This window comes from Streptomyces sp. NPDC088923 (genome assembly GCF_044749745.1).
GTDB lineage: Bacteria > Actinomycetota > Actinomycetes > Streptomycetales > Streptomycetaceae > Streptomyces.
This window is the reverse complement of the sequence record NZ_JBIVIO010000003.1, coordinates 418,886-528,587: the sequence shown is the minus strand read 5'-3', so window position 1 is coordinate 528,587 and position 109,702 is coordinate 418,886. Positions and strand designations below refer to the sequence as shown.

The 109,702-nt window shown below is 73.2% G+C and carries 103 protein-coding genes, 2 pseudogenes and 1 riboswitch (2 of these 106 cut by a window edge); of the genes and pseudogenes, 51 read left to right on the top strand and 54 right to left on the bottom strand.

The annotated features are described in order from the left end of the window. Both ACIP4O_RS17875 and ACIP4O_RS17870 read left to right on the top strand, forming a co-directional pair. A protein-coding gene (locus tag ACIP4O_RS17875) for an AAA family ATPase (protein WP_401575427.1) crosses the window boundary here: on the top strand, window positions 1-745 show its 3' end. It extends 2,027 nt beyond the left edge of the window; the window shows 745 of its 2,772 coding nt (coding positions 2,028-2,772); its start codon lies beyond the left edge, outside the window; it ends in the stop codon at window positions 743-745. 152 nt (window positions 746-897) lie between these two features. After that, a complete protein-coding gene (locus ACIP4O_RS17870) occupies window positions 898-1,449 on the top strand; it encodes an SRPBCC family protein (RefSeq protein ID WP_401575425.1) in 552 nt (183 codons plus the stop codon). Here ACIP4O_RS17870 and ACIP4O_RS17865 read toward each other — a convergent pair. Next, window positions 1,412-2,641 carry an epoxide hydrolase family protein gene (locus ACIP4O_RS17865; RefSeq protein ID WP_401575424.1) on the bottom strand — a complete coding sequence of 410 codons (1,230 nt, stop codon included), beginning with the start codon at window positions 2,639-2,641 and terminating at the stop codon, window positions 1,412-1,414. The genes ACIP4O_RS17870 and ACIP4O_RS17865 overlap by 38 nt on opposite strands. Before the next feature lie 171 nt (window positions 2,642-2,812). On the opposite strand from ACIP4O_RS17865, the gene ACIP4O_RS17860 reads away from it, so the two are divergent. Both ACIP4O_RS17860 and ACIP4O_RS17855 read left to right on the top strand, forming a co-directional pair. After that, a complete protein-coding gene (locus ACIP4O_RS17860) occupies window positions 2,813-3,409 on the top strand; it encodes a TetR/AcrR family transcriptional regulator (RefSeq protein WP_401575423.1) in 597 nt (198 codons plus the stop codon). 329 nt (window positions 3,410-3,738) lie between these two features. Next, complete coding sequence (locus ACIP4O_RS17855) at window positions 3,739-4,182, top strand: nuclear transport factor 2 family protein (RefSeq protein WP_401575421.1); 444 nt, start codon at window positions 3,739-3,741, stop codon at window positions 4,180-4,182. 137 nt (window positions 4,183-4,319) lie between these two features. Here ACIP4O_RS17855 and ACIP4O_RS17850 read toward each other — a convergent pair whose 3' ends face one another. From ACIP4O_RS17850 to ACIP4O_RS17840, 3 genes are all read right to left on the bottom strand, one after another. Continuing rightward, on the bottom strand, window positions 4,320-4,793 hold the full coding sequence (locus ACIP4O_RS17850; protein ID WP_401575419.1) for a Dps family protein: 474 nt from the start codon (window positions 4,791-4,793) through the stop codon (window positions 4,320-4,322). Between the two features lie 285 nt (window positions 4,794-5,078). Next, window positions 5,079-5,288 (bottom strand): helix-turn-helix transcriptional regulator, encoded by a 210-nt coding sequence (locus ACIP4O_RS17845; RefSeq protein ID WP_401575418.1) that lies wholly within the window; start codon window positions 5,286-5,288, stop codon window positions 5,079-5,081. A gap of 188 nt (window positions 5,289-5,476) precedes the next feature. Next, window positions 5,477-6,445, bottom strand: coding sequence for a quinone oxidoreductase family protein (locus ACIP4O_RS17840; protein WP_401575417.1), 969 nt, complete (start codon window positions 6,443-6,445; stop codon window positions 5,477-5,479). 287 nt (window positions 6,446-6,732) lie between these two features. On the opposite strand from ACIP4O_RS17840, the gene ACIP4O_RS17835 reads away from it, so the two are divergent. Then, window positions 6,733-7,332 (top strand): TetR/AcrR family transcriptional regulator, encoded by a 600-nt coding sequence (locus tag ACIP4O_RS17835; protein WP_401575416.1) that lies wholly within the window; start codon window positions 6,733-6,735, stop codon window positions 7,330-7,332. Between the two features lie 20 nt (window positions 7,333-7,352). Here the strand turns inward: ACIP4O_RS17835 and ACIP4O_RS17830 are convergent, their stop codons facing one another. Next, complete coding sequence (locus ACIP4O_RS17830) at window positions 7,353-8,891, bottom strand: GMC family oxidoreductase (protein ID WP_401575415.1); 1,539 nt, start codon at window positions 8,889-8,891, stop codon at window positions 7,353-7,355. Between the two features lie 249 nt (window positions 8,892-9,140). Beyond that, the gene (locus ACIP4O_RS17825; protein ID WP_401575510.1) at window positions 9,141-9,869 is read right to left on the bottom strand and encodes a L,D-transpeptidase family protein; all 729 of its coding nucleotides are present in this window, start codon (window positions 9,867-9,869) and stop codon (window positions 9,141-9,143) included. Between the two features lie 548 nt (window positions 9,870-10,417). Here ACIP4O_RS17825 and ACIP4O_RS17820 point away from each other — a divergent pair. Together ACIP4O_RS17820 and ACIP4O_RS17815 are read left to right on the top strand one after the other, a co-directional pair. Continuing rightward, window positions 10,418-11,344, top strand: a complete 927-nt coding sequence (locus ACIP4O_RS17820) for an RNA polymerase sigma factor (RefSeq protein ID WP_401575413.1) — start codon at window positions 10,418-10,420, stop codon at window positions 11,342-11,344. Beyond that, window positions 11,341-11,778: a nuclear transport factor 2 family protein gene (locus ACIP4O_RS17815; protein WP_401575412.1), complete on the top strand. Its 438-nt coding sequence runs from the start codon at window positions 11,341-11,343 to the stop codon at window positions 11,776-11,778. Before ACIP4O_RS17820 ends, ACIP4O_RS17815 begins: the two co-directional genes overlap by 4 nt. A 191-nt stretch (window positions 11,779-11,969) precedes the next feature. Here the strand turns inward: ACIP4O_RS17815 and ACIP4O_RS17810 are convergent, their stop codons facing one another. Further along, a complete protein-coding gene (locus ACIP4O_RS17810; RefSeq protein WP_401575411.1) occupies window positions 11,970-12,908 on the bottom strand; it encodes an SGNH/GDSL hydrolase family protein in 939 nt (312 codons plus the stop codon). Window positions 12,909-13,104: 196 nt separating this feature from the next. On the opposite strand from ACIP4O_RS17810, the gene ACIP4O_RS17805 reads away from it, so the two are divergent. The 5 genes and pseudogenes from ACIP4O_RS17805 to ACIP4O_RS17785 all read left to right on the top strand — a co-directional run bounded on the left by ACIP4O_RS17805 (window position 13,105) and on the right by ACIP4O_RS17785 (window position 21,296). After that, window positions 13,105-13,725, top strand: coding sequence for an HAD-IA family hydrolase (locus ACIP4O_RS17805; RefSeq protein WP_401575409.1), 621 nt, complete (start codon window positions 13,105-13,107; stop codon window positions 13,723-13,725). A 58-nt stretch (window positions 13,726-13,783) separates the two neighbouring features. Then, window positions 13,784-14,053, top strand: a pseudogene (locus ACIP4O_RS17800) (helix-turn-helix domain-containing protein); the annotation flags it as partial. 610 nt (window positions 14,054-14,663) lie between these two features. Further along, window positions 14,664-17,456: an AAA family ATPase gene (locus tag ACIP4O_RS17795; RefSeq protein WP_401575407.1), complete on the top strand. Its 2,793-nt coding sequence runs from the start codon at window positions 14,664-14,666 to the stop codon at window positions 17,454-17,456. 219 nt (window positions 17,457-17,675) lie between these two features. Further along, window positions 17,676-18,191, top strand: coding sequence for an SRPBCC family protein (locus ACIP4O_RS17790; protein ID WP_401575406.1), 516 nt, complete (start codon window positions 17,676-17,678; stop codon window positions 18,189-18,191). A gap of 321 nt (window positions 18,192-18,512) precedes the next feature. Next, window positions 18,513-21,296 (top strand): AAA family ATPase, encoded by a 2,784-nt coding sequence (locus tag ACIP4O_RS17785; protein WP_401575404.1) that lies wholly within the window; start codon window positions 18,513-18,515, stop codon window positions 21,294-21,296. A gap of 56 nt (window positions 21,297-21,352) precedes the next feature. Here the strand turns inward: ACIP4O_RS17785 and ACIP4O_RS17780 are convergent, their stop codons facing one another. After that, window positions 21,353-22,177 carry an alpha/beta hydrolase gene (locus tag ACIP4O_RS17780; protein WP_401575402.1) on the bottom strand — a complete coding sequence of 275 codons (825 nt, stop codon included), beginning with the start codon at window positions 22,175-22,177 and terminating at the stop codon, window positions 21,353-21,355. A gap of 216 nt (window positions 22,178-22,393) precedes the next feature. Between ACIP4O_RS17780 and ACIP4O_RS17775 the strand changes: the two genes are divergently transcribed. Beyond that, a complete protein-coding gene (locus ACIP4O_RS17775) occupies window positions 22,394-22,855 on the top strand; it encodes an SsgA family sporulation/cell division regulator (protein ID WP_401575401.1) in 462 nt (153 codons plus the stop codon). Between the two features lie 122 nt (window positions 22,856-22,977). On the opposite strand, the gene ACIP4O_RS17770 is transcribed toward ACIP4O_RS17775, so the two are convergent. From ACIP4O_RS17770 to ACIP4O_RS17755, 4 genes are all read right to left on the bottom strand, one after another. Then, window positions 22,978-24,633 carry a tannase/feruloyl esterase family alpha/beta hydrolase gene (locus tag ACIP4O_RS17770; protein ID WP_401575399.1) on the bottom strand — a complete coding sequence of 552 codons (1,656 nt, stop codon included), beginning with the start codon at window positions 24,631-24,633 and terminating at the stop codon, window positions 22,978-22,980. Between the two features lie 113 nt (window positions 24,634-24,746). After that, a complete protein-coding gene (locus ACIP4O_RS17765) occupies window positions 24,747-25,415 on the bottom strand; it encodes a cytochrome b/b6 domain-containing protein (protein WP_401575398.1) in 669 nt (222 codons plus the stop codon). Further along, on the bottom strand, window positions 25,399-26,124 hold the full coding sequence (locus tag ACIP4O_RS17760) for a molybdopterin-dependent oxidoreductase (RefSeq protein ID WP_401575397.1): 726 nt from the start codon (window positions 26,122-26,124) through the stop codon (window positions 25,399-25,401). The genes ACIP4O_RS17765 and ACIP4O_RS17760 overlap by 17 nt, the downstream gene beginning before the upstream one ends. Window positions 26,125-26,335: 211 nt before the next feature. Further along, complete coding sequence (locus ACIP4O_RS17755) at window positions 26,336-26,869, bottom strand: sigma-70 family RNA polymerase sigma factor (RefSeq protein ID WP_401575396.1); 534 nt, start codon at window positions 26,867-26,869, stop codon at window positions 26,336-26,338. A 496-nt stretch (window positions 26,870-27,365) separates the two neighbouring features. Between ACIP4O_RS17755 and ACIP4O_RS17750 the strand changes: the two genes are divergently transcribed. After that, window positions 27,366-27,932: a hypothetical protein gene (locus tag ACIP4O_RS17750; protein ID WP_401575395.1), complete on the top strand. Its 567-nt coding sequence runs from the start codon at window positions 27,366-27,368 to the stop codon at window positions 27,930-27,932. A 592-nt stretch (window positions 27,933-28,524) separates the two neighbouring features. On the opposite strand, the gene ACIP4O_RS17745 is transcribed toward ACIP4O_RS17750, so the two are convergent. Beyond that, complete coding sequence (locus tag ACIP4O_RS17745) at window positions 28,525-29,925, bottom strand: glycoside hydrolase family 76 protein (RefSeq protein ID WP_401575393.1); 1,401 nt, start codon at window positions 29,923-29,925, stop codon at window positions 28,525-28,527. A 355-nt stretch (window positions 29,926-30,280) separates the two neighbouring features. On the opposite strand from ACIP4O_RS17745, the gene ACIP4O_RS17740 reads away from it, so the two are divergent. Continuing rightward, window positions 30,281-32,878: a lectin gene (locus ACIP4O_RS17740; RefSeq protein WP_401575392.1), complete on the top strand. Its 2,598-nt coding sequence runs from the start codon at window positions 30,281-30,283 to the stop codon at window positions 32,876-32,878. Between the two features lie 528 nt (window positions 32,879-33,406). Continuing rightward, window positions 33,407-33,907 (top strand): annotated as a pseudogene (locus tag ACIP4O_RS17735) (NAD(P)-dependent oxidoreductase); the annotation flags it as partial. 180 nt (window positions 33,908-34,087) lie between these two features. Here ACIP4O_RS17735 and ACIP4O_RS17730 read toward each other — a convergent pair. Beyond that, on the bottom strand, window positions 34,088-34,471 hold the full coding sequence (locus ACIP4O_RS17730) for a MerR family transcriptional regulator (RefSeq protein ID WP_401575391.1): 384 nt from the start codon (window positions 34,469-34,471) through the stop codon (window positions 34,088-34,090). A gap of 63 nt (window positions 34,472-34,534) precedes the next feature. Between ACIP4O_RS17730 and ACIP4O_RS17725 the strand changes: the two genes are divergently transcribed. Then, complete coding sequence (locus tag ACIP4O_RS17725) at window positions 34,535-35,323, top strand: SDR family NAD(P)-dependent oxidoreductase (RefSeq protein WP_401575390.1); 789 nt, start codon at window positions 34,535-34,537, stop codon at window positions 35,321-35,323. A 63-nt stretch (window positions 35,324-35,386) separates the two neighbouring features. Here the strand turns inward: ACIP4O_RS17725 and ACIP4O_RS17720 are convergent, their stop codons facing one another. From ACIP4O_RS17720 to ACIP4O_RS17700, 5 genes are all read right to left on the bottom strand, one after another. After that, window positions 35,387-35,962 (bottom strand): transcriptional regulator, encoded by a 576-nt coding sequence (locus ACIP4O_RS17720; protein ID WP_401575389.1) that lies wholly within the window; start codon window positions 35,960-35,962, stop codon window positions 35,387-35,389. Beyond that, window positions 35,955-37,577 (bottom strand): helix-turn-helix domain-containing protein, encoded by a 1,623-nt coding sequence (locus ACIP4O_RS17715; protein ID WP_401575388.1) that lies wholly within the window; start codon window positions 37,575-37,577, stop codon window positions 35,955-35,957. The genes ACIP4O_RS17720 and ACIP4O_RS17715 overlap by 8 nt, the downstream gene beginning before the upstream one ends. After that, window positions 37,574-37,828, bottom strand: a complete 255-nt coding sequence (locus tag ACIP4O_RS17710) for a helix-turn-helix domain-containing protein (protein ID WP_361324751.1) — start codon at window positions 37,826-37,828, stop codon at window positions 37,574-37,576. The genes ACIP4O_RS17715 and ACIP4O_RS17710 overlap by 4 nt, the downstream gene beginning before the upstream one ends. A 173-nt stretch (window positions 37,829-38,001) precedes the next feature. Beyond that, window positions 38,002-38,409: a cupin domain-containing protein gene (locus ACIP4O_RS17705; protein WP_401575387.1), complete on the bottom strand. Its 408-nt coding sequence runs from the start codon at window positions 38,407-38,409 to the stop codon at window positions 38,002-38,004. Window positions 38,410-38,612: 203 nt separating this feature from the next. Next, on the bottom strand, window positions 38,613-39,518 hold the full coding sequence (locus tag ACIP4O_RS17700; RefSeq protein WP_401575386.1) for an SDR family oxidoreductase: 906 nt from the start codon (window positions 39,516-39,518) through the stop codon (window positions 38,613-38,615). Between the two features lie 109 nt (window positions 39,519-39,627). Between ACIP4O_RS17700 and ACIP4O_RS17695 the strand changes: the two genes are divergently transcribed. After that, the gene (locus tag ACIP4O_RS17695) at window positions 39,628-40,212 is read left to right on the top strand and encodes a TetR/AcrR family transcriptional regulator (protein WP_401575384.1); all 585 of its coding nucleotides are present in this window, start codon (window positions 39,628-39,630) and stop codon (window positions 40,210-40,212) included. Between the two features lie 78 nt (window positions 40,213-40,290). On the opposite strand, the gene ACIP4O_RS17690 is transcribed toward ACIP4O_RS17695, so the two are convergent. Continuing rightward, window positions 40,291-41,316 carry a P1 family peptidase gene (locus ACIP4O_RS17690; RefSeq protein ID WP_401575382.1) on the bottom strand — a complete coding sequence of 342 codons (1,026 nt, stop codon included), beginning with the start codon at window positions 41,314-41,316 and terminating at the stop codon, window positions 40,291-40,293. A gap of 76 nt (window positions 41,317-41,392) precedes the next feature. Next, window positions 41,393-42,223, bottom strand: coding sequence for an endonuclease I family protein (locus ACIP4O_RS17685; protein WP_401575381.1), 831 nt, complete (start codon window positions 42,221-42,223; stop codon window positions 41,393-41,395). Between the two features lie 601 nt (window positions 42,224-42,824). Here ACIP4O_RS17685 and ACIP4O_RS17680 point away from each other — a divergent pair. Continuing rightward, complete coding sequence (locus tag ACIP4O_RS17680; RefSeq protein ID WP_401575380.1) at window positions 42,825-43,730, top strand: TauD/TfdA dioxygenase family protein; 906 nt, start codon at window positions 42,825-42,827, stop codon at window positions 43,728-43,730. Window positions 43,731-43,836: 106 nt separating this feature from the next. Here the strand turns inward: ACIP4O_RS17680 and ACIP4O_RS17675 are convergent, their stop codons facing one another. Then, window positions 43,837-45,873: a SpoIIE family protein phosphatase gene (locus ACIP4O_RS17675; protein WP_401575379.1), complete on the bottom strand. Its 2,037-nt coding sequence runs from the start codon at window positions 45,871-45,873 to the stop codon at window positions 43,837-43,839. A gap of 166 nt (window positions 45,874-46,039) precedes the next feature. Between ACIP4O_RS17675 and ACIP4O_RS17670 the strand changes: the two genes are divergently transcribed. Continuing rightward, window positions 46,040-46,306: a DUF4235 domain-containing protein gene (locus tag ACIP4O_RS17670; RefSeq protein ID WP_401575378.1), complete on the top strand. Its 267-nt coding sequence runs from the start codon at window positions 46,040-46,042 to the stop codon at window positions 46,304-46,306. A gap of 85 nt (window positions 46,307-46,391) precedes the next feature. Here the strand turns inward: ACIP4O_RS17670 and ACIP4O_RS17665 are convergent, their stop codons facing one another. Next, on the bottom strand, window positions 46,392-48,752 hold the full coding sequence (locus ACIP4O_RS17665; RefSeq protein WP_401575377.1) for an AbfB domain-containing protein: 2,361 nt from the start codon (window positions 48,750-48,752) through the stop codon (window positions 46,392-46,394). Window positions 48,753-48,978: 226 nt separating this feature from the next. Continuing rightward, on the bottom strand, window positions 48,979-50,301 hold the full coding sequence (locus tag ACIP4O_RS17660; RefSeq protein ID WP_401575375.1) for an FG-GAP repeat domain-containing protein: 1,323 nt from the start codon (window positions 50,299-50,301) through the stop codon (window positions 48,979-48,981). A gap of 141 nt (window positions 50,302-50,442) precedes the next feature. Between ACIP4O_RS17660 and ACIP4O_RS17655 the strand changes: the two genes are divergently transcribed. Further along, a complete protein-coding gene (locus tag ACIP4O_RS17655) occupies window positions 50,443-51,207 on the top strand; it encodes an MBL fold metallo-hydrolase (RefSeq protein WP_401575374.1) in 765 nt (254 codons plus the stop codon). 4 nt (window positions 51,208-51,211) lie between these two features. Here the strand turns inward: ACIP4O_RS17655 and ACIP4O_RS17650 are convergent, their stop codons facing one another. Continuing rightward, complete coding sequence (locus ACIP4O_RS17650) at window positions 51,212-52,153, bottom strand: SDR family oxidoreductase (protein WP_401575373.1); 942 nt, start codon at window positions 52,151-52,153, stop codon at window positions 51,212-51,214. A gap of 210 nt (window positions 52,154-52,363) precedes the next feature. On the opposite strand from ACIP4O_RS17650, the gene ACIP4O_RS17645 reads away from it, so the two are divergent. Then, window positions 52,364-52,585 (top strand): DUF2945 domain-containing protein, encoded by a 222-nt coding sequence (locus ACIP4O_RS17645; RefSeq protein WP_401575372.1) that lies wholly within the window; start codon window positions 52,364-52,366, stop codon window positions 52,583-52,585. Window positions 52,586-52,636: 51 nt separating this feature from the next. Next, on the top strand, window positions 52,637-53,374 hold the full coding sequence (locus ACIP4O_RS17640) for a class I SAM-dependent methyltransferase (RefSeq protein WP_401575371.1): 738 nt from the start codon (window positions 52,637-52,639) through the stop codon (window positions 53,372-53,374). Between the two features lie 6 nt (window positions 53,375-53,380). On the opposite strand, the gene ACIP4O_RS17635 is transcribed toward ACIP4O_RS17640, so the two are convergent. Together ACIP4O_RS17635 and ACIP4O_RS17630 are read right to left on the bottom strand one after the other, a co-directional pair. Then, window positions 53,381-54,859: a PLP-dependent aminotransferase family protein gene (locus tag ACIP4O_RS17635; RefSeq protein WP_401575508.1), complete on the bottom strand. Its 1,479-nt coding sequence runs from the start codon at window positions 54,857-54,859 to the stop codon at window positions 53,381-53,383. Between the two features lie 136 nt (window positions 54,860-54,995). Next, entirely contained in the window at window positions 54,996-55,604 is a 609-nt protein-coding gene (locus ACIP4O_RS17630; RefSeq protein ID WP_401575370.1) for a LysE family translocator, read from the bottom strand. A gap of 237 nt (window positions 55,605-55,841) precedes the next feature. On the opposite strand from ACIP4O_RS17630, the gene ACIP4O_RS17625 reads away from it, so the two are divergent. Next, on the top strand, window positions 55,842-56,945 hold the full coding sequence (locus ACIP4O_RS17625) for a PP2C family protein-serine/threonine phosphatase (RefSeq protein ID WP_401575368.1): 1,104 nt from the start codon (window positions 55,842-55,844) through the stop codon (window positions 56,943-56,945). A 43-nt stretch (window positions 56,946-56,988) separates the two neighbouring features. On the opposite strand, the gene panD is transcribed toward ACIP4O_RS17625, so the two are convergent. The 3 genes from panD to ACIP4O_RS17610 form a co-directional block, all read right to left on the bottom strand. Beyond that, on the bottom strand, window positions 56,989-57,420 hold the full coding sequence (gene panD, locus ACIP4O_RS17620) for an aspartate 1-decarboxylase (protein WP_401575366.1): 432 nt from the start codon (window positions 57,418-57,420) through the stop codon (window positions 56,989-56,991). A gap of 58 nt (window positions 57,421-57,478) precedes the next feature. Further along, window positions 57,479-58,267, bottom strand: a complete 789-nt coding sequence (locus tag ACIP4O_RS17615; RefSeq protein WP_401575364.1) for a GntR family transcriptional regulator — start codon at window positions 58,265-58,267, stop codon at window positions 57,479-57,481. A gap of 141 nt (window positions 58,268-58,408) precedes the next feature. Further along, window positions 58,409-59,965: a glycoside hydrolase family 3 protein gene (locus ACIP4O_RS17610; RefSeq protein ID WP_401575363.1), complete on the bottom strand. Its 1,557-nt coding sequence runs from the start codon at window positions 59,963-59,965 to the stop codon at window positions 58,409-58,411. A 405-nt stretch (window positions 59,966-60,370) separates the two neighbouring features. On the opposite strand from ACIP4O_RS17610, the gene ACIP4O_RS17605 reads away from it, so the two are divergent. The 5 genes from ACIP4O_RS17605 to ACIP4O_RS17585 are packed head-to-tail and all read left to right on the top strand — an operon-like array spanning window position 60,371 to window position 65,729. Beyond that, window positions 60,371-61,426 (top strand): phytanoyl-CoA dioxygenase family protein, encoded by a 1,056-nt coding sequence (locus ACIP4O_RS17605; protein WP_401575361.1) that lies wholly within the window; start codon window positions 60,371-60,373, stop codon window positions 61,424-61,426. Next, window positions 61,408-62,724, top strand: a complete 1,317-nt coding sequence (locus ACIP4O_RS17600; RefSeq protein ID WP_401575360.1) for a DUF6271 family protein — start codon at window positions 61,408-61,410, stop codon at window positions 62,722-62,724. The genes ACIP4O_RS17605 and ACIP4O_RS17600 overlap by 19 nt, the downstream gene beginning before the upstream one ends. After that, window positions 62,721-63,911, top strand: coding sequence for a type III PLP-dependent enzyme (locus ACIP4O_RS17595; protein WP_401575359.1), 1,191 nt, complete (start codon window positions 62,721-62,723; stop codon window positions 63,909-63,911). Before ACIP4O_RS17600 ends, ACIP4O_RS17595 begins: the two co-directional genes overlap by 4 nt. After that, entirely contained in the window at window positions 63,908-64,504 is a 597-nt protein-coding gene (locus ACIP4O_RS17590; RefSeq protein ID WP_401575358.1) for a GNAT family N-acetyltransferase, read from the top strand. Before ACIP4O_RS17595 ends, ACIP4O_RS17590 begins: the two co-directional genes overlap by 4 nt. Window positions 64,505-64,508: 4 nt before the next feature. After that, entirely contained in the window at window positions 64,509-65,729 is a 1,221-nt protein-coding gene (locus tag ACIP4O_RS17585; protein ID WP_401575357.1) for an MFS transporter, read from the top strand. Window positions 65,730-65,754: 25 nt separating this feature from the next. Here the strand turns inward: ACIP4O_RS17585 and ACIP4O_RS17580 are convergent, their stop codons facing one another. Together ACIP4O_RS17580 and ACIP4O_RS17575 are read right to left on the bottom strand one after the other, a co-directional pair. Beyond that, complete coding sequence (locus ACIP4O_RS17580; protein ID WP_401575356.1) at window positions 65,755-66,360, bottom strand: DUF421 domain-containing protein; 606 nt, start codon at window positions 66,358-66,360, stop codon at window positions 65,755-65,757. 111 nt (window positions 66,361-66,471) lie between these two features. Continuing rightward, entirely contained in the window at window positions 66,472-67,227 is a 756-nt protein-coding gene (locus tag ACIP4O_RS17575) for a helix-turn-helix domain-containing protein (protein WP_401575354.1), read from the bottom strand. A gap of 83 nt (window positions 67,228-67,310) precedes the next feature. Here ACIP4O_RS17575 and ACIP4O_RS17570 point away from each other — a divergent pair, with 83 nt between their 5' ends. The 5 genes from ACIP4O_RS17570 to ACIP4O_RS17550 all read left to right on the top strand — a co-directional run bounded on the left by ACIP4O_RS17570 (window position 67,311) and on the right by ACIP4O_RS17550 (window position 72,423). Continuing rightward, complete coding sequence (locus tag ACIP4O_RS17570; protein WP_401575353.1) at window positions 67,311-68,087, top strand: TSUP family transporter; 777 nt, start codon at window positions 67,311-67,313, stop codon at window positions 68,085-68,087. A gap of 69 nt (window positions 68,088-68,156) precedes the next feature. Further along, on the top strand, window positions 68,157-68,549 hold the full coding sequence (locus ACIP4O_RS17565) for a PPOX class F420-dependent oxidoreductase (protein WP_401575352.1): 393 nt from the start codon (window positions 68,157-68,159) through the stop codon (window positions 68,547-68,549). Window positions 68,550-68,652: 103 nt separating this feature from the next. Further along, window positions 68,653-69,282 carry an ArsR/SmtB family transcription factor gene (locus tag ACIP4O_RS17560; protein WP_401575351.1) on the top strand — a complete coding sequence of 210 codons (630 nt, stop codon included), beginning with the start codon at window positions 68,653-68,655 and terminating at the stop codon, window positions 69,280-69,282. A gap of 40 nt (window positions 69,283-69,322) precedes the next feature. After that, the gene (locus ACIP4O_RS17555; RefSeq protein WP_401575349.1) at window positions 69,323-70,663 is read left to right on the top strand and encodes an MFS transporter; all 1,341 of its coding nucleotides are present in this window, start codon (window positions 69,323-69,325) and stop codon (window positions 70,661-70,663) included. Window positions 70,664-70,767: 104 nt separating this feature from the next. Then, on the top strand, window positions 70,768-72,423 hold the full coding sequence (locus ACIP4O_RS17550; protein ID WP_401575348.1) for a purine-cytosine permease family protein: 1,656 nt from the start codon (window positions 70,768-70,770) through the stop codon (window positions 72,421-72,423). A gap of 71 nt (window positions 72,424-72,494) precedes the next feature. Here ACIP4O_RS17550 and ACIP4O_RS17545 read toward each other — a convergent pair whose 3' ends face one another. Genes ACIP4O_RS17545 through ACIP4O_RS17535 form a run of 3 tightly spaced genes read right to left on the bottom strand, consistent with a single transcriptional unit; the run spans window position 72,495 to window position 74,881 of the window. Beyond that, window positions 72,495-72,896, bottom strand: coding sequence for a RidA family protein (locus ACIP4O_RS17545; protein ID WP_401575347.1), 402 nt, complete (start codon window positions 72,894-72,896; stop codon window positions 72,495-72,497). Beyond that, on the bottom strand, window positions 72,893-74,020 hold the full coding sequence (locus ACIP4O_RS17540) for an enolase C-terminal domain-like protein (protein ID WP_361324650.1): 1,128 nt from the start codon (window positions 74,018-74,020) through the stop codon (window positions 72,893-72,895). The genes ACIP4O_RS17545 and ACIP4O_RS17540 overlap by 4 nt, the downstream gene beginning before the upstream one ends. 60 nt (window positions 74,021-74,080) lie before the next feature. After that, window positions 74,081-74,881 carry a creatininase family protein gene (locus tag ACIP4O_RS17535; RefSeq protein ID WP_401575346.1) on the bottom strand — a complete coding sequence of 267 codons (801 nt, stop codon included), beginning with the start codon at window positions 74,879-74,881 and terminating at the stop codon, window positions 74,081-74,083. Window positions 74,882-74,922: 41 nt separating this feature from the next. Here ACIP4O_RS17535 and ACIP4O_RS17530 point away from each other — a divergent pair, with 41 nt between their 5' ends. Continuing rightward, on the top strand, window positions 74,923-75,882 hold the full coding sequence (locus ACIP4O_RS17530; RefSeq protein ID WP_401575345.1) for an ROK family protein: 960 nt from the start codon (window positions 74,923-74,925) through the stop codon (window positions 75,880-75,882). A gap of 77 nt (window positions 75,883-75,959) precedes the next feature. Here ACIP4O_RS17530 and ACIP4O_RS17525 read toward each other — a convergent pair whose 3' ends face one another. The 5 genes from ACIP4O_RS17525 to ACIP4O_RS17505 are packed head-to-tail and all read right to left on the bottom strand — an operon-like array spanning window position 75,960 to window position 81,079. After that, on the bottom strand, window positions 75,960-76,778 hold the full coding sequence (locus ACIP4O_RS17525; RefSeq protein WP_401575344.1) for an ATP-binding cassette domain-containing protein: 819 nt from the start codon (window positions 76,776-76,778) through the stop codon (window positions 75,960-75,962). Then, window positions 76,775-77,617, bottom strand: a complete 843-nt coding sequence (locus tag ACIP4O_RS17520) for an ATP-binding cassette domain-containing protein (RefSeq protein ID WP_401575343.1) — start codon at window positions 77,615-77,617, stop codon at window positions 76,775-76,777. The genes ACIP4O_RS17525 and ACIP4O_RS17520 overlap by 4 nt, the downstream gene beginning before the upstream one ends. Next, window positions 77,614-78,528, bottom strand: a complete 915-nt coding sequence (locus ACIP4O_RS17515; RefSeq protein WP_129286823.1) for an ABC transporter permease — start codon at window positions 78,526-78,528, stop codon at window positions 77,614-77,616. The genes ACIP4O_RS17520 and ACIP4O_RS17515 overlap by 4 nt, the downstream gene beginning before the upstream one ends. Next, window positions 78,525-79,511: an ABC transporter permease gene (locus ACIP4O_RS17510; protein ID WP_401575342.1), complete on the bottom strand. Its 987-nt coding sequence runs from the start codon at window positions 79,509-79,511 to the stop codon at window positions 78,525-78,527. The genes ACIP4O_RS17515 and ACIP4O_RS17510 overlap by 4 nt, the downstream gene beginning before the upstream one ends. Next, window positions 79,508-81,079 (bottom strand): ABC transporter substrate-binding protein, encoded by a 1,572-nt coding sequence (locus ACIP4O_RS17505; RefSeq protein WP_401575341.1) that lies wholly within the window; start codon window positions 81,077-81,079, stop codon window positions 79,508-79,510. Before ACIP4O_RS17505 ends, ACIP4O_RS17510 begins: the two co-directional genes overlap by 4 nt. 54 nt (window positions 81,080-81,133) lie before the next feature. Between ACIP4O_RS17505 and ACIP4O_RS17500 the strand changes: the two genes are divergently transcribed. From ACIP4O_RS17500 to ACIP4O_RS17490, 3 genes are all read left to right on the top strand, one after another. Beyond that, window positions 81,134-82,006, top strand: coding sequence for an IclR family transcriptional regulator (locus tag ACIP4O_RS17500; RefSeq protein ID WP_401575339.1), 873 nt, complete (start codon window positions 81,134-81,136; stop codon window positions 82,004-82,006). Continuing rightward, window positions 82,003-83,043: a serine hydrolase domain-containing protein gene (locus ACIP4O_RS17495; protein WP_401575338.1), complete on the top strand. Its 1,041-nt coding sequence runs from the start codon at window positions 82,003-82,005 to the stop codon at window positions 83,041-83,043. The genes ACIP4O_RS17500 and ACIP4O_RS17495 overlap by 4 nt, the downstream gene beginning before the upstream one ends. A gap of 172 nt (window positions 83,044-83,215) precedes the next feature. Continuing rightward, complete coding sequence (locus tag ACIP4O_RS17490) at window positions 83,216-83,461, top strand: DUF6296 family protein (protein ID WP_401575337.1); 246 nt, start codon at window positions 83,216-83,218, stop codon at window positions 83,459-83,461. 96 nt (window positions 83,462-83,557) lie between these two features. On the opposite strand, the gene ACIP4O_RS17485 is transcribed toward ACIP4O_RS17490, so the two are convergent. Beyond that, window positions 83,558-84,385, bottom strand: a complete 828-nt coding sequence (locus tag ACIP4O_RS17485; RefSeq protein WP_401575336.1) for an alpha/beta fold hydrolase — start codon at window positions 84,383-84,385, stop codon at window positions 83,558-83,560. A gap of 123 nt (window positions 84,386-84,508) precedes the next feature. Then, entirely contained in the window at window positions 84,509-85,324 is an 816-nt protein-coding gene (locus ACIP4O_RS17480; protein WP_401575335.1) for an endo alpha-1,4 polygalactosaminidase, read from the bottom strand. A gap of 120 nt (window positions 85,325-85,444) precedes the next feature. On the opposite strand from ACIP4O_RS17480, the gene ACIP4O_RS17475 reads away from it, so the two are divergent. After that, window positions 85,445-85,924, top strand: a complete 480-nt coding sequence (locus ACIP4O_RS17475) for a VOC family protein (protein ID WP_401575333.1) — start codon at window positions 85,445-85,447, stop codon at window positions 85,922-85,924. Between the two features lie 56 nt (window positions 85,925-85,980). Here the strand turns inward: ACIP4O_RS17475 and ACIP4O_RS17470 are convergent, their stop codons facing one another. The 3 genes from ACIP4O_RS17470 to ACIP4O_RS17460 form a co-directional block, all read right to left on the bottom strand. Continuing rightward, window positions 85,981-86,544 (bottom strand): chloramphenicol phosphotransferase CPT family protein, encoded by a 564-nt coding sequence (locus ACIP4O_RS17470; protein WP_401575332.1) that lies wholly within the window; start codon window positions 86,542-86,544, stop codon window positions 85,981-85,983. 58 nt (window positions 86,545-86,602) lie between these two features. Then, a complete protein-coding gene (locus ACIP4O_RS17465; protein WP_401575331.1) occupies window positions 86,603-89,191 on the bottom strand; it encodes an ATP-dependent Clp protease ATP-binding subunit in 2,589 nt (862 codons plus the stop codon). 316 nt (window positions 89,192-89,507) lie between these two features. Beyond that, complete coding sequence (locus tag ACIP4O_RS17460; RefSeq protein WP_401575330.1) at window positions 89,508-90,413, bottom strand: Gfo/Idh/MocA family protein; 906 nt, start codon at window positions 90,411-90,413, stop codon at window positions 89,508-89,510. Between the two features lie 159 nt (window positions 90,414-90,572). Here ACIP4O_RS17460 and ACIP4O_RS17455 point away from each other — a divergent pair, with 159 nt between their 5' ends. Continuing rightward, window positions 90,573-92,435, top strand: coding sequence for a glycoside hydrolase family 15 protein (locus tag ACIP4O_RS17455; RefSeq protein ID WP_401575329.1), 1,863 nt, complete (start codon window positions 90,573-90,575; stop codon window positions 92,433-92,435). A 3-nt stretch (window positions 92,436-92,438) separates the two neighbouring features. Here the strand turns inward: ACIP4O_RS17455 and ACIP4O_RS17450 are convergent, their stop codons facing one another. Next, window positions 92,439-92,810 carry a hypothetical protein gene (locus ACIP4O_RS17450; protein ID WP_401575328.1) on the bottom strand — a complete coding sequence of 124 codons (372 nt, stop codon included), beginning with the start codon at window positions 92,808-92,810 and terminating at the stop codon, window positions 92,439-92,441. A gap of 148 nt (window positions 92,811-92,958) precedes the next feature. Between ACIP4O_RS17450 and ACIP4O_RS17445 the strand changes: the two genes are divergently transcribed. Then, entirely contained in the window at window positions 92,959-93,468 is a 510-nt protein-coding gene (locus ACIP4O_RS17445; RefSeq protein ID WP_401575327.1) for a DUF6328 family protein, read from the top strand. Window positions 93,469-93,543: 75 nt separating this feature from the next. On the opposite strand, the gene ACIP4O_RS17440 is transcribed toward ACIP4O_RS17445, so the two are convergent. Further along, entirely contained in the window at window positions 93,544-95,073 is a 1,530-nt protein-coding gene (locus tag ACIP4O_RS17440) for an MFS transporter (RefSeq protein ID WP_401575326.1), read from the bottom strand. A 103-nt stretch (window positions 95,074-95,176) separates the two neighbouring features. On the opposite strand from ACIP4O_RS17440, the gene ACIP4O_RS17435 reads away from it, so the two are divergent. Further along, window positions 95,177-95,746: a MarR family winged helix-turn-helix transcriptional regulator gene (locus tag ACIP4O_RS17435; RefSeq protein WP_010267623.1), complete on the top strand. Its 570-nt coding sequence runs from the start codon at window positions 95,177-95,179 to the stop codon at window positions 95,744-95,746. Here the strand turns inward: ACIP4O_RS17435 and ACIP4O_RS17430 are convergent. Continuing rightward, complete coding sequence (locus tag ACIP4O_RS17430) at window positions 95,722-97,188, bottom strand: glycine hydroxymethyltransferase (RefSeq protein WP_401575325.1); 1,467 nt, start codon at window positions 97,186-97,188, stop codon at window positions 95,722-95,724. The two genes, ACIP4O_RS17435 and ACIP4O_RS17430, sit on opposite strands and share 25 nt — an antisense overlap. A 50-nt stretch (window positions 97,189-97,238) precedes the next feature. After that, window positions 97,239-97,344: riboswitch (ZMP/ZTP riboswitch) on the bottom strand. A gap of 140 nt (window positions 97,345-97,484) precedes the next feature. Here ACIP4O_RS17430 and ACIP4O_RS17425 point away from each other — a divergent pair. Next, the gene (locus tag ACIP4O_RS17425; protein ID WP_401575324.1) at window positions 97,485-98,453 is read left to right on the top strand and encodes an aldo/keto reductase; all 969 of its coding nucleotides are present in this window, start codon (window positions 97,485-97,487) and stop codon (window positions 98,451-98,453) included. Between the two features lie 223 nt (window positions 98,454-98,676). Beyond that, window positions 98,677-99,912: a DUF4032 domain-containing protein gene (locus ACIP4O_RS17420; protein WP_401575322.1), complete on the top strand. Its 1,236-nt coding sequence runs from the start codon at window positions 98,677-98,679 to the stop codon at window positions 99,910-99,912. Window positions 99,913-99,936: 24 nt separating this feature from the next. Here the strand turns inward: ACIP4O_RS17420 and ACIP4O_RS17415 are convergent, their stop codons facing one another. After that, window positions 99,937-100,830 carry a family 16 glycosylhydrolase gene (locus tag ACIP4O_RS17415; protein WP_401575506.1) on the bottom strand — a complete coding sequence of 298 codons (894 nt, stop codon included), beginning with the start codon at window positions 100,828-100,830 and terminating at the stop codon, window positions 99,937-99,939. A 229-nt stretch (window positions 100,831-101,059) separates the two neighbouring features. Further along, window positions 101,060-102,115, bottom strand: a complete 1,056-nt coding sequence (locus tag ACIP4O_RS17410) for a helix-turn-helix transcriptional regulator (RefSeq protein WP_401575320.1) — start codon at window positions 102,113-102,115, stop codon at window positions 101,060-101,062. Window positions 102,116-102,266: 151 nt separating this feature from the next. On the opposite strand from ACIP4O_RS17410, the gene ACIP4O_RS17405 reads away from it, so the two are divergent. The 3 genes from ACIP4O_RS17405 to ACIP4O_RS17395 all read left to right on the top strand — a co-directional run bounded on the left by ACIP4O_RS17405 (window position 102,267) and on the right by ACIP4O_RS17395 (window position 104,579). Further along, on the top strand, window positions 102,267-102,728 hold the full coding sequence (locus tag ACIP4O_RS17405) for a VOC family protein (RefSeq protein WP_401575319.1): 462 nt from the start codon (window positions 102,267-102,269) through the stop codon (window positions 102,726-102,728). A gap of 121 nt (window positions 102,729-102,849) precedes the next feature. Continuing rightward, the gene (locus tag ACIP4O_RS17400; protein ID WP_401575318.1) at window positions 102,850-103,416 is read left to right on the top strand and encodes a rhodanese-like domain-containing protein; all 567 of its coding nucleotides are present in this window, start codon (window positions 102,850-102,852) and stop codon (window positions 103,414-103,416) included. Between the two features lie 179 nt (window positions 103,417-103,595). Next, window positions 103,596-104,579 carry a hypothetical protein gene (locus ACIP4O_RS17395; RefSeq protein WP_401575316.1) on the top strand — a complete coding sequence of 328 codons (984 nt, stop codon included), beginning with the start codon at window positions 103,596-103,598 and terminating at the stop codon, window positions 104,577-104,579. 280 nt (window positions 104,580-104,859) lie between these two features. Here ACIP4O_RS17395 and ACIP4O_RS17390 read toward each other — a convergent pair whose 3' ends face one another. Next, window positions 104,860-105,597 (bottom strand): class I SAM-dependent methyltransferase, encoded by a 738-nt coding sequence (locus ACIP4O_RS17390; protein ID WP_401575315.1) that lies wholly within the window; start codon window positions 105,595-105,597, stop codon window positions 104,860-104,862. A gap of 232 nt (window positions 105,598-105,829) precedes the next feature. Between ACIP4O_RS17390 and ACIP4O_RS17385 the strand changes: the two genes are divergently transcribed. Together ACIP4O_RS17385 and ACIP4O_RS17380 are read left to right on the top strand one after the other, a co-directional pair. Next, the gene (locus ACIP4O_RS17385; protein ID WP_401575314.1) at window positions 105,830-106,183 is read left to right on the top strand and encodes a DUF6479 family protein; all 354 of its coding nucleotides are present in this window, start codon (window positions 105,830-105,832) and stop codon (window positions 106,181-106,183) included. Between the two features lie 201 nt (window positions 106,184-106,384). After that, window positions 106,385-106,852 carry a MarR family winged helix-turn-helix transcriptional regulator gene (locus ACIP4O_RS17380; protein WP_401575313.1) on the top strand — a complete coding sequence of 156 codons (468 nt, stop codon included), beginning with the start codon at window positions 106,385-106,387 and terminating at the stop codon, window positions 106,850-106,852. Between the two features lie 127 nt (window positions 106,853-106,979). Here ACIP4O_RS17380 and ACIP4O_RS17375 read toward each other — a convergent pair whose 3' ends face one another. Next, complete coding sequence (locus ACIP4O_RS17375) at window positions 106,980-107,198, bottom strand: hypothetical protein (protein ID WP_401575312.1); 219 nt, start codon at window positions 107,196-107,198, stop codon at window positions 106,980-106,982. Window positions 107,199-107,452: 254 nt separating this feature from the next. Here ACIP4O_RS17375 and ACIP4O_RS17370 point away from each other — a divergent pair, with 254 nt between their 5' ends. After that, window positions 107,453-107,854: a RidA family protein gene (locus ACIP4O_RS17370; protein WP_401575311.1), complete on the top strand. Its 402-nt coding sequence runs from the start codon at window positions 107,453-107,455 to the stop codon at window positions 107,852-107,854. Between the two features lie 97 nt (window positions 107,855-107,951). Here ACIP4O_RS17370 and ACIP4O_RS17365 read toward each other — a convergent pair whose 3' ends face one another. Continuing rightward, window positions 107,952-108,161, bottom strand: a complete 210-nt coding sequence (locus ACIP4O_RS17365) for a hypothetical protein (protein ID WP_361324557.1) — start codon at window positions 108,159-108,161, stop codon at window positions 107,952-107,954. Window positions 108,162-108,451: 290 nt separating this feature from the next. On the opposite strand from ACIP4O_RS17365, the gene ACIP4O_RS17360 reads away from it, so the two are divergent. Beyond that, window positions 108,452-109,234 carry a polysaccharide deacetylase family protein gene (locus tag ACIP4O_RS17360; RefSeq protein WP_401575310.1) on the top strand — a complete coding sequence of 261 codons (783 nt, stop codon included), beginning with the start codon at window positions 108,452-108,454 and terminating at the stop codon, window positions 109,232-109,234. A gap of 21 nt (window positions 109,235-109,255) precedes the next feature. Here the strand turns inward: ACIP4O_RS17360 and ACIP4O_RS17355 are convergent, their stop codons facing one another. Then, on the bottom strand, window positions 109,256-109,702 hold the 3' portion of the coding sequence (locus tag ACIP4O_RS17355; RefSeq protein WP_401575309.1) for an aldo/keto reductase. It continues 387 nt past the right edge of the window; the window shows 447 of its 834 coding nt (coding positions 388-834); its start codon lies beyond the right edge, outside the window; the stop codon is at window positions 109,256-109,258.

Sequence of the window (109,702 nt, the reverse complement as noted above, 5' to 3'; positions counted from 1 at the left end):
GGCCCCCCGGGGAGCCCACGGCGTACGGTCCTACGCGTGCCACGCCCGGGGCCTGGCCGCGCTGAGCGAGGGAGACTTCGAGTCCGCGTACCGGTACGGGGCGGAGCTGAGCCCACCGGGGACGCTCGCCCCGTACGTCCCCAACGCGCTGTGGGGTGCGCTGGACCTCGTGGAAGCGGCCGTACGCACCGGCCGGGACGCCGAGGCCGCCGCACACGTCGCCGCGATGCGGGACTGCGCGGTGGGCACCCTCTCGCCGCGGCTGAACATGTTGTTCCTGACGTGTGAGGCACTGATCACCCCCGGGGACGAGGCCTTCGCCCTGCTCGACCAGGCACTGGCCCAGCCGGGCCAGTGGCCCTTCGAGGCCGCCCGCGTCCGCCTCGTCCACGGGGAACGTCTGCGCCGTCGCCGGGCGCGGACCGAGGCCCGCGCGCAGGTGACGAAGGCGCTGGAGGCTTTCGAGGAGCTGGGCGCGCGCCCGTGGCAGGAACGTGCGCGGGCGGAGCTGCGCGCGGGCGGAGACACCACGCGGAGCGGCGCGGAACCGGGGCGCACGGTGCTGACGGCCCAGGAGTGGGAGATCGCGAGGCTGGCGGCGACCGGGCTCACCAACAAGCAGATCGCGGAGCGGCTCTTCCTGTCCCACCGGACGATCGGCACCCACCTCTACCAGATCTACCCGAAGCTCGGCATCAACTCCCGGGCGGCTCTGCGGGACGCCTTGGCGGCCCTCGAACCGTAGGGAGGGCTCCTGCGACGCAGGTGACAGCCGTAGACTCGTGCCCGCGCGAGCGCGTCCCTGGTCCCGCTCGTGAGCCTGTCAGATCCTTCTTCCTCGGCCCGCCGATTCCGGCGACCGCGCCGATCCAGAGCAGCAGCGGAAAGAGACGACGGATGCACGACACCTCAGAACGTCATCCGGACATCCACTGGCCGTCCGGATTCTCGCCCGCCGAGGCGCACAGTTTCCACCGGGCCCGGGCCGTCGTGCCGAGCCGCCCGGAACGGATCTTCGCCTTCCTCACCGACGCGGCCGACTGGACCAGCTGGGTTCCGGGCTGCGAAGGTGTGAGCACCGAGTCGTTCGCGCGGACCTTCGAGGCGAACTGGGCCGGGCAGCACTTCGAGGTCTTCGTGGGCGAGTACGTGCCACCCACCAGGCTCGGCTGGCTGTGGATCAGCACGAGCGTGCAGCTGTACCAGGCGTGGCTGTTCACCGAGGTGGAGAGTGGCACCGAGATCGTCGTGGAGAACGTCGTACGCGGCTCCGCACCGAAGGCGATCGACGCGGCTGCCCCGCTGTGGGCCCGGCGGCTGGACGAACTGTGGCACGGGCAGCTCGCGAAGATCTCGGAGAACGTCGGGCGGCCGGAGGCGGGGAGGGAGGCCTCCGGCGTGCACGAGTCGCTCAGCGCAGGGGACGGTAGGTCGCCCGCAGGTCGTTGATCCACGCCTCCGGGTTCTCGTAGGGACCGAAGTGGCCGCCCTTCTCATGGACGTTCACGGCGCGTACGTCGGCGTAGAAACGGCCGCCCCCGTTCTCGAAGATCTTCACGCGCTCCGCGGCCGTCTCCGCGCCGGGCGAGGAGTCGCCGAGCAGGAACGTGAAGCCGGCGGGGGCCCGCACGTAGGGCGTCTTGTCGTCGACCGGCTTCGGCGGGTACAGGCTCGCGTTCTTGTACGCGCGGATCGAGGTCCCGAGGGAGGCGGTGACCCAGTAGATCGTGGCGAAGGTCAGGATGTCGTCGACGGGCCAGTCGGCCTCGAAGTCCCCGTCGCGGTCGCTCCACGTCTTGTAGCGCTTGAGAATCCACGCGAGCATGCCGGCCGGGGAGTCGTTGAGGCCGTGGGTGAGCGTCTGGGCGTCCAGGGTGTGCGCTGCCACGTGTGAGACGTAGACGTTGTCGCGCCGCAGGAGCCGGGCGCGCTCCGCCGGCGGCAGGTCCTCGGTCCGCTGGCCTCCGGTGAGGTCCCAGAAGCGGTCGCCCTGGAACATCGTGGGGGGCATCTCGTTGCCGAGATGGATGCCGTGGAGCGAGTCGGCGTACTTGTGCCCCATCCGTGCGCCCACCAGCGCCCCGTAATCGGCCGCGCCGATCCCGTACTTCTCGTGGCCGAGGACTCCCGTCATGAGGTGGTGGAAGCGGTCCGCCATGTCCGCGTAGTTCTCGCGGGGGTTGGTGAGCGGGGTCGAGAAGCCGAAGCCGGGGAGGGAGACGGCGACCACCTCGAAGGCGTCTGCCGGGTCACCGCCGAAGGCGGCGGGATCGGTGAGCGGCCCGATCACCTTGTGCCAGTGGTGGTGGGTCCAGGGCCAGCCGTGTGCCAGGAGCAGCGGCATGGGGGCGGGGCCCGTTCCGCGTTCGTGGATGAAGTGCACGGGGGTGCCGTCGACGTCCACGCGGTACTGGTGGAACCTGTTGAGCTTCCGCTCCGCGGCGCGCCAGTCGAAGCCGTCGGCCCAGTACTCGACGAGAGGTCTGAGGTAGGCGGTGCTCAAGCCGTACCGTTCGTCCTCGTTCTCCGCGTCGGACGCGAAACGTGTGCGCCTCAGCCGGGTCCGGAGGTCGTCGAGGACCTCCTCGTCGATGGCTACGGTGAACGGGGGAACAGCAGGGCCGGAGGCGGTGGGATTCATGGGAGTCCTTCTTTCGTGAGGGAGGGGGGCGGGAAAGCTGGTCGACAGCTTTTGGATTCCTCGGTCCATTCATCATGGCCCCCAATGATTGGACCGGCAAGTCCAGAAAAGAGCCCGGTCGCGCCGGAGACCTCGTGGGCCGGCACGTCCGGCGGGCGGGAGAATGGGGGAATGAGCACGGGACTGACAGCGAAGGGCAGGGCGACGCGGCAGCGCATTGTGGACGCGACCGCGCTCCTGACCAGACAGAAGGGCGTCGCCGAGACGACGCTGGACGATGTGCGAGCAGCCACGGCGACCAGCCAGAGCCAGCTCTTCCACTACTTCCCCGGCGGCCGGGCGGACATCCTCCTGGCGGTCACCGAGCACGAGGCCGGACAGGTCCTCGCGGCGCAGCGGCCCTTCCTCGACGACCTCTCCACCTGGGAGAGCTGGCAGGCGTGGCACCAGGCGGTACTCAGCCACTACACGGAGCTGGGGCAGCGCTGCCCGCTCGGCAACCTCACGACCGAACTGGGCAAGTCATCCCCCGAGAGCAGGACGATCCTCTCCACCCTGTTCGACGAGTGGGAGCAGGCCCTGTTGCGCGGCGTGCGCTCACTGACGGGCGAGGAAACCGACGTCGCGCACGCCAGAGCACAGAGCATCCTGGCGACAGTGCAAGGCGGCGTGGTGCTGCTCCAGGTGACCGGCAGGACCGACTACCTCAAGGCAGCACTTACCGCGGCCATCGCCCCCATGCGGCCCGCGTCCGGCGAAGCCGCGTAGCGCGTCGACGTCCCGCACGGGAGCGCGGCGAAGTGCGGCCATCCGCGAGAATGGACTTGACAATCCATTGTGTGAGCGTAAGCCTTGGATCATTCAATCCATCCTCGGAGTGGGCCCCGCCGTGGCTCGGGACCGGTACGAAGCCGTCGCCGCACGCGGTGCGGTGGCTCTCCGGCCCGGGAGGCTGACCGGCCACGAGGGCGGTCCCACGAGGGTGAGACCCCGGGCCCACGGCCGTCACCCGGCCCGTCCCGTCGCTTCCCGGGCGCAGGCCCCCCTGAGCAGCGTGCGCCCGCGCTCGGCACATGTTCGCAGTCAAGGAGACACGTATGACCCCCCTGACACACACCGATCTCGACCGCATCCGCGAGCTGAAGAGCCGGTACGCGCGGTACGCCGACACCAAGCGGTGGGACGCGGTGGCGGCCCTGTTCACGGAGGACGCCGTCATGCGCTTCCGCGACGTCGACGGCAACCTGGTCAACGAGGTCCCGGCGGCGGAGTTCGCGCGGACGATCGGTGAACGGGTCGGCGCCGGACAGCCCGTCCACCACCTCTTCTCGCACGAGGTGTCCTTCACCTCGGAGACCACCGCGGAGGGCGTGTGGGCGATGGAGGACCTCATCTTCCACGATCGCGAGGCCCACCCCGAAGCACCCTTCTCCCGCATGCACGGCTTCGGTCACTACCACGACAGCTACCGGAAGACCGACGGCGAGTGGCGCATCTCCGGGAGCGAACTCACCCGGCTGCGGATGGAGATCACACCCTGACGGCGCCCCCGCGCCCCGGCCCCGGCCCGCGCTCGCCCATGGCGAGTCCTCCCGCCGGGACCGGAGAGCGCACCGCCGCGACGACGGGGGCGGCCCGGGGCTTTCACCCCGCCGCTCCCTCCCTCGCACGAGGGCTGTCACGTGCGGTTCTCCGCCTGGAACATCCAGCTCTGCTTCTCCAGTTCCGCCGCCAGGCCGATCAGCAGGTCCTGCGTGACCTGGTCGGCGTCGGCCGTTTCTGCGATGCGGGCACGTACCTCGCGGATGACCACGGCGAAGACCTGCACCAGATCCTCGACGGCCTCGGTGTCCTTGCGCCAGCCGGGTGGGAAGGCGGAGAGCCGGGTGCCGGCGGCGATGGTGTCCGCGCGTCCGTCGGGGCTGACGCCGAGAGCGGCGGCCCGCTCGGCCACCGTGTCGGCGAAGTCGCGGGCGCTCGCGACCACTTCGTCGAGTTGCAGGTGGATGGAGCGGAAGCGCGGACCGTACAGGTTCCAGTGCGCCTGCTTGGCGAGGAGGGACAAGTCGAGCAGGTCGACGAGAGTCGCTTGCAGAGCGCGCCCGGCGATCTCGCGTTCCTTTTCGGGCAGCGGACTGTTGATGACGGCCATGAGGGGTTTCCCATCGCTTCGGCCGCGGCCCCGGCACGCCGGGAGTGACCGGCGGAGCGTGGCCGCGGGGGCTGGACTCCCCCACTTCCGGCGGGTCCGGGGCGAGGGAGGAGGAGCGCTTTCAGCGTGCTCTGCCACGGGTGACACCGCATCGGTCAGATGACGGCGCGGGGCACGCGCGGACTCCTGCCGCGGGGGCGCGGGCTGCGTCATTCGACGGTCCGACGAGTGCGCCGGGAGGCGCGCCCGCCGCCCCCTCACGGGAAGCGGGCGGTCCGGCGCCCCTCAACGACCGGGCGGGGCGGGCGTGTTCACCGCGTCCAGGCGGTCCAGGGCCGGGCGTAGCGCTCCGCGCGTCGTCACGCCCAGGCGTGGCAGTACGCGGTAGAGCACGGTGCCGACCGTGCGCGGGAGCAGCCGTGTCCGCGCGCCGATCTCCTCGATCGTCATGCCGTCCGCCGCCATGTCGGCGATCTCGCGCTCCCTCGGCGTCATGGACACGGCCGCTCCCCGGGCCACGTCCTCGACGTTGCGGCCCGTACTCGTTGAATTTCGCCCGCTCCGGCCTCGTCGTGGGGCAGCCGCCCGGTGCCGGGGTGCCGGCCGCAAGGGCGGCGGGGTGACGGCGTGTTCCGCTCCTCCGCCGGGCACGGGCATGACCAGGTGTGTCCCACGCCGGTCGCTCAGCGGCTCGGGTCGAGCAGCAGCTTGCCGGAGGTGCGCCGTGACTCGATGTCGGAGTGCGCCTGGTGGGCGTCACCGAGCGGGTAGCGGCCTGTGATGTCGATCCGGAGTTCGCCCTCGCGGATCTTGTCGAACAGGTCGCCGGTGTGCCGACGGAGCAGGTCCGGGGTGTGGATGTGGTCGGAGAAGACCGCGTAGGTGACCTTGATGCTCTTGGGCAGGTCGAACATGCTCACCTTGGGGATGTCGCCGATCAGCGGGCCGTAGTACACGAGCGTGCCGACTCGACGCAGGACCTCGGTCGAGGGCCAGAACGTGGTGGCGCCGCCACCGTCGAAGACCGCGTGCACGCCCTCCCCGCCGGTCAGTTCCATGACGGATCCGACGAAGTCGCCGCCGGAGGAGACGAGGACCTCGTCCGCGCCGGCCGCCTTGGCCGCCGCCACCTTCTCCTCACGGGACACGAGGCCGATCACGCGCACTCCGCGCAGGGTGAGCAACTGAGTGACGAGGCGGCCCACCCCGCCCGCGGCGGAGTGCACGAGCGCGGTTTCCCCGGCCGTGAGCGGGGCGGATTCGGTGACGAAGTGGTGGGCCGTCAGGCCCTGCATCATCGTCGCGGCGGCGACGTCGCTCGGGATGTCGTCCGGGACGGGGACCACCCGGTCCGCGGCGATCGCGATCTTCTCCGCGTAGCCGCCGGAGTCCGAGAGCAGCGCCACCCGGTCACCGATCGCGAAGCCATCGACACCCTCCCCGAGGGCGCTCACCCGGCCCGCGCCCTCGACGCCCGGAATGAGGGGCAGGCCGAGGGGAAGGAAGCCCGCACGGGTGCCGGTGTCCATGAAGTTGACACCGCTGAAATCGAGATCCACGACCAGCTCGCCGGCCTTGGGCTCGGGGTCGGGCCACTCCCTCAGCTTGAGAACTTCGGGACCACCGGTCTCTTCCAGCACTACAGCACGCATCGTGCACACCTTTTCGTAGAGAACCACGGAGTGAACTCCGCGGGGAACAGCCGCCGAGCAGCGGATGGATGTGTCGCCCCGGGCACTTCCGGCACAGGAGAGGTCCCCTGCCTTTCGGTGCGATGCCGAGTGACAGGTATGAGCGTAGGAGGCATTTTTTGGACCGGCAAGTCCAGGAAGTGGCATGGCGAGCGGCCCGCCAAAGGCTCACAAAGGGGATCGAAATTCCCCCATGACTGGACCGCGCGTTCCATAAGCGTGGTGCAACGCGCGGTACGCTGACGACCATGGCACTCACACCTAAGGGCCTCGCCACCCGACAGCGCATCATCGAGGGGGCGGCGGCACACGTGCGCAGTGACGCCCCGGGGACGGTGACACTCGACGACATCCGAGCGATCACGGGGACCAGCAAGGGGCAGCTGTTCCACTACTTCCCCGGCGGCAAGGAGGAGATCCTCCTCGCCGTCGCGCGCCACGAGGCCGACCGCGTCATCACCGACCAGCAGCCCCACATCGACTCCCTCGACACGTGGGCCGCGTGGTCCCGCTGGCGGGACGCCGTCGTGGCGCGCTACCAGGCCCAGGGGGCGAGCTGTCCGCTCGGGACGCTGATGGACCAGGTGGGCAGCACCCCCGGGGCGGCCGAGGTGGCTTCGACGCTGCTCTCCCGCTGGGAGGGGCTCCTCCGTCAGGGCGTCGCGACGATGCAGGCCGAAGGGCTCGTCGATCCTGCCCTGGACCCGCGACGGGCGGCAGCGGCCTTCATCGCGGGTATCCAGGGCGGCGTCCAGATGCTCCGGTCGACCGGGGACAGCACCCACCTCGAAGCAGTCCTCGACATCCTGATCGACCACCTCAAAGGCGGTGCACGAGCGCGGATTTGACCCCGTCGGCGGGAGCCGGGTCAGGAGGCGTCGCGCAGGAGACCGGCGGCGCGTTCGGCGAGGGCGTAGACCGTCGCGTTGGTGTTGTTGGAGGGGATGGACGGCATCACCGAGGCATCCGCGATCCGCAGCCCGGCGAGGCCGTGGACGCGTAGCGCCGGGTCGACGACGGCGTTCCCGTGCTCGCCCATCGCGCAGGTGCCGACCGGGTGGCAGTACGAGCCGAAGAAGCGGCGCGCGTAGCCGGCCAGGTCCGCGGCGCTCGTGAGGGCCGGGCCGGGGGCGACCTCCTCCGCGCCCCAGGGGGAGAGCGCACCGGAGGCGACGATCTCGCGCGCGGTGGCGATGCCCGAGAGGACGGCCCGTACGTCCTGCTCCTCGGCGAAGTAGCGCGGGTCGATCACGGGCGGGACGAACGGGTCGGCGGACGCGAGCCGCAGGGTGCCGCGGCTCGCGGGACGCATCGGTGAGACACCGATGGAGAAGCCGTTCTCCACCGGCGCCACCGGGTTGGGCAGCGCGAGGTCGATGAAGATGAGCTGGATGTCGGGGCCGCCGTCCCCGGCCTCGGGGCCGCGCAGCAGGCCGATGATCTCGCCGTGGTTGTGCCGCGCCTCCGGGACCTCGCGGCGGGTGCGGTGGACCAGGTTGACGCGGGGGTGGTCGTGGAGGTTGCGCCCGACGCCCGGCAGGGCGTGCCGCACCTCGATCCCCGCGGCGCGCAGTTCGTCGGCGGGACCGATACCGGAGCACAGCAGCAGGTGGGCCGAGCCGAGGGTGCCCGCGGTGAGGACCGTTTCGCGGGCGGCCCGGGCGGTGAAGCCGTGCCCGTCGACGGTGTACTCGACGCCGGTGCAGCGGCCCCCGTCGAGGAGCAGCCGGTGGGCGCGCGCGCCGGTGACGACGCGCAGGTTGGGGCGGTCGAGCACGGGGGTGAGGTAGGCGTCGGCGGCGCTCTGCCGACGTCCGTCGACGATGTTGAGATCGACGGGCGCGAAGCCCTCCTCCAGTCCGCCGCTGATGTCCCGGGCGCGGTGGTGCCCGATCGAGGTGGCACCGTCGAGGAGAGCGAGGAGCACGTCATTGGGTTCGGCGGCCGGGCCGACGATCAGCGGACCGTCGGTGCCGCGCCCCGTACCGCCGCCGAGCGCCGTCTCGGTGCGCCGGAACCAGGGCAGCAGTTCGTCGTAGGACCAGCCCCTCGCGCCCAGTCCGGCCCAGGCGTCGTAGCTGGAGCGGTGGCCGCGGGCGAAGACCATCGCGTTGATGGCCGAGGAGCCGCCGAGACCCTTGCCCCGGGGCAGTGCGACGAGTCCGCCGTCCGGCCCCTGCGGCTCGGTGCGCTCGCCCCAGCTCGCCTCCGTCGCGGCGAGCGAGGGCCAGGCGGGCGGCGTCGCCACGGCTTTCGGGAGCGCCTCGGCGGGTGCGCCCGCTTCCAGCAGGAGCACGCGGGTCGCGGGGTCCTCGGTGAGGCGGGCGGCCAGCACGCAGCCGGCCGATCCTCCACCCACCAGGACGAAGTCGTAGCTCTGCGTGGGCTGTTCGGTCGCGTTCGGCATGTCCCCGCCTCTTCCTGCCCGGTCGTGCGGCTCGGAGAGGCACGCCGTTGACACACACGAAGCGAGCGGATCAGTGATACGTGTCGAGCGTAGCATCGTGTCCGCTCCCGTCGCGCACACATGTGTGCCGGCATCGGCCGAGCCGCTGGCTCAGGTGGCGTGGACGGCTCCGGGCGGGCTCCGGCGCCCCGGCCCGCGCCCGCCCCGTCTCACACGCGCTCGCCCCGCCTCACCCGCTCTCGCTCTGTCTCACCCGGCGAGCGAGGCCGCGTCCCCCATCACAATGACGGGGTGTTGCTTCGGGTCCAGGGCGCGCAGGAGTTCCCTCATGTGCTCCGCGGCGATGCTGACACACGCGTGCGTCGGGCCGCCGTGGTCGACGTGTATCCATACGCCGCCGCCCTTCCCGTAACCCTGCGGGCGGGTTCCGTCGAGGGGTGAGGTTCCCTTCGCGCGGTTGTAGTCGATGGCGACGACGTAGTCGAAGGAGCCGGCGAGGGGTTCTCCCTGGAAGCCGGTGCCGCCGGCGACGAAGTGGGAAGAACGGTGGTACGGCAGGCGGCTGCCCGGGTCGGGGCGCAGGCCGCCCGCGTCGCTGAGGGTGAAGACGCCGATGGGTGAACGGAGATCGCCCTCGTGATGGTCGTCGGTCCACCCCTTGTCACCGTTGTGCGCGGGCCAGGAGGGGCCCGCCAGCCAGCCCGCTCCGGTGCGCCGGTAGAGGACGAGGCGACCGCGCGGGGAGTCCTTCGACTCGCCCGTGACGACGACGGCTTGGCGGCTGTCGGCCGGGATGCGGTCGAGCATCCGTTCTCCCAGGTGGGGCAGGCGGGCGGGAAGGGCGGGCGAAGGGGAAGCGGTCGGTGTCGTGGCCGCGGGGGCGGGTACGGCGGCGTGCGTCGTCCGTGCCGGGGCGGCCGCCGGACGGTCCGCGGGCGCGGCGGAGCAGCCCGCGACGGCGGCGAGCGCGGCGAGCAGAAAGCCGAGGCGCGCGCGTGGATGCCTGTCGCCGGGGAGAGTCGCCCGTGCGGTGACGAGCGGAGGTCTGTTCCTGGGGTCCACGTCTCTTCCTTCCCTTCACCCGCTTCCGAGGACGCGCCTCGGACGTACTGACTAAGTGCGCGGTCGCGGGCGGCGCCGACTGGTCTGCCCGGGCCGCGCGTTCGCTCCTGTCACGTTGCGCAAGGGTACGGAGGTTCAGCCGGTCCCGGATCGCCGGCCACGCGCCACCGCCGCGCGCGAGGGCGTCGCCCCGCGCGCGCCGCTCTCCTTGCGCTTAAACCTGTCACCTGTCAAAGTGGTGACGAACCGACGAGGCTGCTGACACCCCGACCACCGCGCCCCGGCGGGTGAGGTGCCGCCGCAGACCGTCGCGTCCGGCCCACGCCCCCTGCCCGGACGTCTGCCGTATGCTCGGCGGGTATCCGGGGCGTACATGTGCGAGGAGATACATGCCTGCCGTAGCAGACGGAAGCGGACACACCCCCACGACACGCACCGCGACCCGGGACACCGGAACCGAGGATGTGGCTCTCACGCTGGCCGCGTGCGGCGGCGACGTGGCGGCTCTGGGCGCTCTGCTGGAACGTCACCGACCCGGTATGCGGGCGGTCGCGCTGAGCCTTCTCGGACCCGGGCCCGACACCGAGGACGTCCTCCAGGACGCCGCCCTCGTGGCCCTGCGCCGGATCGGCGACGTCCGCGACCCGGCGGCGACGGGAGCCTGGCTGCGCATGGTGGTCCGCAACAGCGCCCGTACCCTGCTGCGCGAGAGGGGGCGTACGGAACCGGTCGCCGAGGTGCCCCTGCCGCCCAGCGCCTCCACGCCGGAGAGCGTCCTGGACAGGCACGTGATGCGGGACTGGGTCTGGGCGGCGGTGGAGTCTCTGTCGCCCACGCTGCGACTGCCCGTCGTCCTGCGGTACTTCACCGTCGGCCTCACGCCGTACCAGCGGATCGCCGAGGTGTGCGGGATACCCGTCGGCACCGTACGCAGCCGGCTCCACCAGGCGCGCGCGGCGCTCACCGCCGCCTTGCGCACGGCCGCCGACGGGGCGTACGAGGACACCCGCCGGCGCACCGAGGAGTCCTGGACCGAGGCGTACGAGACGCTGGCCGCCGCCGAGCGCGGCGAGTTCGCGCGGGTCGCCGCCGACCGCTGGGCGCCCGGCCTGTCGGTGTTCGGCGGCGGCCTGCGGCTGGGTGGCACGCCCCTGCTCCTCGCCGGCATGGACGGCGACCTGTCCGCCGGGGTCCGTCAGCGCCCGGCGCACGTGACCGCCGGACGCTCCCTGGTCGTGTGGGAGATGGACCTGCTCAACCCTCCGGACGACCCCGGCCACTGCCCGCCCGGGGTCGCCTGGATCATGACCCTGACCGGCGGTCGCGTCGACCGGCTCAGCCTGTACCACGCACCCCGACCCTCCATGGAAAGCCCGGTCCCGCACCTGTGAACGCGTCTGCCGACGTCCTCGCCGTGTCCCAGCTCATCGCCCGTTACGCCGAACTCGTGGACGCCGGCGACTTCGCCGGTGTGGGCACCCTGTTCACCGGGGACTCCGTCTTTCGCGGCAGCGGCAGGCCCGCCGTCGGCGGCGCGGGGGTCGAGGCCATGCTGAACGCCTCGGTGATCCGGTACGAGGACGGCACGCCCCGTACCCAGCACGTCACCACGACCAGTGCCGTCGAGGTCGACGAGGACGGCCGCGGCGCGAGCGCCCGCTCCGCCGTCACCGTCTTCCAGGCGCTGCCGGACTTCCCGCTCCAAGCGGTCGCGGCGGGCAGGTACGAGGACCGCCTCGTCCGGCGCGGCGGACGCTGGCTCTTCGCCGAACGGCGGCTGCGCATCCACCTGGTGGGCGACGTCAGCCACCACCTGCGCGGCTGACCCGCGACGCGCGGCAGCACGCAGCACGGGGCGGCGGGGCGCCCGGACCGGCTCGAACAACCGGTCCGGGCGCTCCGCGCAGCGGTACCCGGGCATGTGGGTGAGCGGTACCCCGGCGTGCGGGTGAGCGGCCGCCGGACATACGGCTCAACGGCCGCCGGGCATACGGCTCGCCAGTGGCCGGGCAGAGTTCAGCGGCGACCCGGCAGGCTGTGCGCGACAGCCCCCGCCATCGCGCTCTCACCCGCCGCGTTGGGGTGCAGCGGAGCCGCCGGGGGCTGGGGGGCGAAGGTCTCGATCCACCGCGTACCCGTCGGTCGGCACAGGTCGTGGCCGACCGTCGGCCCGTAGGTGTCCACGTACCGCGCACCACCGCGCCGGGCCTCGCGCGCGAGCATCGCGTTCAGCTCCTTCTCCTTGTCCCGCAGGTAGGGGAAGTCACCGGCGGCGAGCGGGACCGTGGCGCTGGTGCACGCCACGCCGTCCTCCGGGAAGAGGTCCGGGTATCCGACGAGCACGACCCGGGCGTGCGGAGCGCGCCGGTGGATACGGCGCAGGACGTCGGCGATCTTGGGGGCGCTCGCGTTGATCGCCCCGGTGACCTGGTCGGTGCCGGTCGAGGTGAGGTGCTCTGCGCAGGGCGCGCCCGACGGGTCGCTCGCCGACAGCTTCGCGCAGGTGCCGAGCACCGTCGTGAAGCCGATGTCGTTGCCGCCGACGGTGAGGGTGACCAGGTCGGTTCCCCTCTCCAGGACGTCGAGTTGCGGCGCCACCGTGCCCTGGGGCCCCGTCATGTCGGCGGTGGTGGCGCCGGAGCACGTCACGTCGGTGAGCTTCGCCCCGGTGGCTCGTGCCACCAGCGAGGGATAGTTCGCGCTGGAGCGCAGGCAGGTCGCGTCCACCTGGTCCGGTACGCCGGGGGCGGACGCGTAGGAGTCGCCGAGGGCCACGTAGTCGACGCGGTGCGCGTGGGTCCCGGTGTGGGGGCGGGGATGTGCGTGCGTGCCCGTGGGCCTGCCCTGGTGGGCTTGAGCGGGCGCGGTGCCCGCGAACAGGGCGGCCCCGGCCAGTACGGCGGCAGCGGCCGCCACGGCGCGGCGGCGGCCGGAGGCGGAAGAACGGCTCGTCACATGTATTCCTTTCGGGAAAGGCTGGAAAGCTTCCACCCCATGGACGTATCGCGCCCCCCGCGAGGATCATCGTGCGTGATAACGAATGCGTTGCTCTCCCGGCGAGCGCCGGCCCAGCGAGCGCGCCACCGCACACGTGTCACCGACGGCGGACCTGCCCGTCGGTACGTTCCGGAGGTGCGGCTATGGTCACACCATGACCCCTCGCAAAGCCCTCGTCCTCGATTTCGGTGGTGTGCTCACCACCCCCCTGATCCCCGCCGCGCTCGCCTTCGAACGGCGGGAGGGACTGGCCGAGGGCACCCTCTTCCGCGCCCTGTACGCCGACGCGGAGATGATCCGGCTCACCGAGGAGCTGGAGCGCGGCGCCCTCACCCAGTCCCGGTGGAACGCCGAGGCGGCGGACCGGACCGGCCTTGCCGCCGACAACCTCATGGGCCGCCTCTTCGCCGACCTGCGTCCGCAGCCGGAGCTGATCGGCGCGGCCGCGGCGGCGCGCCGCGCCGGGGTCCCGGTGGCGCTCCTCTCCAACTCCGTGGGCCGTGCGCCGTGGGACCTGTACGCCGGGTACGACCTGGACTTCGACGCCGTCGTGATCTCCGAGGACCACGGGGTCCGCAAGCCGGAGGAGGCCGCGTTCGCGCTGGTGCTCGACAAGCTCGGGATGGCGGCGGCCGACTGCGTGTTCGTCGATGACACCGCGAGCTATCTGCCGCCCGCCGCGGGGCTGGGCTTCGCGACCGTGCACGCCGAGGAGCCGGGCCGTACGGTCGCCGCGCTGGAACAACTGCTCGGCCTCGCGCTCGCCTCTCGGTGAGGGCTCCCCCGCGCGGGACCCATGCACACGTGTGCCCGTGTCGGGCACACTGGTTCACTTGGCAGAGCCTTCCGCCCGCCGCCTCCTCGGTTCCTTCCTCAAAGCGCGCGGGGCCGAGTTGACACCACAGGAGTGCGGGCTGCCGGTGTCCGGCGGCCCGCGCCGCGTCGCCGGGCTGCGCCGCGAGGAAGTGGCGCGGCTCGCCCCGATCAGCGTCGACTACTACACCCGTCTCGAACAGGGCATGGTCCGCGCCTCCGCATCGGTGCTCGGCAGACTCGTGCCCGCGCCGCGGCTGGACCAGGACCAGCAGACCTACCTGTACGACAGGAAGGAGTACGTCGACCAGGCCGTGGACCGCCTCGCCGCCTTCTTCACCGAAAACCTGGACGCGGCGGGAGCGTGACACGTACGGCCACCTACGGGTGGAAACGCGCCATACCCGCGCCACATGCGCGCCGCGCGCGAAGATGCGGAGCGGAGCCGACAGCGGGCGCGGGAGGGTGGCGGCCCCCGGGCCGGTCCGTCCTCGGCCGGTGCCGCTCGGCCCGTCTCCTGGCCCGGTCCGCGGAGCGCCGGATCGCTGGTCTTGAACGCGAGTTGCTCCGGGCCCGACACGTCGGTTCTCCTCCTCGGCGCCCTGGCAGTCCCCGGCGCCCGGCGTACGGAGCGGGGCCAGCACGGGACCAGGGCACACGTATGAATGCCGGGGCGTGCTCCGTGAGCAACACGGGGAGTGGAACCGAGGAATGGAACCGCTTTCACACCCGCTGGCCGAGGGACCGCTTCCTCGTGAGAGACTGCGCGCCGGACACGCGGACGCGGGGCGCGGGCGTCACCGAGGGAGACGGGCGGGAGAAGGCCACGCCGAGCGCGTGGGGGCGGGAGCCCGCCCGGGGTGCGGGACCACGGCGACCGAGGGCTGGGAGGGAATCGGGATGAGCGACGTGGGTGGGACGGCCGGTCCCGCGATGCCGGGTCTTGTCGGGCGCGGGGCGGATCTGGCGTTCATCCGGTCGTTCTTCGGCAACCCGGTGGTCACGGGGGCGGCGCTGCTGCTCAGCGGTGAGGCGGGGGTCGGCAAGACCGCGGTGCTCGACGAGGTCGCGGGTGCGGCCGAGCGCGACGGCGTGCGGGTGCTCCGTGCCCAGGGGGTGCAGTTCGAGGCGGACATCGCCTATTCCGGCCTGAATCAGCTGCTGCTGCCGCTGTTCACCTCCTTCGACGCGCTGGAACCGGTGCACAGGGACGCGCTGCGGGTGGCCGTGGGCATCGGCTCGGGACCCGCCCCCGACCGCCTGCTGACCTCGACAGCGGCGCTGCTCCTGCTGCGCCAGGTGTCGGTGGACACACCCCTGCTGCTGGTGGTGGACGACCTGCCGTGGGTGGACCGGGCGACGACGGCGGTCCTGGGTTTCGTGGCCCGTCGGCTGGTCGGTTCCCACGTCGACTTCCTCGCCGCGTGCCGCAACGGCACCGACAGCTTCTTCGAGTCCAGCGGGCTGACCGAGCACAGGATCGAGCCGCTCGACTCCGGTGCCGCCGCCGAGCTCCTGCGCCGCCGGCACCCCGACGTCTCCCCGGCCGTGCGGCGCCGTGTCGCCGCCGAGGCGCACGGCAATCCCCTGGCCCTCGTCGAACTGCCCGCCGCGCTGACCGGGGACCAGCGGACGACGTCGGCGGCGCTGCCGTCGGTGCTGCCGCTGACCGAACGCCTCCAGGCGCTGTTCGCCTCCCGCGTCGCCGGACTCCCGAGCGGGGCAAGGGAGTTGTTGCTCCTCGCGGCACTGGACGGCACCGGTGACCTCGCCGCCGTGGAGGCGGCAGCGGCGGGCCGTGCCGCGGTCGAGGACATCACCGCCGCCGCATGGGACCGCCTGGTGCGGATCAGCCCGGACACCCGCCGGATCTCCTTCCGGCACCCCCTCATGGGTTCGGCGGTGGTCGAGGGATCGACCACCGCCGAACGCCGCCGCGCCCACCAGTCGCTCGCGGACGTGCTGACGGACCACCCCGAGCGCCGCGCCTGGCACCTGGGCGAGGCGGCGGCGGGCCCCGACGAGGAGGTCGCCGGGCTCCTTGAGCACGCCGCCCACCTGCGGCTGCGGCGCGGGGACGCGCTCGGCGCCGTCGCGGCGCTGATCCGGGCGGCGGTGCTGAGTCCGCGGCCCGCGCCCCGGGCCCGGCGGCTCGCCGAGGCCGCGTACATCGGCGCCGAGGCGGGCGGCGAACTGGACGACGCCTCACGCCTCCTGGAGGACGCCCGGTCGGTCGACCCGGGCAGTACGCAGTCCCTGCACGCCGCGGCGGCCTCCGCGTTCCTGCTCATCAACCGCGACGGTGACATCGGCACGGCACACCGCCTCCTCGTCGGCGCGATCGAGTCCGGCGCCGAGGGCGGGCACGGCTGGGACGCCGCCGATCCCGCCCTCTGCGAGGCGCTGCACACCCTCGTCCTGCTGTGCTGGTACGGGGGCGAGGCCGCGTTGTGGCAGCCCCTTCTGGAGATCCTCGACCGGCTCGTACCGCGGGCACCCGACCTGCTCCGGGTCAGCGTCGAGACCTTCGGTGACCCCGCCCGTACCGGCCCCGGCGCCCTCCCCCGGCTGCGGGAACTGCTGGCCGAGCCGCACGAGGACCCCTCCCGTCTCGCCCGGGCCAGCGCCTACGCCGACCGGCTCCCCGAGATCCGCGAGGCCAATCTGCGCCTGATCGAGCAGGGCCGGGCGGGCACCGCGCCGGCTCGCCACCACGTCGGCGCGCTCATGCACCTCGGCATCGACTACTACCACCTGGGCCGCTGGGACGACGCCGCCCGCTGCGCCGCCGAGGGGCACGCGCTGTGCGAGCAGTACGACCTCGGCTTCTGCGCGTGGTACTTCGACTACGTGCAGGCCGCCGTCCAGGCCGCGCGGGGCGAGGCGGAGGCCGCCGCGCAGGCGGCCGAGCGGATCGTGCGGTGGGCGGCGCCGCGCGGCGCGCACGGCGCCCGGTACTTCGCGCTGCACGCGCTCGGGATCGCGGCCCTCGGCAGCGGGGACTACGAGAGCGCCTACCGGCACGGCAGCGCGCTCACCACCCCCGGCACCCTCGCCCCGTTCGTCCCGCTCGCCATGTGGGCGGCGATGGACCTGGTCGAAGCGGCGCAGCGCACGGGACGCGAGGAGCTCGCCGCCGCCCACGCGGCCGCGGCGGGCGCCTCGGGGATGCCCGGGCTGTCGCCCCGGCTGCGGATGCTGGCCCGGGCGAGCCAGGCGCTGACGACGCCCGGCGAGGCGGGACTGCCGCTCTTCGAGGAGGCCCTGGCCCACGGCTCGCCCCGGTGGCCCTTCGACACCGCCCGGGTCCGTCTCGCCCACGGCGAGCGCCTGCGCCGGCTGCGGGCCGGGACCGAGGCCCGCGACGAGCTGACCCGCGCCCTGGCCGCCTTCCAGCACCTCGGCGCCGCGCCCTGGGCCGCGCGCGCCGCCTCGGAGCTGCGTGCCGCCGGGCAGGCCGTGCCCGGCGCCACCGACGCCACGGCGGTCCTCACCGCCAGGGAGCGGCCGATCGCCCAGCTCGCCGCCTCCGGCCTGACCAACAAGCAGATCGCCGATCGTCTCTTCCTCTCCCACCGCACCATCGGCACCCACCTCTACCAGATCTACCGCAAACTCGGCATCTCCTCCCGCGCGGCCCTGCGCGACGCCCTGAACACCCTCGACGCCCCGGGGACGCGATCCGGGGACTGAGCCGGTCCGGCCGGGGGCATGGGGTGTGACGTACGGGATCGCGCCCGGCGGGCAGGGGGCGAGAGGTGACGTACGGGCCGGGCCCGCGTCCGCCGAGAGATGCCGTCATGCGGCAAGCCATATGACGTATTCCGCCCGGCCCGGCTCCTCGGCCACAGTGACGGGACACGTTTCACCGGGGCCCGGCCCCGGCAGCCCGGCGGGAGAGGGAAACACGGGATGCACGACGTCCAGGACGGCGACCCGGACATCCACTGGCCCTCCGGCTTCACCCCCGGCCTCGCCCACGGCTTCTGCCACGCGCACACGGTGGTGCGGGCGCCCGCGTCGCGGGTCTTCGCGCGCCTCATCGACGTGGAGCGCTGGCCGCTGTGGGTGCCCGGGGTCGAGCGGGTACGGTTCGGCGCCCCCCAGAACACCTTCGAACTGTGGCTCGGGGACGACCGGTTCGAGGTGATCGTCGGCGAGCAGGTGCCGCACACCAGGCTCGGCTGGTCCGGGATCGGCGCCCGGACCCTGCTCTACCAGGCATGGCTGCTGCGGCCGCGCGGGGACGGCGCGACCCATGTGGTGAGCGAGAGCGTCGTCCGCGGTCCCGCCGGGCCCGGGCCCGGCCGGGCCGACCGCCTCAACGCCCTGTGGCTGGCCCGGCTCAGACGGACCCTGGAGGCGGACCCCCCACCGGACGCGGCCGCACCGGGGGACTCCGCGCCCCACGAGCCCTTCCCGCTCTGACCCGGGGACCCGGACCATGACACATGTGACCGCTCTCCCCCGGCTGGCCCGGAACACATCCACACATGTACGGGACGGGCCTCCCCGGGCTCGCGACACACCCGGGAGGCCACCCTCCCGTGACGAGCGGACACGTGTCGCTCTACGCTGCTCGTCGAGGACCGGGCGACTCCGGGCTACGGCGGGGGCGGCGGTCACACATGGTGGACGGCCTCAGCCGCGCACCGTCGCGCGCCCTGTCCCGGAGGAACGCACCCCTCGCGTCCGCCCCGGACGGCACAGACCGAGGACCGCACAACCGGCGAAGGGAACGGGGGCCGCATGGAGCCATACGGCAAGACGTTGATCGGGCGCGCGAGCGAACAGGAGGAACTGGCCTCGTTCGTCTGCGCGCCGAGCGGACAAGCCCTCGTCCTGCGGGGCGACACGGGCATCGGCAAGAGCGCGCTGCTCGAACACACCGCGGGCCTCGCCGCCCGCGAGGGCCACCGGGTGATCAGGGCCATCGGCGTCGAGGCCGAATCCGACCTGCCGTTCGCCGGACTGCACCAGTTCCTTCATCCGCTGCTGCCCCACATCGACCGGCTCGACCCGGCGCACCGCGAGGTCTTCGAGGTGGTCTTCGGGCGTGGTGGGCCGACCCCGCCGTCGGTGATGGCCCTGTCCATCGCCGTACTGGACCTGCTCTCGGTGGCCTCCTCGCAGAAGCCGCTGCTGCTCGCCCTGGACGATGGCCAGTGGCTCGACGCCGGGAGCGTGGAGGTGTGCGGTTTCGCGGGGCGACGGCTCGCCGGAGGCGCCGTCAAGCTCCTCGTCGGGGTGCGCGCGGACATCGCCTCCCGCTTCGACACGGCCGCGCTCCCGGAATTGCCGGTCACCACCCTCTCGTCCGCCGCCTCCGAGGAACTCCTGGACCGGCACCACCCCGGGCTCGACCCGCGCTTGCGGGGCATCGTCCTCGACGAGGCCCGCGGCAACCCCCTGGCCCTGCTTGAGCTGCCGCCGTTCCTCGTCTCCCGCGCCGAGCGCGGCATCGAGGAACTGCTCGGCCACCAAGGCGTGCCGCTGCCCCGTCGGCTGCAACACGTCTACGGCACCCGCATCAGCGCCCTGAGCCAGGAGGCACGCGCGGAACTGCTGCGCGGCGCCCTGGACGGCGTCGTCTCGGGTGCCGCCCCCGCGAGCGGCCGGGGAGTGCGCTACCGCATGACCGACGCGGACGAGGCCGCCCACGCGGGCTTGGTCGAGATCGACCCGGTCAGCGGCGACTTCGTCTTCCGGCACCCCCTGGTGCGGTCCACCGTCGTGCACATGGCCACGCCCAACGAGCGGCGCTCGGCGCACGCGGCGCTGGCCCGGGTCCACCAGGACGACGTGGAACGCCGCGCCACCCACCTCGCCGCCGCCACCGTGGACCCGGACGAGCGGGTCGCCACCGAACTGGAGGCGGCCGCGGAGTCGGCGACCCGGCGCGGCGGCGCGCTCGCCGCGATGGGCTGGCTGACGCGGGCCGCCGAGCTGAGCGAGGAGCGCGAGGAGCGCTCGCGCCGGCTCGGGGGCGCCGCGTTCATCGCCGGGCACGCCGCCCTCTTCGACCAGGCACAACAACTCGTGCGCTCCGAAGCGGTGCTGGGCCACGGCGACTCCCCCGCCACCGTGGTCGCCGCCGCGTACCTCGCGCTGTACCAGGACGGCGAGGTGCGTTCCTCACGCCGCCAGGTGGCGGCCGCGATCGAGGCGCTGCGCGCGAGCGGCGTCCACGGACCGGCCGAGGAGGAGGTGCTCGAACGCCTCGTCAACCTGCTCCTGGCGATCAGTCAGTACGCGGGCGACGCCGCCTCCTGGGAGCACACCCGCGCCCTCGTCGGCGCGCTCGGCGCCCCGGCCGGACCCGTACCGGCCCGCTCGCTGCTCTACCGCGACACCTGGAGCGACGTGGTCCGGCACGGCGGGGACGCCCGCGAGCGCCTTGAGGAGGAGTTCGCGGGCCTGCCGCGCCTGGAGCCCTGGGACGTGGCCCGCCTCGGCGTCAGCGCCTACCACCTGGACACGCTGGGCCAGTACCGCCCCCACCTGCGCCGCACGGTCGACCGCGAGGTGGAGACCGGCGCGACCGCCATCGGCATGACCATGCTGCACCTGATCATGCTGGACCAGATAGCGGTCGGCGAGTGGGACGAGGCCGAGCGCACCGGCGAACGCGGCCTCGGCCTCGCGCTCGCGCACGACCACGCGCTCTTCGCCCATCACAGCCGCGCCTACCTGGCGCTGCTCGCCGCCCTGCGCGGTGGACTCGACCGCGCCCGGGAGCTCCAGTCCGCCGTCGAGTCCTGGGCCCGCCCGCGCGGCATCGGCTTCCTCACGCAGATCGCCGATGCCGTCGGCACCATCGCGGCGCTCAGCGAAGGGGACTACGAGGCCGCCTACCTCTACGCGATCGGCATCACCTCCCCCGGGACCTTCGAGGCCTGCGCCCACCAGGCGCCCCGTACGCTGCTCGACCTCGTGGAGGCGGCCGTCCACACAGGGCGTGGTGCCGAGGCCCGCGCACACGCCCTGGCCGCCCGGGACGCGGGTCTGCCGCGGGTCTCGCCACGCCTCGCGCTGCTGACGTACGGGGCCCTCGCGATGACCGCCGAGGACGACGAGGAGGCCGCCGCCATGTGCGCGCGGGCGGAGGGGGTGCCCGGCGCGGCCGGTTTCCCCTTCGAACTGGCGCGGATACGCCTGGCCCACGGCATCCGGCTGCGTCACGCGCAAGGCCCCACATCGGCGCGCGCGGCGCTCACTCGTGCCGCCGAGTCCTTCGAGCGTCTCGGCGCCGCCTCCTGGGCGGTTCGCGCCCGCGCCGAACTGCGCGCCTCCGGCAGGGCGGCCCGGCCCGGCTCCGCGCACCTGGCGGAGCTCACCTGGCAGGAGCAGCGGATCGCGGGGCTCGCCGCGAGTGGACTGACCAACAAGGAGATCGGCGAGCGGATGCACCTGTCGCCGCGCACCGTCAGCTCACACCTTTACCGGGTGTTCCCGAAGCTCGGCATCACCTCCCGTGCCGCCCTGCGCGACGCTCTGGGCACGGCCACCGGGACGACGGACCCGACGCCCTGAGCGCGGGAGCGCCGGCGACGGCCGGGACACAGGTCTCGGAGCACCTCTGCCGGGATCTACGTGGCGCCGACGACGTGTTCGTCGAGCCACCAGAGGACGTAGTCGGCGACGACGCGCCGGCCGCCGTCCACGATCAGGGTGTGCCCGCGATCGGCGAACTGCTTGAGGTCGGTGCGGGCGGTGGAGTCCCCGTACTGCTTGTAGACGGCGCGGGTGACCCCGTCAGGGACGACCAGGTCCTCCTGCCCGGAGACGAGCAGCAGCGGGCCACGCCCGGGGTTCGCCGTGTCCGCCGCCGTGAACGGGTGGCGGGGGGCGCCCGCGCAGCCGAGGTCGTCGAGGAGGCGGCGCGGGGCGGGGATCGCGTACCGCTCGTAGAGCCGCCGCGCCTCCTCCTCGGGCACCGTGTTGGCGAAGGTCTCCCGGAACCGGGCCGGGCTGAGCAGCACCGGCCCCCGGCCGGTGGCCGCGCGGTCCCTCGCGATCCGCACCGCGGGAAGAGGGACCTCGTTGACCGGGGCCGCCGCGAGTGCCACCGCCGCTTCGCCCACTCCCGTACCGAGCAGGTGCTGGGCGACCAGACCGCCGACCGAGTGGCCGACGAGGACCGGGGAGGCGTCGAGGGAGCGGACGAGCCGGGCATAGTGCTCGGTCAGTTCCTCCAGGCCCAGATCGGGAAGCAGTTCCGCGCTGTTCCTGGCTTCCCCGGCGGTGGGGGGCTCCCCCGGCCAGCCGGGCGCGTGGGTGGACCAGCCGCGGCCCGCGAAGCGTTCCGCCCACGACTCCCAGGACCGCGCGTGCAGCCACGCGCCGTGGATGAAGACGACGGGAGTACGGGTCACGGGGAGACCTCCGAGCATGATGACGACCTGCACCGGCATGCGGGCGACCGGTCCAGGATCGTCCGGGCGGCCCGGCGCGGACTCAGTCGAATGGCTTAATCCGCCGAAGTTGGGACGCCCTCCGAGCGCTCCAGGCGGTCCACGAACGCGCACGCCACACATGTGTCATCTCCGCCGTCAACTGACTGATGTGTCCGAGTGTGTGACGGGCGAGAGTACGGGCTGTCAGCAGACGTCCCCGGAAGGATCACTGTCATGAGCGGCGACCACCATCGCACCCCCCGCAGGCCGGCTTCGTGCGGTGCCCTCACGGTGGACATCCAGCAGGTACTGGATGTGTGCCTCCAGCGGTCCGTGGAGGCGGAGTTCCGGTACGACCCCGCATCGCCGCTGGTGGTGACGGTGCGGCTCGCCCCCGAGGGCTGCCCCGGGGTCGTGTGGCACCTCGGGCGCGACCTGCTCCACCACGGAATGCGAGCGCTCAGCGGGCTGGGAGACGTGCAGGTGTGGCCGTCGTGCCTGGACGCGCCGGCGACGGCGTGGCTGCGTTTGGGCGGCACGGAGGAGGCGGCCCTCTTCGAGTTGCCGGTGCATCCGCTGCTGGAGTGGCTGGAGGTCACGTACCAGGTGGTACCCGCCGGGACCGAACTGGAGCCGGTGGACTGGGGCGCTCTCACGGCGTGGTGGTCCGAGGCTCCGGAGGTGCCGTCCGACTGAACGCCGCGCGGGAGCGGACGTGGAACAGCCCTTTCCCCCGGCACACCCGCCGGGGGAAAGGGCTGTTCCGCGTACTGCGATTGCTTGCGTACCGCGGCTGGGGCGCGTTCGGCGGGGGATCGTCAGTGACGGCCGTGCGGTGTGGCGCAGCGGAAGCTGCTCGCGTCGGCGACGTCGCCGCGGCCCTTGTAGACCAGCGCCCGCGGGTAGACGCACAGGTCACGCGTGACCGGCTGGCCGGTGGAGGTGATCAGCGTCGCGGGCAGGGTCTGCGGCGCCTTGCCGTGCTCGACCCAGGTGCGCAGGGCGCCGAGGTCGTCCGTGCCGCCGATGCCGTTGGCGAATCCGCAGTGCGAGGTGCCGGGGGCGAGGAAGAAGCGGTAGAAGTCGTCCGTCTTCTTGGTGCTGCCCATGTCCCGCACGACGCGCTCGTGGTACTGCTTCGTCCCGGCCGCCGGGATGAACTGGTCGTCCGTGCCCTGCCAGGTCAGCAGCTTGCCACCGGTGGCGCGGAAGGCGGAGAGGTCCGGGTCGTCGGTGCCGATGACCTTGTCGTACTCGGCCTCGGACTGCTTGAACAGCGTGGCGAGCCGCTCGTAGGTGATCGTCGTGATGTCGAGCGAGGGATTCTTCGCCACCCAGTCGCTCACCCACTGGGCCGGGACCTGGAATGGGACGCCCGACCGGGTGCCGTCGTCGTTGAGCTTGGTGCCGGCCAGACCGGGGAGAGCGGCGGTGACGGGAACACCGGCCCACAGGTGCTCGCCGTTCGCGGTGCGCGGGCCGTCCCAGATCTTGCGTACCACCTTGGCGTCGGCGGCCGTGAGGGTGAGCTGCTGCCCCTGGCAGTCGATCTTCGTGCCGATGAGCGTGCGCGGGTCGAAGTCGCAGGCGTCCGGGTCGTTCACCAGTCCGTCCTCGGCGCCGTCGAGGGGATCGCAGGCTTTGACGGCGGCGGCGGTGAAGGCGTTCAGCTCGCAGTCGGTCGGGAACGTCTTCTCGACGTTCATGACGACCTGCGGCCAGAGCGTGGCGACCTCGAACTCGTCCCAGTTGATCCCCGGGGCGTTGGCCAGGATGCCGTCGTAGTCCTTCGGGTAGTTCTGGGCCTCCGCGTAGCCCTCCCGGCCGCCGGTGGAACAGCCGTTGAAGTACGCGTAGGAGGCGGGGCGGTGGTACTGGCCGGCGACGACCTGCTTGGCGACGACCGCCGCCTCGTGCTGGGAGCGGGAGGCGAAGTTCTTCAGGAGCGTCTGGTTCACCTTGCCCTGGGCGTCCAGCGCCCACGAGCTGTCGACGTACGTGCTCACCCCCGCGTCGGTGGTGGCGGCGGCGTAGCCGTTCTTCACCGCGCCGGCCAGGCCCGCCCCGTAGTCCCCGGCGGCGTAGGCGCTCCCGCCGAGGGTCTGGAGGCGCCCGTTCCACCTCTGCGCCGGAAGCCAGACCCGCACCTTGGCGTGGTCGCCCTGCCCGGGGTGGGTCAGTGTGACGGTCACGTCGCAGAAGGCCGGTACGTCGGGGACGTGGACGGGCCCGAGCGGGGGGATCTCCGGGACGTCCACGGGACCGGCCGCGTGGGCCACGGCGGTCACGTTCTCCACCTTCGTACCGGCCGGGGCCTTCACACGGGGGGCGGAGCAGGCGGACGCGGTGGGGGCGGAGAGGGGGGAAGCGGACGTGGTGGAGGCGGTGCTCCCGGTGCTCGCCGACGCGGTCGGCAGGTACACGGCCGCCACGAGCGGGGTGGAGGCCGCGAGGACGGTCAGAAGGCGTCTCATCAGTGATCCATTCATGGGATGCGGAGGAGGTTCGGAAGGTGAGAAGGCGTCACGGGCGGGGTGCCCGGCGTGATGTGTTCCACCTTTCGTCATGGTTCGCCCGGTGGCCTCAGTCAGTTGACGGTCGGTTTCGGTGCGGGTTTCTCGCCGTCCTTGTCGCGTGGCTTAGGCGTCAGCCACCGGGAGTGGTGGAGTTCGGCCCAGGCGCGGTCGACGTACCCGGTGCGCATACCGAGCCGCGCTTCCGGGTCCGCGTACGCCTGCCGCATGTGGCCCGCGAGGACCAGGGCGATGGCCCAGGCCAGGAGGTCGTGCACGAAGATCGCGCTGGTTCGCGAGACGAAGGGAAGCAAGCCGGTGAACCACATCAGCAGTCCCGTGCCGAGACTCACCAGGGCCGCGCCCGCGATCCAGCCCGCGTAGAGCTTCTGCCCGGCGTTGAACTTGCCGGCCGGGCGCGCCCGCGGGCCTCGCCGGCGGGTGCGTACGGCTCGCAGCCAGGTCCGGTCGTACCGCGCGAAGCGGTTGAGGCGGCGCAGCTCGGCGCGGAACTCCCGGGAGAACAGCCCCAGCAGTACCGGCGCCGGCAGGAGCAGCCCCGACCACTCGTGGACGGTGACCATCAGCCGGCGCCGCCCGACGAGCTGGGCGAGCGGGGCGAGGTAGAGGCACGCGGCGGTGCAGACGCAGAGCAGCATGAGGAGGCCGACGGCGCGGTGCACGAGGCGGACCGCGGGGGCGAAGCGGAGGACCCGCTCCCCCGGGTCAGGCCGCCCGGTCACGACGGTCCCTCGTGTCGAGCCAACCGTCGATGTCGTATCCGCGCTGCTCCCAGTAGCCCGGGAGCACCTCCGGCGTGACCGAGATGCGGGAGAGCCACTTCGCCGACTTGTAGAAGTACATCGGTGCCGCGTAAAGCCTGACCGGGCCGCCGTGCTGATGGCTGATCGGGCGGTCCTGCATCCGCAGCGCGATCAGCATGTCAGGCCGTCGCGCCTGCTCCAGGGTGAGGTTCTCGCTGTACGCCCCGTCGAAACAGGTGAAGGCCAGGGCCTTGCCCTTGGGGCGTACTCCCGCCGCGTCGAGCAGGTCGGAGAGCAGGACGCCCTCGAAAGGGGTGCTCTCGACCCGCCAGCCGTCGGTGCACAGGACGTCGCGCACGAGGCGGGTCTGGGGCAGCGCGGCGAGTTCGGGCAGCGTCCAGGTGCGCGGGTGCTCGACCAGGCCGCCGACGCGCAGGGTGTAGTTGCTCGCGTCCTTGACCGGCACCGATCCGACGACGCTGTAGTAGCGGAAGCCGCCGGGATTGGGGAGCAGCCCGCTCAGCCCCGTGGGGTCGGTCTGCGAGGCGGCGCCGAGGACTCCCTCCCAGCCCCGTTGCAGCCACGGGGCGGCGGCGAGGCCCGCCGCCCCGGCGGCGAGCATGCCGAACAGCGCCCTGCGGCCCACCGGGGGGCCGTCCGGGGACCGCCCCGCGTCGTCCTGCGTCATGCCGCGCGTCCTTTCGACCTGACTCACACATACGTGTCCGTATGAGTGACACCTCGAATTCAAAATCACCGTTCAGACCGGTTATTTGCATGCTGGCATGTGTCTTCCGTACCGTCAAGTCCGTTTCGGCGGCGGGAATGGGGCGTCGCCTCCGCCTGCATACGTCTTCTCCGTCACCGGTGCCGGGGCGGACCAGGCGGCGTCGCGCGGCTCAGGCGGCGTCGGCGCGGAAGGCGCCCCGCAGCTTGCGCAAGGCGTGGTGATGGCGGGATTTGACCGTGCCTGCCGGAACCCCGAGTATCCCGGCCGTCTCCTTGATGGAGCGGTCGCGCAGGTAGAGGTGCGCGAGCACGGCGCGGTGCTCCACCGGCAGCCCGCGCAGGAGCCGTGCGAGGGCGATCCTGTCGTCGGACCCCGTGGTGCCGTCGGCCCCGGACGGCGGTTCGGCGAAGGAGGCGCCGACGACTTCGCGGCGCGCGTGCGGCTTGCGCACCGAGTCCACCACCAGGTGACGTGTGACCGTGAACAGCCAGCCGCGCACGGACCCCCGCATCTCGTGGAGCCGATCGATGTTCCGCCAGGCCCGGATGGTCGCCTCCTGGACGACGTCCTCCGCGAGCCCGTGATCGCCCAGCATTCTCTCCGCGTAGGCGACGAGCGCGTCCCGGTACTCCCTCACGAGGGCGTCAAGCAGTTGGGACGAATCGGTGACCGTGGGGAGCGTCGTCATGGTCTTCGTGCTCATCCTGTACGCGCGAGGGGTGGAAGAGGGAGTGAAGCCCGCCCAGCGGGAAACGTCGGCCACGAGAAGTGCCGAAAACCGCTGTACCTGAGAGGTCTCACCGGCACTCGGGCTCGCACCAGGCAGACATGTCTCCGCACGGCCGGCCACACCTGGAAATCGTCTTGAGTGTTCGTTCTACCGCACATGTTGCGCATGAACCAACACGTGTGCACTCCGGACCGGCCCGGAGCCGGCCCCCGGCCTCCCGGCGGGTGCTGGCCCGCGAGAAAGCCCGCCCGCGCATCGCTCCTGATCGGGCGGGCTGTGCCAGGATGAACGACACGGACGGTTCAGCTGCACACATCCTGGGCAGGTGTGACCCGAGGAACGCTTCGGGAGTCGGGCCGCCTCAGCAACGTACGCCGGCGGATCACCCGAATTGTTCACACTGGTTCTGTAGCAGGGCCCGACGTAGGTACCATGCGCAGCAGCATCCATCACTAGGGAGTAAACGGCCGTGACCAGCCAATCAGCCGCCACACTCCGCTCGCGGTACGTCGTGCAGGCCGCGTCGGATCTGGAGGAGAACCGCCGACGGCAGGAGGAACTCGCCGAGCGGTTGAAACTGCTCCAGCAGGAAGAGACCCTCCTCGTCGACATCCTGGCCCTCGCCGACCGCTTCGAGGACGACGCGGACGACTCCCCGCTGCCCGAACAGGCGCAGGACGAGTCGCCGGTCGCGGCCCGGACGAGGTCCCGCGGGCAGTCCGCCCCGGCGCGTTCCTCGCGCACCGGGGGGACCGGCGCCGCCAAGACCGCCGCAAAGGGGAAGTCGCAGCGGCCCCTCCTCGGAGACCTGCTGATGGAACTGCTCGCCGGGCACAAGGAGCCCCGGCCGGCCAAGGAACTGCGCGATGAGCTGCTGGTGAAGCACCCGGACCGGGAGCCCACTCCGCAGGTCGTACGCAACACGCTGGAGTCCCTGGTCGCCAAGGGCCGTATCCGTCGCCACAAGCACCAGCGCGCGGTGATGTACACCCTGCGCGAGAACACCCAGCAGGGCGCGGAGACCGACACGGACTGACCCGGCGGCCCGGCCCGCGCGCCACTGCGGGCGGCCCGGCCGGGTCGGGCGGGGCGCACCGGGGGCTCCCGTTTGGCGTCGAGGGACGTGACGGCCGTGGGTGCCCCCTCCCCCACGCGTCTCCACGGACGGGCGCCACTGCGCCTGCGCGTGCGCCGGGCCACGCCGCCCGCGCCGTCCGCGCCGTCCTCCTGTGACACCGAGTCGGCTACGTCATTCGTCCCCGGCCGCACGGCCTCTCGCGACGCGCCCGTCCTCGTCCACGGGTTCCGCAGGCCGCACGTGCCACCACGGGACCACCGCGTGGCCGTACGGGTCGGCGCCCTGCGCAACGCCCGGAGCGGCGGGCGGCCGCCAGCGGCCCGCGACGGGCACCCCCGACGGCCCCGCGGCGTCCCGGACGGTGATGGCCCTCAACCCGTTCGGCGCCGCCCGCCCAGTCCGACCGCGTCCGACCGCGACCGGCGCCGCCCGGCCCGGCACGACGCGGTGTGCGGATACGGGCCCGAGGCCGGTGAGCCGTTCCGGCGACGGAGACCCCCGCTCCCCCATCGCCTTCCCAGCCCCCGGCCCACTCAGCCCCCCGTCCCGCTCAGCCGCCGGCCGCGTTGAGGAGGTCGAGTGCGCTCTGCTGGCAGCCGTACCCCGTGGTCCCGTTGCCGCCGCTCCAGTGGGGGCCGTACTGGTCGAGCGGGTTGCGGTCGTGGTCGTAGGCGCTGTTCGCCCAGCGGGTGAGGGCCGGGGCGTAGGGGTGGTCGGACAGTCGGCGGTTCAGGGTGCCGAGGCCGCGTACGTAGGCGCCCTTGAAGCTCGGGCCGTCGCCCGTGCAGGAATCGCCCTCGCCGGGCTCCCGCAGGACTCCGTCCGTCTGGAGGCGGACGGTGGACGCGTCGGCCAGGCCGCGCGCGGTCGTCAGGACCCCGGTGTCACCGGTGGCCTGCGCGAACTCCGTCAACGCGCCCAGGACGACGCCCTGGTTGTACGTCCAGGTCGGCTGCCCGTTGTTGGCGCAGTTGTCGCCAAGGCCGTCGTTGATCATGCGGTCGCCGTTGATCATGCCGCTGCCGCGGAACCAGTTCCACTCGTTCTTCGCCCGCTCCAGGTAGGCGGTGTCCCCCGGGATGCGGTTGTGCAGGGCGGAGGTGAGCTGGAGGAAGAGTTCGTTGGTGATGGCGTTCTTGTAGTTGCCGTTCGTGCTCCACCGGACCCCGCCGCCGCAGGTGTCGTTCCAGTTGGCGAACATGTGGTCCGCGTCGGCCCGGGCGGTGTCGAGGTACCGGCTGTCGCCCGTGAGGTCGTAGGCGGCGACCCAGGCCAGGCCCCACCAACCGGTGTCGTCCAGGTATTCGTTGCGGAACTGGCCGCCCTGCGCGTTGATGTTCTTGTCGTAGGTGTCGGCGATGGCGTAGGTGTAGCTGCCCATGCCGCTGATCCGGATGTTGTCGATGATCGCGGTCAGCGCGTTGGCGCCGGTCCACCAGCCGTCGCCGCCGAAGAGCTTGGTGCTCCGGTCGTACGACATCATCAGCGCGGTGGCGGCCGCGGTGCTCCTGCTTCCCGCGTTCCAGGTGGTGCGCGCCCAGGGCGTGCACGCGATGGCGCCGCCGGCGGCCTGCCCGCAAGCGCGCAGGGCGCCGACGCCCTGGCCGCCCCAGTCGTCGACGTTGTACATCTGCGTGCGCCAGCCTCGTCCCCCGGAGGGCACCTCGGTGTCGCCGAGACGGCTTCCGGAGGTCCATGTGCGGCCTCCGTCCAGGGAACGGTCCAGCCACACCCGGTCGCCTGCCGCGCCGTTGTCGAGCGAGGCCCAGCCCATCGCATCGGTGTCGTCGAAGTGCAGGGCGATGGAGCGGGAGGAGACCGCGGCGGTGACGGGGACGCGGTCCTGCGGGCTGAGCGCCGGATCGCGGGCGTCGCAGTACTTGTTGCACACGGCGGCGGTCGGCGCGGCGGCGGTGGCCGCCGGGGCCGTGCCGAGGAGAAGGGCGCTCACCAGGGTCAGGGCACCGCCCAGGGCGGCCGATACGGATCTCGCGGATCTCTTCACGGAGGCTCCCTTACGTCCGGCACGGCGGAGGGCGCCCCACCGGTTCGGGAGAGCGCTCTCTGAAATTAACGGTGGGCCATGGGCACGTCAATGCGCTCGGCGGCGAGTGCCGCTGCCGCGCTTGTTGACACGCTCCCGTGACGGCGGTCTGATGTGTTGGATTTCGTCACATCCCCTGGCGTGTACGGCGGTTGGGTGCGAGTGGGCAAGGAGCAGGCGCTCCGCCCCGACCGTCCCCGCCCCCCGTTCGTCCGCCCGTGGTCGTACCCCGTCCGCCTCGTGAACACCTGGAGCCGCACCCGTGAAACGATGGCGCATCCCCCTCACGTTCTGCCTCATGCTCTTGGGGCTCACCGCACCGGTCTCCGCCGCCCACGCGGCGGCGCCCGTGTCCGATCCCGCCTCGCTCGTCAACCCTCTCCTCGGCACCTCGAACGAGGGCAACACCTTCCCCGGGGCTGACGCCCCGTTCGGAATGGTGCAGTGGAGTCCCGACACTCCGTCCCGCCCGCCGGGGGGTTTCTACGCGTACTCCGACAACGTTGTCACCGGCTTCAGCCTCAACCACCTCTCCGGTCCGGGCTGCGGTGCCCTCGGTGACATCCCCGTCCTGCCGACCACGGGTACCGTCGACGGCAAGGCGACGGCCGGTTTCTCGCACGGCAACGAGTCCGCGAGCGCGGGCGCGTACGCCGTCAAGCTCGACAACGGCGTCACTACCGAGCTGACGGCCACGCGGCGATCCGGGATGGCGCGCTTCACGTTCCCCGCGACGGGCCAGGCCAACCTGATCTTCAAGACGGGCTCCGGCAAGGGCAGCGACATCCATTTCGACCGCGTGAGCAGCACCGAGGTCAGCGGCTCGCTCACCAATGGCTTCTTCTGCGCGTCCAGCCCGACCTACACCGTCCACTTCGACATGGTCTTCGACCGGCCGATGAGTGCCAACGGCACCTTCGACGGCGGGAGTTCCGTCACCTTCGACACCACGGGCAACCGCGTCGTCCAGGCGAAGGTCGGCCTGTCCTACGTCTCGGTCGACGGGGCCCGCGCCAACCGGGCGGCCGAGAATCCGGGCTGGGACTTCGACGCCACCCGGAACGCCACCCACGCCTCCTGGAACGACCTCCTGGGCAAGGTCGCCGTCACGGGAGGGACCGGCGACCAGCAGAAGGTGTTCTACACGGCCCTCTACCACTCGCTGCTGCACCCCAACCTGCTCAGCGACACCGACGGGAAGTACGTGGGCTTCGACAGGAAGGTCCACACCGTCGGCGGCGGCCAGAAAGCCCAGTACGGCACCTTCTCCGGCTGGGACATCTACCGGACCCAGGCGCAGCTCCACGCGCTCGTCGCACCCCAGCAGGCGAGCGACAGCGCGCAGTCGCTGGTGAACGACTACGCGCAGGGCGGCTTCCTGCCCAAGTGGTCGCTGAACTCGGCCGAGACCCAGGTGATGAACGGCGACCCGGGCCCGGCGATCATCGCGGACTACTACGCCTTCGGCGCGCGGGACTTCGACACCGCGGCGGCGAAGAAGGCGATGGTCGCGCAGGGCACCACGTCCAACCCCATCAGGATGGGCCTGGACCTCCAGACGAAGTACGGGTACCTGCCCTCGGACGGCACCTACCCCCGCGACTTCTACGGCTCGGTGGCGACGCTGCTGGAGTACAGCGCCCAGGACTTCGCGACGTCCGCGTTCGCGGCCGCTCTCGGGGACACCACGACGCGGGACCAGTTCGCGAACCGAGCGCAGGACTGGCGCAATGTCTTCGATCCCGGCACCGGTTTCATGCGGCCGAAGCTCGCGAACGGCTCCTGGCGCACCGGTTTCGATCCCACGAGCAGTGACCAGTTCGTCGAGGGCACGTCCTGGCAGTACACGGGCGCGGTACCGCACAACGTCCGCGGGCTGGCCACCGCCATGGGCGGCGACGCGAAGCTGGCCACCTACCTGGACAGCGTCCTGTCCGACATCCGCGGGGCCGGTGACTCCCACGCGGACCTGCGCAACGAGCCCTCCATCGAACTGCCCTGGGAGTACGACTACATCGGGCAGCCCTGGAAGACCCAGCGGGTCGTCCGGCAGGTGCAGAACGAACTGTGGCCCAACGACCCCGCCCATTGGGGCGTGGGCAACGACGACCTGGGCACCATGAGTGCCTGGTACGTCTGGTCCGCGATGGGCATGTACCCCCAGACCCCGGGCACCGCGGACCTGGCGCTCGGCAGTCCCCTCTTCACCAATGTGACGGTCACCCTCGGCAACGGCAAGAAGATGGTCGTCAACGCTCCCAAGGCCGCGACCGACGCCCCCTACGTCCAGAGCGCCACGCTCAACGGCGCGAGCTGGAACAACGCCTACCTGCCCCCGTCGTTCGTCACCGGCGGCGGAACCCTGACGTTCGACCTGGGCACCTCCGCGAACACCGGCTGGGCCACGGCTCCCTCCTCCGCGCCGCCGTCGTACGGCGGCAACGGCGGCTCCAAGCCCCCGGGCCCGGCGCCGGTGCCCACCGGCCCGGTACGGTCGGGCATCGCCGGGAAGTGCGTGGACGTCGACCACGGTTCCACGGCCGACGGGACGAGGATCCAGTCGTGGTCCTGCAACGGCTCCGCCGCGCAGGAGTTCGCCCTGACGCCCGAAGGCACGCTGCGAGGCATCGGCAAATGCGTGCAACTCGACGGCACCGGCATCCACAGCCTGGCGACCCTCTGGACCTGCGACGGCGGCGGCGACCAGAAGTGGACCTACAACGCCTCCACCCGGGCGCTCGTGAACCCCCAGTCCGGGCGCTGCCTCGACATCCCCGAATCCAGCACACAGGATGGCACCCAGCTACAGATCTTCGACTGCAACAACACCGCGGCGCAGCGGTGGACCCTCCCCACCTGAGCCGCACAGGGCCCTTGGGCTGATCGCCTGCCCGCCGGAGCGGCGCCGCCACTGAGCGGAGCCGGTCCGGCGGGGCAGGGCCCTCGTCCGGCCGCCCGGCGACGGTCAGGGGCCGCACCGCGGTGCGCGACGGGGCGCCCGGCGGCAGGCAGGCCGACCAACGAGCGGAAGCGGAACGCACCTGTGGTGTAGGGTCTCGCCGCCCATGGCCAGCGGCGGTTCCGTGACCTGGTAGTTGTCGTCGTGTCCCACGGCTTGGCCAGCCGTCCAGTCTCACGATCGTGTCCAAATCCTCGGGCGGCTGGCTTGCTGGTTCGTCAGCTCGCCGGCTGACCACCAGCCGACGGAGCGGAACGCAAGCGGGGGCGCCGGCCGGAGTGGCTGGCGCCCCCGCTGCCGTGCCGTCAGGCCGGTTCAGGTGCGGACGTCTCGGTCCGGAGATCACCGCGAGTGAGGCGGCAACGCTGCATTAGCTGGTGCAGCTGCCGGGAGACGCCGTTTCGCGGGCATCGATGAGCTCGTCCAGATGTGCTTCTGCCCAGGCGCGTGCCGCATCCAGCAGACCGAAGAGGCTTCCGCCGAGCGAGGTCAGTTCGTACTGGACGTTCCGGGCAGGCCCGGCATGGTGCGGGAGTCCGCGTCCTGGCCGGTGACGTCACCGACAGCGACGCTGTCGCCCGTCTCGCAGCCGGTCACGACGCTGCGATCACGGCCGCCTATGACCCTGGCGCCCAGCCCGATGTGTTTTTCCCTGCCGCCGCCCGCGCTCTCCTTGACGGGCTGGCGCGAGCCGATGTGGGCCGTTTGGTCGTCGTCGGCCTTGCGGCGACACTGGAGACCAGCAACGGGACGCCGTTGATGGACACCCCGGACTTCCCGCAGGAATACCGGCCGCTCTGTCTCGCTCAAGCGGCGGGGACAGCTGTGCTGCGTGCCTCGGCAACCACGCTGGATTGGCTGGTCGTCAGTCCAGCCGGCGACTTCGATCACGCCGGGGCAGGCTCAAGCCGGTGCTCCGTTGCCGGCGTCAACATGACCAGCCGTATCTCCCACAGCGCCTTCGCCCTCGCCCTGCTCGACGAGATCGACGCTCCTCGCCATCACCGCACGCATGTCGGTGTCGAAGGGGCGTGACCGGAGCTGAGCCGAAGCGCGATAGCTGTCACCAGCAGCACGTGGTGATCGACTCCGCGCCAGGATTCAGTCGTCTCAAGCCGAGCAGTGGGATCGGCCGTCAAGGCCGGCGGGGGCTGCCGTGCCCGAGAGGTACCGGTCGAGCATCTCGCGGCGCTGGGCGATCCGCTGCTCTTGGTGGGCGAGTTCGTCGCGGATCTGCCGGACGCGGGCCAGGAGTTGTGTGCATTCGCCTGCGGGCGGTGTCGGCGCGGCGCACGGAAGGATGTCCCGGATGACCTGGGAGGGCAGTCCCGCGCGGTAGAGGTCCTGGATGAAGGCGACCTGGCGTACGGCTTCCTCACCGTACTCCCGGTATCCGTTGGAGCGGCGGTCGCTGGAAAGCAGCCCTTGGTCCTCGTAGTACCGGAGTGAACGGGTGCTGGCTCCGGTGGCCCTGCTGAGTTCTCCGATGCGCACGCCGTCTCCTCCACCGAGCCATGATTGACATTGACGTTAATGTCAAAGTTTACCGTTCCGGGTATGAAGAGGAAAGAAGAGACAAGGCGGCGGACCGCGGTCGTGACCGGCGCCGCGACCGGCATCGGGGCCGCGATCAGCGAGCGGCTGGCCGGGCAGGGCACGCGCCTGGTCCTGGTCGCACGGGACGGCGCACGCCTGGAGGCGGCGGCCAAGCGGCTGCGCGCCGAGCACGGGGTCCAGGTGTCGACGCTGGCGCTGGACCTGTCGCACCAAGGTGCTCCTTCCCGGCTGGCCGAGTGGCTGGCGGGTGCGGGAATCGAGGTCGACGTGCTGGTCAACAATGCCGGCGCCAGCCTGATGGGGCCGGTCGCCGGCAGCGACCCCGGGCGGCTGCGGGGCCTGGTCGATCTCAATGCTGGCGCAGTGGCGGAGCTGACGGCGCTCCTGCTGCCCGCGATGGTCGCGCGGGGGCGGGGGGCGGTCGTCAACATCGCGAGTACCGGTGCGTACGCGCCCGCTCCATATGTGGCCGCCTACGCGGCCTCGAAGGCGTTCGTACTGTCCTTCACCCAGGCGGTGTGGGCCGAGACGAGGGCGACGGGGGTACGGGTCGTGGCGGTCAGTCCCGGGCCGACCGACACTGCGATGAACACACGGCGTATGCCGGGCAAGCGTACGCCGGATGCCGTCGCGGACACCGTCATGTCCGCTTTGCGCGGCCGAGGCCCGGCGGTCGTCGATGGCCCTCTCAACGCGTTCCAGACCTTCGTCTTCGGCCGCCTGTTGCCGGCGTCGGCGGCTGCCCGTATCGCGGAGCGATCCCTGCGCAGGGCGGCGCCCGGGTACTGAAGTTCAGCGTCCGTCCCGGATCCCTGACGCCACACCAGGAATTCCGAAGGCCGCCGAGTCACTTCAGGCCGCGAAGCCGATGTTGGTGACGTACTCGTACTGGCCCCACTGGGAGCCGAGGTCGATCACGACCTCGTCGATCCAGGTGTTGTCCAGGGCTGTGTCGTCGCCCGCTTGCCAGGCGGCGATGATGTGGTCCCAGTGGCGGACGTTCAGGGTGCGGTATTCCACGACGCGCTGACGAGGGCGGTCCACGGCGGACTGGTTGACGGGGTGGAACTCGACGCGGGTGCCTCGGCCTTCCCTGTTCAGGCGGGCGAGGAGGTGTCGGGCGACGTTCTGGCGGCGGACCGTCCGGTAGGCGGTCTCGATCTGGCGGAGGGTGCGGGACGAGGGGCGGCGGGTGCCGGCCAGTTGGGCTTTGATCGTGCGGGTGCTGAGGGTGAGGCCCGCCTCGCGGGCGGCGGTGAGCTGGCGGCGGCTGCTGGTGAGGTAGCGCAGCCGGGCGAGCAGACCGCGGCGGGTGGTGACCGGGGAAACGATGAAACCCGCGAGGCCGTCGAGGCGGCGGGCGACCAGTTCGTGGCCCTTGACGCCCTGGGCGCCGTATACGCCGAACTCGATGGTGCGCTCAGGCATCGCGGTTCTCCTGCTCGTCGGTGCCGACGGTGTAGACGTCCTTGACCTTGACCTCGGTGACGGCGCGGCCCTCGGGGAAGACGGCGCGCCAGTCGCCGATCACGTGGAGTTCGTCCGTGCCCATCGCCCGGACCACGGTCACGCCGTTCTCGTATGCCTTGAAGGCTTTCATCCACAGGTTCGAGAACGCCTGGGCGCGGATCAGGTGCATCCAGTCCGGACGGTACAGCTCGCGGTTGTAGTTCGACGTGCCCATCGTCGAGACGAACTTCGAGTACATCGCCTTCACGTACTCCAGGGTCACGTCGTCGTCCTCGGCGATGGCGCGGTCTCGGGCGTCCTTCAGCTCGGTGCGGAACTTCTCCAGGAGGTTCTCCGTGGAGCCGGAGGTGTAGGACTCGTGGATCTCGGGAGCCTCGCACAGCCCGTACTTCGGTCCCGCGAGGCGCTGGAGGAGGCGCAGGGTCGGCTCGGTCACCCACAGGGGGCCGGGCTCCTCGCGCGCTCCGAGCGGGTTGGGCAGCTCGGCGTCGTGGTTCCAGGCGGGCGGGGTGATCAGGTGGACTCCGGCGCGGCGGCGGTCGTGCGCGAAACCGGTGGAGTGTTCGAGCTGGCCGAGCGGGAGGTGGGTCTTCAGGGCGGAGAGATAGGCGCCGTTGATGTCGAGTGCCGTTACCTCGTGCCGCCCCTCGGGAAGAGTGGGGCGGGTCCACTTCGGGCGGGCTTCCCAGATCTGGTCGGGGCCGCGCGCGGACTGCTTGTGAAGGATGTCCGGCATCGCGGGGTGCGCGACGACGTCGTAGCGGCCGCCCAGGCGGGTGCGGTCGAGGAGTTCCATCGCGTCCGGGATGGCTCGTTTCACCAGCGCCGCCGTGGCGGCGTCGATGTCCCCGTCGTGTGCGGCGACGGCCGCGGCGACGTGAGTGGCGATGAAGCCGGGCTCGTCCTCGGTCCGCGCGCGGCGGCCGGCGGCGGCCACTCGTACGGTGCGGGTGCTGTCACGTCGCGCCGGGTGCCGCGCGGGAGGCGCGGTCCGGGCGCGAGTGGGTGCGGGGCGGGGCACGGTGTGCGAGGGCTCGGGCGCCGGGGTGCCGGGGGCGGGCAGGGGGTCGCACTCGGCGGGGTCGAGGTGCTGTGTGAACCCCGCGACCCTGTGGCGGGCGGGCTCTCCGCACAGGACACACGGCTCAGCGACCGCGAGCACGTCCACGTCGTCCGCACCGTCCGCGCCGTCGGCGTCGGCGTCATCCGAGCCGTCCGCATCGTCCGCGTCGTTGTCGGCTTCCTCGCCCTCCGCGGCCCGGGCGGGCGCCGAGGAAGCGGCGGGGGCGGCGGTATCGACCGCTTCCGCAGGGGAAGGGGCTGGCGCAGGAGCGAGCTTGGTGCGGGCGCTGTCGAGGAAGTAGGCGTATTTCTCCCGCGCTTCGCCGGAGGGGTCGCTGCCGCGTTCCCACCCCGCGATCGTCGAGGCGCTCACGCCGAGTACGGCGGCGAGCTGGGCGCGGGAGAGCGAGAGTTCCTCGCGCAGGCGGCGACGCTCGGCCGGGGGCGGGAGGGGGCGCTCCCGGCCGACGGAGGCGAGGAGGTCGTCGATCGCGTCGAAGCCGTCGTTCACCGGACCGCGGTCCGTCCGGGCAGCGCCTCGCAGGCGCGGGTGGGGCCCGCCAGGAGATCGAGGGCGTCGACGCCCCAGTGCGCGGCGAGGACGTCGCACTGATCCAGCGACCACGCCGCGCTGCCGGACTGACGTCGGCTCACCTGCCCCTGCGAGATCCCCAGGACCGTCGCGAGGTCACGTTGCGACTCCCCGGTCTGGAACATGACCGCCACGACGGCTGCCCGCAGGCGCTCACTCAGCGAACTCATCACCCCCAGAAGCTATCACGCGGCACATGAGCGATGAATGCCAGCCATCATAGATGCGCTCATCGCATCAGACGTGCATCACGCACCGTCAGGGAAGCAGCCGTGGCGGGCCCGGCCGCTCCACCAGGAGCCGCCGGGCCCGCCACGGCCACCCCTCGGGCGCCCCGCCGGGCTCAGTAGGTGGTGACCAGGGGCTTCCCCTTCTCCACGACGTAGGTCGAGAGCATCATCGTTGTCTCCCGGCCGGTGTTGACGGCGTTGTGGATGACCCCGGTGGGGATGAAGAACGGGTCGCCCGTGCGCAGGCGCAGGGGTGGGCGGTCGTCGTCGAACTCCATGCGGACCTCGCCGCGTACGAGGTAGCCGATCTCCACCCCCGGGTGGCTGTGGCGACCCGACGCCTCGCCGCGCGGGATCTCCACGAGGGTTTGCGCGGTGTCCCAGCCGGGGGCCGGCGAGGGGTGTTCCTGGAGCAGCACACGTGTCACGTCCTCGCCGGTGGCGGCGGCCGGGGCCGCGGCGGCTCCGAGGGCAGCCACCGCGGCGCCCGTACCGATCAGAAGGTTTCTGCGATCCAGCATGAGAGCGTCCCTTGTTCGCGCGGGGCAAGTGCCCTTTTCGTACCGTAGAGGCACACACCCGCTCCGCGCGTCACCTGCTTGCAGGGTTACTCAATACGTGTGACGCGCGCAGGTGGGGATCGCTCGCGCGTGCGAGGACTGAAGGCGGCGTACGCCCCGCACGGCCGCGGCGGGCGTCGGGCCGAGCGGGGCGCGCGGCGGCGTCAGGCCGTGAAGTAGTGGGCCGCCATGTCGGCGAGGAGGCCCGGCCCGGTGGGGTGCCAGTCGAGGAGTGCCTTCGTGCGGGTGGCGGAGGACGGGGAGTCCAGGGCCGTGTTGCCCGCGAGCCAGCCGAAGTGGGCGGGCGCGTCGGCGGGGGTCACGGAGGTGACGGGCAGTCGCAGCTGCTCGCCGATCACACCGGCGATGTCGCGCTGCGAGACGCCCTCTTCGGCCGCCGCGTGCAGGACCGCCCCGGCCGGGGCGTGCTCCAGGGCGAGCAGGAAGAGGTGGGCGGCGTCCAGGCGGTGGACCGCGGGCCAGCGCTGGCTGCCGTCGCCGATGTAGCCGGCGACGCCCTTCTCGCGGGCGACGCCGATGAGCCCGGGAACGAAACCGCCGTCGCCCTCGCCGTGGACGGTGGGCGCCAGACGGACGACCGAGGAGCGGACGCCCTTGTCCGCGAGGGCGACGGTGGCGCGGGCGGTGGCGGCGCGCAGGGAGCCGGGGGCGTCGCCGTCGGCGGGCCAGGTGGTCTCGGCGGCCACCTGACCGGGCGCGATTCCGAGGAGGCCGGAGGCGATCGTGAAGGGCTTGTCCGTTCCGGCCAGGGCGGCGCCGAAGGTGTCCACGGCGGCGCGGTCCGACGTGGCGGCGCCCGCGAAGTCGCCGGTAAAGGCGATGTCGTGGCGGAAGGCGAGGTGGACCACGGCGTCGCTGGCGCGGGCCGTCTCCGCGAGGAGGTCGAGGTCTGCGAGGGAGCCGGTGACGGGCTCGGCGCCGGCCTTCTCCAAGGCGGCGGCGGACGCCTGCGAGCGGGCGAGCCCGAGCACGTGGTGTCCGGCGGCCAGCAGTTCGGGGACGAGGGCGGAACCGATCCAGCCAGAGGCCCCGGTGACGAAGACGCGCATGGCTGTACTCCTCAACGTGATCACGATGTCAGTGACTGTCATCATCGAGGCTAGCACCCTGACGGCAGTCACTGACATAGCGACGCGGGGACCGCATAGAATCGGGCTCATGGCGAGATGGGAGCCCCACGCGAAGGAACGGCTGGCACGCGCGGCGTTGGAGCTGTACAGCGAGTACGGGTACGAGCGGACCACCGTCGCGCAGATCGCCGCCCGCGCCGGGCTCACCGAGCGCACGTACTTCCGGCACTTCCCCGACAAGCGGGAAGTCCTCTTCGACGGCTCGCACAGCCTGGAGACGACGCTGAGCGAGGCGGTCGCCGCGGCCCCCGGACCTGCCTCGCCCCGTGCCGCGCTGGCGGCCGGGCTCGACGCGCTCGGCGCCGCCTTCGAAGGGCTGCGCGAACAGGCCCGTAGGCGCCAGGCGGTCGTCGCCGCGCAGCAGGAGCTTCAGGAGCGCGAGCTGATCAAGCTCGCGTCCCTGACCCGCGCGCTCACCGCGGCGCTTCGCCTGCGCGGGGTGGAGGAGCCGCGCGCGAGCCTCCTCGCGGAGGCGGGCGCCGGCGTCTTCAGGACCGCCTTTCTCCGGTGGGTCGGTGACGAGCGGCCGGAGGGCGGGGGCTCCGAGGTCCCGCTCGCCGCACTGCTCCGCGAGGGGCTCGACACGCTGGGGGACGCGCTCGCCCGCGGCTGACCCGCCGGGGCCCGGGGGTCGGCCGCACGAAGAGCTCGGGATGACAGGCGGCTCAGGAGTGCGGGAGACGCGGGAGGCTCAGGAGTCCAGGAGGCTCCGGAGTCGTTCGGCGGGAAGGGCGTGGCGGATGTCGCCGCGGGGTCCGGTCGTGGTCGTCGCGGCGAGGAGGGAGTTGAGGACCGCTTCCTCGACCGCGTCGAGCGCGGCGGTGAAGAGGGGGTCGAGGTCCGCGTCGGGGACGAGGGAAACCGCGCTGCGGGTGGTGGTGAGGGCGAGGCCGTAGTCGCCGGAGCCGTGGCTGTAGGAGGCGCCGGTCCGGGCCAGGGCGAAGACGGCACGGCGGGCGAGGCGGGTCAGGCGGCGGGCGTCGAGCGGGGCGTCCGTCGCGAGGACGACGACGCAGGAGCCCGTGTCGGGAAGGGGTGGGGGAACGGGCAGGCCGAGATCGGCGGGGGTGACGGTACGGGAGCCGAGGCGCAGGGTGCCGCCGAAGTTGGCCTGGACGAGGGCGCCGAGGGTGACGTCGCGCCCGGCGAGCGGCAGGACGCGCGAGCTGGTGCCGATGCCCGCCTTGAAGCCGAGCGCGCTCATCCCCGTACCTGCGCCGACGCAGCCTTCCGCGACGGGGCCCGCGCTCGCCGAAGCGAGGGCGGCGCGGACGTGCTCCTCGCCGACCGGACGGCTGCGGATGTCCGAGAGGAGGCCGTCGTTGCACTCTCCGACGACCGGGTTGAGGCTGCGGACGTCCTCGGCGCCGGGCTGTTCGAGCACCCAGCCCACGAGAGCGTCGGCGACGCGGAAGGCGGAGAGGGTGGAGGTGAGCAGGAGGGGCGTCTCCAGCTCACCGAGTTCGGCGAGCTGCGTCGTACCGATGAGCTTTCCGTAGCCGTTGCCCGCGAAGAAGCCGGCGGGCAGCGGGGCGCGCGGGCCGACGCCCTCGGGGAGTATCGCGGTGACGCCGCTGTGCACGCGGGGCGGCTCCGTCACGGTGGTGTGGCCGACGCGGATGCCGGGGACGTCGGTGATCGCGTTGTGGCGTCCGGTCGGCAGGGTGCCCGCGCCGAGTCCGAGGTCTCTGGCCCGGGGGGTGGTGGTGGCGGTCATGCGCGGAGGCTACCGCCCGCCGGGGAAGCGTTTCCCCGGCGGGCGAAGGCGCGTCGGCTCAGGGGCCGGACAGGGGTCACCAGATCGACTCGACCCATTCGGGGTGGTCGATGAACGGGTTGCGGTTGTGCTGGTAGCTGTCGAAGATGACGTCGTTGCGGTGTTCCTCGAAGGAGCTGGGCGGGTCGAGTTCGTTCCACTCCTTGAGGACCGAGAGGCGGCCGATCGCGGGTGCCGAGCCGTTGCCCGCCTTGTCGTTGGGTTCGAGATCGGGGAAGCCGTCGCCGCCGTCGTAGCGGACGGCCATGTAGAGGATCATGCGGGCCACGTCGCCCTTGACGGCGTCGCGCGGTTCGAAGCTGTCGCTGTCGGTGTAGTTGCCCGGGGCGCCGCTGACCGCGCCGCCGCCGTCGTCGAAGTCCTTGTTGCCGCGCGCGCCGTTGACGGCGACGTCCTCGGGGCGCAGGTGGTGGAGATCGGTGCCGGGACCCGTGGCGGTGCCGAAGTCGCCGTGGCTCTTCGCCCACACGTGTTCGCGGTTCCAGTCGCCCTGGGCGCCGCCCTGGCGGGACTTGGCTATGGACTTGCCCGTGTACAGCTCGATGACGTTGTCCGGGTCGGCGGGGTCCTCGTCGGTCTTCTTCAGGGCGTCCCACACCTGGCTGTAGGTGACGGTGTCCTGGTCGCTGATGAGTGTGTGCAGGGCGCTCTTGAGGGCGGTTCCCGACTTGCCCTCGACGCTCGCGTAGTAATCGGCGGCCGCCGCGGTGCGCTCGTTCGCGGGGACGGCCCGCGGGGCCTCGGCCGCCGCGGGCAGGCTCTGGGCGGTGAGCAGGAGCCCTGCCGCCGCCGCGAGGGCGAGGGCGGTTCTGCGGACGGGGTGTGCGGGGCGGGGGGTGGTGGTCATGCGGGGCCCTCTCGCTGGGCGCCGCCTTGTGGGCGGCGTGGCGCTCCGTCAGTTCCCGGGGAATGTCGCACGTGCGCGGCGCGCGGCGGGTGGCTCTCACAGAATCCTTACGCGTTGTTCCCCTAGAACAACGGCCAGCATTGCTCGATGCTGCTCATTACCCGTCTGTTTCGAGCATCTCTTGTCGTCTTGTGCACGGAGGGGGCAGGATGGCGCGCGTCGGCGGACGTCTTGGAGCCTGGACGCGTACTGGTGCGGACGCGGCCCGTGCGGTACAACTTTCCCGTGACCCACGAATCGTCGGTGCGCCGCCCGGTCCACGAACCGTGCCCCCGCACGGCCTCGTGTTGTTGTCGCTGATCTCCCCCGCCTCGGCAGCCGCCTGACCTGTCCGCGCGGCGCCCGGCTCTTCGCGCGCTCCCTCCGTACGCCACAGATCAGGCGTCGCCGGTCGTCGCGCCCTGACGCGCTCCGGCTCGCCCCTCCCCCGCCCCGCGAGCGCGTCGCCTTGGATCGTCCCGTCCCGCCGCCGTGGGGGCACCGCTCGTGTGGCCAAGGCCGCCGGGGGCCCGGGACGCCGCCCGCACAAGGAGGAAGCACGATGACCGTCATCAACGACCGCGTGTCGAGCACTGCCCCGGGCAGGTCAGGGGCGGGCCTGCGCCTGACTCCGCTCGGGCCCCGTTTCGGCGCCGAGGCGCACGACCTCGATCTCGGCCGCCTGGACGACGGGCAGGTCGCCGCCGTGCGCGCGGCGCTCGTGAGGTACAAGGTGCTCTTCGTGCGCGGCCAGCACATCGACGACGCGGCGCAGATCGCGTTCGGGCGGCGGCTCGGCGAGGTGACTGCCGGTCACCCCGTGCACGACTCGGGCGGCGTGCCGGACGAGGTGTACGCGCTGGACAGCCAGGACAACGGTTTCGCCGACGTGTGGCACACCGACGTGACGTTCGTGGCGAGGCCGCCCGCGATCTCGGTGCTGCGCGCCGTGGTGCTGCCGCCGACCGGGGGTGACACGTCGTGGGCGGACAGCCAGGCGGCGTACGAGTCGCTGACGCCGTCACTGCGCGCGCTCGTCGACCGGCTCACCGCAGTGCACGACGGGAACAGGGAGTTCGGCTACTACCTGGCGCGACGGCGGCAGGGGCGCGGCAACGTGTGGGAGGGCGAGGTGTTCACCGATCTCTCGCCCGTCGAGCACCCGGTCGTGCGCGTGCACCCGGAGTCGGGGCGCCGGGGCCTTTTCGTCAACCCCGGGTTCACCTCGCACATCGCGGGGGTCTCGGAGTACGAGAGCCGGGGCATCCTCGACATCCTGTACGCGCACCTCACCAAGCCGGAGCACACGATCAGGCACCGTTGGCGGCCCGGCGACGTGGCGCTGTGGGACAACCGTGCCACGTCCCACTACGCCAACCGCGACTACGGGGACCAGCACCGCGTCATGCACCGCATCACGCTGCGGGGCGACGTGCCGGTGGGGCCGGTGGGGCCGGTGAGCCGCTGAGGGCGACGGTGGGCGGGGGCGGGTGTCCGTGTGAGCCGTCCGTCGGGCCGGGCCGACTGTGCGGGCCGGGCCGGGTGGCCGCCGGGTGTCCCGGTCCCGGTCCCCGTCAGCCGGTCGCCCGGAAGGCGATGACCGCGATGTCGTCCTTGCCCGCGCGGACGTGCGCGACGAGGTCCCGGACAAGGGCTTCCAGGGGGCGGCCTTCGCGGTGGAGCTTCTCGACGCGTTGGCGCAGGTGCGCGATGCGGTCGGTGATCCTCGCCTCCGGGATCTCCACGAGCCCGTCCGTGTAGAGGAGCAGCGTGTCGCCCTTCGCGAGGAAGAGCTTCGTACTGCTCCGGGCCTCTCCCGTCGGCACGCACAGCGGCGGGTCGGGCTCCTCGCCCAGGCAGTCGACGGGTCCGGCGGCGCGCAGCAGCAGGGGTGGCGGGTGGCCCGCGTTGGCGAGCGTGACGTGCCAGCCGCGCCCGGGGTCGGGACAGAGGAGGGCGTGGACGGTGGTGATGAGCGACGCGGTGCCGAGGCCCTGGACCATGCCGTCGAGGCGATCCAGGGTGCGGGCGGGGTCGGCGTGGGGTCCCGCGTCCCAGGCGAGGCCGCGCAGCATGCTGTTGACGCTGCCCATCGCGGTCGCGGCGTCGAGGTCGTGCCCGGCGACGTCGCCGATCGTGAGGGCGACGGCCCCTCCGTCCAGCCGGGTCGCGTCGTACCAGTCGCCGCCGACCTCCGCGGCCGCGTTGGCGGGGACGTAGCGGGCGCGGATCTCGGCGCCCGCGAGGTCGGGAACGGCGGGGAGGAAGGAGCGTTGCAGGACGAGGGCGGTCTCGCGGGCGCGTTGCAGTTCCAGGGTGCGGCGCAGGGGGCGGCTGAGCCCTTGCAGGACGTCCTGAAGGAGGCGCAGTTCGGGTTCGGCCGGCGGCGGGTTGCCCAGGCAGTTGGCGACGCTCGCGAGGGCGACGACGCGGCCGTCCACGAGGACGGGGAGCAACGCGAGGCTCGTCGCCCCGGCCTCGCGCAGCCACGCCAGCGAGACGGGCGAGATCTTGTCCTCGGGCGGTGCGCCCGCCGGGAAGACGACGAGGCGCGGCTCGCGGTCGCGCAGGACCTCCTCGGCCATGTGCCCGAGCGAGAATCCGTCGCCGAGCGGGGGCAGTACGGGGAGGTCGGGGGCGAAGGCGACGCGCTCGGCGGGGACGGCGGAGCGCGCGGCGAGCGCGGACGGCGCGGTGGCGCCCTGGACCTCGAAGACGGCGATCGAGTCGGCGAGATCCGGCACGACGACGGCGGCGGTCGTGCGGAACGCCTCGGACAGGTCGCGCGCCGTGGAGACCTCGGCCATCCGGGCGAGGAGGCGTTCGCGCGTACTGGCGTACCACTCGCCCTCGGCGTCCGCGACGGTGCCGACCCACTCCCGCCGCCCGTCCGCGCGCGCGACGGGCACGGCGGTGAGCCGCAGGTGCCGGTAGGCCCGTGCGTCCTCACCGACGCGTACGCGGACGACGGAGGTGACGTGGGTGGCCTCGGCGGTGGCGTCGTCCCACTCGCGGGTGAAGCGCTCCCGGTCCTTCGGGTGGACGGCGTCGAGCCAGTCCTCCCCGTCGGCGGGCAGCGGCAGTGCGATCCGTCCGGCGTCGCCGGTTCCGGAGAGCCGGGTGACGCGCCCGTCCGGGCCGCGCGTCCAGACGACTTGGGGGACGGCGGAGAGCAGTGCCTGATAGCGCAGGACGAGTGAGTCGTCGTCCAGCGGGCGCCCGCCGGCTGCCCCGGCGTCCGTCTCCTCGGTGTCCGGGAGCGCTTCGGCGAGCAGGAGCAGCGGCCGGGGGCCTTCGGCGGGGCGCAGGGGCAGACAGAGGAGGACGACGGGGCCTTGCGGATCGCCGTCCTCACGTGTTCCGGCCGGCAGCCGGACCCGCTCCGTGCGGCCCGTGCGGCGGGCCCGGTCCAGTGCCGCGCGCAGGGCTCCGGGGGGTACGGAGGCGCCGGGTGGCGCCACGCGCGGCCCGGTGCGCTCGGCGAACGCGGCGTTGGCGTCCGTGAGGGTGTAGGTGTCGCCCTCGACCAGCGCGATGCCGGTCAGGAGGTGCCGCAGCCCCGGAAGGCCTCCGATGCCCTCGCCGTCCGCCTCCGGCTCTTCGCTCACCACCCCAGAATCCCTCCCTCCCCCGGCCCCTGCAATCGGGACGGGCGCGGGGCCGCTCGCGCGGGAGCCGCGTCTGACCGGGGCGGCCGGGGGTACGCGCGGACGGACGGCACGGCGAGAAGAGTGTGTGCCGTGATGGCCGGGGACACCAGGAAGAGGTGAGCGGGACGTGCAGGTCGACAAGGTCGCGTACAAGCCGGTGGGGCTGGCGCTCGGCATGGGCGCCGGGATGGTGGCGGGGGCCCTGTTCCGGCAGGCGTGGAAGAGGCTCGGGCACGAGGACGAGGCTCCGGCGGCCGGGGACGAGAACCGCCGGTGGGGCGAGATCCTGGTGGCGGCGGCGCTCCAGGGCGCCGTCTTCTCGACGGTGCGGGCGGCCGTGGAGCGGGGCGGGGCGACCGCGGCGAAGCGGCTGACGGGAAAGTGGCCCGGCTGAGGCGGGGGGTCGTGGTCCGGCCGCATGCGGGCGGGCCGGTCCGTGGGGCGCGCCGGCGCGCCCCACGGGTGTCAGCGGGCCCCGGTCACGGAGTCCACGGGTTCTCCACCGCCCACGTGGTGTCCTCGGTGAAGCGGTCCGGTGTGTCGTAGGCGTGGGTGCCGCCCGGCGTGGCGAGCCACACCTCGGAGTTGAAGTGGCGCAGGTACTGGCCGGGGAAGTTCGACGCCATGAGGCGGACGCCGCCCTCGCCGGGGACCGCGCACCACGTGGCGTCGGCCTTGAAGAGCGCGGAGCCGTCGCCCGCCTCGCGGTGGACCCGGAACTCGCGGTGGCGCAGGTACTCGCCGGGGTAGTTGCGGGACTCGAAGGAGTAGCACGCGGAGTCGGCGAGGCCGGGGACGATCTTCCAGGTGGCGTCGGCCTTCAGCACCGCGGGGCTGGACGCCGAGACGGGCTCGGTGTTGGCGAGTCCGTCGTAGTGGCGCAGGTAGCGGTCGGTGAAGCCGGGCGTCGTGACGCGCAGGGACTTGTAGCCGCCGGTCGGGAGGGTGGCGCGGGGCGGGGTGCCGCGCGAGGCGGCGATGAGGGCCTGGTTGGCGGCGCGGACGCGGTTCTCGTCCACCTTGACGACCTGGCGGTCGTAGGTGAGCAGGCCGTTGGCCTCGTTCTCGACATCGGTGATCTCGGTGTAGACGGAGGCCGAGAGGCCGGCGGGCATCTGCTGGAGGCGCAGGGCGTCGATGAGGCCGACGAAGCGGTTGTTCAGGTGGGCGGCGTCGCCTTGGTCCTCGTAGCTGAAGCCGCCGCCGGGGAACCACTCGTGGCCCGCGACGCGCAGTCCGAGGCCGCCGAACTCGCCGAGGACGGCGGCGCGGCTCGCGCTCGGTTTCGTGTTCCCCGGGCCGACGTAGTTGTGGTGGTCGATGACGTCGCCGTTGCCGCCGTCGACGGCGCCGCAGCAGTTGATGCCGCTCATGTTGTCCACGAGGCGGCTCGGGTCGTACGCCTTGACGTCGTTCGCGATGCGGGCCTGGTCGTACTGGCCCCAGCCCTCGTTCTCGTCGACCCACATGACGAGCGAGGGTGAGCTGCGGTGCTCGTCGATGATCTCGTGGTACTCGGCCTCCCACTGGGTGCGGGCGGCGCTGTCGGGGGTGCGCAGGTCCATCGCGGGCATGTCCTGCCACACGAGGAGGCCGAGTTTGTCGGCCCAGTAGAACCAGCGCTGGGGCTCGACCTTGATGTGCTTGCGGACCATGTTGAAGCCGAGGTCCTTGTGCTTCTGGAGGTCGTACTTGAGGGCGTCGTCGGTGGGCGCGGTGTAGATGCCGTCGGGCCAGTAGCCCTGGTCGAGGGTGCCGGTCTGGAAGACGAACTTGCCGTTGAGCACGGGGCGCTGGACGCCGTCGACGCGGGCGAGGGCGATGCTGCGCATCCCGGTGTAGCTGCCTGCCGTGTCGGTGACGGCGGTGCCGTCGAGGAGCTCGGCGCGGACGTCGTAGAGGAAGGGGTCCTCGGGGGTCCACAGGTGCGGCGAGGGTACGGGCACGCTGAGCGCGGTGCCGGCGGTTCCGGTCGCGGTGCCGACGGTGCGCCCGCCCGTGAAGACGGTGACGCGGACCTGGCGGCCGTTCGCCCCGGCGGCGCGGACCGTGGTCCTCAGGGTGCTGCTGCCGAGGTCGGGGGTCATGTCGAGGCGGGTGATGTGGGCGGGGGCGACGGGTTCGAGCCAGACGGTCTGCCAGATCCCCGAGGCGGAGGTGTAGAAGATGCCGCCGCCGGAGTGGGGCTCGACGTCGCCCGAGCGCTGCTTGCCGATCGCCTGGCCACCGGACTGGGTCGGGTCGAGGACGGAGACCACGATGGTGTTGCTGCCGCCCCTGTTCAGGAGCGCGGTGATGTCGTACGAGAAGGCGTCGTAGCCGCCGCTGTGCACGGCGCCCGCCTGCTGCCCGTTGACCCACACGGTGGTGCGCCAGTCGCTCGCGCCGAAGTTGAGGACGACGTTCCTGCCGTCCCAGCCGGCCGGAACGGTGAAGGTGCGGCGGTACCAGAGCTTGTCGTCGGCGGTGACCTTGCGCTTGATGCCGGAGAGCGCGGACTCGGCGACGAAGGGGACCCGGATCTGCTCGCTCCACTGGGCGGGCTGGCCCGCGTTCGCGGAGGTCACGGCGAAGTCCCAGATGCCGTTGAGGTTGGCCCAGTCGGGGCGGGTGAGCTGGGGGCGGGGGTACTCGGGGAGCGGTTTGTCGGTGGGGACCTGGTTGGTCCAGGGCGTCGTGAGGGGTGAGGGCTTGGGGGCCCAGGCGCTCGCGGCGGCCTGGGCGGGTGCGGCGGCGGTGAGGGCGCCCGCGCACAGGGCGAGGACGGCGAGGAGGGCGGCGATCAGGGCGCGCGGGGAGGGTCTGCGGGTGCGGGGCGGGGGTGCGGTGGTCGGGGGCATGGTGCGGCTCCTTCGGGTACGCCGGGCGGGGTGTCCGCCGGCCAAGCGTTTATCACGTACATGACAAGCTGGAGCACGGTTCAGAGCGGGCCCCCCTTCGCGACCCGCCGGGCAACCGGCGGGAAAACAAAGCGACTTGGGGCTCCCTTGACTTTTTACATCGTTGGAAGAGAGCTGTAAACCGCATCGGCAGGACACCGTCCCGCAGTTCTCGGCCCGGTCCGGGTCAGCCCAGTCCGAGGCTCGCGGGCGCGAGGGAACGTACGTCGTGGAAGGAGAGGCCCTTGTCCGTGCCGCGCAGGAGGACGTAGACGCCCTTGCCGCCGTCGTGGCGGGGGGCGTGGGCGAGGAGGTCGGCGTGGTGGTCGCCGTTCGCGTCGAGCAGGGCGAGGGGGAGGAACTCGTTCCAGTGGGCGGCGTTCGGGCGGCCCGGCATCCCCTCGTCGAGAGCGGTGAGCCGCTGGGTGCCGGCGCGGGTGGCGCGGACGGTGATCCAGTCGTCGTGGCGGTGGGCCCCGGCGACACCGATGACGAGATCGCCCCGGGCGTCGCCGTCGACGCGGCCGGTGAGGACCGAGGAGCCGAAGGAACCCTGCCTGCCCTCGTACACGTCCGGCTTCCCGCCCGTGCCCGGGCCGCCGGGGCCCCCGTGCAGGACGGTGACGCGTCCGTGGCCTCCGGGCGCGGAGCCGGGGACGAGGAGTTCGGCGGCCGCGTCGCCGTCCGTGTCTCCGGGGAGCGAGGCGAAGCCGCCCTCGCCCGGGCCCGCCGCGGCGAGCAGGGCCTTCTCGCGCGCACGGTCGCGGCGCGGGCCTTCGGGGCCGCCCTTGTAGTACGCGACGCGGGTGAGGTCCCGCGGCGCGTTGTCGTCGTCCTCGGCGTCGTACCCGTAGCCGAGGACGAGGTCGCTCGCGCCGTCGCCGTCGAAGTCGGCGGCGGCCACGGTGGCGGGGCTGCTGTAGCCGTGCTGGCCGGCATCGACGCCGCGGGTACGGGCGGGGGCGCCGTCGTCGGTGAAGGGGCCCTGGAGGACGCGGGCGGGCCGCTGCGGGTCCTCGGGCAGGGAGTCCGTGTCCCCCGTACCGCCCTGGCCGCCGTCGAAGAGGTCGGTGGTGCCGTCTCCGTCGAAGTCCCCCGCCGCGCGCGGCCGGAAGCCTGCCGGGGTACGCAGGGCGCGCGGCGCGGCGGGGCCGCGCGGTCCGCCGCGCAGGAGCACCGTGGTGCCGCGCGGGGTCGCCGCGACGAGGTCGGTGTAGCCGTCGGCGTCGAGGTCGGCGCGGACCGGTGCCCCCGAGACCTCGATACGGCTCAGGCGACGCGCGTCGAGTCCGTCCTTCGCGCCCCACAGCACGACGCCTTCGTCCTCCCCGTCGCTGAGGAACGCGTCGGCGTACCCGTCGCCGTTGAGATCGGCGGGGTCCGCGGGGCGGTGCGGGTGCCCGGTGGCGAGGGGTGCCGGGTCCGCCGGCGTCGCGTCACCGCCGCACCCCGTGAGCAGGAGCCCCCAGCACAGCGCGCCCGCCGTCAGCCCCGCTCGCGTGCGCCCCATGACTCCCCCGCTTCCCCTGTGATCGTCTCGCGGGGCAGTATGCCGCAGGAAGGAACACGGCGGGGCGGGGAGTCCCGCCGGGACGGACACAGGGACGCCCACCTCGTTGAGTGGGTGTCACCGGCAGGAAAAGAGCGTGCAATGACGGCAGGGTTGCGGGACGAGGATGTCATCGAGGTCGCGGCGGGGGTCCACCTGGTCCACGGGAGCGATACGAACTGGGTGATCGTCAAGGACGGGGACGCGGCGACGCTCATCGACTCGGGGTACCCCGGCGACCGGGACGCCGTGCTCGCCTCGCTCGCGCGGCTCGGCATCGCGCCGCAGGCCGTACGGGCGGTCCTGATCACGCACGCGCACGGCGACCACATCGGGGCGGCCGAGCACCTTCGCACCGCCTACGGGACCGACATCCTCATGCATGAGGAGGAGGTGCCGCACGCGCGCAGGGAGTTCCTGCACCAGGTGACCCTCGGGAAGATCCTCGCGCGGGCCTGGCGGCCCGGGGTGCTCCCCTGGGCGGTGGGCGCGGTGCGCTCGGGAGGGCTCGGCGCGGTGCCGGTCGCCGGGCCGCGGGCCTTCCCCGTCGCCGGGGCGCTGGACCTGCCGGGGCGGCCCGTGCCCGTGCACACCCCGGGGCACACGCGCGGGCACTGCGCGTACCACTTGCCGGAGCACGGCGTACTCGTCAGCGGCGACGCGCTCGTGACCGGCCACCCCACCTCGCGACGGGCGGGCCCGCAGTTGCTGCCCGGGATGTTCCACGCCGACCGGGCCCGTACCCTCGCCTCGCTCGCCGCTCTCGAAAAGGTGAGCGCCGGGACGCTGCTCGCCGGGCACGGCCCAGTCCACCGGGGCGACATCGGCGAGGCCGTCGCGCGGGCCAGGGAGCACGCCGGGGCGTGAGGGATCAGGTGTGCGGGGGCGTCACCGGGGGTGCGGGACTGCGGTCCTCCGCGCCCCAGTCGGCGCGCCCGCCCGGTCCGAGGACGCCGGCCTCGCGGGCCAGTTCGGCGGGCGCGAGGCGGGCGAGAGCGCGGCGGGACACGTACGAGACGGCGTAGGGGAAGACGGGCCGCAGGGGCTGGAGGAAGCGGAGCCACGGCGGTGCGTAGACGGTGGGCGCGCGGCGGGCGATGCCCCGTACGAGCCAGGCGGCGACCTGTTCGGGCGGGTGGACGCGACCCGCGAAGGCCGGCTGGTGGGCGCGCAGCGCGCGCAGGACCGGGTTCCCGTCGAGGTCCTCGATCATGCCGGTGCCGGTCCAGTGCAGGTAGGCGATACCGACCGTGACGCCCACGGGCGCGACCTCGTTGCGCAGCGCCTGCGCGAAGGACTCCGCGCCCGCCTTCGAGGCGCAGTAGGCGCTCATCATGGGCGCGGAGCCGAAGGAGGCCGTGGAGGCGACCTGGAGGAAGTGGCCGCGCGTGGCGAGGAGGTGCGGGAGGAAGACGCGGGCGGTGGCGGCGCTGCCCGCGAGGTTGACGGCGATGACGCGGTTCCACAGCGCGGCGGCGGTGTGCGCGAAGGGGCCGGCCGCCGCGATGCCCGCGTTGGCGACGACGACGGAGGCGGGCCCGAGCCGTTCCCGTACGCAGTCGGCGGCGCCGCGCAGCGCGGGCTCGTCGGTCACGTCGACCTCCAGCGAGCAGGTCGGTACGGGCAGTTCGCGCGCGACGGCCTCCAACGTCTCCAGTTCCCTGCCGAGCAGGGCCACGGCGAGGCCGCGGGCCGCGAGGGCGTGGGCGAGGGCGGCGCCGACCCCGCGTGCCGCGCCGGTGACGACGGCGACGCGGCGGGGGGTGGGGGCCTCGTGTGTCGCGTGATCGGGAGCCGCGGTTCCGCGCCGCATGGGGCCTCCTTGGAGCCGGTCCGGCCGTACGTGTGCTGCCTGCGCCGTCCTGTGTCGTACGTTCGCGAGTCAGCCGATCACGGGGCGCGGGCGGGCGCGAGCGGGCGGGGCCGTTCGGCGGTGCCCGGGGTGCGCGGGCGCGGGGGGCGCGGGAGGCTGGTGCGGCGCGTACCGGTGTGGGACGCGTGCGAGCGCGGAAGGCGGCCCCTCATGACGAAGAAGGACAAGAAGCTGCGGCGTGGCGACGACGTGGCGTGGAGCAGCCACGGTCAGGAGGTGGAGGGCGAGGTGACGAAGAAGGTCGACGAGCGCACGGAGGTCGCCGGGCGCACCGTCGACGCCTCGCCCGAGGAACCGCAGTACGAGGTCGAGAGCGACAAGAGCGGCAAGCGGGCGGTCCACAAGCCGGACTCGCTGCGCAAGAAGCGCTGAACCCGGCCCCGCCTTCCGCCCCGGCGGACGCCCGGCGGGCACCGTGGCCCCATGAACGAGTACGAGGGCGAGGGCACGGACGCGTACCGGACGACGGCGGAGTTCTACGACATCCTCCAGGCCGAGCGGGACGGCCGGCTCGTCGCGCGGTTGTACGGGGCCCGCGTCGCGGCGGCGCGGGGCGCGGTGGTGGACGTGGGCGCGGGGAGCGGGACGGTGAGTCTCATGGCGCTCGCGTGTTCCGGGGCGCCGGTGCACGCCGTGGAGCCCTCGGCGGTGATGCGCTCGTTGCTGCTGACACGTCTCGCGTGGTCCCGGCCGGACCGGCGGGCGCGGGTGACGGTGCATCCCGGGACGCTTCCGGAGGCGGAACTCCCGGACTCTTCTGTGGAGTTGGTGGTGTGCCACAACGTGGTTCCGACGCTCGACGACGCGGCGCGCGGTGAGCTGTGGGAAGCGGCGGCGCGGGTCCTTGAGCCCGGCGGGCTGCTGCTGATGGACCGGCCGCGCGCGCGGGCGCCGCGTGAGGCGGAGGTCGCGGTGTTCACGCCGGTCCGGGTGGGTGATGACACCTACGAGGGCGAGGTGCGGGAGGCGGCGTGCGAGGCGGGGGCCGAGCTGGCGTTCACGTACACGGTGCGGCGCGGGGAGCGGGTGGTGCGGCGGCGCGGCGAACGGTTCCTGACCCGGATGCTGCCGCTGGAGAAGCTGACGGGGGAGCTCGGCGGGCGCGGGCTGCGGTGGGAGGAGACCGGCGAACGGGTGCTCGTGGCGCGACGGGAGCGGTGACGACGTTCAGGAGAGTGCGCGCAGGACCGCGCCGAGCGCGGCGACGCCTTCCTCGATCCCGGTGGCGGGGACGGCGGCGTAGCCGAGGACGAGGCCCGGGGGCCCCGGGCGCATGCGGTGCCAGGACAGCGGCTGCACCTTGACGCCGCGGGCGAGCGCGGCGGCGGCCACGTCGGTGTCGGAGACGGACGGGGCGAGGGTGACGGTGAGGTGGAGCCCGGCGGCGGCCCCGTGGACGACGGCGTCCGGCAGGTGGCGGCCGAGCGCGGCGATCATGGCGTCCCTGCGGCGCCGGTGGCGGATGCGGGACTGCCGTACGTGGCGTTCCAGGTCGCCGCTGTCGATGAGGCGCGCGAAGGTGTGCTGGGCGAGGACGTCGTTGCCGAGGTCGGCGAACCGCTTGGCGTCGACGAGGGCGTCCCGCAGGTGCGGGGGTGGTACGAGCCAGCCGAGGCGCAGGGCCGGGGCGAGGAGCTTCGACGCGCTGCCCAAGTAGCAGACGCGGTCGGCGAGCAGGGTGCGCAGGGCGGGGGCCGGCGCCTGGTCGTAGCGGTGTTCGGCGTCGTAGTCGTCCTCCAGGACGAGGCCGCCCTCGCTCGCCCAGCGCAGCAGCGCGCGGCGGCGCGCGCCGCGCGTGACGACGCCGGTGGGGAACTGGTGGGCGGGGGTGAGCAGGACCGCGCGGGCACCGGTGGCGCGCAGGTCCTCGACGCGGATGCCCGCGTGGTCGACGGGGACGGGTGGCGTGGCGAAGCCCGTACGGCGCAGGTGCTGGCGGACGCCGAGCGAGCCCGGGTCCTCGAAGGCGACCCGGTCGATGCCCTCGGCGCGCAGGACGGGGCCGAGGAGCGAGAGGGCCTGCGCGGCGCCGGAGACGACGAGGAGGTCGTCGGGGTGGACGAGGAGGCCGCGGGTGCGGGCGAGCCAGTGCGCGAGGGCGGTGCGCAGGGCGGACTCACCGCGCGGGTCGCCGTATCCGAGCGAGGCGGTGGGGAGTTCGGCGAGGACGGCACGCGTGGCGCGGAGCCAGGCGGCGCGGGGGAAGGCGGTGAGGTCCGGGCGGCCCGGGGTGAGGTCGATACGGGCGGGCAGCGCGCGCAGGGCGTCGAAGACGGCCTCCTCGGCGGCCGGGGCGAAGGGGTCGGCGGGCGGGGGCTCCGGGGTGCGGGGCGGCGGGACGGGGCGGGGTACGGCGCGGACGACGGTGCCTTTGCGGCCGCGGCCCTCGACGTGGCCGTCCTCGGTGAGGCGCCGGTACGCCTCGGTGACGACGCCGCGCGAGAGGCCGCACGCGGCGGCGAGGGTGCGGGAGGGGGGCAGCCGGGTGCCGGGGGCGAGGCGGCCCTCGGCGAGCGCCCGGCGTACTTCGGCGACGAGCCAGGCGGTCTTGTCACGGGCGGGGACGGCGCGGGTGCCGAACGGGAGGAGGTCGGGGACCGGGAGGGGGGCCGGGTCGGCAACGTGCGCGGGCGGTGGTTCGGGCATCGGGGCGTCCTCGGGTTGCGTGGGAGTCATGGGGTTCGCGGGGTGCACAGGGTTCATCATGACCGGCTCCTCGTCTCCCGCGCTCATCGCGTCCGCGGCTGCCTCGTCCATCAAGAAGCTTGCCGTGCCGGGTCGTTCAGGCGAGCGCGAGCGCCGCGCCAAGGGCGACGAAGCTGCCGCCGAAGACGCGGTTGACCCCCGTGAGCAGGGCGGGGCGGCTCAGGACGTGGCGGCGTACCCCCGCTGCCGCGAACGCGTAACCGGCGAGCGCGAGGAAGGTCAGGGCCATGAAGACGAGGGCGAGAGGAAGCATGGCCGCGAAGGGGTCGGCGGTGCGGGCCGGGACGAAGGCGGGGAGGAAGGCGAAGCAGAAGAGGGTGAGTTTGGGGTTGAGGAGGTTGAGGAGGACGGGCGAGACGAGCAGGCGGGCGCCGCGGGGCGGGGCGGTGGCCGCGTCGACGGCGAGCTTGGCGCGGGCGGTGCGGAGGGTGGAGATGCCGAGGTGGACGAGGTAGGCGGCGCCCGCGTACTGGAGGACGGCGAAGGCCGTGGGGCTGCGGTGGAGCAGCGCCGCGAGGCCGGTGAGTGCGGCGGCGAGGTGGGGGACGGTGCCGAGGGTGCAGCCGAGGGCGGTGAGGAGCCCGGCGCGACGGCCGTGGGCGAGTCCGGTGGAGAGGGTGAGCAGGACGCCGGTGCCGGGGGTGATGACGACGGCGAGGCTCGTGAGCAGGAAGGACAGGGTCATGGGAACCTCCGTGGCGAGTAGGGCTCCAGCCTGGGCGGGCACATGGTCCTGTGGACAGGGCCAAAGTGGGGGCCTTGATGTGGACCAATACGGAGGGACGACGGAGTGCGGAGGAGGGCGGCACGCGCCCTCGCGCCGGGGCGCGGGGGCGCGCGGGGGCGCGGGGGCGCGGGGGCGCGGGGGCGCGCGGGGGCGCGCCACCCGGAGCTCGGCGTTTTATTCCCTACCATCCCTTTCATGCGTTTTCTGGGTGCGGGAGCGAAACGGGTCGCGACGTGGAGACGGGACCCGGTCCTCCTGGCCCCCGCGGTGCTGACGGTGGCGATCGGCCTCGCGGCCGTGCTGACGCCGCCTCAGCTGCCCTTCACGCGGCTGCTCGTGGTGGCGCCCGCACTCGCGGCCTCGCTGTGGCGGGTGCGGGGGACACTGCTGCTGGGCGGGGCGTGCGCGCTCGCGGTGCTGGCGTACGCGGTGCTCGAAAGGGACGACGACTCGATGTTCACGGCGGGCGCGATCGCGGCGGTCGCGCTCGCCGCCGCGTACGCGAGTCATCTGCGCACCCAGCGGGAACGGACGCTGAGCGAGGTGGAGGCGGTGGCGAACACGACGCAGGAGGTGCTGTTGCGCCCGGTGGCGCGGCACGTCGCGCACTTGGAGATCGCGACGCTGTACCTCGCGGCGGCGCCGCACGCGAAGGTGGGCGGGGACTTCTACGCGGCGGCGGACACGCGGTTCGGCCTGCGGCTCCTGCTCGGGGACGTACGGGGCAAGGGGCTGCCGGCGGTGGGGGTCGCCGCCGCGCTGCTCGGCTCGTTCCACGAGGTGGCGTACGAGGCGCACGACCTCTCCGAGGTGGCGGAACGCCTGGACGCGAGCATGGGCCGCTACTGCCGTTCGCGGGCCGGTTCGGGCGCGGAGGAGTTCGCGACGGCCATCCTGGTGGAGATCCCGCGCGAGGGCACACACCTGTCGTTCCTGAACTGCGGGCATCCGCCCGCGCTGCTCTTCCACGAGGGCGTCCCGCGCAGCCTCGATCCGCGCACGGCGTCCCCGCCCATCAACCTCGCGGAGATCCTCGGCCCCACGTACGCGGTGGAGCGGGTGCCCTTCGGGCCCGGCGACACGCTCTTGCTGTACACGGACGGGGTGACGGAGACGCGGGCCCCGGGCGGCGCGTTCTTCCCGCTGGAACGGTGGGCGGGCGCGGTGCCGGCGGGCTTCATGCCGCAGGAGCTGCTGCGGCGGCTGCACCGGGCGCTGCTGGGGCAGAGCAGGGGGAACCTGGACGACGACATCGCGTGCCTCGCCGTTCGGTACGAGGAGACCTCGCTCCCCGCCTGAGAACCGCCCCCGCCAGGTCTTCGGCGGGGGCGATCGCCGGGACTCAGGCGTGCGACAGGCCGGGGACGGCGCGGGGACTGCGGCGCGAGGCGGTACCCGGGACGGGCGCCGAGGGGTCGCTGCCGAGGGCGACGATCTTGTTACCGGCGTCGACGTGGACGACGCGCGGCACGAGAGCGCGCGCCTCGGCGTCGTCGACCTGCGCGTACGACATGAGGATGACGAGGTCCCCGGGGTGGACGAGGTGCGCGGCGGCCCCGTTGATCCCGACGACACCGGAACCGCGTTCGCCCGGGATCGTGTACGTCTCCAGGCGGGCACCGTTGGTGATGTCGACGATGTGCACGAGCTCGCCGGGGAGCAGGTCGGCGGCGTCCAGGAGATCGGCATCGACGGTGACCGATCCCACGTAATGCAGGTCTGCCTCCGTGACGGTCGCGCGGTGGATCTTGGACTTGAACATGGTTCGCAGCATCGGGTACTCCCACGAGTAGGCTCCCTGCCCGCGTTTTCGCAGGTCAAGGGCTGTCCCCCTAGCTTACAACGCTCTCGGGTCCCGCCATGGCGTGGGGAGTGGGCGGGACCGGGTCAGCCGGCGCCCTCCGCGGGCGTGGTGGAGAGAGCCTGGAGACGACGCGGTAGCGGTCACCGCGGTAGACGGAGCGCACGTATTCGACGGGCCGGCCCTGTTCATCGGTGGTGACGCGTTCGATGAGCAGCGCCGGGGAGAGAACGGGTACCTCCAGGACGGCGGCCTCGGTCTCGTCGACGAGGACCGATTCGGTCGATTGGACCGCCTCGAACCCCTCGCTCCCGCGGGAGTCCTCGAGGTGCGCGTGGAGACCGGCCTGCGGGGTGTGCGTGGGCAGGTCGGGGACGAGTTCCCGCGGGATGTAGAGGTGTTCGAGGGAGAGCGGGCGTCCTTCGGCCCTCCACAGCCTCGTGACGTGGACGAGGAGGTCCTGAGGCGCCGCTCCCAGCCGTCGTCCGGGGGTCCCTTCCGCTCGTCCCACGGAGCATCCGAGGACCTGGCCGGTCACGGTGCCCCGGGTGAGCGGCATGGCGAGGCCGCGGCTGTCCGGGACGAGTTCCCGCATGGTCTTCGCGGGAGCCGCGACGAACATGCCGCGGCCATGCTCACGACGCAGCAGTCCGCTGGCGACGAGTTCGTCCGCCGCCGCGCGCAAGGTCGGTCGTGAGACGCCGAGCCGCGCGCTCAGCTCGCGCTCGGAGGGAATGGCCTCTCCCGCCGCGCGTCCTCTGACGAGAGAGAGGATGTGTTGTCGGACCCGCTCCCTCTTGGGTGCGGCGGCGCCGGACATTCCCCGCGTCCCTCCCGTGTCCTCTTCGACGATCTGTTACTTCTGCGGTTTCTTCCGCGCGCGAGGCTTTCGGGGCGTACCGGTCTCCGCTCGACGCGCGCGACGGTCCCGGACCGATGGCCGGGACAAGTCGCGTGGATCTCAGGACAGGTCCGCGGAGGCCGGGACGGCCAAAGACGCCTGCGGGGTCTCGTAGTCGTGGAGGCCGGAACCGTCGGTGAGGAGCGCGGCGACCGCTTGGGCGGACGCGGTGGAGGCGCCGTGGGTACAGAGGTGGGCGTCACCGGGCAGCGAGCCGGGCAGTCCGGTCTCGACCACGAGGGCGTCCGGGCGCGCCGAGACGATGTCCGTCAGCGCCCGGCGCATCCACGCGTGGCGCCCGGCGTCCCTGACGACGACGACCAGCGCGCGGCCGTCGGCGGGAGCGAGCACTCCGGCGGGCAGGGGGGCCTCGGCCGGGAGGTCCTCCTCGCGCAACCGCACCGAGGTGGTGTCGGGGGTGCGGGCGCGCAGGGGCGCCGCGATCCCCCACGGCGTTTCCTTGCCGATGGCGAGATTGGTGCGGGGAGCCAGCTCGACGACGTGCGCGGCCCCGGTCAGGGGCAGTTGGGTGCGTGCGGCGTCGCTGAGGCGGATCGCGCGGCGGGCCGCGTCGAGGCCGACGAACGGGTCGGGTGCGCCCGTGGCGTTGCGGCGCAGCTCCGTCGACCAGGTCGCGAACTCGGCCACGCGACGGGCGGCGTCGGCGAGGCGTGCGGCGGGCAGGTCGCCGCTGAGGACGGCTTCGACCAGGGCGTCGGCGAGGCTGTGGGTGATGCCCTCGCTCGCGTTCTCGCCGCCGACGCAGATCGCGTCGGCACCGGCCGTGATGGCCCGCACGGCGGCGCCTTCGATGCCGTACTCGTCGGCGACCGCGCCCATTTCGATGGCGTCGGTGACGATGAGCCCCTCGTAGCCGAGCTCCTCGCGGAGCAGGGTCGTGAGGATGCGGCGGCTGAGCGTGGCCGGGTGGTGCGGGTCGAGAGCGGGCACGAGGAGGTGTGCGCTCATGATCGCGCGCGCTCCTGCCGCGATGGCGGCGCGGAAGGGGGGCAGCGCCTGGCGGGCGATGTCGCGATCGGATGCCTCGTAGACGGGCAGGCTGTGGTGGGAGTCGACGGCGACGTCTCCGTGGCCGGGGAAGTGTTTTGCGCAGGCGGCGACGCCGGCCGACTGGAGGCCGCGAATCCATGCGGAGGTGTGCCGGGCCACGCTGTCGGGGTCGGCGCCGAAGGAACGGACGCCGATGATGGGGTTGTCGGGGTTGCTGTTGACGTCGGCGCTCGGCGCGTAGTCGAGGCTGACGCCCGCCGCGCGCAGCGTGTGGCCGAGGTCCTGGGCGACGGCGTGGGTCGTCGCGGTGTCGTCGAGGTACCCGAGGGCGTGGTTGCCCGGGCGGGTGGAACCGGTGCGGGACTCGATGCGTGTGACGTCTCCGGACTCCTCGTCGATCGCGATGACGAGTTCGGGGTTCTCGGCACGGAGGCGCGTGGTGAGCGCGGCCACCTGCTCGGGCGTCTCGATGTTGCGGGAGAAGAGCACCACGGACGCGAGGCCGTCCCGGATGGCGGCGAGGAGCCACTCGGGAGCCGTGGTGCCGAGAAAGCCCGGCTGGAGGACGCCGAGTGCGAGGCGGCGCAGCTCCTTCTTGTTGTGCATGGGGTGCCCTTCAGGTGGTGCGTGCCGAACCGCCAGGGGACACAGGGGGGTTGCCCCGCGCCGTTTCCTGGTCTGGACCTTTGACCCAACGCGGCGCGAGGTGCGCTGTCAAGTGGTCTGGACCAGAATCGGCCGATCGTTCACCACGTCGACACACGGAAGCCGGGGCGGGACGTAAAAGTACTGGTCAGTAATGAAACTGACGTGACGTCAGTGACGGATGAGGCGTTGACAGGCTTCGCTGGTCTAGTCCAACGTGGAGGGCGAGGCGCCGCTTCGAACCGAGCGCCCCCGTCTTCCTCCTCACCCGCATCCGTCGTTCGCGTATGCCGTGTGCCCTGGTCAGGACACCGCGCCCGTACGACGCCTCGCCCTCCCCACGCTCGAGAGCCCTGGAGTTCCCTCATGCCCACGGCCGATCCGTACCTGCACCGTGCCGCGACCACCCGTCCCTACTTCAGCGCGGACGGCGAGACCTACCTCGCCGCCACCCCGCTGCGCGAGCTGCGCAAGACGCGCCCGCTGCGCGTGCTGAGCGAGGAGCAGTTCTCCTTCTGGCAGACCTACGGCTACGTCGTGGTCGAGCAGGCCGTCCCGCGCGAGGACGCCCAGCGACTCCTCGACGTCGCCTGGGAGTTCCAGGGGCTCGACCCCGAACGCCCCGAGACCTGGTACGACGAGCGCGAGTACCGTTCCGAGCTGGACCAGGAGCTGCACATCTACGGATTCGTGGAGGCGTACCACCACGAGCTGATGTGGCGGAACAGGCAGCGCCGGCGTGTGTACGAGGCCTTCGCCGACGTGTGGGACTGCGACGAACTGTGGGTCACCCTGGACCGGCTGAACCTCAATCCGCCGAACATCAAGACCCGCGACCGCTCGCTGATCGAGTTCCGCCCGACCGGTTTCGACATCGATCTGCACTGGGACGTCGACAGCACGCGCGGCATCCCGCCCCAGCGCGTCCAGGGCATCCTCGCACTCAACGACACCGTGCCCGAGCAGGGCGGATTCCAGTGCTGCCCCGAACTCTTCCGGCAGTTCGACCGGTGGAAGGCCGAGCAGCCGGCCGACCGCGACCCCATCCGTCCGGCCGTCGACCGCTCCGAGATGCCCGTCGTGCGCCCCGAACTGCGCGCGGGCGATCTGCTCATCTTCAACGGTCACCTCGCGCACGGCGTGGCGGCCAACCTCTCCACCGCCGGGGCCCGCGCGGTGCAGTACCTGTCGATGATGCCCGCCCTGGAGCAGCACGAGGAACTGCGCCGCTCGCGGGTGGACTCGTGGCGGGACCTGAGCACCCCCACCTGGAACGGCACCCTCCTGGGCGACGCCGTGCGCCCGGAGGCCGAGCGCTACCCGCGCCCCGAGCTGGACGAACTGGGGGAACGCCTGCTCGGCCTGCGGTCCTGGCGGGAGGCGGACATGAAGGGGGCGGGCTCGTGCGCAGCGTCTGCCTGACCCTCCCGACCGACCGGGAGTGCGTGACCACCCTGCGGCTTCTGGGCGAGGAAGCCGCCTACGCGGTCGGGCACTTCGACGTCGAGGTCCACCTCCTCGTCCTCGACTCCAGCGCTCCCGAGACGCGCGCGGCCCACCGGGCGGCCCTGGGGCAGCTCTCCCTCCCTCCGCGCGTGCGCGTCCACCACTTCGACGAGGAGGAGCAGCGCGCCTTCCTGCGTCGGGTGCTCGCGGGCACGGACAGCCCGAAGACCGAGCTGCTGCTCGACCTGATGCTTCCCTCGGAGCCCTCCTACGGGGCGTGCACCAACCGGGCGTTCCTCCTCAGCCTCGCGCTCGGCTGCGTGTCCGTGCACCGCAGGGACTCCGACAGCCGCTACCAGGAGCACGACGGCGAGAAGGTCTTCCCGATCCACCACGAGCTGCGGGCGCTGGGCGCGCGGGCCGCCGACCTGATCGGCGACGTGGACGAGTGCGACCTCTCCCCGCGCGAGGCCGCCCGCACCGTCTCGCTGGTCGGGGCGTCCTTCGTCGGCCCGCCCTCCGTCGACATCGCCGAGATCGCCGCCCTGGACCCCGAGGCGTACCACGACGTGGTCAGCCTGTGGGCGCCCGCGGACGCGACCGAGGAGGAGAGGCGGGCGCTGGTCGCCGAGTCGTTCCTCGGCGCGGGCAACGCGGCCTTCGAGGGCGACCACGCGCTGCTGACCCGGGTCGACCCGATGCGGGTCGACATGTGCAACATCGCCTTCCAGGACGTGCACGCCCGCGTCCCGCTGCCCCCCGCGACGAACACCATCGGAAGCGACTACTTCCTCCTCCACCTCGTCCACCACGCGGGTCTCCCCGGCGTCCTGCACAACCGGCACATCGTCAACTACTACACGGGCGAACGCCGTACGGATTCCGGCTTCCTCGCCTATCAGACGCGCTTCGTGAAGTTCCTCCTGTCGATGGCGCACCTCCACCCGGCGTACGCGGCGCTCGCCCGCGCGGGTTCGGGCCTCCTGCTCGACGACGGCACCGTCGACGCGGAGCGGGTGGCCGGCATCGTGCGGCGCGCCGCCGTCGTGGACCCCGCCGAGAACCTCGATCGCCTCGACCGCGTCGACGCCGCCTACCGCCGGCTGGGCGGGCGCTATGCCGACTTCGCCGACCGGCTGCGCCCATCGCGGGAGTCGCTGCCGGCGGAGGCCCGCTCGGACATGGAGGACTACGCCCTGCTCATCGACATATGGCCCGCCCTCGTCGCCGGGGCGCGCCAGGCCGGGCCGCACGCCGCACAGGAGGAAATATGACGTCCCCGCCGCGACCACGCCCCGGGGAGTCGGGTGGCCACGACCGGCTCGTGTACGACCTCGACGGCATCCGCGCCCGGTACGCCGAGCTGTGTCGCGAACTCCCCTCCGCTGCCGTGCGGTTCGCCATGAAGGCGGCTCCCGACGACGGGGTTCTGCGCGCTCTCGCCGCCGTGGGCGCCGGGGTGGACGCGGCCGGGCCGCAGGAGCTGCGGCAGGCGCTGCGTGCCGGGTTCCCCGTCGAGAGCGTCCACTACGGCAACACGATCAAGTCCGACGCGGACATCGCGGAGGCGTACGCCCTGGGGGTGCGCCTCTTCGTGACGGACAGCCGTGAGGACCTCGCGGCACTCGCGCGCCACGCCCCCGGCGCGCGAGTGTTCTGCCGGATCGCCGTGGAGGGCGGGAGCGCGCTGTGGGGTCTCAAGCACAAGTTCGGCTGTGCGCCGGACGAGGGCGTACGGCTCCTGCGCGAGGCGGCCGGTCTCGGTCTCGTGCCCTCCGGGCTCTCGGTGCACGTGGGCTCGCAGCAGATGGACCCCGACGCCTGGCGCGAGGCGTGCGAACGTCTCGCGGCGGTGCTGGAGGCGCTGGGTGAGGCAGGCATCACGCTGGACCACGTGAACCTCGGGGGCGGCCTGCCCGCCCGGGGGTACCTGAGCGCCGAGGGCGAACCGCTCGACCCCCCGCTGGACAAGATCTTCGCCACGCTCCGGGAGGGTGTCGAGCGGCTGCGTGCCGTCCACGGCGGGCACCTCGACGTCGTCATGGAGCCGGGCCGGTGGCTGGTCGCCGACCACGGCACCATCCACGCCCGCGTCGTACGCCTGACGCGGCGGCGCATGCCCGACGGCGTCCTGCAGCACTGGCTCTACCTGAGCTGCGGGAAGTTCAACGGCCTCTACGAGATGGACGCCCTCCAGTACCGTCTGCGCTTCCCCACCCGCTCCGCGGCCCCCCGGGTCCCGGCGGTCGTGGCGGGCCCGACGTGCGACAGCGACGACGCCTTCGCGCACGACCGCGGGCACGTGCGGGTTCCCGCGGATCTGCGCTCGGGCGATCCTGTCGAGATCCTCTCCTGCGGCGCGTACGCGCTGAGCTACACGACGCGCGGATTCAACGGCTTCTCCCCCCTCCCCGTCGTCCTCACCGGCGTGGCGCCGGACGCGCGGGGAGACGGCCTGTGAGCGCGGCGCGCGGGACCGTGGCGTCGGGGCCGGTGGCGGCGGAGCCCGTGATCCACGGCCTCGGCCCGGCGGACTGGGCCGCGATCATCTCCCTGGAGGCCGCGGCGTACGCCCCGCTCGGCCTCTCCGAGAGCCCCCGGGTCCTCCGCGCCAAGGCCGCGGTCTCGCCCGGCACGTGCTTCGTGGCGCGCACCGGGGCGGAGACCGTCGGCGGATACCTGCTCGCGCTGCCCAGCCCGCCGCGACGCCCGCCGTCGTGGGGACGCGCGGAGCCGGCGCCCGCCCTTCGCGAGAACCTGCACATCCACGACCTCGTCGTGAGCCCGCTCCTGCGCGGGCGCGGCCTCGGGCGTCGCCTCGTGGCACACGTGGAGGACGCCGCGCGGGACCGGGGCTGCACCTCCGTCTCGCTCGTCGCCGTGGGCGGGGCGGACCGCTTCTGGGCCGCGCTCGGCTACGTCGCCCAACCGGACGTGGCCGTCACCGACTACGGCGCGTCGGCCGTGTACATGTCCCGCTCGCTCGCGTCGCGGGAACCGTCCCCGGGTCGCTCCGCGTCCCCTGCCCATCACCCCTCACACAGGCGGAGTTGACCTCATGCCCTCCCCCGTTCCCTCGTTCAGACGCGGGCAGTTCGCCACCGCCGCGCTCTTCTGCGCCCTGGGCTTCCAGTACGCCACGTGGGCCTCCCGCATCCCGGCGCTGAAATCCGGGCTCGGCCTGAACGCCGCCGAGGTCGGCTTCCTGCTGATGGCCGCGGGGGTGGGCTCCTGCGTGTCCTTCCCTCTCATCGCGCTGCTGATGCGGCGCCTGGGCTCGCGCCGGCTCGCTCTGCTCTCGACCACGGCGCTGGCCCTCGTCCTCCTCGCCCTGGCCGCCGCCCCCAACTATCCGGTCGCCCTGTTGGTGGTGTGCGTCGACGGGGTCTTCGTCGGTTGCCTCAACACGGCGATGAACGCGCAGGGCGCCGCCCTGGAGGCCCGGTACGCACGGCACACGATGGCGAAGCTGCACGCCGTCTTCAGCGGCGGCTCCTTCCTCGCGGGGGTGCTCGCCTCCGGGGTGCACCTCATGACGTCCTCGCTCACCGCCCACTTCGCCGTCGCCGCCGCTCTCCTCGTCCTGCTCACCGCGGGCGCCTGGACGGGCCTGCTCACCCGTGCGGAAGAGGTCGCGGCGCCTTCCGCGCCCGCCGAGGCGGAAGCAGCACCGGAACCACGCCGCTGGACGCTGCCGGGCGCGGCCGTGTGGTGGATGTGCGCCGCCATGGTCTTCGGGACGGTCGTGGAGGGCGCGATGAACGACTGGTCCGCCCTGTACCTGCGGGATGTCGCCGACGCCTCGGAGCAGCTCGCGCCGCTGGGTATCGCCGTCGTCTCCGGCGTCATGGTCCTCGCGCGGCTGTGCGCCGACGGCTGGCGTGAGCGCTGGGGCGACGGCCGGGTTGTGGTCCTGGGCAGCGCCCTGGCCGGTTCCGGGCTCGTCCTGGCACTCGCGGCCGGGGGTGTCTGGCCGGCCTTCGCCGGTTTCGCCTGTGTCGGGCTCGGTGTCGCCGCGGTCACCCCGTGCGTCTACGTGGCCGCCGCCCAGCAGGGCGGGAACGCGCTCACGCTGGTCGCGGCCATGGGAACGACGGGGCTGCTCGCCGGTCCTCCGCTGATCGGTTTCGTGGCCAGCGCCAGCAGCCTGGTGTGGGGGCTCGCCTGCGTCGCGGGGGCCGCCTACGTGGTCGCGCTGTGCGGCGTCCGCATCCCGTGGCCGGACCGCCGTGCGCGCACTGGCACCGGCTCCAGCGCCGAGGAGGCGGTCGCCGCCTGAACGGCCGCGCCGTTCCCCGGCGCCCTCACGAGTCGTTGCCCTGTCCGCCCGTGGATTCCGGACGGGTCCCGGCCGCCTCGGCGTGCAGCAGCCCCTCGATCGCCGTCAGCCGCTTCCCCAGACGTGCGACGTCGGCGCGCGTCGGGGCTCCCGCGGACTGCTTCAGCACGACGATGAGCTGGCCGTCGGGCTCCAGACGGGCCGAGGCGACGTCGCCGATCCCTTCCCCGTTCTGCACCCGGACGGCATGCTCGATCTCCGAGGGGCGCACGGCCAGCCGCCGGACGGCGCCCGTCATGACGGAGCCGTTCTCGACCACTGTCGTCGACGTTCCCTCAAGGGCACGGGCGATGCGAGGGCTCGCCACGGTCAGCCGGTTCATGAGCGCGTTGACGGCGACGAGGGTGACGGCGCCGACGAGGCCGCCCAAGAGACTGTCGTCCGCTCCGATGACGGCGTTCTGCACCACGTTGGAGAGAAGGAAGACCACGACGAAGTCGAAGGTGTTGAGGCTGGCCAGACCGCGTTTCCCGCTGAGCCGGAAGAGGACCACCATCGCGGCGTACACGAGGACGGTCCGCAGGATCTTCTCCGCGATGGGGAGCTGAATCGTCAGCATGTCGTGCCACACAGCCACTCCTCACAAGACGAATGCCAACATAACGCCCGTCTCGTCGCCAGAGAGGCTTCGTCCCTGGTGTCCCTGGTGTGGAGCGGACGAAATGCAGGCGCCTGCTCTTGGTCAGCCCAGTTTCGACGGCGGGGCCCCGAAGGCGCGGGTGAAGGCGGCGGTGAAGGCCGCGGGAGAGGAGTAGCCGAGACGTGCGGCGACCGCGGTGACGCTGTGCGCGGGCAGGAGGGGGAGGGCGGCGAGGAGGCGGGCCCTGGCCCGCCAGGTGGCGGGACTCGTGCCGGTGAGGGCGTGGAAACGGCGGTCGAAGGTACGGGGGCTCATCGCCGCCGCGCGGGCCCAGTCCGTGTTCGTCAGCGCGGTGTCGGGGGCCGCGAGGTAGGCGCGGCACAGGGCGCGGAAGGGCTCCTCGCGCGGGAGCGAGACGGCGAACGGGGCGGACGCGGTGCGGCGCAGTTCGTGCAGGAGGAGGGCGATGAGCGCGCCGTCGCGCCCGGCGGTGTCGTAGTCGGCGCCCAAGTCGTTCGCGGCGCGGAGGAGTTCGCGCAGCAGCGGGCCGACCTCGATGACCGTGCAGGACGTGGGCCACCAGGGGACGGCGTCCGGCTCGATGTACAGGCTCCAGGTGGTGACTCCCCGCATGTGGACCTCGTGCGGGGTGCCGGGCGGAATGCACACGGCCCGGTCGACGGGGACGGTCCAGGCACCCTCCTCGGTCTCCAGGCGCATGACGCCGGAGGCCCCGTGGAGCAGTTGGGCTCGGCGGTGGGTGTGCCGGGCGAGGAGGTGGTCCGGCGGGTAGTCGGTGCCGAGCGGGAGGACGTCGACGGGGAGATGGTCGAGGGCGTCGAGGGGGACGTTGCGCACACCGCCAGGGTATGGCGAAGTCGCGAAGAATGTCGCCCGGCCTGCGATTGCCCGCCATCGGTCGGGTGCGATGTGCTCGGGGGGTGTCCGTACTCGTACTTTTTCTGCTCGGTCTCGGCGTCGGGGTGACCACCGCGCTCTTCGGTTTCGGCGGGGGCTTCGTGACGGTCCCGGTGATCACGGTGGTGGACGCCGGGCTCGGCGGTGACGCCGTGCGGGTGGCGACGGCGACGTCCGCGCTGGTCATGCTCGTCAACGCGCTCGTCGCCACGCTCGCCGCCCCGCCGCGCGAACTGCGTGGGCGGTGGGCGCTCTTCGTGCTGCTCGGCGCGGGCGGGGCGTTGGGGGCGGTCGCCGGGCGGTTCGCGCCGGACCCGGTGCTGCGCTGGGGTTTCGTGGCGTACGTGGGGGTCACGGTCGTGGATCTGCTGGCGCGGCCCGGTTTCCTGCGGCCCGCCCGCGCGGTGGCGGGGCGGCGGCACGCGCTGCCGACCTGGCTGGGGCTGCCGATCGGTGGCGTCGCCTCGTTCCTCGGCGTGGGCGGCAGCGTGATGACGGTGCCGCTGCTGCGCCGGGCGGGAGCGCCGATGCCGGTGGCGGCGGCGCTCGCCAATCCGCTGACGCTGGCGATCGTCGCGCCCGCGCTGTGCGTCTCGCTCGTGGTGCGCGGGAACACGCCCTCGGGTGCCGGGCTCGTCGGGGCGGTGGACGTCGTCGCGGCGCTGTCGCTGCTGGCCGGTTCGACGGTGGTCGTGGTGCTGCTGCGCCGCCGCCCGCCGCGCGTCCCGGACGCGCTGCACGCGGGGGCGTACGTCGCACTGCTCGTCGCGGCGGGGGCCGCGGTCGCGTGCACGGGCTGACGCCTCCTCAACCGAGCCACCGCCCCGTAGAGTCGGCCCCTCACGAGCCCCGAACGAGGAGGGTGCGGCATGAGCGTTCCCGCTGAGCTGGCCGCCGCGAAGTACGTCAGTCTCGTCACGTACCGCAAGAGCGGCGAGGCCGTCGCGACGCCGGTGTGGCTCGCCGTGGACGGCGAGCGGCTCGTGGCGTGGAGCGACGCGCACGCGGGAAAGGTGAAGCGGCTGCGGCACACGAGCCGTGTGAGCGTGCGCGCCTGCGACGTGCGCGGGCGGATCGCGGCGGGCGCGGGCACGTACGAGGGGACGGGCCGCGTCCTGGACGAGGCGGAGGGCCGGGTGGCGCGGCGGGCGCTCGCGCGCAAGTACGTGCTGGTGCGGCTCACCGACCTCGTGCGGCGCGTGGTGCCGCGTATGAACAGGCCCGGCGTCGCGGTGGCGGTGGAGTTCCCGGCGGGGGCGTAGGGACCAGCGGGGCGCGGGGCCGGGGCGCGCCGCTCCGATATCGCGAAAGAATAATTTCGCAAGGATGGTTGCGCAGTTTTTCTTGCGGAACCATACTCGGCGCATGCCCCCTCACCAGGACTCCGCCCCCCAGGACCCCTCTCACCCCGGCCCCCGCCCCGAGCGGGTCACCGAGCTCGCGCGTCTGAAGGCGTTCACCAATCCGCTGCGCATGCGCCTGTACCGGCTGCTCCACGCGGCCGGGGCGGCGACCGCCTCACAGCTCGCCGAGCAGGTCGACGAGGCGCCCTCGCTGGTCAGTTACCACTTGCGCAAGCTCGCCGAGCACGAGTTCGTGGCGGAGGCACCCGAGCACGCGAGGGACGGTCGCGAGCGCTGGTGGCGGGTCGCGAACGAGGGCGGATTCGGCTTCCGCGACTCGCAGTTCACCGGGACGCCGGAGGGGGCGGCCACCACGCAGGCCGTGGCACACGCGATCGTCGAGACCCGCTTCGAGCAGTACCGGCACTACCTCGCACAGGCGCAGGCGTGGGGCGCGCGGTGGTCCGACGCGGCAACGTCGTCGGAATGGATCATGGACCTCACCGCCGACGAACTGGCCGAGATGGGAAGCGAGTTCGAGGCGCTGGCCGCGCGGTGGCGCGAGCGGGCCAAGGCAGCGGCACGGTCCGGTGGCGGAGGGGAGCGCGAGCACGTCTCCCTGCACCTGTACAGCTTCCCGTTCCGCCCCTGAAGCCCCACGTCCCCTCCCGCGCACCCCGAGGAGTCCCGTCATGGCCGCCCCCGCTCCAGCCCTCCCCGTCCCGCCGGCGCCCACCACGCCCTCCCGCCCCGCGCACCGCGACGGCAACGTGCTGCGCTGGCTCCTGGCGTACACCGCCTCACTCGTCGGCGACGGCGTGTACTTCGTGGCGCTGGGCTGGACGGCGCAGAAGGTCACCGATCCGGCCGGGGTGGGGGTCGTGATGGCCACGGGGGCCGTGCCGCGCGCGTTGCTCATGCTGGGCGGCGGGGTGCTCGCCGACCGCCTCGACCCGCGCCGGATCGTCCTCGGCAGCGACACGGTGCGGTGCGTGCTGATTTTCGGGGTGGCCGCGGTGGTCGCCGTCGCCTCGCCCGCGCTGTGGCTCCTCGTGTGCGTGGCGCTCGTCTTCGGCACGGTGGACGCGCTGTTCGTGCCGGCCGTGGGCGCGCTGCCGCCGCGCCTGACCCGTCCCGAGCAGTTCGCACGCGTCATCGGGATGCGGTCGCTCGCGATGCGGCTGAGCCAGATCGCCGCACCGCCGCTCGCGGGGCTCGCGCTGGGGCTCGGCGGGGTGCCGCTCGCCTTCGTCGTCGCGGGGGCGCTCTTCGCGGCGTCGCTGCCGCTGCTGTTCTCGCTGCGGATACGTCCCCCGGCGGCGAGCGACAAGACCAGTGCGGGTGAACACGGCGGCCTGCGCGCCGAGTTGCTCGACGGTCTGCGCTATATCCGCCGGCACCCGCTCGTGCGGCCCCTCGTCCTCGCCCTCGCGCTGTGCGAACTCGGGCTCAGCTCGACACTCAACGTCGGTCTCCTGCTCCTCAACACCGAGCGCGGTTGGGGCCCTTCGGGGTACGGCTGGATCGTGGGCGCCTTCGGTGCCGGAGCGGCGGCCAGCGCGGCGCTCATCACAGTGGTCGGGTGGGTACCGCGCGCCGGTCTCGTGTTGAGCGGGGCGCTCGGGCTCGCGTGTGCGAGCGCGGCGGTGCTCGGTTCCGTGCCCGTCCTCGGTGTCGTCGTCGGGTGCGCTGCGCTCACGGGGCTCGCGGCCGGGACGGCGGGGGCTCTCGACAACAGCCTTCTCCAGAACGCCGCCGACCCCGCCTACCTCGGGCGCGTCACCTCCGTCGTGATGCTCACGATGGTCGGGCTGGCCCCGCTGTCGTACCCGGTGGCGGGTGCCGCGATCGGTGTCTGGGGGGCGGGCCCGGTCTTCGCGGGGACGGCGGCGTTCTCGGCCTGCGGTGCCGCGTACCTGCTCCTCAGCCCGGCGGCGCGCCGCGCCGAACTCCCGCGAAAACAAGTCGCCTTGACGGGCCGTGCCGTCTCGGACGCGCCCGTGCCCGTGAGCCCGGCCCGCCAGGACGCGTGAGCACTCCGTAACGCCCCGTTCACGCGGCGCGCGGACGGCGGGAAACACCCCGTCCCTAGCCTCCCTCCTGCCCGGCATCACCTACCGTCCCCAGGAGGGCATGCATGAGCACCACCCAGTCACGGCCGCCGGCCGCCGCCGAACCCACGCCAGAGGGACCCGTACGCGAGAGCGGGGCGGTGCGGGAGACGCTGGAGGACTACACGCTCCGCTTCGCCCCGCGCTCGTACCGCCGCTGGACGCCCATGGTCGTGGCGACGACGGCGCTCGGCGGGATCGCCTACATGGCGGACTTCTCCATCGGCGCGGGGATCGGGCTCAGCCACGGCACGGGGAACGCGCTGCTCGCGATCGGTGTCGCGGCCGTCCTCATCTTCGTGACGGGCTTCCCGCTCGCGTACTACGGGGCGCGCTACAACCTCGACCTGGACCTCATCACCCGCGGTTCGGGCTTCGGCTACTTCGGCTCGGTCCTCACGAGTGTCATCTTCGCGAGCTTCACCTTCATCTTCTTCGCGCTCGAAGGCTCGATTATGGCGCAGGGTCTCAAACTGGGGCTCCATCTGCCCTTGTGGCTCGGGTACTTGGTGTCGACGTTCATGGTGATCCCGCTCGTGATCCACGGGATGAAGGCGCTCAGCAAGCTCCAGGTGTGGACCACGCCCGTGTGGCTCCTGCTCATGGTGGGACCGCTCGTCTACGTCGTCGCCGAGGACCCGGGCACGGTGGACCGTTTCCTCGCCTACGCGGGCACCTCGGGGGACGGCGGGATCAACACCGCCTCGGTGCTGCTCGGCGCGGGCGTGTGCCTCTCGCTCATCGCGCAGATCGGCGAGCAGATCGACTACCTGCGCTTCATGCCGCCCCGTACCGACAAGAACAGGCGCGCGTGGTGGACGGCCGTCGTCATGGCCGGTCCGGGCTGGGTGGTGCTCGGCGCGCTCAAGCAGGCGATCGGCGTCTTCCTCGCCGTGTACATCCTCTCCGGCGTGGGACCGGCCGCCGCGACCGAGCCGATCCAGCAGTTCCGGGGCGCGTTCGACGCGATGATGCCCTCCTGGCTCGTCGTGCCGCTCGCCGTCGTCCTCGTCGTGATCAGCCAGATCAAGATCAACGTGACGAACGCGTACTCGGGCTCGCTCGCGTGGACGAACTCCTTCACCCGGGTGACCCGCCGCTACCCGGGCCGCATGGTCTTCGTCCTCGTCAACCTCGGCTTCGCACTCGCGCTGATGGAGGCCGACATGTTCAGCTTCCTCAACGACATCCTGAGCTTCTACTCGAACTGCGCGATCGCCTGGGTCGTGACCGTGGCGACCGACATCATGGTCAACAAGTACGTGCTGAGGCTCTCGCCGCTCCAGCCCGAGTTCCGGCGCGGGATGCTCTACGCGGTCAACCCGGTCGGCGTCGTCTCCTTCGTCGCGGCCTCGGGCCTGTCGATCGCGATGTACTTCCACGCGCTCGGCGACACGCTCCAGCCCTACTCCCCCGTCGCCGCCGTCCTCCTCGCCTTCGTCCTCACCCCCGTCATGGCCCTGGTGACACGCGGGAAGTACTACCTGCGGCGCGCGGACGACGGCATCGCGGAACCACTCCTGGACGAGGGCGGCAACCCGAGCGCGAGCCCGTACACGTGCCACGTGTGCGCGCGGGAGTACGAGCGCCCCGATGTCACGGCGTGCGCGACGCACGAGGCGCACGTGTGCTCGCTGTGCCTGAGCACGGACCGCACCGGGGAACACGTGCTGCCGGTGTGAGGCGTGGCCGCGCGGTACGGGGCGGGGACGGCGCGCCCTCGGTGGGCGCCGTCCCCGCCCCGTACCCCCGCTCAGGTGCGCCGCAGCGCCACGACGTCGATCTCGACCAGGATGTCCATGAGGTCCGAGCCGACCGTCGTACGCACCGGGAGGGGCCCGCCCGTGGCCTCGAAGGCCGCGCGGTAGGCGGCGTCGAAGCCCGCGAAGTCGCGGCGCAGGTGCTGGAGATGGACGGTCGCCTTGACGACGTCGCCGAGGGAGAGGCCGTCCGCCGCGAGGACGGCGGCGAGGTTCGCGAGCACCTGCGTGGTCTGCGCCGCGATGCCCTCCGGTACCGCCCCGCTCGCGGGGTCCTGCGGGCCGAGCCCGGAGGTGTACACGTACGGGCCCGCCGCGAGGCCCTGACTGTAGGCACCGGCGGGCGGGGGCGCCGCCTCGGTGCGCAGGGCGTGTTTCGTCGTCCGCTCGCTCATCGGGTCAGGTCCCCTTCCTTCGCGTTGACCTCGGCGTAGTGGTGGAGCTTGTCCTCGTCGACGGTGACGCCGAGCCCGGGGCCGGTGGGGACGGTGAGGCTGCCCTCGCGCAGGGTCAGGGGCTCGATGATGTCGTCGGCGTGCAGGTAGTACATGGAGTCGATGGCGCGGGAGAGGACCGGGGTGCTCGCGACGACGGCGAGGTGCGCGGCGGTCGCGATGCCGAGTTCGCCGCCGCTGTGCAGGTTCATGCCGAGCCCGAAGGTCTCGCAGTGCGCGGCGAGGGCCTTCGTCGCGGCGATGCCGCCCCACTTGTAGACGTCGCCGTGCACGACGTCCACGGCACCGAGCCGCACGGCGGGCGCGAACTCCTCGAAGCGCACGAGGCACATGTTGGTGCACAGCGGGATACGGACCTTCGCGCGCACCTGGCTCATGCCCTCGATGCCGACGCAGGGGTCCTCCAGGTACTCCAGGTCGAGTTCCTCCAGGGCTATCCCTGCGCGGATCGAGTCCGGGACGGACCAGGCGGCGTTGGGGTCGACGCGCAGGTCGATCGCGGGGAGTTCGGCGCGCAGGGCGCGCAGGATCGCGACGTCCCCGGCCACGTCGGTGGTGCCCTTGAGCTTGACGGCGCGGAAGCCGCCCTCGGCGACGACCTTCGCGGTGTGCTCGGCGAGCGCGCCCGGCAGGTCGGCGCGCGAGGCGCCGGGGGCGTCGGCGCGCGTGATGAGCGCGGTGAGGGGGACCTCGGTGCGCACGGGGCCGCCGAGCAGGTCGGTGACGGACTGCCCCGTCGCCTTGCCCATGGCGTCCCAGCAGGCGACGTCGAGCGCGGCGAGCGCCGCGTAGCCGAGGTAGCCGTGGAAGAAGGGCACCATGTGCTGCTTGCGGTGGAAGGCTTCGAGCGCGAAGGGGCTCGTGCCGATCAGGTCCTCGGCGAGGACGCGCACGAGCGCGGCCACGGGCTGCCCCCACATCGTCTCGCCCCAGCCCTCGACGCCACTGTCGGTGCGGATGCGGACGACGGTGCGGGTCTCGCCCGTCTTGGTCTCGAAGGAGGAGGTGAAGGGGTTGAGGAGGGGGAGGTTGACGACGTGGACGTCGACGCCGGTGATCTTCATGGGGTTCCTCGCTGAGTGGTGGTGCGGGTGGTACGGGTGGTGCGGGCGGTACGGGGCGGCTCAGCCCGTGCCGGTGCCGGTTTCGGTACCGGTCACGCGGTCGAAGGCGAGGACGGCTTCGGCGAGGGCGCGGGCCCGCGCGTCGAGGAGCGCGGCCCCCTGCTCCGCCTGGGCGCCCGAGGCGTCGTCCGTGCTGCCGCCGACGCGTTCCCACTCGCCGTGCCGCTCGGTGGTGAGCCCCGGGTAGGGGGGCCGGTCGAAGAGCGGCGGCGGGTCCACGGGCCCGCGGGCGGGGACGGGGGTGCGGACCAGCTCGGGGTGGGCGGCGAGCATGAGCGAGGTCTCGAACCAGCCGGCGTGTCCCGGGACGAGCGCGGCGTGCTCCGCGTCCGCGGCGGCTTCGCCGAGCGACCAGTACGAGCAGGCGGCGGCCGTGACCTCGGCGCGCAGCGCGAAGCGCTTGACCGCGAGGCGCATGATCTCGTCGTTGCCGCCGTGGCCGTTGACCACGAGTACCCTGCGGTGCCCGGTCGCCGCGAGCGAGTCGAGGATCTCGTCGAGCACGAGGCCGAGGGTGTGCGCGGAGAGGGTGAGCGCGGCGGCGAAGAGGTGGTGGGGGCTGTGCCCGTACGGGAGCGTGGGCAGCCGGACGACGTGCGGGACCCGCTCGCCCTGCGCCGCGCGTCCGGCGAGGTGGGCGAGGGCACGCTCGGTGACGGCCTCGGCGAGGAGGGTGTCGGTGCCGAGCGGGAGGTGCGCGGCGTGTTGTTCCTGCGAGCCGATGGGCAGCAGGGCTATGGCGTCGGGGGCGGCCTCGCGGGTCTCGCGCCAGGTGGTCTCGGTCAGGTACCGGTGGCTCACGCGGCTGTCACCCCGGTGGCGCGGCGTGGCAGAGTCGGCGTATGGCGCATGAACGTACTCCTTTGCGGTTGGTGCCGTCCCCGGCCCGCGCGGGCGGCGACGACGGTGTGGCGGGCCCGGGCGCGCTGGGCGCTGTCGAGGTGCTGCCGGGGCGGGTGCGGGCGGCGCTGCTGAGCGGTGCGGGGGTGGTGCGGGAGCGGGGCGAGGCGGTCTTCGATCCGGCGGCGGGCGCGGGCGCGGTGGACGCGGCGCTCGCCGAGGTGGCGGGGCTCCTCGCGAGCGGGTCGCCGCTCGGCGTCGGGGTCGCCGCCGCCGGTGTGGTGGACCCGGGCACGGGGCTCGTCGTGGAGGTGAACGAGGCGCCCGCGCTGCGCGGCTATCCGGTGGCGCGGCGCCTGGAGGCGCTCGTGGGCGCCCCGGTGCGGGTCGAGCACCGGGCGAGGGTGCAGGTGCTGGGCGACCGCTGGTTCGGGCCGGGGCGCGGGCGGCGCTCCTTCGCCTCGGTGTCGACGGGCGAGGTGCTCGGGGTCGGCATCCTGTACGCGGGTGAGGTGCTGGCCCCGCCGGGCGGGCGCAGCGGGGCGCACATGACGGTCTCGGCGAGCGGGCGCCAGTGCACCTGTGGGCGGCGGGGGTGCTGGAAGACGGTGGCGACCACGCGGTGGCTGCGCGAGCGGGCGCGGGCGCTGGGGCTCGGCGGCGAGGTGTCGCTCGGGGCGCTCGTCGCCGCGCCGGGCGAGGAGGCGGCGCGGCTCGTCACCGAGTACGCGGAGAACCTGGTGCTCGGGCTCGCGACGGTCCAACAGCTCTTCGCCTGCGGCCTGTTCGTGCTCCATGGGGAGGCACGCGAGGGCGGTGAACGGTTCCGGGCGCTGGTCGAGGAACGCCTGCGTGCCGACGTGCTCGGCGGGGGCGAACCGGTGCGGGTCGTGGTGAGCGAGGCGGCGGTGGACGATGTCGCGCTGCTCGGCGCGGCGGGGCTCGTGCTCTCGGGGCGCTGAGGAGGTCCGGGCCGTCCGGGCCCGTACCGCCGCCCGTGCGGCCGTCTCGTCCCGTACCCGCACGATGGGGAGCGCGCTCATGCGGCGCTCCGGCGGCGACGGCGGGGGTCCGGCACGGGGACCGCGTCGAGGAGGGCGCGCGTGTAGTCGTGCGCGGGGTGGGCGAAGACCTCGGCGGCAGTGCCGGTCTCGACGATGCGGCCCGCGCGCATGACGGCGACGCGGTCGGAGATCTGCCGGACGACCGCGAGGTTGTGCGAGACGAAGAGGTACGTGAGGCCGAGGCGCTGTTGCAGTTCGGCGAGGAGGTCGAGGACGCGGGCCTGCACGGAGACGTCGAGGGCGCTCGTGGGCTCGTCGAGGACGACGAGGCGGGGTTCGAGGGCGAGGGCGCGGGCGATCGAGACGCGCTGGCGCTGGCCGCCGGAGAACTCGTGCGGGTAGCGGTCGAGGACGCCTGCGTCGAGTCCCACCGCGTCGAGGAGTTCGGCGACGCGAGCGCGGCGGCGGGCCCGGCCGCCCCTGCCGCGGTAGGCGGGGTCGTGCGTGACGAGGGGTTCGGCGACGATGTCGGCGACGCGCAGCCGCGGGTTCATGCTGGAGTACGGGTCCTGGAGGACGACCTGGAGCTGGCGGCGGAAGCGGCGCAGCGCGGCGTGATCGAGGCCGTGCAGGTCGGTCCCGTCGAAGTGGACGGTGCCGGCGGTGGGTTCGGTGAGGCGCAGGAGGAGCCGGGTCAGCGTCGTCTTGCCGCAGCCCGACTCGCCGACGAGGGCCAGGGTCTCGCCCTCGTGGACCGTGAGGTCGACGCCGTCGACGGCGACGCTCGGTGGGCGCCCGGGGAACTCCTTGCGCAGGCCGCGTAGTTCGAGGAGCGGGGTGGCGGTCGCTGTCATGCGGCGGGCTCCAGTCGGGGCGTCGCGTCGAGGAGGGCGCGGGTGTACGGGTGGGTGGGGCGGGCGAAGACCTGCTCGACGTCGCCGCTCTCGACGACCTCGCCGTGGCGCATGACGACGACGCGGTCGGCGGTCTCGGCGACGACGCCGAGGTCGTGCGTGATGAGGACGACGGCCATGCCGTGGCGCTCCCGCAGGTCCGTGAGGAGGTCGAGGATCTGGCGTTGCACCGTGACGTCGAGCGCGGTGGTGGGTTCGTCGGCGATGAGGACGCGGGGGCGGGCGACGAGCGCGGAGGCGATCATGACGCGCTGGCGCAGGCCGCCGGAGAGTTCGTGGGGGTACTGGCGGTAGCGGCGCTCGGGGTCGGGGATGCCGACGTCGGCGAGGGCTTCGAGCGCGGCGGCGCGGGCCTCCTGGCGGCTGTGGCCGCCGTGCAGGCGCAGGACCTCGCTGACCTGGTGGCCGCAGCGCTGGAGCGGGTCGAGGCTCGTCATGGGGTCCTGGAAGACCATGGAGATGTCGCTGCCGCGCAGGCGGCGCAGGGCGCGTTCGGGGCGGTGCAGGATGTCGGCGCCGTCGAGGAGGACTTCGCCGCGCGGGTAGCGGCAGGGCGGTTCGGGGTTGAGGCGCAGGGCGGCGAGCGCGGTGGCGGACTTGCCGCTGCCGGACTCTCCGACGACGGCGAGGGTCTCGCCCGCGTGGACGGCGAGGTTCACCCCGCGTACGGCGTGGACGGTGTGGGACTCCAGGCGGAAGTCGACGTGGAGGTCCTGGATCTGGAGGACGGGCGCGGCTGTCGGCGTGCCGGGCGTCTTCGGGGTCGTGTGCTCGGTCATCGGCGGTAGGCCTTCGGGTCCGCGACGTCGCGCAGGGCGTCGCCGGTGATGTTGACGGCGAGTGAGGTGAGCATGAGGGCGATGCCGGGGAAGACGGCGACCCACCAGGAGGTGCCGAGGTAGAGCTGTCCGTCGGCGAGCATCGCGCCCCAGGTCACGGTCTCCTTGGGGACGCCGAGGCCGAGGTAGCTCAGGGACGCCTCGGCGACGATGGCGGCGGCGATGTGCAGCGTGCCGATGGTCGCGAGGGGTGCCATGACGTTGGGCAGGAGGTGGCGGCGCATGATCGCGGGGTGCCGTACGCCGATCGCGTGCGCCTCGGTGACGAAGTCGCGGGTGCGCAGGGAGAGCACCTCGGAGCGCACCACGCGGGCGTAGGAGACCCAGCCGGTGATGCCGAGGACGAGGATCACGTACCAGAGCCCGGAGCCGACGAAGCCGACGACCGCGAGGGCGAGGAGGATCGCGGGGAAGGCGAGCTGGACGTCGGCGAGGCGCATGAGGAGGCGGTCGGTCCAGCCGCCGAAGTACCCGGCGGCGAGTCCGGCGAGGGTGCCGAGGACACCGGCGAGGAGGGCGGCGCCCGCGCCGACCATGAGCGAGACGCGCGTGCCGTAGATGACGCGGGAGAGCAGGTCGCGGCCGAGCTGGTCGGTGCCGAGGAGGTGCGCGGAGCTGCCGCCGTGCTGCCAGGCGGGTGGCTTGAGGCGCGCGAGGAGGTCCTGCGCGTTGGGATCGGCCGGCGCGATGAGCGGGGCGAAGACGGCGCAGACGAGGACGAGGAGGAGGAAGGCGAGGGCGGCGACGGCGAGCTTGTTGCGCAGCAGGGAGCGTACGGCGGCCGCGCGGGTGCTCGCGGGCGCGGGCGGGGCGGCGGGCTCGGCCGCGGGGGGTGCGGTGGTCGTGGTCATGCGCGGGTCCTCACCCTCGGGTCGAGGAGGCTGTAGGAGAGGTCGACGAGGAGGTTGACGACGACGAAGGTCGCGGCGAAGAGCAGGATCGTGGCCTGGACGAGGGGGAAGTCGCGGTTGGAGATGGCCTCGACGGTGAGGCGTCCGACGCCGGGCCAGGAGAAGACCTGTTCGGTGAGGATGGCGCCGCCGAGGAGGCTGCCGACCTCAAGGCCGACGACGGTGACGACGGGCAGCGAGGCGTTGCGCAGCCCGTGCGTGAGAACGGTCCGCACGGGGCCGAGGCCGCGCGCGCGGGCGGTGCGGATGTGGTCGGAGGCGAGGACGTCGACGAGCGAGGAGCGCAGCAGCCTGGCGACGACGGCGACGGAGTAGACGGCGAGCGTCACCGAGGGCAGGACGAGGTGAGCGAAGCTTCCGTACCCGGAGGCGGGCAGGGCGTGCAGGCCGACGGCGAAGACGAGGACCAGGAGGATGCCGACCCAGAAGGGCGGCGTGGACTGGCCGAGGAGGACGCCGGTCATGACGGTGCGGTCGGTGGCGCGGCCCCGGCGCATCGCGGCGATGGTCCCCGCGGGGAGCGCGATGACGAGGGTGACGACGAGGGCGCCCGCCGCGAGGAGAAGGGTCGCGGGGATGCGGTCGGCGAGCACGGTGCGGACGGGCTGGTTGTAGAAGAGCGAGTCGCCGAAGTCGAGGCGCGGCAGGCCCCACAGGTAGTCGAGGTACTGCGTGAACAGGGGGCGGTCCAGGCCGAGGCTGTGCCGCAGGACGTGTTCCTGCTGGGCGGTCGCGTCGGGTGGCAGGAGGACCTTGACGGGGTCCCCGGAGAGCCGGACGAGGAAGAAGGCGACGGTCGCCGTGCAGAGCAGGACGAGGAGCGCGGTGCCGATGCGGACGGCGAGGGTGCGCAGGAGGGGCCCGGAGCGGCCCGGCCGCTTCACGGTCGCGGGCGCCGGGGTGGGGGCGAGCGTGGTGCTCATCGGGTGACCTCCGCGCTCGCCATGTCGAGGACTCCGGCGGCGCCGGGGGTCCAGTGGGGGCGGTCGTTGCGGGCGTAGATGTTGTCGATCTGGTACAGGGACACGAAGGGCGCCTCCGTCTTGACGAGTTCCTGGAGGCGGCTGAAGGCGCGGCGGCGGGTGGCCGGTTCGACGGAGAGTTCCTCGGAGTCCACGAGGTCGTCGGCGCGCTTGTCGTGCCAGCGGCTCTGGCGGCGGTCGGAGCGGACGTTGGACTGGAGCATGCTCTCGCCGTCGAGGGTCCACACGGTGGAGGCGGCGAGGTAGAGAGGGCCGAGGGCGCCGTGGTTGTCGGAGGTGAGGCGCTGCGCGTAGGTGCCGGGGTCGAGGAGGTTGACCTTGGCGTGCACCCCGGCGCGGGCGAGGAGCCCGGAGAGGGCTTCGGCGACGTTGGCGTCGACGTTGGACGCGGTGAGCGTCGTGTGGAAGCCGTGCGGGTGACCGGCCTCGGCGAGGAGGTGTTTGGCGCGGCCGACGGAGCGGGTGTACGGGGTGATCGACTCGTCGAAGCCGAAGGCGCCGCGCGGGATCATCGCGGGCACCTCCTGGGCCTTGCCGCTGAGCACGGCCTTGATGAGCAGGGGCACGTCCACCGCGTGGTTGAGGGCCTGGCGCACCCGGCGGTCGCGCAGGGGTCCGTCGGTGAGGGTGTCGAGCGAGAGGTAGGAGGTGCGGATGCCGGTGTGGTGGTCGAGGTGGACGCCCGGGTAGCCGTCGAGTTGCTGGGCGGCGTCGGGGGTGAGGCCGCTGACAAGGTCCACCTCGCCGCTCTGGAGCGCGGCGAGCGCCGAGGAGGCGTTGGGCGCGGGGGTGAAGACGACCTCGTCCGGTCCCGGGCGGCCCCGCCAGTGGTGGGGGAAGGCGCGCAGGCGCAGTTCGTGGTCGCGCTGCCAGTGGGCGAACGTGAAAGGGCCGGTGCCGACGGGGTGGTTGGCGAAGCCGTCGTCGCCGACCTTCGCGAGGTAGCGGGGCGGGACGACGACGCCGCCGAAGAGGGAGACCTTGTCCGGGAGGATCGGGTCGTGCACGGAGGTGTGGACGTCCACGGTGTGCGGGTCCACGACGGTGACCCCGTCGACGTACCGCAGTTCCACGATGGGCGACTTGGTGGCGGGGTCGAGGAGCCGGTCGAGGCTGAACTTGACCGCTTTCGCGTCGCACGCCTCGCCGTTGTGGAAGCGGACGCCGGGGCGGAGCGTGAAGCGCCACACCTTCGGCGAGACGGCCTTCCAGGTGAGCGCGAGGCCGGGCTCCAGCTTGTTGTCGCGGCCCCGGACGGTGAGCGTGTCGAAGACGTTGACGAGGACGTTCATCGAGACCATGTCGCCCTGCTTCTGCGGGTCCATGGTCTTCGGGTCGCCGGTCTGGGAGACGCGCAGGACGTTGCCCGCGTGCGTGGCGGGCTCGGTGCCGCAGCCGGTCAGGAGCCCGGTGGCGGCGAGCGCGGGCACGGCCGCGCCGCCGTAGCGCAGCACGGTGCGCCGCGAGGGGCGGGGCCCGTGTGACGCGCCCCGAGGTATTCGTTCCATTGAGCAACACACCCGTTCCGGCAGATGGAATGCAGTGCGGGTAAGCTAAACCCCATGGGGAAAACGGTCAACAGTCGTTCGCAGGCGGCGGCCCTCGCGGCTCCCGATGTTTCGCCAGGTGAGGGCCTTGCCGCGGGGCCGGCGGACAGGATCGCTCCCGGTCCGGTGGACAAGGCGATGGAGGTCCTGTCGGCGCTCGTCGCGACGGGCGCGCCGCACCGGCTCGCCGAGCTGTCACGGCGTACGGGGCTCGCGAAGCCCACCGTGCACCGGTTGTTGCGCTCGCTCGCCGCCGCGGGCTTCGCCGAGGCCGCCGAGGGCGGCAGCTACCGCCCGGGCCCCCGCCTGCTCGGCCTGGCCGCGGCCGTGCTCGCCGAGGAGCCCGTCCTGCGTCACGTGCGCCCAGTGCTCGGCGAACTCCACGCCCGCACCGGGCTGTTCGCCTCGTACGCGGTGCGCGACCGCGAGTGGCTCGTGCACGTCGAGGTGAGCGCGCCCGGCGCGGGGCTCGCGCTCGGGCCGCGGCCGGGCGAGCGCGAGCGGCTCACCGCGGGCGCCGCGGGGCTGCTCGTACGGGCCCTGAGCGAGGCGCCCGCCGGGAACGAGGACGCGGAGGCGCCCGCCGAGGACGCGGAGGCGCCCGCCGAGGACGCCGAGGCGCTCGCCGGAGCGGCCCGTACCGGCTGGACGCTCGACTCGGCCGACGCCGGGGCGGCGCGGCGCGCCCTGGCCGTCCCCGTGCACGGCCCGGACGGCGCGCTCGCGGGCGTACTCGTCCTGGGCGGCCCGCTGTTCACCTTCGACGACACCGCCGCCGGGATGTACGCGCCGCTCGCGCTCTCGGCCGCGCGCGGCATCGAGGCCGGGCTCGCGTCGGAGGCCCCGCCACACCTGGGCCTCGTCGGCGCGGGAGGTGAGGAGCGATGAGCGCGGAGCGTGCGCGGGCGGGCGCGGCACGGCGCGCGCTGCTCGCCGGGGGCCGGGAGCGCGGCCTGTACTCGGGTGCCGCCTGGGCGCTTTCGACGCCGGACGGCGGCGTGGACCGCGGGTGGCTCGGGACGCGGGCCTGGGACGGTCCCCCGCTGGACGGCACGGAGCTGTGGGACCTCGCCTCCGTGACCAAACCCGTCGTGGGTCTCGTCGTGACGGCCCTCGCCGAGCGTGGTGCCCTCTCCCTCGAAGCCCCGCTCGCCGCGTACCTGCCCCGTTACCGCGACACCCCGCTCGCCCCCTTGACCGTCGCGGCGCTGCTCACCCACACCTCGGGGCTGCCCGGCCAGGTCCCGATGTACCGCACGCACCCGACCCGCGAGGCGCTGCTCGACGGGCTCGCGCGGCTCCCGCTGAGCGGGCCGCCCGGGCAGCACGTCACGTACTCCTCGCAGGGCTTCATGCTCCTCGGGCTGCTCGCCGAGGCGGCGGGCGGCGAAGGGCTCGACGCACTCGTGGAGCGGTACGTGTGCGCACCGCTCGGATTGCGCGGGACCCGGTTCGGGCCGGTGCCGGCGGAGCGCGCGGTGGCGACCGAGGACTGCCCGTGGCGGGGGCGCGTGGTGCGGGGCGAGGTCCACGACGAGAACGCCGTCGTGCTCGGCGGGATCGCCGGGCACGCCGGGCTCTTCGCCCCGCTCGCCGACGTCGAGACGCTCGCCCGCTCGCTCGCGGGCGGGGCCTCCCCACTGCTGCGCCCCGAGACGTACGCGCGCATGACGGCCCCCCACACCGACGGACTGAACCTGCGCCGGGCGCTCGCCTGGCAGGGTCAGGACACCGGCGACGCCTCGCCTGTCGGCGGCTCGTTCGGCCCGGACGCGTACGGACACACGGGCTTCACGGGGACCAGCCTGTGGGTGGACCCCGCCACGGGGCGGTACGCGGTCCTGCTCACCAACCGCGTGCACCCTTCGCGCGAGGAGCGGGGCTTCGCGGCGCTGCGCAGGGAGTTCCACGGGCTGGGGTGGTGAGGCTCCGCCCCGGAGTGCTGGAGTGCGCCCCCTGAAGCTCCCGTACCGCGCCCCCGAGCGCCGGGCGGTTGCGCCCCGAACGGCGCACCTCCGCACGCCCCCGCCAGGCCGCTGGCCGCATCATGCAGGGGGCAGCCGGTGCCCGCGACCCTCCCGCAGGACGGAGCCTGTCATGCAGCCCGAGCGCTACGAGCTGACCTTCGACGCCGCCGAGATCGTGGGCGAGCCGGGCGGCGGCCCGGCCGCCGTGACAGTGACCCGCACCCAGCAGACGGGCCCGAGCGGTGCCCCGCTCTACCGCGACGAGACGGGCATCGTGCAGGCGGAGATCAACCCCGAGGGCGAGATCAGGATGCTTCCGACGAGCACGCACCAGTCGCCGAGCACACCGCGCAGCGTGCGGCCGCTGCCGGACTGACCGCGCACCGCGCGCGCTGGAGGGGCGGCACCCGAGCGGTGCCGCCCCTCCAGCGCGTTCAGCGCCATGCCGCGCCCTCCCCAGCGGGTCGTGGCGTCACTTCTTCAGGAACTCCAGGAGGTCCTTGGTGAACTTCTCCTTGTCGCCCGGGACGAGGGCGATGCCGTGCGAGCCGCCCGCGTAGACCTTCAGTTCGGCGCCGGGGACGAGCTGGGCCGTCTTCCTGCCGGTGGCGTCGATCGGCACCACCTGGTCGTCGTCGCCGTGCACGACGAGAGTGGGGATGTCGAACTTCTTCAGGTCCTCGTGGAAGTCCGTCGCCGCGAAGGCGTCGACGCAGGCCACGCTGCCCTCGATGGCCTCCTGCATGGCCATGAGCCAGAACTCGTCCTTGTTGCCCTGGGTGACCTTGTTCCCGTCCCGGTTGGCGCCGAAGAAGCCCACGGCGGTGTCGCGCCAGAACTGCGAGCGCTCCGCGAGAATCCCCTTCTTGATGTCATCGAACACGCTCTGCGGGACGCCCTCCGGGTTGTCGGGGCCCTGGAGCATGAGCGGCGGGATCGCCGAGAGCAGGACGGCGGAGTGGACGCGGTCCGTGCCGTGGCGGCCGATGTAGCGGGCGAGTTCGCCGCCGCCCATCGAGTGCGCGACGAGGGTGACGTCGCGCAAGTCGAGCTCGGTGATGAGGTCGTGCAGGTCGTCCGCGAAGGTGTCGAAGTCGTAGCCGTCGAAGACCGGTGTCGAGCGGCCGTGCCCGCGCCGGTCGTGCGCGATACCGCGGTACCCGGCGTCGGCGACCGCCTTGAGCTGGTCCTGCCAGGCGTCGCCGCTGAGCGGCCAGCCGTGGATGAAGACCACGGGGCGGCCCTTGCCCCAGTCCTTGTAGAAGATCTCGACTCCGTCACGCGTGGTGATCGCGGGCATCGTGCGTCCTCTCCGGTGGGGGCGCGGCACCCGAAACGGTGCCCGCGCGTCCTCCGTCAAGGGTCACCGAGTGGGCGGCGGACGCAACCGGAGGCGGCTCCGACGCCGCGATCGGGGCCGGCATCAGGACGCGGGGCACACGTCCCGTACGTATCCCTTCTCACCGCGCGGTACGAGGTCCAGATCGCGCAGCACGACCGCCGGGCGCAGTCCCCGCACCGCGCAGGCCCCGCGCAGCCCCTCGCGCGTGTACTCGATGTCGACGACGTGCCCGTCGAAGGCGCGCAGGTACGTCCCGCACTCCTCGTACGCGCCGCACTCCTCGGTGACCGCGAAGTCGAGACCGGCCTTCTCGCGCCTGGACGCCAGCTCGGCCGTGTTCTTCTGGGCGATCGCGAGGCCGTGGTGGTGGGCGGTGCGGGCGAGGAGGGTGAGGTAGGCGGTGGCGTCGGTGGCCTTGAGGAGGCCGTGGGAGCGCGTGTAGCTGTCGTAGTTGTCGGGCTCCACGGCCTGGAAGCCGTGCCGGGCGCAGCCCGCGATCTGTTCGCCGACGCGGGCGGCGGCGCGCTTCCTGCGCTCCGGGGTGCGCAGGTCGATGAGTTGCTCGTTCCAGTCGCGGTCGATGACGGCCTTGCCGCGCGCGTCGCGCAGGAGGAGGTCGGCAGGCCAGTCGGCGGCGCGTCCCGGCTGGGCCTGGAAGGCGTTGACGTAGCAGACGTTGTAGTGCCCGGCGGCGGGCTTCGCCGTGTGGTCGCGGACGACGATCCCGGCTCCGGCGGGGGGCGGGTAGGAGCCGCCGAGCTGGTAGTCGATGCCCTGGTGGCGGGGCGGGAGGCGCGGGTCCCGGCTCGCCCCGGGGGCGGTGGGTGCGAAGTCCGTGCCGCAGGCGGCGAGGAGGAGGACGGCGAGCAGAAGGCCGGGCAGGCGGAGCGAGAACACCCCGGGAGCCTACGGGAGGGGTGCGGCGGGCCGGGATGCGATGAGTTCGGGGCGGTGGGACGGTCGTAGCTGGTGAGGACGTACGGAGTGGCCGTGCGCCCCGGCCGAGGAGGGCATCCCATGCCGCACGTCATCCCGAGTCTGTGGTTCGACAGCGAGGCGCTGGAGGCCGCCGAGTACTACGTCTCCGTCTTCCCGAACTCGCGGATCGACCGCGTGACCCACTACCAGGAGGGCGGGCCCCGCCCCCCGGGCTCCGTCCTCACCGTCGACTTCACCCTCGACGGGACCCGGCACAACGCGCTCAACGGCGGCCCCGAGTTCCACTTCACCGAAGCGGTCTCGCTCGTCGTCGAGTGCGCCGACCAGGCCGAGATCGACCACTACTGGGACGCCCTGAGCCTCGGCGGCTCCGAGGGCCCCTGCGGCTGGCTCAAGGACCGCTGGGGCCTGTCCTGGCAGGTCGCGCCGATCCCCTTCCTCGACCTCCTCGCGGGCCCGGACCAGGAGCGCGCGGGGCGCGCGATGGCCGCCATGATGAAGATGGGCAAACTCGACCTCGCGACGCTCATGGCGGCGGCGGACGGGGACGGGAAGTAGGGACTTCGGCCGTACGACCCCGGAGAACGCCCCCGGACGAGTCCCCCTTCAGGCGCCTAAGCGGACGCGCCCAGCCCCCGCAGCACCTCGCGCGCGCACGCCGCCGGGTCGCCGGACGTCGTGTCCGCCTCGGTGTCGTAGCGCACGCCTTCGTGCACCAGGAGGGCCTGGCGTGCCGCCATGCCCCGCACCCGGTCCGCGCGTCCGGCCTCGCGCGCCTCGGCGACGGCGGGGGCGCAGCGCACGCCGACCCAGGCGGTCCGCAGCCCCGTGAGCGCGTGCGCCCAGCGGGCCTGCGAGGCCGCGCCGCCGAGGAAGACGTCGTCCACCAGGACGCGTGTCCCGGCCCGCGCGGTCGCCGCGACGCCCGCCATCCAGGCGGCCTCGACGCGGCGGAAGGTCTCCCCCGGGCTGACCGAGCCGTCCGCCGCGAGGACGATCCCCTCGCCCGTCCCGCCCGCGCCTTCCTCGCGCAGCGCGGCGGGCAGTGCCGCGACGAGATCGTCCACGGCGCACAGGAGCCAGGGTTCGGGGAGCAGGAGGTCCTGGAGGGCACGGGCGAGGCTCGTGGTGCCGGAGCTGGAGCCGCCGTTCAGGACGAGGACGTCGTGAGGGAGCACGCGCGCAGGATACGGCACGCGCGCCGCGTACGAGGGTCCGTACGCGGCGCGCGTGCGGTCAGTCCGTCGCCGGTTCCGTCCTCGTCCCCTTGCCCGTCTCGGTCTCGGTGCGGAAGACGAGGCGGGGGGCGCCTTCCTCGGCGTCCACGACGAGGGCGGTGTGCTCGGGGAGTTCGCCGCGCAGGAGTTTGCGCGAGAGCTCGTTGGTGACCTCGCGCTGGATGGTGCGGCGCAGCGGGCGGGCCCCGTACTCGGGCTGGTAGCCGTGGTGGGCGATCCAGGCGACGGCGGCGGGGGTGAAGGTGACCTCGACGCCCTGGGCGCGCAGTCCGCGCCGCGTCTCGTCGAGCAACAGGTCGGTGATCTTCCGCAGTTGGGTGTCGTCGAGCTGGCGGAAGATGACGATCTCGTCGATGCGGTTGAGGAATTCGGGCCGGAACTGCTCGCGCAGGGGACGCAGGACGCGTTCCCTGCGGTCCTCCTCGTCGCTCTCGGTGTCGTTGCTGCCGAAGCCGAGCCGGCCCTTGCTCGTGATCGCCTCCGAGCCGAGGTTGCTCGTCATGACGATGACGGTGTTGGTGAAGTTGACGGTGCGGCCCTGGGAGTCGGTGAGACGGCCGTCGTCGAGCACCTGGAGGAGGATGTTGAAGACGTCGGGGTGCGCCTTCTCGATCTCGTCGAGCAGGAGCAGCGAGTACGGGTTGCGCCGCACCGCCTCGGTGAGCTGCCCGGCCTCCTCGTGGCCGACGTAGCCGGGGGGCGCCCCGACGAGCCGTGAGACGGTGTGGCGTTCCTGGTACTCGCTCATGTCGAGCCGCACCATGCGGTCCTCGCTGCCGAAGAGCGCTTCGGCGAGGGTGCGGGCGAGTTCGGTCTTGCCGACGCCCGTGGGGCCGAGGAAGAGGAAGCTGCCGATGGGCCGGTCGCCCGTGGAGAGCCCGGCGCGCGAGCGCAGGACCGCGTCGGCGACGGCCGTCACGGCCTCGTCCTGCCCGATGACCCGGGCGTGGAGGTGCTCCTCCAGACCGAGCAGCCGCTCCTTCTCCTCCTGCGTGAGCGAGCTGACGGGAATGCCGGTCTGGCGCGAGACGACACCGGCGACATCGTCGATCGTGACCTCGGCGATGGTGTCCTTGTTGGGGTGCGGATCGCCGCTGGACTCGATGCGCCGCTCCAGTTCACCGAGCTTGTCCCGCAGTTCGGTGGCGCGTTCGTACTGCTCGGCGGCGACGGCCTGGTCCTTGTCGCGGCGCAGCTGCTCGGCCTCGCGCTGGAGGGCGCGCACGTCGGTGCCGCGGGTCGAGGAGCGCATGCGGACGCGGGCGCCCGCCTGGTCGACGAGGTCGATCGCCTTGTCGGGGAGGAAACGGTCGGTGAGGTAGCGGTCGGAGAGTTCGACGGCCGCGACGAGGGCCTCGTCGGTGTAGCGGACCTGGTGGTGGGCCTCGTAGCGGTCGCGCAGTCCGCGCAGGATCTCGATGGCGTCCGCGGTGCTCGGTTCGGGCACGAGGATGGGCTGGAACCGGCGGGCGAGGGCCGCGTCCTTCTCGATGTAGCGGCGGTACTCCTCCAGCGTCGTGGCGCCGATGACGTGGAGTTCGCCGCGCGCGAGCGCGGGCTTGAGCATGTTGCTCGCGTCCATCGAGCCGCCGCCCTCGCCACCCCCTCCGCCGCCCGCGCCGACGACGGTGTGGAGTTCGTCGATGAAGAGGATCACCTCGTCGGAGTGCTCGCGGACCTCGTCGACGAGCCCGGTGAGGCGTTCCTCGAAGTCGCCGCGGTAGCGGGTGCCCGCGACGAGGGCGGACAGGTTGAGCTGGACGACGCGGCGGTCGGCGAGGATGTCGGGCACGTCACCGTCGGCCATGCGCTGGGCGAGCCCCTCGACGACGGCGGTCTTGCCGACACCGGCCTCTCCGATGAGGACCGGGTTGTTCTTGCCGCGCCTGGCGAGGACCTCGACGGTCTGCTCGATCTCCTTCTCGCGGCCGATGACGGGGTCGATGCGGCCCTGGCGGGCGGCCTCGGTGAGGTCCGTGCCGTACTTGTCGAGCGTGGGCGTCTTGCTGTTCCCGCCGGGCCTGGCGCCGGGGGTGGGGCCGCGCTCGCCGTTGCCCCAGGCGCCGCTCGGGTGCTCGCCGGGCGCGGGCCCGGGGGCGCCGGGTGAGAAGCGGGCGGCGTCGAGGATGCGCCCCGCGGTGGCGTCCTTGTTGGCGGCGAGGGCCGCGAGGAGGTGTTCCGGGCCGATGTAGGAGGAGCCGGAGGCGCGGGCGATCTCGTGCGAGTCCATGAGCGCGCGCTTGACGGCGGGGCTGACGGCGATGGAGCTGCGTGCCGGGCCGCGCTCTGCGTGCTCGTCGATCTCCGCGCCCACCTGGTCCGGGTCCACTCCGGCCTGGGCGAGCAGTTCCCGGGTGGGCTCGGCGGCGACGGCGGCGCGCAACAGGTGCTCGGTGCCGAGGTCGCTGCTGCCGTTCTGGGCGGCGTAGTTGGCGGCCTGCTGGACGAGCTGCCGGGTCGGCTCGCTCATGAGGCGCGCGAAGTCGTAGTAGCGGGGCTGGCGCCGGCCCTGGGACGGGCTGCCGCCGCCGAAGAAACGCGCGAGGAATTCCCCGAGGGGGTCCTGTCCGTAGTCCTCTGGTCCCATGTACGAGCTCATCTTCGCCACCCGTCAGCGCCGGCGGCCGGGCCGGTGCGGTCGTGCTGGTCAGGTACGCACCCACGGGTTCCCTTCGGGCCCCGGTGTCACACCTGGCCGTGCGCGGGACGGGGAGAGGCCGTACGGGTGTCCGACAGGGACGGGCGGGGCGGGCGGGGGACGCGGGATGCACTCGCACGAAGGACCGCCGGATGGTCGTACCGGTGCGACAAGCAGACAAGTCGACAATGGCGGAGAAGTCGACAAGATCGGCCGCCCGGAGCCGCCCGCGCGTACCCGGTCCCGGTCGACCCGGCGCGCCCCCCTACTCCCCCGCTGCCTTCAGCCGCCCCTCCGCCTCCGCGAGGAGTTCCGTCAGCCGGGCTCCGAAGCGCACGTCGCACGGGTGCGGGATCTTCGTGTCGATCGCCGTGAGCAGCGCGTCGATCGCGGCGGTGAAGGAGGTGACGGAGGAGTCGCGGCCCTCGGGGAGGCTCTCGACGCCCTCGGTGCCCCGGAAGGTGACGGTGACACCCGCGGCGGCCTTGGGGGCGCTCAGGGTCAGGGCCGCCGAACTGGTGGCGCCCGAGGTGTGGCGCAGGATCAGGTGGGTCAGGTCCGGGGCGCCGCGCACGGCCGTGATCGTCTCAATGTCGCCGAGGACGGCGAGGAGCACCGACAGGGCGTGCGGGCCGACGTCCCACAGGCCGCCCTTCTCGCGGCGCCACGGCGAGTCGGGGCTCGGCTCCGCGTCGCTCCCGTACAGGCCCCCGAACCACTCCGCGCGCCCGGTGATCCAGCCGTCCCGCCGGGCGAGGTCCGCGAGCCAGGCGGCGGACGCCGGGGCGAAGCGCATGGTCGTGAAGACGACGGAGGCGACGCCCGCGGCCGTGGCGGCGTCGGCGAGGGCGCGGGCCGTCGCGGCGTCGGTGGCGACCGGCTTGTCGAGGAGGAGGTGGCGGCCCGCCTCGGCGGCACGGGTCGCGAGCGGGGCCTGCACGTCCGGCGGGAGGGCGAAGGCGAGCGCGTCGCTGGCTTCGAGGAGTTCCGCGAAGCCGTCCTCGCCGCTGTGGGCGGGGACGCCGTGGGTGGTGGCGAGTGCGGCGGCGGCCTCGGGCCTGCGGCCCCAGACCCCGGTGAAGGTGACGCCGGGGTGGGCGGCGAGCGCGGGGGCGTGGGTGTGCTCGGCCCAGGAACCGGAGCCGACGAGGCCGATGCGTTGGGTGCTCATGGGAGCAGTCTGCCCCCGCGCCACCCGCGCTGACCAGGGGTGCCCGGTGACAGGCCGGGCGCACTGCGCGTGCGGACGGGGGCGCGGGCCCTGACACTGGCCGTGCGGACCGGCCGGGGCCGCGCCCGCTTCCCGGCCCGAGCCCCGGGAGGCCGGACGATGGCGGAGCAGGAGCGGCACGGCGCGTACCCGCCGATCGCGGAGCACGGCCTCATCGGTGATCTGCGCACGGCGGCGCTCGTCGCGGTGGACGGAAGCGTCGACTGGTTCTGCGCCCCGCGCTTCGACTCGCCGAGCCTCTTCGGCGCGCTGCTCGACGCGCGCGAGGGCGGGCGCTGGCGGATCGCGCCGGTGGCGGAGGGCGAGGCGACGTACCACCAGTTCTACTTCCCGGACACGAACATCCTCGTGACGCGGATGCTCACCGAGGACGGCATCGTCGAGGTGCAGGACTTCATGCCGCTGCTGCGGCCGAAGGACGAGACGCACCGGCAGCGGCTCGTACGGCGCGTGGTGTGCGTGCGAGGGCGGATGCCGATGCGGATGGAGATCGCGCCGCGCATGGATTACGGGCGTGCTCCGCACGAGGCGCGCGCCACGGCGTACGGGGCCGAGTTCGCGGGCCCGGCGGGGGCGCTCGCGCTGCGCACGCGGGTCCCGCTCCGGGTCGAGGGGCGGGACGCGCACGGCGAGTTCACGCTCTCTGCCGGGGAGTCGGCCGCGTTCGTGCTGGAGGACGCGCGCGAGGACGCGGGCGAGACGTCGGCGGCCGAGGTCGAGGAGTTGTTCCTCGGTACGGTCGCGTACTGGCGCGGCTGGCTCTCCCGCTCGGGGTACGCGGGCCGCTGGCGCGAGCGCGTGCACCGCTCCGTACTGACCCTGAAGCTGCTCACGCACGAGCCGAGCGGCGCGGTGATCGCCGCGCCGACGCTCGGCCTGCCGGAGCGGGTGGGTGGGGAGCGGAACTGGGACTACCGGTACGTGTGGATCAGGGACGCGGCGTTCTCGCTGTACGCGTTGCTGCGGCTCGGCTTCACGGAGGAGGCGGACGCCTTCACGGGCTGGCTGACGCGGCTGCTGCGCAAGGCGTGCGTGAGCGGCGAGGGCGGTCCGCTGCGCGCGCTGTACTCGATCGACGGCGACGCGGTGCGCGAGGAGGTCGTGCTCGACCACTGGGAGGGGTACCGGGGCTCGGCGCCGTGCCGGGTCGGCAATGGCGCGAAGGATCAGCTCCAGCTCGACATCTTCGGCGAACTCATCGATTCCGTCTACCTGTTCAACAAGTACGGCAAGGGCATCTCCTACGAGGCGTGGACCGACCTGTGCACACTGCTCGACTGGTTGCTCGACCACTGGGACCAGCCGGACGAGAGCATCTGGGAGACCCGGGCCGGGCGCCAGCGGCACACGTACTCGCGGCTCATGTGCTGGGTCGCCGTGGAGCGCATGGTGCGGGTGGCGCGGCAGCGGGGGCTGCCGGGGGACCTGGGGCGGTGGATGGCGACGCGGGACACCATGTACCGGCAGATCATCGAGGAGGGCTGGGACGAGGAGGCGGGGACGTTCACCCAGCGGCTGCGGCCCGGGGACTGCGCCGAGGCGGAGGAGGCGGTGGGCGGCGACGCGGTGGTGGACGCGGCGCTGCTCCTCATGCCGATGGTGAAGTTCCTCTCCCCCACCGATCCGCGCTTCCTCGGCACGGTGGAGGCCATCCGCCGCGATCTCGTCGCGGACAGCCTCGTCTTCCGCTACGACCCGAGGCTCTCGCCCGACGGCCTGGAGGGCGCCGAGGGCACGTTCTCGATCTGCTCGTTCTGGTGGGTGGAGGCGCTGACGCGGGCGGGGGACGTGGAGGGCGCGCGGCTCGCGCTGGAGAAGATGTTCACGTACGCGAACCACGTCGGGCTGTACGCGGAGCAGATCGGGCCCACGGGCGAGCAACTGGGCAACTTCCCGCAGGCGTTCACGCACCTCGCGCTCATCAGCGCGGCGGTGAACCTGGACCGGACGCTGGGCGGCTGAGCCTCAGCGGGTACGGGCCGACAGGCGCAGTGCCCAGCCGACGAGCGGGGCCTGGAGCGGGACGCGGGCCCAGGCGGCCGCGCGGTAGGGCGTGGGCCTGTGATCCCAGTCGCGTGCCATGCGGATGTTCGCCGGAAGGACGGCGAGGAAGAGCCCGGCGGCCGCGAGGGCGCCCCGGGAACGGGTCGCGGGCAGGGCGACGGCCGCGCCGACCGCGCACTCGGCGACGCCGCTGAGCCGGGTCCAGGTGCGCGGGGAGCCGGGCAGGTTGCGCGGGACGATCGCGTCGAAAGGGGCGGGGCGCGCGAAGTGCAGGGCGCCGGCGCCGATGAGGAGACCGGCGAGGAGGGTGGCGGAGGGGTCGGGGCGGGACATCGGGGGCTCCTCTGGGTGGGGTGTGGCGTGAGCGTACGCCCTGCTCGGGACGGGTGTACGTGGCACGTTCCCTTCCCCGGGTACGCGGGGTGAACCCTGGGCCAACGGGGGTATGCGCTCGCCACGGATCAGGAGCGGGGAGGGCGGCATGACGGCACAGGCCGAGGCGGAGGTCGCGGTGGCGGGGCGCGGGCGGCGGGAGAGCGAGGAGGAGCGGGCGGACCGGCAGTGGAACGAACTCATGCAGGAGGTGCGGGTCGCGCAGACCGGTGTCCAGATCCTCTTCGGTTTCCTGCTGACGGTCGTGTTCACGCCGATGTTCGACGAGCTGTCGCACACGGACACCAACATCTACCTGACGACAGTGGTGCTCGGGGCCCTCGCGACGGGCGCCCTCATATCCCCCGTCCCCTTCCACCGGCTCCTGTCGGGCCGCCGGATCAAGAAGCGGACCGTCGAGTGGGCGGCGCGCATGACCTTCGTCGGCCTCATGCTGCTCCTCGCGACGCTCACCTCCGCCCTCTTCCTCGTCCTGCGCACGGCGACGCACGACGCGTTCGTCCCCTGGTTCGTCGCGGGGGTCGTCGGCTGGTACGTGCTGTGCTGGCTGATCCTGCCGCTGTGGGCGCGGGCGCGGTACTCGGAGCGGGAGGAGTGAGGACGCGGTGGGTCCGGCCGTGCGGACGGCGGCCGGACCCACCGCGCCGGTACGCGGCGGCGCGTACGGGCGGGGTCAGGCGCCCGGGGCGGGCGCCGGCCTGCGGGCGGGCGCGTCGGGAGAGGCAGCGGGCGCGGTGGTTCCGTGCTGCTCCTCCTCGGGGCGGGCCTTGCGGGGCAGCAGGAAGGTGAGGGCGAGGAAGGCCACGAGGAGGCACGCCTGGACGAGCAGCGCGCGGTGGAAGCCGCCCGTGAAGTCGCCCGTCCCGGCGCGGTCGAAGAACACCGAGCCGAAGACCGCGATCCCGAGGGAGCCACCGACCGCCTGGACCGCGGACAGGACGCCCGACGCGGAGCCGATCTCGTCGTCGTCGACCGCCGCCAGGACGAAGCCGAAGAGGGCGGCGATCACCATCCCGGCCCCCGCGCCCGCTACCGCCACGCCCGGCACGATGTCCCAGATCGTGAACGAGGCCGTATCGAGCCCGTCCAGCTCCCACCACAGCACGGCCGCCCCGAGCAACTGGACCAGGGGCCCGAGCTGGAGCACCTTGCGGCCGATCCGGTCCGCGAGGAAGGCGCCGCTGACCGCTCCGCCGATCGCCGTGCCCACCGCGAGCGGCAGGTTGCCGAGGCCCGCCTCGCCCGCGGTGAAGTGCCGGCCGATCTGGAGGTAGAGGGTCAGGACGAGCTGGGTGCCGATCAGCCCGCTGAAGAAGAGGGCGATGCCGCCGAGTCCGACGCTGAAGGCGGCCTTGCGCAGCAGTCCCGGTGTCACGAGGGGTTCGCGGCCGGCCGCCGCCGTATGGCGCTGCTGGACGGCGAAGAGGGCGAAGCCGAGCACCGAGGCGGCCATGCACAGCCACGTCCACAGCGGCCAGCCGTTCTCCTGCCCCTGGTTCAGCGGCAGCACGAGGAGGGCGCAGGACGCCACCACCAGGGCCGCGCCGCTCAGGTCGACCCGCACCGCGCGGTCGCCCGGCCTTCGCGGCACGAACCTCGCCGCGACGATCACTGCCAGGAGGCCGATGGGCAGGTTGACCAGGAACACCGCACGCCAGCCGAGGCCGAAGAAGTCGCCCTCGATGAGGAAGCCGCCCAGGACGGGGCCGACGATGCCGCCGAGCCCGAGGACGGGCCCGAAGATCGCGAAGACCTTGGTCAGCTCGGGCCCGGAGAAGTTCTCCCGCAGCAGCCCCAGGCCCTGCGGGAGCAGCATCGCCCCGGCCGCGCCCTGGAGCAGCCGGAAGACGATGAGCGACGCGATGCCCGGGGCGCTCGCGCACAGCACCGAGCTGAGCGTGAAGGCGGCCAGGCCGAGCAGGAACATCCGGCGCCGCCCGTAGCGGTCGCCGAGCCGGCCGCCGAGGACGAGCCCGGCGCCCAGGGTCAGGGCGTAGCCCCCGATGACCCACTGCAGGCCCGCGGACCCGGCGTCGAGGGACTTCTCCAGGTCCGGGCCCGCGACGTTGACGATGGAGGCGTCCAGGAGGTCCATGATCTCGGCGACGAGCATCACCACGAGGACGAGCCACCGCCACCGGTAGGGCTCGGTGGTCGCGCCGGGGGCGGGGGACGGGTCACGCACAGCAGATACCTCCATCATGAAATAATTCCACCATGAAGGTAAAGTGAGGGCGGTACGTTGTCAAAGTGCCGGCCGGCGGGGACCGCGCGGCAGGAACGGAAGACGGAGAGGGAGAGGCGCGATGGAAGAGGCGGGGCACGAGGGTGTCGCGGCGCGGCGGGAGCGGCTGATGGAGTCGCTGCGGACCTACGGGAGCCACTACGCCGAGCTGAGCCGGCGCTTCGCCGCCTGGCTGGGCCTGCACTCCACCGACGCGACCGCTGTCCTGGAGATCGCCGCCGCCGAGGAGCGCGGCACCCCCCTGTCCCCTGCGCGGCTGAGTGAGCGCATCCCGCTGTCCACGGGCGCGACCACCGCGCTCCTGAACCGCCTCGAAGCGGCGGGGCACATCACGCGCGTCCGCGAGCACTCCGACCGGCGCGTCGTCACCCTGCGCAGCGGGGGGCACATCCAGGAACGGGCGGACGAGTTCTTCGGCCCGCTCGCCGCCCGCCTCGACACCACGATGGCGCGCTGGTCGCCGCACGTCCTGGAGGAGTTCGAGGCGTTCATGGCCGAGCTGAACAGCACCGTGGACACCCACCTCGCGGAACAGGGCACGGCGGGTCCCGAAGCGACGCCGCCCCCGGCGCGGGGCACCGGGGGCGGCGGGACGACGCGTGCGGGTCAGGACAGGTCGATGCCCGGGTAGAGCGGGTGCTTGGCGAGGAGGTCGGCGGCCTGCTCGGCGGTACGGGCCGCGAGGCCGTCCTCGATGACGTACTGAGCCTTGGAGGGCTTGCCCGACTTCGTCGTGCCGGGGCTCGTGCCGCGCAGGACGCCGTCGATGAGGGCCGCGACCTCGTCGAGTTCGGCGGTGCCGAGGCCGCGCGTCGTGAGCGCGGACGTGCCGAGCCGGATGCCGCTCGTGTACCAGGCGCCGTTGGGGTCCTGCGGGACGGCGTTGCGGTTGGTGACGACGCCCGAGTCGAGGAGCGCGGACTCGGCCTGCCGCCCGGTGAGGCCGTAGCCGGAGACGTCGAGGAGGACGAGGTGGTTGTCGGTGCCGCCCGTGACGAGCTTCGCGCCGCGCTTGGCGAGCCCCTCGGCGAGGGCGCGCGCGTTGTCGACGATCTGCCCCGCGTACGTCTGGAACGCCGGCTGCCTGGCCTCGGCCAGGGCGACGGCCTTGGCGGCCATGACGTGCGGGAGCGGGCCGCCGAGGACCATGGGGCAGCCGCGGTCGACGTGCTCGGCGAGGGACTCCTCGCACAGCACCATGCCGCCGCGCGGGCCGCGCAGGGACTTGTGCGTCGTGGTCGTCACGATGTGCGCGAAGGGGACCGGGTCGTACTCGCCGGTGAGCACCTTGCCCGCGACGAGCCCGGCGAAGTGCGCCATGTCGACCATGAGCGTCGCGCCGACCTCGTCCGCGATCTCGCGCATGACGCGGAAGTTGACGAGGCGCGGGTAGGCGGAGTACCCGGCGATGAGGATGAGCGGGCGGAACTCGCGGGCGGCGGCGCGTACGGCGTCGTAGTCGATACGGCCCGTCTCGGGGTCGGTGCCGTAGCTGCGCTGGTGGAACATCTTTCCACTGATATTGGGGCGAAAGCCGTGCGTGAGGTGGCCGCCCGCGTCGAGCGACATACCCAGCATGCGCTGGTCGCCCAGCGCGCGCCGCAGCTCGGCCCAGTCCTCCTCGCTCAGGTCGTTGACGCCCCGTACCCCCGCCCGCTCCAGGGCCGGGCTCTCGACGCGCTGCGAGAGGACCGACCAGAAGGCGACGAGGTTCGCGTCGATGCCGGAGTGCGGCTGCACGTAGGCGTGGTCGGCGCCGAAGAGGGCGCGGGCGTGCTCGGCGGCGATGGACTCGACGGTGTCGACGTTGCGGCAGCCCGCGTAGAAGCGGTGCCCGGCGGTGCCCTCGGCGTACTTGTCGCTCATCCAGTTGCCCATCGCGAGGAGCGTCGCGGGGGACGCGTAGTTCTCGCTCGCGATGAGCTTGAGGGACTCGCGCTGGTCGGTCAGCTCCTGGCCGATCGCGGCGGCGATGCGGGGCTCGACGGAGCGGACGACGTCGAGGGCGCCGCGGAAGGCGGCGGAGGCGAGGGCGGGGTCGGTGGACGCGGGGTGCTCGGGTGCGGTGGACATGACTCACTCCCAGGTCAGTGCCGAACAGTCCGGTGTCGAACGGTTCAGCGTCGAATGGCCCAGGCGCACGACCGCACACCGGGCGGCGGCACCGCCCGTGCGGGGGCCGCTTCCTCGTGGTCGATTCCACTGTTCGCGCCAGTCACGGCCCCGGAGGCAGGCTAGCAAGGAACAGGGGGCGAAGGGCTCGTCCGGCTCACGATGCGGGACGCCGCGAGCGGGGTGCGCGCGAAGGAGGATCATGGACGTGTCCGGGGGACGGCCCCGGCCGCCAGACCACCGACGGAGGCCACGCTGTGCAGTACGTGAAACTCGGCTCGACAGGGCTGGACGTCTCGCGCCTCACCCTGGGGTGCATGAGCTTCGGCGTTCCCGGCCGGGGCAATCACGCGTGGACGCTCGACGAGGAGCGCTCGCGTCCCCTGATCCGGCGGGCGATCGAAGCGGGCCTCACCTTCTTCGACACCGCCAACGCCTACTCGGACGGCACGAGCGAGGAGATCGTGGGGCGCGCGCTGAAGGACTTCGCTCGCCGCGAGGACGTCGTGCTCGCCACGAAGGTGTACATGCCGATGCGCCAGGGCCCCAACGGCGGCGGGCTCTCGCGCAAGGTGATCCTGCACGAGATCGACGCGAGCCTGCAGCGGCTCGGCACCGACTACGTGGACCTCTACCAGATCCACCGCTTCGACGCGGCGACGCCCGTCGAGGAGACGATGGAGGCGCTGCACGACGTCGTGAAGGCGGGCAAGGCCCGTTACATCGGGGCGAGTTCGATGTACGCCTGGCAGTTCTCGAAGCTCCAGTACACGGCGGCGGCGCACGGCTGGACGCGCTTCGTGTCGATGCAGGACCACTACAACCTGCTCTACCGCGAGGAGGAGCGCGAGATGCTGCCGCTCTGCGCGGATCAGGGCGTGGGCGTGCTGCCGTGGAGCCCGCTGGCCCGCGGGCGGCTCACCCGTCCGTGGGACGCGGAGACGGAGCGGACGCGCACGGACGAGTTCGGCAAGACGCTCTACGCGGAGGGCGACCGCGAGATCGTCGAGGCGGTCCAGCGGATCGCGACGGCCCGCGAGGTGCCCGCGGCGCGGGTCGCGCTCGCGTGGCTGCTCCAGCGGCCCGGGGTCACCTCGCCGATCGTCGGCGTGACGAAGGAGTCGCACCTGACGGACGCGCTCGCCGCGCTGGACCTCGTCCTGGACGAGAAGGAGATCGCCGCGCTGGAGGCGCCGTACGGGCCGCACGAGGTGGCGGGGCACTGACGGCGGCTGGGGGCCGGTACGGGGACGGGGCACCGCCGTTCGCATACCGGCCGCCCCACCTCCGCACGAACCTCGCCTCCGCACGTTCCACCTCCGTACGTTCCGCCTCCGTACGATTCCCACCTCCCCACGATCCCCGCACCACGCCCCCGCCCGGCGGTACGATCATCGTGCTGCCCGAGGGTGCGCGGCGCCCCTGACGACCGTGACGACGAGGCGAGGCATGGCTGCCCAGATCAACACCCTCCAGATCAGCGCGACCAACCCCGAGCACCCCGCTCTCCTCCTGGACCTTCCCTGGGAGCTGCCCCTGGAGGAGTGGCCGGAGCGGTATCTCGTGCCCCTGCCGCGGGGCATCTCGCGGCACGTCGTGCGGTACGCGCGGGCCGGGGACGAGGTGCTCGCGGTGAAGGAGCTGGCGACGCGGCCGGCCGAGCGCGAGTACACCCTCCTGCGGGACCTGGACCGGCTCGGGATTCCGGCGGTCGATCCGCTCGCGGTCGTGACGGGACGGACGGCGGCGGACGGGGAGCCGCTGGAGACCGCGCTCATCACGCGGCACCTGGGCGGCTCGATGCCGTACCGCTCGATGTTCGAGACGACGATGCGTCCCTCGACGATGAACCGCCTCATGGACGCGCTCGCCGTGCTCCTCGTGCGCCTGCACCTCGTGGGCTTCGCGTGGGGCGACTGCTCGCTGTCGAACACGCTCTTCCGCCGCGACGCGGGCGCCTTCGCCGCGTACCTCGTGGACGCCGAGACCGGCGAGACGCACACGACGCTGAGCCGGGGCCAGCGCGAGTACGACATCGACCTCGCGCGCGTGAACATCGCGGGCGAGCTGCTCGACCTGGAGGCCTCGGGAGCGCTGCACCCCTCGGTGGACCCGGTCGAGTTCTCGGCGGCCCTCGCGGCCCGGTACGAGGAGCTGTGGACGGAGCTGACGCGGCAGTCGGTCTATCCGGCGGACAAGCGGCACTACATCGACCGGCGGGTGCGGCGCCTCAACGACCTGGGCTTCGACGTCGCCGAGATGCAGATCGGCTCGACGCGGGACGGCGAGCGCATCACCTTCCTGCCGAAGGTCGTCGACGCCGGGCACCACCAGCGGCAGTTGCTGCGGCTGACGGGGCTCGACGCGGAGGAGAACCAGGCGCGGCGGCTGCTCGGCGATCTGGAGACGTGGATGGCGACGCAGGAGGACTACGCGCCCGGGGACCCGGCGGGCGCGCGCACCGAGGTGCTCGCGCACCGCTGGGTCCGCGAAGTCTTCCGGCCGGCCGTGCGAGGGGTGCCGCTGGACCTGCGGCGGAACCTCGATCCGGCGCAGGTCTACCACGAACTCCTGGAGAATCGCTGGTACTTGTCGGAGCGTTCGGGGCGGGACGTGGGGCTCGCCGAGGCGACCCGTGACTACGTGGAGCGGGTGCTGCCCGGGCAGGGACCCGCTGCGGGGTGAGCCTTCCCGTCCGGGCAGCGTCGCTCAGTGGCCGCCCGCTGCCGCTTTCTGCTGCTCCTTCGCCGCCGCGCCCGTCGTGACGTGCACGTAGTCGACGACGAGTTGCTGCGGGAGCTGCGTGGAACCGTCCGGGTCACCGGGCCAGTAGCCGCCGACCGCGAGGTTGAGGATGACGAAGAACGGCTTGTTGAAGACCCACTGGTTGCCGTTCAGGTCAGCGGGGGTGCGGGTCTGGTAGACGGTGCCGTCGACGGACCAGCTGATCGAGTCGGGGTTCCAGTCGACCGCGAAGGTGTGGAAGTCGTCGGCGAAGGCGGCGCCGCCGGGGAGCGAGTAGCCCGCGCCGATCCCGCCCGAGCCGGAGTAGCCGGGCCCGTGGATCGTGCCGTGCACGGTGTTCGGCTCGAAGCCGACGTTCTCCATGATGTCGATCTCGCCCGAGTTGGGCCACCCGACCGAGCCGATGTCGTCGCCGAGCATCCAGAAGGCCGGCCAGATGCCCTGCCCGCGCGGGATCTTCATGCGGGTCTCGACGTGCCCGTAGGTGCTGCTGAACTTGCCGGAGGTGTTGAGCCGCGCGGAGGTGTACTCGCAACTCCCGTACCAGCACTGGTATCCGGCCGGGTTCTCCTTCTTGGCGGTGATGACGAGGTGGCCGTCCCCGTCGAGGGCCGCGTTGTCGGTGCCCGAGGTGTAGTACTGCCGTTCGTGGTTGTCGACGTTGTCGCCGGTCTCCAGCTGCCACTTGGAGCCGTCGACGGCCGAGCCCGCCGCGCCGTCGAAGTCGTCGGTGAAGCTCGCGGCGGCCGCGGCCCGGGCGGGCTCGGCGTTCGCGGAGGCGGGCAGGAGCGCTGTGGCGCCGAGGGCGGCGGCCACGACGAGTGCGGAGAGCGGGCGGCGCCGCCGGAGGGCGCTCAAGTGGGTTCGCACGGGGGTCACTTCGCTTTCGGTGGGGGAAGTGGTGGGGGGACCTGTGCCGGCGCGGGGGGCGGGAGGGCGTACGGGGCGTGGGGGCCCGGTGCGTGGTGTGCCCGCGCGCCCGGTGCACACTCCGCCCTCGCCAGGAAGTGAAGCCACGGGACCGTGGGGGGCCTCCGCCGCGTTCACTTGTCGGCGTCATCGATTCAAGAGCGGCGGGCGGTGCGCGTCAAGGTGTTCGTCTGGACCAATTGGGGCGCGTGGCTTCCTGGTTGCCCGGCGTGCGGCTGTCCTCGGCCGGGGAGACGCGGCGCTCGGCCGCCGCGCGGAGGCGCTCCGCCATGGCCGCGCAGCGGTCGACCAGCTCGGGCGGTTCGATGACCTCGAAGGGGTGCCCGAGCATCGCGACGTACGCGAGGACGCGGTCCGGCGCGCTGCCGCCGCTGAGGAGTTCGCAGGTGTGCTCGTCCCGGGCGTGGATCAGCGCGGCGGAGGCGGGGACCTGAGCGCGGACCTCTTCGGCGGGGGCGTGCACGAGGAAGCGGGCGCGGTGCGGGTAGGCGCCCGTGACCACGCCGCGCTGGACGTAGGCCGCCGCGTCCTCGGGGGCCGGGCGCGGGGTGAACCGCCAGGTGCGCGCGGCGACCTCGGTCATGCGGTCGACGCGGAACGTGCGCCAGCCCTCGCGGTCGAGGTCGTACGCGAGGAGGTACCACCTGCGGTCGGAGGCGACGAGGCGGTACGGCTCGACGCGGCGCTCGGTCACCTCGCCGCGCGAGGGGTAGCGGAAGCGGGCCTCGACCTCGTCGCGACAGGCCCCGGCGAGGGTCACGAGGCTCGCGGGCTCCACGCGCTCGGGGCCGCCCTCGAAGAAGTCGACGGCCCCGGCGAGCGCGCTCACCTCGTGGCGCAGCCGGGCGGGCATGACGCGGTCGATCTTGGCGAGGGCGCGCAGCGCCGCCTCGCCCGCGCCGGCCCCTCCCCCGCCGGCGCCGGCGAGCAGCGAGGCCGCGGTGGCGGTCGCCTCCTCGTCGTCGAGCAGCAACGGCGGCAGCTCGCTGCCCGCCCCGAGCCGGTAGCCCCCGCCGACGCCCTGGAGGGCGTGCACGGGGTAGCCGAGCGCGCGCAGCCGCTCGACGTCGCGGCGCACGGTACGGCTCGTGACGCCGAGCCGCCCGGCGAGCTCGGGGCCGCTCCAGCTGCGCCCGCGCTGGAGGAGGCCAAGGAGGACGAGCACCCGTTCGGTCGTACTCCGTTCGCCGTCATGTGCCGTCGTCTCCGTCACCGTTCCCCCTCGTCCGCGGTCGCCGCGCCCACTGTGGCAGATGACGCGGACAGAAGCGGTCCGCTTTCCCTGTCAGGGTGCGCACACACCCGACGACGCGCGAGCGCGACGGACGACCGCCGCGAAGAGCGCACGACGAACGGAGCCCGTCATGAGCCGCGCCTTCCAGGTGACCTTCGGCGCCCACGACCCGGTGGCCCTCTCCCTCTTCTGGCGCGAGGCGCTCGGGTACGTGCTCCCCGGCCCGCCCGGCGTCGACCTCGCCGAGGGCGAGGACCCGCTCGCGGCGTGGGACGCCTTCCTCGCCCGGCTCGGGGTGCCGGAGGAGGCGCGCGGGACACGCTCGGCGATCGAGGACCCGGCGGGCGCCGGGCCCCGGGTCTTCTTCCAGCAGGTGCCGGAGGGGAAGACGGCGAAGAACAGGGTGCACCTCGATGTACGGGCCGCGCCCGGGCTCGCGGGCGAGGAGCGGATGGCGGCGCTGGAGGCGGAGTGCGCGCGGCTCGTGGCCCTCGGGGCCCGGCGGCTCGAACGGTTCGAACCGGAGCCGCCGCTGAGCACGGGGCACCTCGCCCTCGCGGACCCGGAGGGCAACGAGTTCTGCCTCGACTGAGGGGCCGGAGCGGGACCGGCGCGGGCCCCGGCGCGAGGCCGCTTCGCGGGCCCCGCCGGGGCGAACCGGGCCTCCCCCACCTCCCCGGCCGGCTCCGCGAACTCGTTCGTATGATCGAAGTATGACCACCCACCTTTCTCCCGCCGAGGCACGCGAGCGCCTCAAGGAGCTGACCGTCATCGACGTCCGCTCCCCCGGCGAATTCGCCGCCGGGCACCTGCCCGGTGCCTACAACGTGCCGCTCGACCAGCTCGACCGGGCCGTGCCGGTGTTGCGCGAGACCACCGGTGACGGCGACCTGCTCGTCGTGTGCGCGGCAGGACCGCGCTCGGAGGCCGCGCGCTCGCGGCTCGCGGAGCGGGGCGTCGGCGCCGCGGTCCTCAGCGGCGGCACGAACGCCTGGTCCGAGGAGGGCAACGACCTGGAGCTCTCGGCCGGCGGCAGCCGCACGCCGTGGGACCTGAACCGGCAGGTGCGCCTCGCCGCGGGCTCGCTGGTCCTGCTCGGACTGCTCGCGGGCCGCAAGGCCCCCAAGGCCCGGCTCCTCGCGGTGGCCGTCGCGGGCGGCCTCGTCTACTCCGGCGTCTCGGGCTCGTGCGGCATGGCCGCCGTCCTCGGCAAGCTGCCGTTCAACCGGCCGGACGACAGCGTGGTCGACGCGACGATCGAGGCGCTGCGCGAGCGCTGAACCCTTGCACAGCGAAGGGCCGTTCCGGACGCCGGGGCGGCCCTTTTCGTGTGCCCGCTGTTCCTCCCTCGCGCCCTCGCACGCCCGCCCCGGCGCCTGAGCCGATCGGGGCCGCCGCCGCAACCCGCGCCCGGCTCCGGGCGTTGGCAGGCCACGACCTGGACGAGCGAGGGAGTGTCATGGCGAGGGCAGGGAGGGGGCGGATGGCGCGGGCGGTACGGAGGCGACGGGCCGGGGCCCTGGTGCTCGGCCTGGTGTGCGCGGCGGCGGCCGAGCCCGCCGTCGCGGTGCCCAGGCCCGAGCCGCGGGCGGGTGCCGCGTGGCACGCGTGGCGCGCCGCGGGCCCGGAGCGGAACGAGGAGCTGCGCGGGGTCGCGGCGCGCGGCCACGGGGACGCGTGGGCGGTCGGCCACCGCGAGAACGCCGAGGGCGTCGACGTACCCGTGGCCGAGCGTTTCGACGGGAAGGCGTGGCGCGCGACGAACGTGCCGGGTCACGCCGGGACGGGCGAGCTGGACGCCGTGCTCGCCCGCGGGCGCGACGATGTCTGGGCGGTCGGCTCCTGGGACGACGTACCCGCGCACCAGGACCGCGCGCTCGCGCGGCACTGGGACGGTGCGCGCTGGCACGAGGTGGCGCTGCCCGCCGAGCCCGCGCGCCGCTCCGCCTACCCGCTCGCGCTCGCCCCGGGGCGCGGCGCCGAGGTGTGGGCGGTGGGCGTGACGGCGCGGGACCGCGTGGTCGCGCCGCGCCCGCTCGCCTATCGCTGGGACGGGAAGCGATGGGCCTCGCAGCCCCCCGCCGAGCCGGAGGGCGAGGGGCTGCTCTCGGGGCTCGCGGCGGACGGCGCGGGCGGACTGTGGGCGGTGGGGGTCTCGTACGGCGCCAAGGGCGAGGGCCGGCCGCTGGCCGAGCACTGGGACGGCTCGGCCTGGCGGTCCGTACCGGCGCCGCACACGGCGGGCCGCGGCGAGGCGCTCGACGGCGCGACGGCGCTCGCGCCCGACGACGTGTGGGCGGTCGGCGCGAGCGCCCCGCCGGACGGTGCGGGGCCGCGACCGCTCGTCCTGCACTGGGACGGCGCGGTGTGGACGCGCGAGGAGGTGCCGTACGTGGCGGGTCAGCTGCACGCGGTGACGCCGGACGGAGCGGGAGGCGTGTAGGCGGTCGGTGAGCGCGAGGACGCGACGACGCCCGCTTTCTCGCTGCACCGCGACGCGCACGGCACGTGGCGGCTCGTTCCCCCCGCGGGTGGTACGAGCGGCGAGGGCGCCTCGTTCTTCGACGTGGCCCGCGTGCCCGGCGCGTCGCCCGGGGGCCCCGCGCTGTGGGCGGTCGGCTCGACGCTGCCGCGCCTCGACCCGCCGTGGCGGCCCGTCGTGCAGGGGTACGGGCCCCGGGGTCCCGCCGCCTGAGGGGGGAGCGCCGCCGAGCGGGCCGTCCTCAGAGCTTGCGGGCCACCAGGAGGGCGGCGCGGGGGGCGCCGTCGGGGCGGTCGCCGAAGTCGTCGAGCCGGACGAGGCGCTCGGTGAACCCGGCGCGGAGGAGGTCGGCGCGGACCGCGCTGTAGGGCCACGTGCGGTAGTACATGACGAACGGCGGTCTGCGCAGCGCGTTGCGCAGCCGCATCGCCGCGTCGAAACCGCTCGCGGCCCACCACGCGGGAGCCCGCGCGGACAGCGGCGCCGCGAGCGGGAAGGCGAGGACGCCGCCGGGGCGCAGCGCCTGCCGGACCCGGGCGAAGAGCCGGGGGCGGTCGTCAGGCAGGAAGTGGCCGAAGGCGCCGAAGCTCACCGCGAGGTCGTAGCCCTCGCGGAAGGGCAGCGCCATCGCGTCCGCGCGGACCCAGTCCACGGCGGGTGGCCCGCTCACCGGGTGGGCCCGCGCGGCACCCGTACGGGCCACTTCGAGCATCCCGGCACTGAAGTCGACCCCGGTCACGCGGCGCCGGCACAGCGGCAGCAGGGTGCGCAGGCCCGCGCCCGTGCCCGTGCACAGGTCGAGGCCGTCGTCGAAGGGCCCCAGCGGGCGCAGTGCCTTCGTGACCGCGTGCAGCCACGGCTCGGGCGTACGGAAGGGCGTGGCGTCGAACTTGGGCGCGAGCAGGTCGTATCCCTGCTCGACGGAGGAGAGCGCCTGGGTGGCCAGCTCGCGGAGAGTCGGTCCCTGAGAGGTGAACACCCGGCAGAGCGTAGTGGTCCCGGGACCGCCTGTGCGGGAGGCGGGGTGGAGCGCCCGCGGCGGGCGGTACGGGGTTCCCTTCGCGCGACCGCTGTTCAGCCGCGCGCTTCGGGGTACCCGGCGGGAAGGCGGGAGCCTCTCCACTCCCCCGACACAGAACGTTTCATCCGATTAGACCCATATAAAGCTTTTCGGATGATACGCGGAACAGCTTAGGGGGTATCCGTTTCTTATGGACACGACCCAGTGGAACCTGGCGGTCGGCACGACCGCGATCATCATGCCGATCATCGGCGTGTTCCTCGTCGCGGCACTCATCTCGGCCTTCGTCTTCGGGCGCAGGCTCAGGGCACGCCAGCCGGCCCCGCCCACGCCGGACGAGCAGCCCCGTCTGCCCGAGGGCGGCCCGGTGGGCGAGGAGCGCGAGCGGCGCGAGCCGGACGAGATGGAGCCGCGCGAGGCGCGACTGACCCCGCACGAGCTGAACGGCGGCGGGACGGGGAACGACCGGCGCAGCTCCTCGCAGAAGGAGCGCAAGTGGGACGAGAACAGCAGCGGCGGATTCGGGAGCGGTGGCTTCGGCTGAGCCCGCGCGCGCAACGGGGACACGGGGCCGTACCCGCAGGGCCGCACACTCGCGTTCGCGCGGGGTGCGGCCCTCCCCTCGTCGTACGGCGAACAGGGCCCACCGCATCGCCGGGCGCTGTTCGCCGTACCGCCCCGCCGGGGGCGGAAAGATCGTTCCGGGCCGTGGGCAAGGCCGCGAGCGGGCGCTAATCTGCGCACCATGACGGCCTCGACCCCTGACCGGCATACGCACGCCTTCACGCACATCCAGTCCCTGCCGAGCTGGCTCGCCGGGCGGGTCGCGGCGCGCGGCCGACGTCTCGTGACGTCCGCGCTCTCGGGTCTCGGGCTGCGTCTGCCGCACCACGCCGTGCTCGCCTTCGTGAGCGAGCGGGGTCCTGTCGCCCAGGCGGAGATGGTGCGCGAGCTGGGCTTCGACGCGAAGGACGTGGTCCTGCTCCTCAACGACCTGGAGCGCGCGGAGCTGGCGATACGCGAGCCCGACCCGCGCGACCGCCGCAAGAACGCGGTACGGGTCACGGCGCGGGGCGAGCGGACCGTGCTGCACTGCGCGCGGCTCGCGGAGCGCGCCAACGCGGAACTCCTGGCACCGCTCAGCGCCGACGACGCCCGGCACCTGGTGGAGCTGCCGCGGCGCGTGCAGGAGGGGCACTGCGCGCCGCGCTGACGCGCGCCCGGCCGGTCTCGGCCAGGCCGCCGCCCTCTCGGGACTCGGGCTCGACGCACGCGGACACGACGACCCCGCGAGCACGGGCGTACCGGCTCGCGGGTCGGAGGCCGGGCCTCTCGCCGGTTCAGCCGCGCGGGCCCCCCGCCGTCTTCTCGGCCACCGGGGTGACGTGCGTGTCGACACGGTTCATGCACGCGGGGCAGTAGCGCTCTCCGGCGTCGTTCGGGGCGGGCGGGGCATCGGGCACACGGACGCCGCACAGCGCCTTGTCCCCTTCGTCCATCGCGTGCCACACGAGGGACGGGGCTTCCCCCGCGTCCTGGGTCGCCTTCAATATGCGCACGGTTCCTCCTCTCGGCCCGGACGCTCGTCCGGCGCTTCAAGAGAACCCCCGGCCGCCCCCCGGCGCACCCGGAGCCGATGCCCCGTGACACCCCGCGACACCCCCGGCGCCCGCCCTGACGTGCCACGGGACGGCACGCGACGCACCCGGTGGGTCCTCACCCGATTGGGGGCGAGCCGTCCGCCGGGCACCGTAAATCCCTCGCGGGAGGCGTCTTTCGCGGACTACGGTCCCCTCGGCACCGAAGGAGGACGATGCGCAGGATTCACCCCGAGGGGCTTCACCCGACGCCCGGCTACAGCCACGTGACCGTCGTCCCCGCCGGGGTCACGGCCCACCTGTCGGGGCAGTGCCCGCTCGACGCCGAGGGGCGGCTCGTCGGCGAGGGCGACGTCCTGGCCCAGACCGACCAGGTCGTCGCGAACGCGCTGCGGGCCCTCGCCGCCGCGGGAGCCGGCCCGTCCGACGTGGTGCGGGCCGTCGTCCACGTACGGACGCGGGATACGGCGACGCTCGGCGCGGTGTGGCAGCACCTGCGCGCCTCGGCGCTCGGCCCGGCACTCACGGCCGCGGCGACCCTCCTCGGCACCTCGGCGCTCGGCTACCCGGGACAGCTCGTCGAGGTGGACCTGACCGCGGCGCTCCCCGCGGCCTAGGCCCCACCGCACGCGCACCGTACGAACCGGCCTCGCGGCCGCCCCGATCTGCGCCGCGCAGCGCCCCGCGCCCCCGTGGCGACCGGCGACCGGCCGCTCAGCGCCGCGTCACACCTCGCCCGCCGTCCCCGCTCTCCGGGTGACCGCGCTCGCGGGCCAGGACGAGGCCGAGCAGGGCGAGGAGCGCACCCGTGCCGCTGAGGACGTGCAGGGCGACTTCGAGCGGGCCGCGTTCGAAGGCCACTCCGAGCACGAGATTCGCCGCCGCGCACGCGAGCAGCACTCCCCACAGCAGCCCCCTGCGCATGGCCGGTCCTCTCTCCCCGACGGCCCGCGGGCCGTCCCTTTCCCGACTCGCGCGTTGAGCGAGGCAACCGTGGCCCCTTCCCGCGCATCTAGAGAGACGCATGTACCCCCTCCGGGTTCCCCGTTCGCACCACCGCACCACTATGAACCGGGTGTATACCCCCTGTGTATAGTCGTCGCCGGAAACGCGATCCGCCCCCGGATACTGCCCTGACCCGCACTTTCACGGTCGCGGCGGGTCGGCGGTGCGCGTTCGCTCCGGCACCCCGTCCGACCGAAGGAAGTACCGCCATGCCCGCTGTCCCCCGTCCCGCCCGCCGCCGCGGCCGTGCCAGGATCGCCGCCCTCACCGCGAGTGCCGCGCTCGCGCTCGCGCTGAGCGGCTGCACGAGCCTGCACACGGTGAGTCCGGCGAGCGAGCGCGGGCACGCCTCGGCCAAGGTCCTGATGGCCGATCAGCCGGTGGACTGCCGCAAGGCGAAGTGCATCGCGCTCACTTTCGACGCGGGCCCCAGCAAGCACACCCCGCGGCTGCTGAAGATCCTCAAGGAGAAGAAGGTGCACGCGACCTTCTTCCTGCTCGGCAAGAACCACATAGAGCGCTACCCGAAGCTCGTCAAGCAGATCTCGGACGAGGGCCACGAGGTCGCCGAGCACACGTGGTCGCACCGCAGGCTCACGGACCTGTCGGAGAAGGAGGTGCGCCAGGAGCTGTCGCGCACCCAGAACGCCGTCGAGGAGCTCACCGGCAAGGCACCCACGCTGATGCGCCCGCCGCAGGGCCGCACGAGCGACGAGGTCTCGAAGATATGCAAGGAGTTCGGGATAGCGCAGGTGCTGTGGAGCGCGACCGCGAAGGACTACTCGACGACGGACTCGAAGCTCATAGAGAAGCGCATACTCGACCAGTCCAAGCGTGACGGCGTGATCCTCCTGCACGACCTGTACGACGGGACCGTGCCCGCGGTGCCCCACATCATCGACGCGCTCAAGGCGAAGGGCTACACCTTCGTGACCGTGCCCGAGCTGATGGCGCCGGGCGCGCCGAAGCCGGGCCAGGTCTACCGCCCCTGACACGCCGCCACGCGAGGCCGCTCAGAACTCCTCGTGCGTCTCCGGGTCGCCGCCGAGCCGGCGCTCCGGGCGCTCGCCGATGCGGCGCAGGTCCTCGTCGGAGAGCTCGAAGCCGAAGACGTCGAGGTTGGCGCGCTGGCGGCCGGGGTCGGCGGACTTCGGTACGGGCAGGGCGCCGAGCTGGAGGTGCCAGCGCAGCACCGCCTGGGCGGGCGTGACCCCGTGGCGCGCGGAGACCTCGCCGATCGCGGGATCGTCGAGCAGTTCGCTGCCCCGGCCCAGCGGGCTCCAGCTCTGCGTCACGATCGCCTTCTCGCGGTGGAAGGCGCGCAGTTCGTCCTGCGGGAGCAGCGGGTGAAGCTCGATCTGGTTGACGGTGGGGAGCACTCCCGTCTCCGCCTCCAGGCGGCGCACGTGCTCCGGTGTGAAGTTGGAGACCCCCAGGGAGCGGATCAGGCCCTCGTCGCG

What these genes read in the sequence shown, in the direction of transcription:
- ACIP4O_RS17805 (WP_401575409.1), top strand. Translation starts at nt 13,105, where the DNA reads ATGACCCCTCGCAAAGCCCTCGTCCTCGATTTCGGTGGTGTGCTCACC.
- ACIP4O_RS17360 (WP_401575310.1), top strand. Translation starts at nt 108,452, where the DNA reads ATGCCCGCTGTCCCCCGTCCCGCCCGCCGCCGCGGCCGTGCCAGGATC.
- ACIP4O_RS17790 (WP_401575406.1), top strand. Translation starts at nt 17,676, where the DNA reads ATGCACGACGTCCAGGACGGCGACCCGGACATCCACTGGCCCTCCGGC.
- ACIP4O_RS17870 (WP_401575425.1), top strand. Translation starts at nt 898, where the DNA reads ATGCACGACACCTCAGAACGTCATCCGGACATCCACTGGCCGTCCGGA.
- ACIP4O_RS17420 (WP_401575322.1), top strand. Translation starts at nt 98,677, where the DNA reads ATGGCTGCCCAGATCAACACCCTCCAGATCAGCGCGACCAACCCCGAG.
- ACIP4O_RS17795 (WP_401575407.1), top strand. Translation starts at nt 14,664, where the DNA reads ATGAGCGACGTGGGTGGGACGGCCGGTCCCGCGATGCCGGGTCTTGTC.
- ACIP4O_RS17625 (WP_401575368.1), top strand. Translation starts at nt 55,842, where the DNA reads ATGCGTTTTCTGGGTGCGGGAGCGAAACGGGTCGCGACGTGGAGACGG.
- ACIP4O_RS17485 (WP_401575336.1), bottom strand. Translation starts at nt 84,385, where the DNA reads ATGCCCGCGATCACCACGCGTGACGGAGTCGAGATCTTCTACAAGGAC.
- ACIP4O_RS17545 (WP_401575347.1), bottom strand. Translation starts at nt 72,896, where the DNA reads ATGAGCGAGCGGACGACGAAACACGCCCTGCGCACCGAGGCGGCGCCC.
- ACIP4O_RS17465 (WP_401575331.1), bottom strand. Translation starts at nt 89,191, where the DNA reads ATGGGACCAGAGGACTACGGACAGGACCCCCTCGGGGAATTCCTCGCG.
- ACIP4O_RS17840 (WP_401575417.1), bottom strand. Translation starts at nt 6,445, where the DNA reads ATGCGTGCTGTAGTGCTGGAAGAGACCGGTGGTCCCGAAGTTCTCAAG.
- ACIP4O_RS17705 (WP_401575387.1), bottom strand. Translation starts at nt 38,409, where the DNA reads ATGCTGGATCGCAGAAACCTTCTGATCGGTACGGGCGCCGCGGTGGCT.
- ACIP4O_RS17850 (WP_401575419.1), bottom strand. Translation starts at nt 4,793, where the DNA reads ATGGCCGTCATCAACAGTCCGCTGCCCGAAAAGGAACGCGAGATCGCC.
- ACIP4O_RS17430 (WP_401575325.1), bottom strand. Translation starts at nt 97,188, where the DNA reads ATGTCCACCGCACCCGAGCACCCCGCGTCCACCGACCCCGCCCTCGCC.
- ACIP4O_RS17505 (WP_401575341.1), bottom strand. Translation starts at nt 81,079, where the DNA reads ATGGAACGAATACCTCGGGGCGCGTCACACGGGCCCCGCCCCTCGCGG.
- ACIP4O_RS17445 (WP_401575327.1), top strand. Translation starts at nt 92,959, where the DNA reads ATGACGGCACAGGCCGAGGCGGAGGTCGCGGTGGCGGGGCGCGGGCGG.
- ACIP4O_RS17595 (WP_401575359.1), top strand. Translation starts at nt 62,721, where the DNA reads ATGACGTCCCCGCCGCGACCACGCCCCGGGGAGTCGGGTGGCCACGAC.
- ACIP4O_RS17655 (WP_401575374.1), top strand. Translation starts at nt 50,443, where the DNA reads ATGACGGCAGGGTTGCGGGACGAGGATGTCATCGAGGTCGCGGCGGGG.
- ACIP4O_RS17760 (WP_401575397.1), bottom strand. Translation starts at nt 26,124, where the DNA reads ATGACGCAGGACGACGCGGGGCGGTCCCCGGACGGCCCCCCGGTGGGC.
- ACIP4O_RS17755 (WP_401575396.1), bottom strand. Translation starts at nt 26,869, where the DNA reads ATGAGCACGAAGACCATGACGACGCTCCCCACGGTCACCGATTCGTCC.
- ACIP4O_RS17510 (WP_401575342.1), bottom strand. Translation starts at nt 79,511, where the DNA reads ATGAGCACCACGCTCGCCCCCACCCCGGCGCCCGCGACCGTGAAGCGG.
- ACIP4O_RS17460 (WP_401575330.1), bottom strand. Translation starts at nt 90,413, where the DNA reads ATGAGCACCCAACGCATCGGCCTCGTCGGCTCCGGTTCCTGGGCCGAG.
- ACIP4O_RS17455 (WP_401575329.1), top strand. Translation starts at nt 90,573, where the DNA reads ATGGCGGAGCAGGAGCGGCACGGCGCGTACCCGCCGATCGCGGAGCAC.
- ACIP4O_RS17405 (WP_401575319.1), top strand. Translation starts at nt 102,267, where the DNA reads ATGAGCCGCGCCTTCCAGGTGACCTTCGGCGCCCACGACCCGGTGGCC.
- ACIP4O_RS17685 (WP_401575381.1), bottom strand. Translation starts at nt 42,223, where the DNA reads ATGACCACCACCCCCCGCCCCGCACACCCCGTCCGCAGAACCGCCCTC.
- ACIP4O_RS17565 (WP_401575352.1), top strand. Translation starts at nt 68,157, where the DNA reads ATGAGCGTTCCCGCTGAGCTGGCCGCCGCGAAGTACGTCAGTCTCGTC.
- ACIP4O_RS17680 (WP_401575380.1), top strand. Translation starts at nt 42,825, where the DNA reads ATGACCGTCATCAACGACCGCGTGTCGAGCACTGCCCCGGGCAGGTCA.
- ACIP4O_RS17475 (WP_401575333.1), top strand. Translation starts at nt 85,445, where the DNA reads ATGCCGCACGTCATCCCGAGTCTGTGGTTCGACAGCGAGGCGCTGGAG.
- ACIP4O_RS17775 (WP_401575401.1), top strand. Translation starts at nt 22,394, where the DNA reads ATGAGCGGCGACCACCATCGCACCCCCCGCAGGCCGGCTTCGTGCGGT.
- ACIP4O_RS17615 (WP_401575364.1), bottom strand. Translation starts at nt 58,267, where the DNA reads ATGTCCGGCGCCGCCGCACCCAAGAGGGAGCGGGTCCGACAACACATC.
- ACIP4O_RS17845 (WP_401575418.1), bottom strand. Translation starts at nt 5,288, where the DNA reads ATGACGCCGAGGGAGCGCGAGATCGCCGACATGGCGGCGGACGGCATG.
- ACIP4O_RS17710 (WP_361324751.1), bottom strand. Translation starts at nt 37,828, where the DNA reads ATGAGTTCGCTGAGTGAGCGCCTGCGGGCAGCCGTCGTGGCGGTCATG.
- ACIP4O_RS17515 (WP_129286823.1), bottom strand. Translation starts at nt 78,528, where the DNA reads ATGACCACGACCACCGCACCCCCCGCGGCCGAGCCCGCCGCCCCGCCC.
- ACIP4O_RS17630 (WP_401575370.1), bottom strand. Translation starts at nt 55,604, where the DNA reads ATGACCCTGTCCTTCCTGCTCACGAGCCTCGCCGTCGTCATCACCCCC.
- ACIP4O_RS17550 (WP_401575348.1), top strand. Translation starts at nt 70,768, where the DNA reads ATGAGCACCACCCAGTCACGGCCGCCGGCCGCCGCCGAACCCACGCCA.
- ACIP4O_RS17540 (WP_361324650.1), bottom strand. Translation starts at nt 74,020, where the DNA reads ATGAAGATCACCGGCGTCGACGTCCACGTCGTCAACCTCCCCCTCCTC.
- ACIP4O_RS17855 (WP_401575421.1), top strand. Translation starts at nt 3,739, where the DNA reads ATGACCCCCCTGACACACACCGATCTCGACCGCATCCGCGAGCTGAAG.
- ACIP4O_RS17530 (WP_401575345.1), top strand. Translation starts at nt 74,923, where the DNA reads ATGGCGCATGAACGTACTCCTTTGCGGTTGGTGCCGTCCCCGGCCCGC.
- ACIP4O_RS17830 (WP_401575415.1), bottom strand. Translation starts at nt 8,891, where the DNA reads ATGCCGAACGCGACCGAACAGCCCACGCAGAGCTACGACTTCGTCCTG.
- ACIP4O_RS17435 (WP_010267623.1), top strand. Translation starts at nt 95,177, where the DNA reads ATGGAAGAGGCGGGGCACGAGGGTGTCGCGGCGCGGCGGGAGCGGCTG.
- ACIP4O_RS17665 (WP_401575377.1), bottom strand. Translation starts at nt 48,752, where the DNA reads ATGCCCCCGACCACCGCACCCCCGCCCCGCACCCGCAGACCCTCCCCG.
- ACIP4O_RS17660 (WP_401575375.1), bottom strand. Translation starts at nt 50,301, where the DNA reads ATGGGGCGCACGCGAGCGGGGCTGACGGCGGGCGCGCTGTGCTGGGGG.
- ACIP4O_RS17560 (WP_401575351.1), top strand. Translation starts at nt 68,653, where the DNA reads ATGCCCCCTCACCAGGACTCCGCCCCCCAGGACCCCTCTCACCCCGGC.
- ACIP4O_RS17785 (WP_401575404.1), top strand. Translation starts at nt 18,513, where the DNA reads ATGGAGCCATACGGCAAGACGTTGATCGGGCGCGCGAGCGAACAGGAG.
- ACIP4O_RS17385 (WP_401575314.1), top strand. Translation starts at nt 105,830, where the DNA reads ATGGACACGACCCAGTGGAACCTGGCGGTCGGCACGACCGCGATCATC.
- ACIP4O_RS17645 (WP_401575372.1), top strand. Translation starts at nt 52,364, where the DNA reads ATGACGAAGAAGGACAAGAAGCTGCGGCGTGGCGACGACGTGGCGTGG.
- ACIP4O_RS17520 (WP_401575343.1), bottom strand. Translation starts at nt 77,617, where the DNA reads ATGACCGAGCACACGACCCCGAAGACGCCCGGCACGCCGACAGCCGCG.
- ACIP4O_RS17365 (WP_361324557.1), bottom strand. Translation starts at nt 108,161, where the DNA reads ATGCGCAGGGGGCTGCTGTGGGGAGTGCTGCTCGCGTGCGCGGCGGCG.
- ACIP4O_RS17770 (WP_401575399.1), bottom strand. Translation starts at nt 24,633, where the DNA reads ATGAGACGCCTTCTGACCGTCCTCGCGGCCTCCACCCCGCTCGTGGCG.
- ACIP4O_RS17490 (WP_401575337.1), top strand. Translation starts at nt 83,216, where the DNA reads ATGCAGCCCGAGCGCTACGAGCTGACCTTCGACGCCGCCGAGATCGTG.
- ACIP4O_RS17500 (WP_401575339.1), top strand. Translation starts at nt 81,134, where the DNA reads ATGGGGAAAACGGTCAACAGTCGTTCGCAGGCGGCGGCCCTCGCGGCT.
- ACIP4O_RS17400 (WP_401575318.1), top strand. Translation starts at nt 102,850, where the DNA reads ATGACCACCCACCTTTCTCCCGCCGAGGCACGCGAGCGCCTCAAGGAG.
- ACIP4O_RS17835 (WP_401575416.1), top strand. Translation starts at nt 6,733, where the DNA reads ATGGCACTCACACCTAAGGGCCTCGCCACCCGACAGCGCATCATCGAG.
- ACIP4O_RS17525 (WP_401575344.1), bottom strand. Translation starts at nt 76,778, where the DNA reads ATGACAGCGACCGCCACCCCGCTCCTCGAACTACGCGGCCTGCGCAAG.
- ACIP4O_RS17650 (WP_401575373.1), bottom strand. Translation starts at nt 52,153, where the DNA reads ATGCGGCGCGGAACCGCGGCTCCCGATCACGCGACACACGAGGCCCCC.
- ACIP4O_RS17585 (WP_401575357.1), top strand. Translation starts at nt 64,509, where the DNA reads ATGCCCTCCCCCGTTCCCTCGTTCAGACGCGGGCAGTTCGCCACCGCC.
- ACIP4O_RS17640 (WP_401575371.1), top strand. Translation starts at nt 52,637, where the DNA reads ATGAACGAGTACGAGGGCGAGGGCACGGACGCGTACCGGACGACGGCG.
- ACIP4O_RS17725 (WP_401575390.1), top strand. Translation starts at nt 34,535, where the DNA reads ATGAAGAGGAAAGAAGAGACAAGGCGGCGGACCGCGGTCGTGACCGGC.
- ACIP4O_RS17555 (WP_401575349.1), top strand. Translation starts at nt 69,323, where the DNA reads ATGGCCGCCCCCGCTCCAGCCCTCCCCGTCCCGCCGGCGCCCACCACG.
- ACIP4O_RS17860 (WP_401575423.1), top strand. Translation starts at nt 2,813, where the DNA reads ATGAGCACGGGACTGACAGCGAAGGGCAGGGCGACGCGGCAGCGCATT.
- ACIP4O_RS17450 (WP_401575328.1), bottom strand. Translation starts at nt 92,810, where the DNA reads ATGTCCCGCCCCGACCCCTCCGCCACCCTCCTCGCCGGTCTCCTCATC.
- ACIP4O_RS17395 (WP_401575316.1), top strand. Translation starts at nt 103,596, where the DNA reads ATGGCGAGGGCAGGGAGGGGGCGGATGGCGCGGGCGGTACGGAGGCGA.
- ACIP4O_RS17865 (WP_401575424.1), bottom strand. Translation starts at nt 2,641, where the DNA reads ATGAATCCCACCGCCTCCGGCCCTGCTGTTCCCCCGTTCACCGTAGCC.
- ACIP4O_RS17635 (WP_401575508.1), bottom strand. Translation starts at nt 54,859, where the DNA reads ATGCCCGAACCACCGCCCGCGCACGTTGCCGACCCGGCCCCCCTCCCG.
- ACIP4O_RS17605 (WP_401575361.1), top strand. Translation starts at nt 60,371, where the DNA reads ATGCCCACGGCCGATCCGTACCTGCACCGTGCCGCGACCACCCGTCCC.
- ACIP4O_RS17780 (WP_401575402.1), bottom strand. Translation starts at nt 22,177, where the DNA reads ATGCCGGTGCAGGTCGTCATCATGCTCGGAGGTCTCCCCGTGACCCGT.
- panD (WP_401575366.1), bottom strand. Translation starts at nt 57,420, where the DNA reads ATGCTGCGAACCATGTTCAAGTCCAAGATCCACCGCGCGACCGTCACG.
- ACIP4O_RS17495 (WP_401575338.1), top strand. Translation starts at nt 82,003, where the DNA reads ATGAGCGCGGAGCGTGCGCGGGCGGGCGCGGCACGGCGCGCGCTGCTC.
- ACIP4O_RS17690 (WP_401575382.1), bottom strand. Translation starts at nt 41,316, where the DNA reads ATGACCGCCACCACCACCCCCCGGGCCAGAGACCTCGGACTCGGCGCG.
- ACIP4O_RS17440 (WP_401575326.1), bottom strand. Translation starts at nt 95,073, where the DNA reads ATGATGGAGGTATCTGCTGTGCGTGACCCGTCCCCCGCCCCCGGCGCG.
- ACIP4O_RS17700 (WP_401575386.1), bottom strand. Translation starts at nt 39,518, where the DNA reads ATGCGCGTCTTCGTCACCGGGGCCTCTGGCTGGATCGGTTCCGCCCTC.
- ACIP4O_RS17610 (WP_401575363.1), bottom strand. Translation starts at nt 59,965, where the DNA reads ATGCACAACAAGAAGGAGCTGCGCCGCCTCGCACTCGGCGTCCTCCAG.
- ACIP4O_RS17380 (WP_401575313.1), top strand. Translation starts at nt 106,385, where the DNA reads ATGACGGCCTCGACCCCTGACCGGCATACGCACGCCTTCACGCACATC.
- ACIP4O_RS17370 (WP_401575311.1), top strand. Translation starts at nt 107,453, where the DNA reads ATGCGCAGGATTCACCCCGAGGGGCTTCACCCGACGCCCGGCTACAGC.
- ACIP4O_RS17695 (WP_401575384.1), top strand. Translation starts at nt 39,628, where the DNA reads ATGGCGAGATGGGAGCCCCACGCGAAGGAACGGCTGGCACGCGCGGCG.
- ACIP4O_RS17720 (WP_401575389.1), bottom strand. Translation starts at nt 35,962, where the DNA reads ATGCCTGAGCGCACCATCGAGTTCGGCGTATACGGCGCCCAGGGCGTC.